The sequence below is a fragment of the Streptomyces sp. NPDC001634 genome, assembly GCF_040298185.1.
Taxonomy (GTDB): Bacteria; Actinomycetota; Actinomycetes; order Streptomycetales; family Streptomycetaceae; genus Streptomyces.
On record NZ_JBEOZU010000008.1, the window covers coordinates 1 to 110,867 of the forward strand.

Genomic DNA, 110,867 nt, shown 5'->3' on the forward strand with positions numbered 1-110,867 from the left:
GGCAGCGACCTGGCGTCCACCGGCTCCTCGGACGTGGCCGTGTGGTCGGCCGCGGCCGGCGTCACCGCCGTCGCGGGCGGACTGCTGCTGCTGCGCCGCCGCGGACGCACCGAGCGCGACAACGCCTGACGCGCGGGCCCGGCGGCCGGCCGTATCCGGGCCGCCGGGCCGGTCGCCGTGCAGGCGTCGCCGACGCCTGCACGGGACACGCCATAACGGTCTGCGATCGCGAATGTTCCCTCTGTAACACCTTGCTGGTGCTGGCCGACACGCGCCGCAGATGTCATTCACGCACGTGAAGTGGGGACCTGTCCTTCCCGGGATGCGCGCGGCATCATCTCATTGAAAGGTGATGTGAAGGGGTGGTGTCCCGCCACCGTTACGACAAGCGGGTGCCACCACTGCGGACCGAATCGCGGAGGAGACATCATGCCGACGTCCGAACCTGAAGCGTCACGTCTGCCGTCCGATGACCGGGCCACGCCGGATGCCCTGCTGCATACGGCTCCGGCCACGGAGGCCTCACCGGAGGATCTGGTCCTCGCCTCGGGCAAGGACATCACCCCCAAGACCCTCGCGTGGGCAGAGCGCAAGCTCGCGTCGGAGGGGCGGGCCGCGCTCGACAAGCTGCTGCCTTAGGCGCACCTGTCCCGTCTTCTGCGCCCGGCGGCGATCAGTCCTGCCCGCGCCGAAGCCGTGACCATCGACGCATCGGCGGGGAAGTGCGGGAGACAAGGGATCATGACCCACCTCGGCTCGGGGCCCGTGACGTGGGCAGACCATACTGGGAACCGCCCGCCGTCCCCGTCTCCGCAGAGTGACCCATGGCCAAGTCTCCCAACGTCCCTGTCAAGGCTCCCGACACCGTGTGGCTGGCCCGCGGGCGCCATGTCGGGCCGGCCGCCGAGGAGGCCGTCCGGCAACGTCTGCGGGAGCTGAAGAGCAGCGCGGTCATCCAGGACCATCTCGAGTTCGACGGTCCCGCGGACGGTGAGGGCGACCGCGCCTTCGAAGCGCGCTGGCTGGTCGCCGGCGACGTCGTCGTGCGGGCCCGCCTCGACATCGGGGCGCCCCAGGGCAAGGACGAGGCGCGGGACTGGGTGCTGGTGGCGGAGGCGGACCGGCCCTGGGCCATGGACTGGCCGTCTCCCGCCACGATGTTCTGGCCCGAGGACACGGACGTCCCCTGGGACCACGACATCGTTCCGGGACTCCGCTTCCGCGAGATCAACCCACTCCCCTCGGACGACAGGGCGCTTCGGCGTCTGCTCAAGGAGTGCACGCGCCGCTCGTGGAGCATCCATGTGGTCGTCCACGAGGCGATGACGACCGATGAGCGCGGGCGACGTCCCCTGGCCGGGTTGTTGCCGCCCGGCCTGCGGCACCGCATCGTCGAGCACCGGGCCGCACCCGACCAGTTCCAGGTCGTCAACTGGGCGCTCTACGACCTCGGGGTGCGGGTACCGCGGGGCGGTGCGGTCGTGCTGCCCTCCCCGGTGGCCACGCCCGGTGGGGACGACGACTGCAGCGTACGGAGCGTGTTCCTCGACGGTTCGGAACCCACAGAACTCATCGACACCGTACGGCGCTGTGCCGGGCTGCCCAGGCCGCTGCCCGACGGGGGCGAGGAGGCCCTGACCCAGCTGCGCGAGCAGTGGCATCTGATGACCATGGAGGAGGAACTGGCCCAGGCGCGCCGTCTCGTGGCCGCGTACTCCGAGGCCCTCGACGCCATGACCAAGTCGCGGGATCTGTACCGGGAGGCCGCCGAGCTCGCCCATGAGGCACTGGAGGCCTACCGGCAGTCCTTCGGCGCGCTGCCGTCGCCCCAGCAGGAGCCGCGCAAGCGGGAGGGTTTCTCCTTGCGTGCCCTGACCAAACCCCTGGAACGCGTACGGGACAGCGCGAAGCTGCGCCGCCCGACGGACGTCGAGGAAGGCGCGCGCCGCACGACGGACTCGGACGAAGAGACCTCCGAAGCCAAGGGATGACGGACAGGGCCTACGGGCGCAGGCCGTCGATGTTCATGTTCAGGTGGCGTGGGCCGCGCAGCACCGCGTTCTGCCGGTAGGGCGGTGGGTCCTCGACCAGGCTGGGGTTGTCGAGCCTGCGGGCCAGTTCGGTCAGTGCGATCTGTGCCTCGAGCCGGGCCAGCGGCGCCCCGAAACAGCTGTGGATACCGCTGCCGAAGCCGAGATGCTGGATGTCCCCCCGGTCCGGGTCGAACCGGTCGGGATCCGTGAAGCGCTCCGGGTCCCTGTTGCCCGCGGCCAGGACGAGCCAGATCTTCGAGCCCTTCGGAACCGTGATCCCGCGTACCTCGATGTCCGCGATGCAGGTCCGCTGCGGCACGAGCTGTACGGGAGGCTCGTAGCGCAGCAGTTCCTCGACGATGTTGACGGACAGGCCCGGGTCGTCGCGCAGCCTCTGCAGGAACTCCGGGTTTCGCAGCAGGGTGAGCATGCCGTTGGTGATCAGGTTGACCGTGGTCTCATGGCCGGCGATCAGCAGCAGCACCGCGGTGCTGAGCACCTCCATCGTCGTCATGGGACCGTCCGGGCCGTGGCTGGTCACCAGCTCGGACAGCATGTCGTCACGGGGTTCCTTGCTCCGTTGTTCGACCAGCCCGGCCAGGTACATGCCCAGCTGCATCCGTGCCTCCTGCGCGGCACGCTTGCGCTCGGCGTCGTTCTCGCCCGTGTCCGGATCCAGGCTTGCGACGATCGGGTCGACCCAGGAGCGGAAGCGCGGCTCGTCCTCGCGCGGGACACCGAGCAGCCGGCAGATCACGGTCACCGGGAAGGGGTAGGCGAACTGGTCGACCAGGTCGATCTGCTGCGCGCCCCCGAGGCCGTCGAGCAGGCCGGAGACGATCTCGTGGAGTTCGCCGCGCATGGAGTCGAGACGGCGGGGGCAGTGCGGCGGGCCGAAGGAACGGTTGGCGATCCTGCGCAGCCGGTCGTGCTCCGGAGGATCGAGCCGGATGAAGCTCGGCGGCAGCCCCGTCGCCTCCGGGCCCCCCATTTCATCGGCGCCCGCAGCGGCGAGGTTCGCGGCGTCGGAGCTGATCCGCGGATCGTGGAGCAGACCGAGGATGTCCCAGTAGGAACTGATGAGGTACGGCCCCCCGTCCTCCTCGTGCAGCACCGGGGTTTTGCGGAGCTCCTCGTACAGCGGATAGGGGTTGGCGCGGTTGGCGTAATCGGTGATCCGGCGCAGGAGCGAGGCTTGCGTCATGAGGAGTCCTTGGGCGTGGAAGGTCCGTGGGGGCGTCGATGCGGGGTGCCGGGCCGGCCGGCGGTCAGTGGTGGGCCGGGGTGAAGACCAGACGCTGGTCGGCCGGCGAATAACCGCTGAGGGTCACTGTCGGACCATGGGTCGGCAGGGACGGGTCGGGGAAGTCGGCCGGAACCGGCCGCCTGCCCTCGGGACGGCGGTCCACCGTCGCGAACTCCAGCGGGAAGGGCGCTGCCGTCTGGATCAGCTGCTGGTAGAACTGCAGCCATCGCGTGTTGTCGAAGCTCACGGCGGCGATGACGCGGCCCTGATAGCCGTACGCACCGACGAACCGGCGCTCGGCGAGCGACCCCTGCGTGATCATGAGCTCCTCGCCCATGGACGGGACTCCGACCGATTTGATGTTCACGCCGAACTGCGACGACCAGAAGGCGGGCACCCACATGTGCGGGCGGCGCTCGGCACTGGGGCTGACCATGTTGTGGGCGGCGATCTCGGCCTGGGTGACGGCGTTGCCCCAGTGTTCGAGGGAAAGGAACTGGTAGCCGAACAGCGGGTGCGGGGACCGTGCGACATCGCCGGCGACGAAGATGTCGTCGGTGACGATGCCCCGGAAGTCGAAGGCCCGGCAGCCCGCGTCGCAGGCGATGCCCCGGGGGCCCGCGCCGAGCCCGGATCCTGCCAGCCATTCGGTGTTGCGGGTCGCGCCGAGCGATACCACCACGACATCGGTCTCGATGCTGCCCCCGTCCGACAGATGGGCGACCCGCACCCGGCCCGCCGTGTCGCCCTCCAGGGCCGTGACCATGACGCCGGTGCGCAGGTCCACACCGTTCTCGCGGTGCAACTCCGCCGCCACCGCGCCGATCACCCCGCCGAGGGCGCCCACCAGAGGCGCGTCCGCGCGTTCGGCCACGGTGACCGCGATGCCCTGCTCCCGGCAGGCGGAGGCGATCTCCGAACCCGTGAAGCCGGCGCCGATGACCAGCACACGGCGCGGAGAGGCCTTCAGGCGCCGGTGGAGGGCGACGGCGTCGTCGCGGGTACGCAGCACGAAGACCCCGTCCAGCTGGGCCTCCGCCTCCTTCGGCCAGGGCCTGGCGCGTACGCCGGTCGCGATCAGCAGCCGGTCGTACTCCACCTCGTCCCCGTCGGCGAGCCGCACCCGTTTGGCCGCAATATCGAGACCGGTCGCCGCGACACCGAGGCGCCACTTCGCGTCGGTCTCCCGGCGCCGGGGCAGCTCGGTGTGGTGCGGGGACGCCTTGTCCATCAGAACCGCCTTGGACAACGGCGGCCGGTCGTACGGCTCGTAGGGCTCGTCACCGATCATGGTGAGCGAACCGGTGAAGCCCTCGGCGCGCAGTGTCTCGGCGGCCCGCAGTCCCGCCAGCGAGGCTCCCACGATCACGATGCGGCCCTCGCGCCGCAGCCATTCCACGAATTCCTCAGTGGGCATCGGATGCCCCGTGTCCGGGCGCCGCGGAGGGGTCGCCCACGTGGTCCCGTCCGTCGGCCATGATCGCCTGCACCGGGCAGGCCGCGACAGCGCGCGCCAGCTTCTCCCGTTGCTCCGCCTCGGGGCTCGGGTTGTAGACGAGAGACTCCTCGCCGTGCATGGCGAACACATCCGGCGCGAGAAACGCGCACTGCGCGTATCCCTGGCATTTGTTGAGATCGACGACAAGCCTCATCAACGCTCCGCCCTTTCGGCGGCCAGGTCCGCCGGGCACCCCGCGTTGGGCGGACCCTCGGACGGCGGTCATCTCCCCCACCCCAGCATCGGAGACCGGGCGCGACCCGCGCTCGCCGAGCCGCGCCAAAGGGGTGACCGGCCGCAGGGCCCCACCCGGCCCCTGGTCATGGCGCAGTCGCGGAGCCGGGCCGGGGGCGGCGGCCCGCCGCGAGGATGTGGGCGCCGACGATCAGGGACCACGCCGGGAACACCAGCTCCGACCAGGGCAGCCTCGTCGAGACGAAGAGCAGCGTCAGCGTGGTGAGAAAACCCAGCAGGGTGAGCCATCGCGGCATGACCTTGAGGCGGTGCCCCATCACCGACATGGAACAGGTGAAGACCGCCGCCATCCGCATCGCGTAGCCGATCATCAGCGTGTAGGCGAAGTGGCGGCCGAAGTCCCAGGTAGGCAGGACGGGAACGCTGCCGGACGAGTCCCCGGTGGCGAGCACGGCCGCAGCCGCCGCGGCCGCCCCGTACATCGTGGCGACGAAGACCAGTCCGCTGCCGAGGAAGACGGTGGCGAAGAACTTGTCCTCGGCGTCCCCGACATGGGCCCGGATGGCGCCGACGAACCACAGGAAGAAGATGCCGGCGAACGGGATCAGCGCGAGCGCCGCCCGCAGCGCACTGCGCTGTGTGGAATCGGTGAGCCCTCGGGGGGTGACCGCGGCCGCGCCCTGGGGAATCCCCAGCCGGATCAGGACGATGGCCGCCGCGAGCAGCAGCGCGAAGACGACGCCCGCGAGTCCGGCAGCCCGGGGGGTCTCCAGTACCTGCCTCGGCCCCGTGCTCTGCATGCGCGGCTCACTTCCTCTGCGGCGGTCCCCGGCACCAGAAAGCCGCTGCCCACGGGACACCGCCACCGGGAGGCCGCCGAACGGCAGACCGGTTCCGCCGCCGTCCCGCGTACGCCCCGGTCACCGGCGGCAGACCGCTGAGCTACCGCGCCGGGCCGACGAAGAGCGGTACGGGCACGGCGGCGGCCAGGGTCCGGTAGCCGGCCGGGTTGAGGTGCAGCCAGTCCCCGACTTGGAGGACGGGGTTGAGGCGCCGGGGGTCGTCCGGGTCGCGGACCGCCCCGTCGAAGTCGAGGACCGCGTCGAAGCGGCCGCTGGTGCGGATCCAGTGGTTGACCGTCTGCCGGGTCGCCTCGCGCAGGCCGCCCGCGTCGTCGTACGGGGCGTTGCCGCCGAAGGGCAGCAGGGTGGCGCCGTACACGTGGATGCCCTGGGCGTGGGCGCGGACGACGATCTGTTCGTAGGCGGCGATCAGGTCGGCGGCGACGGTGCGTTGGGCGTCCGGGGTGGCCGCGGCGGTGCCGATGTCGTTGATGCCCTCGAAGACGATCAGCCGGTTGACGCCGCTGTGGGCGAGGATGTCGCGGTCGAGGCGGGCGAGGGCGTTGGGGCCGAGGCCGTCGTTGAGGACACGGTTGCCCCCTGCGGCCTGGTTGAGCATCGCGACGTCCTTCGTGGCGGGGTGGGACCGGAGGCGGTCGTAGAGCTGGTCGGGCCAGCGGTTGTTGGCGTTGGTGGTGGAGCCGCGGCCGTCGGTGAGGGAGTCGCCGAGGAGCGCGGTCGCCGTGGCGGGGTGGTCGGGAAGGACTTCGACGTCACTGAGCAGGTACCAGTGGTCGACCGGGGCGGAACCGGGCAGGTCGTTGTCGCCCGTGTGGTCGCCCGTCGTGAGGTAGGAGGTGGTGCGGGAGCCCGGGTGGGAGGTGAGGGCGAGGGACGCCTGGCCCGTGGCCAGGTAGGCCGTGACCGTCAGGTTGGAACCGGGCCGCAGGTCGAAGTCCAGGGGGTCGGAGACCATCTGGGCTCCCACCGGCACCGTGACCGGCTCCCGTCCGGCGAACATCACGGGACGCGTCGTACCGGGCTCGGCCGTGCTGACGCCCGCCCGGCCGTCGAGCGGCAGGGCCACGGCCACCCTGGTGAGCGTCAGGGGCGTCGTGCCGAAGGCGTTCGAGAAGCGGAGCCGGATGCGGGCGCCCCCGGCGGTGACGCGGACCGTCTGCCGCAGGGTGGTGTCGACGAGTACGGAATCCTTCCCGGTGAAGGGCGCGGGCGGCATGTTGCCGGGCTCGGTGAGCTGCGGCATCGCCGTCCAGGTGTTGACCCAGCCGTGGTCCGCCGGGGCCGTGGTGACGGTGGTGCCGGTGTGTCGCTCGGCGGCGCCCACCACGGTCGAGGTGGTGACGAGGGAGAGTGCGAGGGCGCCGACGGCGAGCAGGCGGGTGAACGGTGCTCTGGTCCACGGCTTCACGCTTCGCAGCGGATTCACGCTTCTCAGCGGTTTCACGAGCGGGTGCCTTCCTCTGGGGGTGACGGAGGGTCGGACGCGCGTGTCGCAAGGCAACTCGGCACGCCCGCCCCACGCGTGCCAGTGCCGGTGGATCACTTGGCCGTGCAGGGCGTGCCGTTGAGGGTGCAGGCGGCCGGCGCGGCGGCGTTGCCGTCGCTCAGTGGAACGGCCAATCGTGGCATGAACATGTCCTCCATGGAAGCGCTCCCACCTCACAGGACGGAACGACTCGAGGCCCGCCCGAGGGGCAGCACGGGCCCCTGCCGCACGCCTGCATACCGTCCAGTAATATCAGCGCCGTCAGATCCCGAAGGAGGATCCGTGTCGCGCTCGAAACGCTCACCCCTGTTGCTCGCGGGCCTGTTGGCCACCGCGGGCGTCGGCCACTTCCTCACACCGAGGCAGTTCGACGCGATCGTGCCGCGCGCCCTGCCGGGGAGGGCCCGGAACTGGACCTACGCGAGCGGCGCCGTCGAACTGGCGCTGGCGGCCGGGGTGGCGCTGCCGCGCACACGTCGCGTTGCCGCTCAGGCGGCCGCCGCCTTCTTCGTCGGCGTCCTCCCTGCCAACATCCAGATGGCCGTGGACTGGCGTCACCGCCCGGAGCCGCTGAGGACCGCCGCGCTGGCCCGGCTTCCGCTGCAGGTGCCGCTCGTGCTGTGGGCACGCGGCATCGCCAAGGGCGAGGAGGCCCAGGCATGACCGATCGCATCGAAGTGGGCACCAAGGTCGAGGACTTCGCACTGCCGGACGAGACCGGCACGGTACGACGGCTGTCCGAAATCCTCGCCGAGGGGCCGGTCGTGCTGTTCTTCTACCCGGCGGCTCTCTCCCCGGGCTGCACCGCAGAGGCGTGCCACTTCCGGGATCTGGCCGCCGAGTTCGCGGCCGTGGGCGCACGGCCGGTCGGCATCAGCGGCGATCGGGTCGACCGCCAGCAGGAGTTCGCCGGCCGCCACACGCTCGGCTTCCCCCTGCTCTCGGACGAGGACGGGACGATCCGGGAGCGGTTCGGCGTCAAGCGCGGGTTCTCCATCGCCCCCACCAAGCGCGTCACCTTCGTCATCGGCGAGGACCGCACCGTCCTGGAGGTGGTGCGCACCGAACTGCGGATGAACGCACACGCCGACCGGGCGCTGGCCGCACTGCGCGCCCACAAGAGCTGACCACGGACGGCAGGCCCGCCGACCGCACGCCTCGTCGAGAAGCCGCCGACCGCACCACCTCGTCGAGAAGCCCACAGACCGCACCCCCTCATGGAGAGGCCCGGACCGTTGCCAACGGTCCGGGCCTCTTCGTGTCCGGCGTCCACGTCCCGGGCGTTCCGCCGCGCAGAGAGCCCTTGCCGTTTACAGGAGCTGACCGAACGAGGTCTGCGCAAGGCGTTGACCAGAAAGCGCTTACCCTCTACGTTCCGTTCAGCAGCGTGACCCGACTGCCGTACCCCATATACGAGACGGCAGACATCGAAGCACGCACGGCCTGGGGAAGTGCACTCCCCGGAGCGTTGCGCGACTCCGGACCAACGACGCTGCACGCGCGCGGAGTTCGACATGGCGTACGTCATTCATACAGCTGACCCCACGGAACTCTCCCGAAGGGACACACCCGCATGCGTACCGACCCCCCACGTACACATTCGCGAAGAGGCGTTCTCATGGCGGCCGCCTCCGTCGCCCTCGCCGTCACCGCCGGCCTCGCCCTGCCGCAGTCGGCCGGTGCCGCGGAGACCGCCCCGGTCGGCTTCGGCGCCGGGACGACCGGCGGCGGGAGCGCCTCCGCCGTCACCGTCTCCACCCTCGCCGCCTTCAAGTCCGCCGTCACGGGCAGCACTGCCAAGGTCGTCAAGGTCAACGGCCTGATCTCGCTCAGCGGTCAGGTGGACGTCGGCGCCAACACCACGATCCTGGGCGTCGGTTCGTCGTCCGGGTTCACCGGCGGCGGGCTACGGCTGAAGAAGGTGTCCAACGTCGTCATCCGCAATCTGAACATCAGCAAGGCCGTCGGCACGGACGCCATCACCGTGCAGGCCTCGACAAAGGTGTGGATCGACCACAACGCGCTCTCGTCCGACCGCGACCACGGCAAGGACTACTACGACGGCCTGGTCGACATCACGCACGGCTCCGACTTCGTCACCGTGTCCTGGAACACCTTCAAGAACCACTACAAGGGCTCGCTGGTGGGCCACAGCGACAACAACGCGAGCGAGGACACCGGGCATCTGCGGGTGACGTACCACCACAACTACTTCAGCAACGTCAACTCGCGCATCCCGAGCCTGCGTTTCGGCACGGGGCACTTCTACAACAACTACGTCGTCGGGGCCGAGACCGCCGTGCACTCGCGCATGGGCGCCCAGATGCTCGTCGAGAACAACGTCTTCCGGAGCACCCAGGTCGCCGTCACGACCAACCGGGACAGCGACAAGGACGGCTACGCCAACCTGACCGGCAACGACCTCGGCGGCGCCACGACGGAGATCTCCCAGGTGGGCACGTTCACCAAGCCGCCCTACAGCTACACCGCCGAGCCCGCCTCCTCCGTCATCACCTCGGTGACGTCCGGCGCGGGCACCGGAAAGCTCTGCCCCCCACGGTGCAACAAAGGAGTCGGTTCATGACTTCACCCGTACGTTCACACGCGCGCCGGCGCCCCCTCACCGGCACGCTGGCCGCGCTCGGCCTCACCTGTACCACGCTCCTGGCGAGCGGCATGTCCGGCACCGCCCACGCGGCAGCCGCCTGGCCGACGCCCACGAAGAGCGTGCCGGTCAGCAAGACCATCCCCGTGTCGGGCACATACGACGGCAAGCTGCAGCGGTTCTACGGCAGCGGCGACCTCGGTGACGGCGGACAGTCCGAGAACCAGTCCCCCATCTTCAACCTCTCGGACGGGGCGGTCCTCAAGAACGTGATCATCGGCGCCCCCGGAGCCGACGGCATCCACTGCCTGGGCAGCTGCACGCTGCAGAACGTGTGGTGGGAGGACGTCGGTGAGGACGCGGCCACGTTCAAGGGCACGTCGTCGTCGGCGACGTACCTGGTGACCGGTGGTGGCGCGAAGTCGGCCTCGGACAAGGTGTTCCAGTTCAACGGCGCCGGCAGGCTGACCGTGACCGGCTTCCAGGTCCAGAACTTCGGCAAGCTCGTGCGCTCGTGCGGCAACTGCAAGACCCAGTACAAGCGCACCGTCGTGGTGAGCGACATCGATGCGACGGCTCCCGGCAAGGCGATCGTCGGCATCAACCAGAACTACGGCGACACCGCGACCCTCTCCAGGATCCGCATCCACGGTGACAGCAGCAAGAAGATCAAGCCGTGCGTGCGCTACCAGGGCAACAACACGGGCAAGGAGCCGAAAGAGCTCGGCAGCGGCCCGGACGGCACCTACTGCAAGTACACCACGTCCGACATCAGCTACAGCTGAGCGGCACCGGCGGCGGTACGGGGCACTCTGCGGGGTGACCCGTACCGCCGTGACACGTTCGGAACACCCGGGGACCGAGGCGTCCCGCGGCGGTCAGGCGGCTGCGCGCGTGAGGCGGAGGGTGGCGGTGACCGTGGTCAGGCCGCGCATCATGCCCATCTGGTTCCAGCCCATGCCGAACTGCTCACGGTCCACGGTGAACTCCGCCTCCAGCGTGACCGCGTCCGCGTCGGCCTGCGCGATGCGCGCGGTGAAGGTCTGGGGCCGGCTGATCCCCCGCACGGTCAGCTGACCGGTGATCCGGGCGGTGTCGCCCGACTGAACCTCGGCGCTGCGCACCACGAAGGTGATCTCGGGGTGGCGGTCCACGTCGAAGAAGTCGGCCGAGCGCAGGTGCTCGTCACGCTTGGCGCTCTTGGTGTCGAGGGAGGAGGCGTCCAGGGTGATGGTGCCGTGGGCGGTGCCGTCGGGCTTGACCTCTCCCTGGCCGCTCAGAGCGGTGAAGGAGCCCTTGACCGTGACCAGGCCCCACATCGTCTTGTGCCGCACAGCGACGGTGGAGGCAGTCCGGTCGAGCTGCCACAGTCCGGTTTCGACGGCAACGGTCATGAGAGTTCTCCTGGCGGAAGAGCGGGTGAGGAAGGGGGCACGGGGATGACAAGGTCACCCACAAGCACATGGGGTCATCCAAAATTGGATGACCCCAAGCTACCCGCTTCTCCAAATTTGAACAACCCGCTCATCCAAAAATGGACGACATGGACCGCGCGCTCCGCCCGACAGCGGATCCGGAGCGCCCCAGTCAGTACCCGGGGAAGACCAGTCGCAGCTCGTCCAGCGTGAGGGCGTCGCCGGTGAGCGACACATCGCCGGGCGTGTGCTCCGGGGCATGGCGGCCCGCGACCAGCCGCAGCCACCACTCGGCGGGCGCGGCGAGGACGGCGTCGGGCACGGCCGGCTCCTCGTCGGTGATCGCGACCGCATCACCCAGATCGAGCCCGAAGGAGCGGTCGGGGGCGGTGAGCCGGATTGCGAGCCGGAGGTGACGGCCGTCGAGGGCGTCGGTCCTCCCGACGAAGCCGATGAGCATGCCGACCGGGTCGAGCAGCGGTCCGACCGCGGCGGAAGCCAGGGCGGCCGCCGGGTCGAACGTGACCTCCACGTCCCAGGTGTGGAGGGTGAACTCGGAAAGCCGCAGCCCCGCGGCGGTGGCGACGTCCACCGGAGCGGGGAGGAAGCCGAGGTCGATCCGCAGCTCCTTCCGAGTCTCGGCATCGAGTGCTTCGTACCGGCTGACGAGCGCCTCGTTGGCGGGCCCGAAGCCCTCGGCCCGCTCAGCGGGGCTCATCGCGTCCCAGCGCGCCCAGACCGACTTGTTGAAGTCGCTGTCCGCCGGTCCACCGCCGGACAATGCGCGGTCGAGCGCGGCCAGGGCGATCTCCGCGCCGCTGCCCATGTGGCTGAGCACCTGCGACACGTCCCATTCCGATGCCCCGGACGTCCGGGTGAGGTCCTCCGGGCCGAGCCCGCGCACCACCTCGCTCAGCTGGTCGTGCCCACTGCGCAGGGCCTCGATGATCTGGTCGGCACGATCGGTCATGGTCAGCCTCCGAAAAAGGAAAGGCGGGAGCGCACGCGTCCCGCAGTGGCTCAACTTCCTCGGACACTACGGCACTTGGAATACGAACGAGAGAAGGGCGGCCCGCTGCGCCCGCGGACCGCGCCGCGGCGCGCGCCCGCACCCGGCGGTCTGGAGCGAGCGTTCGGAGAACCCCGTCATGCAGCCGTCGATGACCGTCTCCACCGGCCGCTGGACGCGGGCGGCAGCGCCCGGCGTCACAAAGAGCGGGAAGCAGCGGTCGACGGTCGGATGGGCGTACGGCATTCCCGGCGCCCGGGTGCGGAACGCGGCGAGTTCGTCCATGGCCGCAGTCGCGGCTGATGCAGAGTGCCTGGAGCTGCCCGTCCTCAGCGGTCCATGCGCCCTGGGCGCGGGCCCGTGCCGGCTGCTTCGGCCAGGAACGCGTACGCGCCAGCCGGGACCTGCGGGTCGGGGAGGGAGCCCTCCCGCCACCGGCTCCGGTGCGAAGAAGCCGGTGGCGGAGGCGTGCGGGTGGTGCCTCAGGACGCGGGGCACTCCTTCCAGGCCAGGTGGTAGACGGTGCTGATGTCACCGTCCGTCGAGTCCATGGTCATGAAGCTCGTGCTGCCGGGCGCCGACGTGCCGGCATTGACACGGAGCTCGGTGTTGATGTTGAAATTCCGCTGCACACCGCAGGGCGCCCAGACCAGCTGAGCCCAGTCCGTCTTGTCCGTCGCCTGCCAGTTGTCGTTGTACGGGCCGCTGTACGGATGGGTGATCGCCGCGGTGTTCGACGAGCCCTGGAAGTAGTACGAGGCCTTCTCCGTGCTGCTTGCGCCGCGCTGGAGGGAGGCGAAGCCCCGGTAGTCCGCACTGGCGATGGCGTACGTGAAGCCCTGCGGGACATGGACGATGAGGTTGAGCTGGCAGTTCTTGCGGAACGCGGTGGGGCCGGAGTTCCCTCCGACCTGAGCGAGGTAGTCGCTGTAGGTCACCGTGAAGGCGGTGTTGTCCGGAGAGACGGCGACCGCGGCGGATCCCTGCGGGCAACCGGAGCCGTTCACCGTGGCGATCTTGATGACGATCTTGTCCGGGGGCGGGTCGACGATCCCGGAGGACGGGTCGTGCGTGGGCAGTGCGGTGGCGAAGAGCGCCGCTATGGCGCCGCCCAGGAGCAGTCCGCCGGCCATGGTTCTCCCATCCGTTGCATCGGTGTACCGGCGGCGGGCGCCGCCGGATATTGGGGGGTGCGGCCGCGCATATACGCGCGACCGTCGCTGACCAGGTGCGTTGGATCAGATACCGAGCTGAGTGCCGTGCCCATGCCAAAGCGGCCATGGGCACACCCCAGCCTGTGAAGGAGCTGTGAAGGCTGGGAGCGACCGAATCGTACGGACTTCGGCGACGGACCGGAACAACCATCTCCGGCCATTCACGGACATGAGGTGACCCGCCGCCCCACACCCTTCGGGACGGCGGGTCGGGGCCGGCCCGGTCAGTGGGCGGGCCAGCCGTCGAGGTGGCGGTGGAGGGTGACCGTGGGCGGCTGGTCGCCCTTGGGGGCGTTCGCGACCGCGTCGTGGAGCACGGTGTTCACCTCGGCCGCCAGGGAGTCGGCCTGCGTCTTGAGATCGGCGGCGGGAAGGGTCGAGCGGGTCAGCGCGTCCAGCCGCTGGTGGATGTCGGCGAGCCGCCGCTGGGTCTCCTCGTCGAGGGTGAAGGGGCGCGGAGTGGAGACGACGAACTGGTAGGCGCCGGCGAGGGTCTGGCAGCCGTCGCAGTGCTGGTTGACCGCGTCGCCGCGGTTGACCGCCGTCAGATGCGTGTGTTCGCCGGCCATCGTGACGATCTGGAAGGACAGCGCGACCGAGCGGCAGTCGTCGTCGACCGAGCAGCCCACCCCGACGGCGTTCGCCTGGTTGCGCGCGCTCGCGGCGTTGACCGTGCCGAACTGGCGCACGGTGAAGGAGTCCCTGGTCTGCGTGTGGTGACGGAAGTCGGCGCGGCTGAACGTCTGGTCGGTGGCGACAGCGGCATGCTGGGGCGTGCCCGTCGCCGCCTGCGCCGGCACGGCGGTCGCGAGGCCGGCCGCTCCGGCGGCGAACAGCCCGACGCGGACGGCGCGTTGGGTGAAGACGGATTGCGTACGGGGTTTGCGGTGCTGGTGCACGTGGATCTCCTGCTGGAGTGATGTCGATGGACGGAGCAGCGCCGACACGGGGTGCACGGCACTCCCGGAGCGGCGGAAGGGGCCGGCCCCGGGCCCAGGACCGGGGCCGGCCCGCACGACCCCTGGGCCCGAGGCCCGGGGTGATCAGGAAGTGGCGGGGGTGGGGGTACCGACCGACGGCTGACTGGGACTCGCCGGTGGGGACGGGCTCTCGGCCGGCGGCGACGCGGGCGACGAGGACGAACCGGGGTCCGCGGACACGGAGGGCGTGGACTGGCCGCTCGTGACCGGGCTGCCGCTCGGCTGTCCGACCGGGCCGTGGGCCGATGTCCTGGAGGCGCTGGGCCTGGGACTCGCGGAGCCCGAGGGACTCGCCGACGCCGAGGGGCCGGCCGAGGCGCCCGGTGACGCCGTGCCGGACGCCGCGGTCGTGGCCGTCACCGACGGCGTGGCGCCGTGCCGATCCGGTTGTGTGGCCTGCCGCGCCGGCGGAGCCGAGGTCGACACATTGGGCTGCAGGATCGGTGCGATCGGCGGTTTCTTCGGCAGCGGCTCCGGAGTCAGGCCCGACACCCAGGCGTAGCTGAGGCCGCCGAGTCCGACCAGGAACAGCGCACACAGTGCCAGGCGCAGTCGCGGCCGCCCGGCCGTCGACTTCACGGCACCCCGCCACAGACGTCCGCCGAGCTTCACCGACAGATAGACCACGCCCGCCATCGGGCACAGCAGCATGACGCAGCCGACGACGCCCATCAGGCCCGCCGCGATCTGCCCGTCCACGAACGCCTCGCCGGTGCCGAGAAGCTGCTCGGTCAGCGAGCGGATCATCGTGGTGGTGATCCGCGGCAGGTTCCACAGCGCGTAGCCCAGTTCGCCGATGATCAGCGGCACCATCGTCAGCACCCAGGTGGCGACGACGGTCCTGGCCGACTTCTTGAGCTCGGCGACCTCGGCGCGGGCCTTGCGCCCCTTGACCCCGGGGACCAGGCTCAGCAGAATCGGCTTGATCTTGCCGTAGAGGTCGGGGACGCCGGCGAGGTCGCCGAGGATGTAGTAGCCGTCGAGGCGCACGGCCGGCATCAGCTGTTCGAGGATCTCGAAGTGCCCCAGATAAACGGTGGCCAGGAAGAACGCCTGGCCGCTCACGGCGTACGCGCCGGCCATGGCGAGCATGAAGACGACGTTGAAGTAGACGCCGCCGAGGTCGGTGCGGAGCCGGCCGACCCGCCCGATGCGGTAGACATCGGTGACGTCGGTGTACATCGAGGGCCAGATGAGGAACAGGCCGCAGCCGATGCAGCCGGGCCGGGCGCCGCCGTAGCGGCAGGCCGAGGCATGGCCGAACTCGTGGAACACCAGGGACGCCACGGTCAGTACGAACACCACGAGCAGCAGGACCGGCTGGTCCAGCACCTCGAGCACGGGGGTGATCGCGCCGAAGAACACGAACAGCCACACGTCCAGGACCGCGATCCCCGCCAGCACCGCCACCACGACCAGGGGGCGGTGCAGCCAGGCGAGCGCCCGGGCGATCTTCGCCACCCGGCGCTCGTTGAATATGACGCGATGGCCCTTGAGTGCGAGGAGCAGGTCCGACCGGGGCGCGGAGACCTGCTCCTCCTCCACGCCCTCGGGGACCGTCACGCCGAGCGGATCCAGCTTGTTCTCGATCAGATAGCGGATGTTGTCCGCGCTGACCTCGCGCCCGAACCGGGCGCTGACCCGGTGGGCGATCGTCTCGATGTCGCGGCTGCCGTCGATCGACGACGCGACCAGATGCAGCAGCCGCGACAACTGCACGACCTGCCCGTCCCCCCGACGGGCGATGTACTTGGGCTCGGTGAACCCCGATCCCTGGTATTCGCCGTGCAGTTGAAGCCCGGCACTCAGCCGCGGCACGACCGGCTTCTCCAGACCGATGACGGTGAGGCCGCCGGAGGCGACCTGCTCGTACGTCACCGGCATCCCCCCGGGCCCCGGCACCGGTCCGGTGTCGTACAGTGCCGCGGCGTTGTCCCCCAGCAGCGTCATGGTGCGCTTTTCCTCCCCCCAGGTGCGGACCGCGCGTGCCCCGTGCGCGGTCCGCCGAACATGCCCTCGTGTACGGGGGTTACTGGGTGATGTTGATCGACTGCACGGCCTGGGACTCCGCCACCGACCACGAGGAGTGGTCGTTCAGCGCGGCCGACTCGTTGTGGGCGGAGACGTTGGCGACGTGCTTGGTGACGTTCACCGTCTTGCCGAAGCTGAACTTCAGCCGGCCCAGGGCCTCACGGCCCGGCAGCAGCTCCGCGGACTCGGCTTCCAGCTCGTTGGCGTTCATGCTCATGGCGTGTCCTTTCTCAAAGACCTTCGTTGACAGGCGTGATGGGGCCGGGCGGGCTCGGATCGCCGCCCGGGAGACCATTGGTGATATGTGGTCAGGTGCGGTGCCCTGATGGTGGTACCGCCGCGGCGGGCGGAGGTGTGTGGTGATGCGTCGCCGCGGCGGTACCGGGTGCCGCACGGTGCAGAGGCATCGGACCGTGCGGCACCGGATCACTGGGTGATGTTGATGGACTGGGCGGCGCCCGAGTCCGCCACCGACCACGCGGAGTGGTTGTTCAGCGCGGCCGACTCGTTGTGCGCGGAGACGTTGGCGACGTGCTTGGTGACGTTCACCGTGTTGCCGAAGCTGAACTTCAGCCGACCCAGGGCCTCACGGCCCGGCAGCAGCTCCGCGGACTCGGCGTCGAGCTCACGAGGATCCATCATGATCGATTCCCCCTCAGGGTTCGGGTTGTGGTGCCGTCGGACACGGTCAGGTCCCCCCGGATCGTGTCCAACTCCGTCGGACGGGCTGTCCAACGAGATTGGACACTAGATGCCGGGGCAGCTGTGACGCAAGCGGTTCAGGGGAACACCTTCCGTCACTCACCCAAGTCGCCCCTAGAATGATCCGACGCGGAAGAGATCCGCCCGACGGCGAGCAGGAAGTGACCATCAGTGGCCAACGCACTGCAGCAGATCATCCGTGACCGGCTGGACAGCGAGCGCTGGTCGTACGGCGACGTCGCCCGCCGTGGTGGCATCCCCCGCTCCACCGTCCACCACCTGGCCACGGCCGATCACATGGCCCGTATGCCCCAGCCCGCCACCCTTGAAGGGCTGGCCAAGGGCCTGGGTCTGCCGCTGCACACCATCCGCCAGGCCGCCGCGGAAGCCTGCGGCATCCACCTCTACGCTCCCGCCGCCGAACCGGCCCCCGCGTCCGACGCCTCCGACCCCGAGGTGGACGTACTGATCGCGAGCGTGCAGCGCCTTTCGGCAGAGGACCGCCGCCATGTCGCGGCACTGGTCGAGTCTCTCCTCAACCGCGGTCCGGACGCTTCCTGACCGGTGGGAGCGGTACGCAGAGCGCACTCCCACCCCACCGGCCACTGGGACTAAAAGAAGTCACTTCCGCCCAAAGGCACATGATCCGCAGCTAGTCTCTCCCCCAGCCTGGGAACCGTGAGCCGCATGCCCCAGGCTCTCTGGGGGGAACTTTGCTCTTCGTACACGGCGGCCCCACCACCGCCATCGTCAAAGGACCGACGGGAGAGTCCGTGGTCCTGCTCTCCGGCGAACTGCCGGCCGACCTCACCGACGCCGCCATCGGTGAACTGCTCGACCTCGCCGCCGCCGTGCTCAGCGAGGAAGAACTCGCCCTCTTCGACCAGTGCCTCGCCACGCTCCGTCGCGGCGAGGGACCCACCCCGCAGCGCATCGAGATCAACGGCGCCGTGCTCACCGTCTACCGCGAGTGAGACGCGCCCGCACGACCGGGAGCCGGGGGACCCCGTCGTACGCAAGTGCTGGCGTCAAGACCATGGCCCTGCGCCGCTGAGCAGGGCACGATCACGCCATGGCAACGACCGCGCACCCGCACACCCGCTCCACCCTCGGGGCGACCCCATGAGCCCGGCCCGCATCCCCGGCCTGATCGTGCCGCTCGTTTTCCTGTTCGCTCTCGTGGCCGGTGCGGTGTGGTACTGGCGTCATCGGGGCGACTAGGGCCTGTCCGACGGCGGTGGACGGATCAGCTCGGTCCCCGCTCCGCCTCCCCGCGCAAGAAGGTGCTGATCTGCCCGGCCAGGCTTTCGGACCCGCCGTCGGGGCGGCCGCCCGCACCGGGCAGGCCGTCCGGCATGGTCATGTCGCCGGACCACAGGTACCGGTCGGCCCATTCGTCGTCCGCCTTCAGCTGCACCTGAATGTCGACGAGATGCAGGCAGGATTCCGGGGCGGCGGCATACAGGACAGCGGTCGCGCGGCGCAGCGGATAGAGATCGAAGCCCTCGATGAATTGCGAGTTGCGCCAGTCGAGGAATGCGCTCTCACCGTCGGGACCGATACGGATGTCGAGTTGACCGTCTTCGAGATGGATGTCGACGGGTTCCGCCGTACGGTTTTCGACCGTCACCCGGAAGCGGAAATAGATCAGCCCTTCGGCGGCCTCGTCACGCCCGCGAGGAGGCTCCGCCTTTTCCAGGCCGTGGACCCGGACGCGCAGGCCGGCATGCTCGTCTGCGCATTCCTGCCAGTCGCCGATCACATTGGGCTCGCACACAGTCCACCTCTCCACTTCCGCGCCATGTTTCCTATCCGCGCACGCAACAAAGTGTCAAATGCGGGCAACACCCCGCGGCCGGGGATTTACCGCGCTTGATCGCCGATCAAGCCGTGCGCAGCAGGAATCCCCCGAGGGGCCGCGGCAAGATGATTGCGCACGTGTCGCACATCACGTCCATGACCGGCCGCGGCGCGCCGAAGCCGGCGTTCCGGCCGTGCTGCACAGGGGCGGCTGGCACACTGCACCGCATGGCCCCGATCACCCCCGCCCGCGCCCTGCTTCTGCTTGTCAGCGGGCTGGTCTGTCTGACCACGGCGAGCGGCGCCCTCGTCGGCGCACTCCTGGGTGGCGCGCGGGTCGCCGTCGCCGCGGCCGTGTGTGCGGGCGCGGCCGGCGCGCTCGGCGCCCTCTTCTTCCGCAAGCGTGCACTGGCGCACTTCGCCGCGGCCCAGCGGCAGGCGGGGATACGCGGCTACGCCGAAGGGATCGCGCACGGGGTGCTCCTCCATGTGGCCGCGTACGAGGCCGCCGTCTTCCCCCGCACGGGACCCACGGGAGTCTCCGCCGAGGAGCGTGCCGCGCGGCGGACCGTCGCCTATCGGATGGCCGCGCTGGACGAGGTGCCCCGACTGGTCCGGGAGGCCGCGGCCGACGCGCTCGCCATGCTCGACGCGGCCGACCGCGCCCGCGCCCAGGAGGCCCTGGCCCAGCTCGCCTCTGTCGTACGGCAGGAGTACGCCCGTCCCTGAGCGGCCGGCGAGTCCCCTTCCCCTTTTCCCTTTTCCTGTGCGGATGGCATGCCCGCATGTACGACGGGCCGAATAATTCGACCCGTCGAACAGGAATTTTCGACCGACCGAACACCGTAAAACCAATTCCGCGACACACTTCGCATTACGCCGTCGAAGCAGCAACTACCTATTGGCTCAAAGGAATTGGCCGCCTCGCACTCGCGCTCGACCGCATCCCCACAGGACGAACATGCGGGGAAAGACACGTCCGGTCCATGGTCATGGGGCACGTCCGGGCTGTGGACATTCGGTGCAAGGAGAGCCGCCTTCACGAAGCTGCGGGTGGACCCCTCGGACGGCGCCGCCCTGTTCCGCCAGGACAGCTCCTTCACCCCGGTCACGGCCTGGGCCTGAGCACCGTCGCCCGCCGCCCCGGGTGCGTTCGGCACTGTGACACGCCCTGGTTGAGCAAGTTGTTGCGGTGCCCACGTAGCAAAGGACATGGCAGCATTCATGGGCGCCGGGTGCGCGGGCGGCTCGGTCGGGACGCACACAGGGGAGCGCGCACGATGACGTACGAACAGCAGTCGCTCCTCACGCCCGACGGCGACGTGCACACGGCGCCGCACGGAACGGGCAGAACCGGTCCGGCCGCCCCGACGAGGGACGCCCGGGACCGCTGGGCACGACTGCGACGGCACCGTCGGCCGCTACTCGTGCTGGCGGTGTTCGCGCTGCTGACGCAGATGGCGTTCGCCATGGTCACCACGGCCGTGCAGCAGAGCCCGACCATCGACGAGCCCGTGTACGTGGGTACGGCCGTCGTGTACGTGCGGGAGCACAGCCTGCGGTTCAACCCCGAACATCCGCCGCTCGGCAAACTGATCATCGCCACCGGGACGGTGTTCGCCCATCCGCACCTCAAGCCCGGCTTCCAGGGCGACCAGGGCAGGTTGGGACAGCGGCTGCTGTACGAGTCGGGCAACGACCCGTGGCGGGTGATGTTCTGGGCCCGGCTGCCGGTGATGGTGGTGACGCTGCTGTTCGGGCTGGTCGTCTTCGGCTTCGCACGCGATCTCGTCGGCCCCGTGGGAGGGTTGGCGGCGCTCGCCCTGTACGCGTTCTCGCCCGATCTCATCACCAACGGCTCCCTGGCCACCCTCGACGTGCCCGCGACGGGGTTCGTGGTGACGGCGGCGTGGATGGTGTGGCGGGCCCGGCGGCGGCCGTTGCTGTATCTGCCGCTCGCCGGGCTGGCATCGGGCGCGGCCGTCGCCACGAAGATGAGCACCCTGCCCGCGGTGCCCGTGCTGCTGGCGCTCGCCGGGTGGTCGTACTGGCATGCGCGGGGAAAGGGGGTGCCACGGCTGCGGCGTGCGACGCACGCGCTGGCGGCGTCCGTCGGCGTCGCGTTCGTCCTGGTCGGTGTCGTGTGGGCCGTCTATCTCGCCGTCGATCCCCGGCTGCGGTGGACGGCGCCCCCGCACGTGCCGGCGGTGCACGGCCTGCGGGCCCTGCTGATCGACTGGCTGCCCTTCCCCGACGCGTACCGCGACGGGATGCGCATCCAGTTCGGCTTCGAGCAAGAGACATGGCACGGCTATCTGTTCGGGCGGCTCTATACCGGTGCCCTGTGGTACTACCTGCCGGCCGCACTGCTGGTGAAGACGCCGCTCGGGATGCTGGCGCTGTGGCTGGGCGGCATCGCGGCCATGGCGGCGGTGCCACGGCTGCGGGCCGCTGTCCCCTATGTGCTGCTGCTCCCGGCGGTTCTTCTGACGGCGGCCATGCAGGGCTCGCGCGACCTCGGGGTGCGCTACGCGATCTTCGTGCCGGTGTTCCTGGCCGTCGCCGCCGCCTGTCTGCTCGCGCTGCGGCGGCGGTGGGCGTACGTCGTGACGGTGGCGCTGATCGTGTTCGTCGCGGTCAGCTCCGTGCGGACGTATCCGTACTATCTGCCGTACTCCAACGAGGCCTTCGGCGGTCCCTCGAAGACGCATCTCGCGTTGCACGACTCGAACGTCGACTGGGGCCAGGACCTCGGACGGCTGGCCGACCGGCTGCGCGAGCGCTACCCGGACGACAAGGACGTCTGGCTCGTCTACAAGGGCAGCGGCGTGCCCTCCTGGTACGGCATCCACGGCCGCGACCCGCTCAAGGTGCCCCCGAGCCGGGTGCACGGTCTGCTCGTCGTGTCCGACACGTCGATCGCCAAGGCCGAGGGCCGGCTCAAACAGCTGATCCGCGGCAGCAGGGCGATCGACGACGTCGGCCACTCGATCACGATCTTCCGACGGCCGTGAGGGCGAGGGCGACCTGCCGGGGAAATCCCTGGAGGTTCTCCCGGCACGGAGGTGCTCGGAATGCGCATCTGTTCAAGGTCGCGGAGTCGTGATGAAGTTCCTTCCATGACGGATGTCTCACTGCCATGGGCCGGCGAACCGGTGAGGGTCGGGCTGGTCGGCGCCGGTCCCTGGGCGCGCGCCGTGCACGCGAGGGTGCTGGCGGCCGGGCCCGAGACCCGTCTGACGGCGGTGTGGGCGCGCCGCGAGGAGGCGGCCCGCGAGACCGCGGCCCCGTACGGCGCGGGGGTCGCCGCCCGGTTCGAGGAACTCCTCGACGGATGCGAGGCGGTGGCCTTCTCGGTTCCTCCGGCGGTGCAGGCCGAACTGGCGTGGCGGGCCGCGAAGGCGGGCAAGGCGCTGCTGCTGGAGAAACCGCTGGGGGCGGATCTGCCGTCGGCTCGACGGCTGGCCGACGCGGTCGGGGAGGCCGGGGTCGTCTCCCAGCTCGTCCTGACCAACCGTTACCACCCGGCCGCCCGCCGGTTCCTGGCCGCCGCGCGAAGCCTGGAGGTCGCCGGTGCGCGTGCCTGCGGGCTGAGCGGTGCCTTCCTGGGCGGCGACTTCGCGACGCCCTGGCGTCTGGAGCACGGCGCGCTGCTCGACGTGGGTCCCCACCTGCTCGACCTGCTGGACGCGGCGATCGGTCCCGTCGCCCGTGTACGGGGAGCCGGAGACCCCCGCCGCTGGATCGAGCTGACCTGCGAGCACACGAACGGCGCGATCAGCCAGTGCTCGCTGTCCGGCTCGGTGAACGTCCCGCAGGGCGGCACCCGCATCGAACTCTTCGGATCACGGCCCCCGCTGGTGTACGACACCGCCGGGCTCGACTACGAGCAGGCCTGGCCGGTGCTGCGCAGCGAGTTCGCCACGGCGGTGCGCACCGGGGTGTCCGGCGAGCTGGACGCCGCGCGCGGCCTACGGCTGCAGGAGCTGATCGGGCAGGCCGCGCAGGGGTAGCGAGGGCGCCCGTTCAGGGGAAAACCCCCGGTCGGGACGCGTGAGGCCGCACACCGCCGTCCACAACTGACCCGTGAGACTGCCGCTGATCGCCCCCATGCTCGCCACCCCCGGCTCCCTGCCGCCTGCCCGGCAGGACGCGCAGTGGGCGTACGAGACGAAACACGACGGCCAGCGGGTGGTGGTCTATCTGCCCGGCGACGGCAGCCTGGAGCTGCGCGCCCGGTCGGGCGAGGTCATCACCGGCGCCTATCCCGAACTCCGTCCGCTGTCCGGCGTTCTGGGCGCGACGCCCGCCGTTCTGGACGGGGAGGTGGTGGCGCTGGACGAGGAGGGCCGCGGCGACTTCCAGCGGTTGCAGTCCCGTATGGGGCTGGCCCACTCCCCCACGCTGGCGGCGCGCCGCGCGGCGGACACGCCCGTACATCTCATGCTGTTCGATGTGATGTTTCTGCGGCGCCGCCTCACCGCACTCCCCTACACCAGGCGGCGGCAGGAACTGGAGGGGCTCGCGCTGGCCGGGCCTTACTGGTCGACGCCGGGTGCGCTCGTCGGCCATGGCGCGCAGGCACTCGAAGCGACCCGGGCGCACGGTCTGGAGGGGCTGGTGTGCAAGAGGCTCGACTCGGTGTACGAGCCCGGGGTGCGCTCCCGCTCCTGGATCAAGATCCGCAACATACGGGCCGTGGACGTGATCGTCGGCGGCTGGCTGCCCGGCCGGGGACGGCTGTCGGGACTGCCCGGAGCGCTGCTGGTGGGTCAGCGGGAGGCGGGGCGGCTGCGCTACGTCGGCCGGGTGGGGACGGGCTGGAGCGAGGGCGAACGAGCCGAACTCGCCCGCCTGCTCCAGGCCCTGGAGACACGAGTGTGCCCCTTCGATCCCGACCCGCGGGTGCCGGGGGCCCGCTGGGTCCTGCCGAGACTCGTCGGCGAGGTCCGCTACAGCTCCCGCACCCGGGCGGGACTGCTGCGACAGCCCTCCTGGCTGCGGTTGCGTCCGGACCTGGCGCCGGAGGACTCGGCGGCGGACCTGCCGTGACGGGCCCTTGGGCGGACACGTGCCCGGTGGCTCAGTGGGGCGGGCCGCCGCTGCCGAACGCGCCGCTGGAGCCGGGGAGCCAGCGCTTGCGGTGCTGGTCCTCGCACCGTTTGCTCGCCGCGTGGTGGAGCTCGTACGGCATGAGCCGCTCGCTCTCCTGGGTCGCGTGCGGCATCTCTTCGGGCTCCCGCACTTCCCTTTCCTCATGGACCGCACCGCCCTCGGGCAGGTGGGGCTGCTCCTCGGGCGTGGGTGGTGCCGGTTCCCGGTCTCGTACGCGCATACCGAGAGACACGGCCCAGATCAGTGCGCCGGATACGATCATTCCGCCGAGAAAGGCGAAGAACACGTTGAGTTGTTCCTGTGATACAGCCAGTACTACATAGCTCGCCGTATTCATGCCATGACCATACCCCCGTTGAATTGGAATGGCTCCCGGAGAATTTTCCAGGAATCTTGAATTCGGCGTTTTCGCGGGTCAGATCCGGTACTCGCGCAGGGCCGGTGTCACCAGCGCCAGGCCGAGGGCGGCAGCGATGACCAGGAGGCCGCCGCCCGCGACGGCCGTGCGCGCGCCGAGGGCCGAGCCGACCGTGCCGTGCAGAACGTCCGCGAGGCGCGGGCCACCGGCGACCACGACCGTGAACACGCCCTGCATCCGGCCGCGCATCTCGTCGGTGGCGGCCGACAGCAGGATCGCGCCCCGGAAGACCATGGAGACCATGTCGGCGACTCCGGCGGCGGCCAGGAAGGCCACGGCCACCCACAGGTTCGTGGTCAGTCCGAGGCCGGTGATGGCCGCGCCCCAGGCGATCACCGCGGCGATGACCATGAGTCCATGGCGGCGGGCGCGGGAGAACGTGCCGGACATCAGGCCGCCGAGCACCGCGCCGACGGGGATCGCCGCGAACAGCAGGCCCAGCGCGAGGCCCTGCCCGTAGGACGCGTACGTCTGCGCGGCGAGCTGGGGGAACAGGGCGCGGGGCATGCCCAGGACCATCGCGATGATGTCGGCGAGGAAGGACAGCAACAGGACCTTGTGCATCGAGATGTAGCGGAAGCCCTCGGCTATCGCCTGCACACCGGTCCGGCTGTTCGCCGCGGTCGTCAGGGGCGGGAGGGCGGGGAGCCGGAAGACCGCCCAGACCGTCACGCACAGGGCCAGGGCGTCGATCAGGTAGAGCTCGGACAGGCCGATGGCGGGGATGAGGGCGCCGGCGAGGAGCGGTCCTGCCACCAGGCCGGTCTGCATGACGGTGGAGCCGAGCGCGTTCGCCGCCGGGAGTTCGTCCGCCGGGACCAGACGGGCGATGGAGGCGCTGCGGGCGGGGGCGTTGAGTCCGAAGAAGGCTTGCTGGAGGGCGAGCAGCGTCATCAGGACGACGACCGAGCCGAGACCGGTGGCGGCCTGGACCCAGAAGAGCACGGAGGTGACGGCCAGACCGGAGTTGGTGATCAGCAGCAGCCTGCGGCGGTCCATGCTGTCGGCGATGGCGCCGCCCCACAGGGCGAAGAGCACGAGCGGCAGGAGTCCGGCGAGGCTCGCGTAACCCACCCACGCCGATGAGCCCGTGATGTCGTAGATCTGCTTGGGTACGGCGACCGCTGTGAGCTGGCTGCCGATGGACGTGACGATGGTGGAGGACCACAGCCGGCGGTAGGCGGGGCGGCGCAGCGGCCGGGTGTCCATCGCCCAGCGGCGCCAGCCCCGGGCCTTGGCGCGCGCCCCCTCCGGCTTGTCGCCCTCCGGTGCCGATTCGTTATCGGTCGTGCTCTCGCTCGTGTCCACGGACTTCCTGACTGTGTCGTACACCTTTCGATTCAGGGTTCACTATCACTGATCCGTCTGTGATCGCGGAGGGCGGGGGCGCTCCCGGTCGGCTCAGGCGCCGGCGATCAGCATGCCGCCCGTCGCGATCATCGTCACCGCCACCAGGGCGTCCAGGACGCGCCAGGAGGAGGGGCGGGACAGGAAGCGGCCGAGCAGTCGGGCGCCGAAGCCGAGCGAGGCGAACCAGCAGAGGCTGGCGAGGGCCGCGCCGAGGCCGAAGGTCCAGCGCAGCGGACCGTGGCCGGCCGCGATCGATCCGAGCAGGAAAACGGTGTCGAGATAGACGTGCGGGTTGAGCCATGTCATCGCCAGACAGGTGAGGACGGCCCGTCTGCGGGATCCCTCCGAGGCTCCTTCCCACTGCATCGCCAAGGGGCGGAGGACCCGCCGGGCGGCCAGGGCGCCATAGCCGAGCAGGAAGGCGCCGCCGATCAGTCCGACCACGGTCAGCGCCCGGGGCCAGGCCACCACGACCGCGCCGACCCCGCCGACGCCGAGCGCGATCAGCGCGGCGTCGGACAGGGCACAGATGCCGACCACGGCGAGCACGGCGTCCCGGCGGATGCCCTGGCGCAGGACGAAGGCGTTCTGTGCGCCGATCGCGACGATGAGGGACAGTCCGGTGCCGAATCCGGCGGCCAGGGCGGTCAGGGCGTTGGTCATGGCACCGACGTTAGGAACCGCTGGACGAAGAGTACAGCTAAAGATTCTTACGTATCATTAGCGGATGTGATGACGGAGCTTCCCCTCGACCAGGTGCGCACGCTGCTTGCCGTCGTGGACGAGGGCACGTTCGACGCGGCCGCGCAGGTTCTGCATGTGACGCCCTCGGCGGTCAGTCAGCGGGTGAAGGCGCTGGAGCAGCGCACCGGGCGGGTGCTGCTGACCCGCACGAAACCGGTACGGCCCACGGAGTCCGGTGAGGTCGTCGTGCGGTTCGCACGCCAGCTCGCCCGCCTGGAGCGGGACGCCCGCGCCGAGCTGGGCATGACCGGAGGCGGGGAGACGACGCGGCTGTCGATCGCGGTGAACGCGGACTCGCTGGCGACCTGGTTCCTGCCGGCGCTCGTCCGCGTGCCCGAGGAGCTGCGGATCGGCTTCGAGCTGCACCGCGAGGACGAGGCGCACACGGCCGCGCTGCTGCGCGAGGGGCGGGTGATGGCCGCGGTGACATCGTCGCCGGATCCGGTGGCGGGCTGCAGCGTGCGCAGTCTGGGGCGGATGCGGTACGTGGCCGTGGCGAGCCCCCGGTTCGTCGCGCGGTGGCTGGGCTCCTGGCCCCGGGTTCCGCTGCGCGAGGTGATCGCCGCCGCGCCCGTCGTCTCCTTCGACCGGCGCGACGACTACCAGGACCGGTTTCTGCGGGGGCTGCGGCTCACCGATGGGGCGGGCACGCGACGGCACTTCGTACCGACGTCGGAAGGTTTCATCGACGCCGTGGCGGCCGGGATGGGGTGGGGCATGGTGCCCGAGCAGCAGGCCGGGCCGCTGCTGCAGGCGGGTCGGCTGGTGCACTTGGCCCCGGACCGGACCTCGGACGTCCCGCTGTACTGGCAGCAGTGGAAGCTGGACTCCCCCGCGCTGGCCGCGGTGGCCGAGGCGGTCGTGGCCACGGCGGCCGATGCTCTCGGCAACGGACCCCGCGCTTGACCCGGCGGCGCCGGGTGTCCTTCTGACAGCCCCTGGAGCAGTTGCCTCACGACGGTCTCGAAGAGCCTCCGGGCGGCAAGGGCCAGGCCTCACCCGGGCCGGCCGTCCGCGGTGGCGCGCTGGTGGCGGGCCAGGGCGTGGCTGATGTCCCGGGTCGCCGGATACAGCCGCAGATACAGGTCGTACAGGTCGTCGTAGCGGGACCGCCGTCGGGCGTCGGGTGCGATGCGCTCGCGCACCGGGTTCCAGTCGTCGATGTCGGCGTCCCCGATCGCACCCGCGGCCAGGAACGCGGCGCCATAGCTCGCGCCGAGCGTGACGGTCCTGATCTCCTGTTCCAGGCCGGTGACATCGGAGACGATACGGGTCCACAGGCCGCCCTGGGTGCCTCCGCCGACGGCGACGACCCGGCGGATGTCGGCTCCGGCGGCGCGCATCGCCTCGACGTTGTGGCGTACACCGAAGGCGGTGGCCTCCAGTGCGGCGCGATAGAGGTCGCCGCGCGTGTGCTCCACGGTCAGACCGGCGATGACTCCGCGCGCGTCCGGGTCGGCGACCGGGGTCCGCTCTCCCGCGAAGTAGGGCAGCATCAGCAGGCCCCTGGCGCCGGGTCCGGACGCCTCGGCCTCGGCGAGGAGCACGGTGTGGTCGGGGGTCCCGAGGAGGTCCCGCAGCCAGTCGGTGATCACACCGGAGGTCGCCATGCCGCCCGCCAGACTGCGCGTTCCCGGCAATGCGCCCACGGTGCTCCACAGTTGGGGCACGAGAAGCCGCTCCGAAACGGTGTTGATCAGGAACATGGTGCTGCCATACATGAGCATCAGGTCGCCAGTGTGCTGTGCACCTACACTGAGCGCCTCCGACCAGGCGTCGATGGTGCCCGTGACGACCGGGATGCCGACTGGGAGCCCGGTGGCGGCGGCCGCGTCGGCCGTGACGTGGCCGGCGATGTCGCCGGGCCAGCGCAGCGGCGGCAGTTCGATGTCCGGCGCGATGCGGCGGGCCCAGGGGCCGTACCAGTCCTGGGCGGTGGAATCGTAGAGCGGTACGGACTGGCTCGCCGAGTGGTGGTCGAGGACGTACGCGCCGGTGAGCCGGTGCACCAGAAAGGAGCTGGGCATGTACAGCCGCCGGGCGCGGGCAGCGACGTCAGGGCGGTGCTCCGCGAGCCAGGCGATCTTGGGGCCGACCGCCTGAGTGGACAGCAGCGACCCGCAGCGACCGAGGACGGCCTCCCGGCCCAGGTCGGCCTCCAGGCGGGCGATCTGGGCCGTGGCTCGTGTGTCCACGCCGTAGAGGATCGCCGGGTGCAGCGGCGTGTCCGTCTCGTCGGCGAGGGCGACGCACGGGCCCATGCCGCTGACGCCGACCGCGTCGACGACAGTGCCGGGCCCGACCAGCTCCCGGGCGAGCGAGGCGAACTCGTCCCACCAGACACGCGCGTCCATCTCCACGTGGCCGGGCCTTGGGCGGCTGACCGCGTGCGGACGGACCGCGGTGCCGAGCACCGTCCCGTCCGCGCCGACCAGCACGCCTTTGCTGCTGGACGTACCAATGTCGACACCAAGCACCGTCATGCGTTCACGTCCTCCGCGTCGAGACCCCCGGGACATCGTTCCCCTCTTGGGGGACGATCACCGGCCGGAACGCAGAAGTCGGCGTCCGCTTCCGGAGTTTCAGACCTCTCCGGGCGCCGCCGTCGCCGGCAAGCCGCAGGGTGAAGACCGAGCCGGCGCCCAGGTCGGACGCCGCCGTGGGCGGAGGCGAGCCGGCGGACGATGGGCAGGCCCAGACCGCTGCCGCGGGTACGTCTGCTGCGGGACTTCTCGGCCCGCCATAACCGGTCGAAGACGTGCGGCAGGTCCCCCGGGACGATGCCGCTGCCCGTGTCGGCCACCTCGAAGACGATCTCCTCCCCGTCGACGCGGGCGGAGTTTGTGATCGTGCCGTCGGCGGGGGTGTGGCGGATCGCGTTGGACACGAGGTTCCCGCGCACCTGCCGCATACGGACCGGATCGGCGTCCAGCCAGAGGCATCCGCCGACCGTGGTGACCAGTCGGATGCCCGCGCTGTCGGCGGCAACGCGGTGGGCCGCGGCGACCTGGGCGAGGAGTTCGTCGGCGCGGACGGGTTCGCGGTGCAGTCGCAGGGTGCCCGCTTCGGCGGCCGCGACGTCAGCCGGTACGGTCCCACCGCCCGCGGATCGATTCCGCTGAGCTGGACCCCCGGCCACCGCTCAAGGACTCGCCCTCGAAGCCGGTGCCGACGACGCTGAAGCCGCTCGAGTGGTCGTACGGCAGCCGGACAGCTCCTGAGGGGCCGCGTCCGGAGTGGTTGCGGAGGGGGAAGGGGACGCGGGCGGCGGCGTGCCCTTGGCCTCGTCGGCGGCGCCAACCGCGCGCTCCATCGTCGTCCCGCCCGCCGCGCACCCGGTCACGAGGAGCACGGTGTGCCGGTGGCAAGTTGTTGCCGTTTCACAACGTCGGTGATCTTGGCGGAGGGGAGTCCTCCGGGACAGGATGCGCGCATGAAGGGTGATCTCTTTTCCAGTGACCACATGGTGCAGCCGGCCATCACACCGGGCATGTCCGTGCAGAACGCCAAGTCCATCCGGTACGTCGTGAACGGCGAGATGCTCGCGCGGCAGGGGGCGATGGTCGCCTACCGCGGGAACCTGCAGTTCGAACGCAAGGGTCAGGGCGTGGGCGGAATGCTCAAGCGGGCGGTCACCGGTGAGGGGCTGCCGCTGATGGCCGTGCGCGGACAGGGCGAGGCGTGGTTCGCGCACGAGGCGCAGAACTGCTTCATCGTGGAGGTCGAGCCGGGCGACGAGTTCACCGTCAACGGGCGCAACGTGCTGTGCTTCGACGCGAGTCTGTCGTACGAGATCCGTACCGTGAAGGGTGCGGGGATCACCGGCGGCGGCCTCTTCAACAGCGTGTTCACCGGGCACGGCAGGCTGGGGCTGATCTGCGAGGGCAATCCGCTCGTCATACCCGTCTCACCGCAGCAGCCGGTGTACGTCGACACCGACGCGGTGGTGGGCTGGACGGCCCGGCTGCACACCTCGTTGAGCCGGTCGCAGTCCATCGGGTCGATGCTGCGCGGCGGTTCGGGCGAGGCCGTGCAGCTGAAGCTGGAGGGCGAGGGGTTCGTGGTCGTACGGCCCAGTGAGCAGACCCCGCAGAAGGAGCACTGACGAGCGGGGCCCCGCCCTGCGGCGGGGCCCCTCCGGGTGGCGGCCCGGTCAGTGGCCGACGGCCGGGGTGTTGGCGGCCGTCACGTCGACGGCGGCCCAGGCCTTGTCGACCGTCCTGTACTCGGTGCTGTTCGCACCGTAGATGTCGGCGGCGGCCTTCAGCGTCGCGGTGCGCACGTCGTGGAAGTCCGTCGTGGAGACCATGTACCGGGTCAGCGCCCGGTAGAAGATCGCCAGGGCCTTCGCGCGCCCGATGCCGGTCACCCGCGAGCCGTCGTAGGTCGGGGAGTCGTACGCCACGCCACCGATCGTCTTCCTGCCGCTGCCCTCGGCCAGCAGGTAGAAGGCGTGCGAGGAGACGCCGGAGCCGGCGTGGACCTCTGTGTCGTGCGTCTGGGCCGACCAGTAGTCGATCGCGCCCTCGAGCCTGTCGAGGGACGGGTGGTCGAGACGGCGCAGGAACTTCTGCCGCAGCCCGAGCTTCTCGCCCATCAGGTAGTTCGGCGGGTTCTGCGGGTTGTTGGCGGCGAACTCGACACCCGAGCCGAAGATGTCCGCGAGCGACTCGTTGAGGGCGCCCGGCTCGCCGATCTGGTTGCCGTGCGTGTCCACATGGGTTTCGAGGCCGGCGGTGGCGTCGACGACGCCGTGGGTCAGCTCGTGACCGGTGACGTCGAGGACGACAAGCGGCTTCTTGAACAGGTCGCCGTCTCCGTCGCCGTAGAGCATGCAGCCGCAGGTGGAGTCCCAGAAGGCGTTGCCGACCTTGTTGCCGAAGTGGACCATCGCGCGGGCACCCGCGCTGTTGTTCTTGATGCCCTTGCGGCCGAAGGTCTTGTTGTAGAAGTCCAGCGTCTTGGTGATGCCGTACTGGGCGTCGACCGCGACGGTGGCACGGTTCGAGGTGACGCCGTTGCCCCACTTGTCGGTGGTGCTGGTGAACTTGGTGCCGCTGGAGAACGTCTCCAGTTCCCGGCCCTTGGCGTCCCGGGTCTCGGTGCCCCAGCGGGTGGGGTCCTTGAGGAGGTAGCTCGTGCGGGCGGTCCGGGTGGTGGTCAGCGGCACCTTGCCGACGAAGAGGGAGGAGCCGGCGCCGCTCGCGGTCGAGGGGTAGCGGGCGGCCGCGGCGCCCGTTCCCGCCGTGAGGCCGGAGAGAGCCGCGCCGCCGTCGGTCCCCGGGGTCGCCGACTCGCCCCGCCTGCGCAGGGCGTCCTGGAGGGCGGGCGAGATGAACTCGTCGCTGTCGGGCGTGTTGCTGCGGATCCGGCCGGTCAGCGCGTCCACGACGACCGTACGGGAGCCGCCGGCCTCGGTGGCGCGGCTGTCCGTGACGCGCACCTGGTAGGCGAGTGCGGAGCCGCCGTCGCGCGCGTCCACGACGAGTTCGGCGGTGCCCGCGTCGCCCTGCGCGGCCGCGGCGGCCTTCTGCTCGGCCTGCGTGGCGGTCAGCTTCGAGTCGGTGGTGGCCGGCTTGACGGAGTGGTCGGCGGCGCGGGTCACGCCCAGGTAGCCGCCCTGCCGGTCGAGGTGGACGACCATGTCGCCGCCGAGCACGGGCATGCCCTGATGGGCGCGGACGAAGCGGACGTGCTGCTTGCCGTCCGGGTCCGTCATGACGTCCTTCGCCTGCAAGGTGTCCCCCCGCGTGACACCAGTGGCGGAGGCGTGGGCGAATGCGGCGGCCCGGGCCGCCTCGACCGGCGAAGAGGCCGCGGCCGCCGCGACGGCGGGCGCGTCGGCGAGCGCCGGGACGACCGGGAGCGTTGCCGCCGTCGTCACGGAGACGGCGACGGCCAGGCTGCGTATGTGGGGTCTACGCACGGAGTTCCTTCGTAGGAGGGCGGTCGGCATCGCCAACCGCCCACAGGCACGGCGCCGTTGGGCGCCGGGGCTGGTCGGGCCCCGTGCGTCACCCTCATCTATGCGACATGTACATGTAAAGCCGGAAGGATTCCTTTTACGCCTTTGAAAGCGATCTCTTTACGAATGTTCACGTCTGCGCGATGGACCGAAGACCAACCGTGCGTCGCGTGAACAGATGCGCGAGAACCCATCAGGGTTGCGTTCACAGCCCGCTCATGGCGTGGATGTGACCGAGGTCGCATCGGGACGTCAGACCGTGCGCCGGGTGAGCGCCGTCAGCAGGACGCGCAGCTCGGCGGCCGGGCGCGGGGAGGACGGAACGGAGTCCAGGAGGGCGTCGGCGGCGGAGAGATGCCGGCGCGCCTCGCGCAGGGCCGCCGCACGGCCGCCCGCCTCCGCAACGAGGGCGGCGGCCCGGCGTATGCCGATGTCGTCGCGGGCGGCGAGCAGTTCGGCCAGTTCCGGGCCACAGGGAGTGTCCAGGGCGGCGAGAACGGGGAAGGTCTTCTTGCCCTGGCGCAGATCGCCGTGCACGGGCTTGCCGGTGGCCTCGGGATCTCCCCAGATGCCCAGCAGGTCGTCGACGATCTGGAACGCCACACCGAGGTGGCGGCCGGCCCGGTCGAGCGCGGAGGCCGTCTCGTCCGCGGCGCCGCCGAGATGGGCACCCAGAGCGAGGGCGCAGCCGAGCAGCGCTCCCGTCTTCTGCTCGGCCATCGTCTCGTACTCCCCCACGGTCACCGACTCGGGGCCCGTCCACGGACGGTGTGCGAACAGCAGGTCGTCCGCCTGGCCGTGCACCAGGTCACCAAGAGCGGAGGACAGCCGGCGCACGGCCCCCGGGGCGGTGCTCAGTGTCTCCACCGCGAGGGCGAACAGCGCGTCGCCCGCGAGGACGGCGGGGCCGGTGCCGTACGCCTTCCACAGGGCGGGGCGACCACGGCGGAGGGCGTCCCCGTCCATGATGTCGTCGTGCAACAGGGAGAAGGTGTGCACGAGTTCGACGGCGACGGCGGCCGGTATGCCGGCCTCGGCGGACGCGCCGGTCAGTTCGGCGCCGAGTACGGCGAGCGCCTGGCGTACACCCTTGCCCTGACGGTGGGCGGCGTCCGTCCCGTGGCGGCCGAGCGCGTAGTCGCTCATCTCGGCGACCCAGGGGTGCAGGGTGGCGATCGCATCGGCGAGGGCGGGGGCGACGAGGTCCCGGGCGCGGTGCAGGATGCGTCCAGCGTCGAGGTCGGTCCGCGGGGAGCCGAGGACGTCGGCTGTGGCGGGGACGGTCATCGTCCGGCCCCCTCCACCGACGCGAGCCCGAGTTCCTCGTACGCCCGCAGGACCATCTCACGGCCGTGCCGCAGTCCGATCCCGTCGAATGTGCGGGCGAGCTCGTCGAGGTCGGCGATGGTCTCGGCGCGGTCGCGGCCCAGCCGGGCCAGCGACTTGACGAGGCCGAGGCGGGCGAGAGCCCTTCCGCGCGGCTCGCCCATCCCGTCGAACTCCCCGAGCGCCTGGGCGTAGACGTCGCGGGACTCCCCGTGGCGTCCGGCTCGGTACAGGACGTTGCCGCGCATCTTGTGGTTGTAGGCGAGCGCCCCGGCGAGGTTCATCTCCCGGCAGCCGACCTCGGCCTCGGCGAGCAGCTCCAGGGCACGCTCGGTGTCCCCGTCCCGTACGGAGAGGATGTCGGCGAGACCGCGCAGGGCCCAGGCGTGACCGCGGCGGTCGTCGGCACCTGCGGCGATCTCGGCCGCCTCCTCGAACATGGCGTACGCGGTGTCGTACGAGCCGGTGTTGCGGTGTATCTGGGCGATGCCCTCCAGCGCCCAGACGGTGTGGCGGGCCTCGCCGCGGCGGCGGGCCTCGGCCAGGAGCTGTTCGTGCAGCGCGGTCACGGCCTCGTAGTCGCCCTGGATGCGTCCGGTCTCGGCCATTCCCGCGAGCGAATATCCGCGGACGACGACATCCCCGGCCCGCTCGCCGAGTTCGGCGGCGAGCCGCAGCAACCGCCAGGCCAGCGGCAGGGCGCCGCGCTGCCGGGCCAGCGTGCCGCCGCTCCACAGGGCCCAGGCCATCGCCCCGGTGTCGTCGGCCTCTCGCGCGGTGCGGTAGCTCGCCTTCCATGCCCGGTCCGCGTCGGCGACCTGGCCGAGCCTGCGGTGCGCCTCGGCGACCGCCAGTCCCGAGCGCGCGGCCTCCTCCCGGGCACCGGCGCGCTCGGCGGCGCGCAGCCGCTCGGTGCCTGCGGCCAGGACGTCCGTGAGTGAGGAGTTCACCGAGAGGGAGGTCAGAGCGCCCTGATACTCCGGGGCGAAGGCCTTGCCGTACATGAATTCCTTTCGGTCTGCCGCCGACCGGGCGCGGCTGGGCGCTGGCCGGCGGGTGCTGGCTGTCGGCGACGGGAGGCACTGCGGCCGACCAGCTATACACACCGCGTATACACGCCTCGTATACACAGAATCTATACATGGTGCGTATAGCACATCGGACATCCGCCCGGGAGTTCATTCCAGTGATCGGTTGCGCCACCCGCCCGTTATTGATCAGGACGTCACGCACATCTCCAAGGTTGCTTCGCAGCAAAGGAGTTGACATGCGCCACAAGAGGACCGAGCATCCCTCGCCTCACAGGGGAACACATTTTCGAATAACGAGGTACGCTGCCTGTATGGCCACGCACCTCCAGGGCTCCCTGTTCGACCAGACCGACGACCTCCGGCTCGGCCCGCTCGAGGGGCTGCGGCGGACCCGGCTCGGGGCCGGGGCATGGATCGATCTGCTGCCGGGCTGGCTCAGCGGCGCCGACGCGCTGTTCGAGAAACTGGCCGCCGAGGTGCCGTGGCACGCCGAGCGACGCCAGATGTACGAGCAGATGGTGGACGTTCCCCGGCTGCTCGCGTACTACCACGCCGACGAGCCGCTGCCGCACCCCGTCCTCACTGAAGCGCGCGACGCTCTGTCCGCGCACTACGCGACGGAGCTGGGGGAACCCTTCGTGACGGCCGGGCTCTGCTACTACCGGGACGGCCGCGACAGCGTGGCCTGGCACGGGGACCGGATCGGCCGGGGCGCGGTCGAGGACACCATGGTCGCCATCCTCTCCGTGGGCGCGCCCCGCGATCTGGCGCTCCGGCCGCGCGGCGGCGGACATGCCGTCAGGCGCCCGCTCGGGCACGGCGACCTGATCGTGATGGGCGGCTCCTGCCAGCGGACCTGGGAGCACGCGATCCCCAAGAGCACACGGGCCACCGGGCCCCGGATCAGCATCCAGTTCCGGCCACAGGGTGTGAACTGACCCGGGTCAGAGGGTCAGCTGCGCCTGTACGGCCGGTGCGTAGCGCTCGACGATGTCGTCGAGGTCGGTGGCACGCACGTGTGTGCCCCGTGCGATGCCGAACATCACCCCCAGGCCCAGCAGGGTGCCCACCGCGAGTTCCGCGCGCAGACCCGCGTCGGGTCCTGACAGGCGTGCGGCGAGGCGGTCGCTGACCTGAGTGCGGAAGTTGGCGCGCAGGATGTCGCCCTGTTCGCCGTGCAGGGGCGCGAACACGATGCGCAGAAGAGGGTCGGCGCCCTGTTCGGTCTGGCTCACCAGGACATGGCGGACCATGTGCCGGCCGAGGTCCGCCAGTGGTGCGTCCAGGAGTGCGGCGGCGTCCGTCTCGAAGGACATGACCTGGGAGAAGAGCGTGTCCTTGTTGCCGAAGTACTTCAGGATCAGCGGTGGACTGACGCCCGCCTGGTCGGCGACCGCCTTGAGGGTGATGTCCGCGTGGGCGTGCCGGGCGAGCAGATGGCGGGCGGCGCGGAGGATGGCGGCCTTGGTCGCCTCGGCGTCACGGCGGGCGGGGGCCGAGGCCGTGCCGGTGGCGGATGAGGTGGTCACGACGCTCATGCTCCTTCCAGCGCCTCGTCGTGGGACGCCTTTGTACGCCCGCGGGCCCGACGGGTGCCGCCGGAAGCATTGTCCCCGGGGATGGCGAGGGCGGTGGCACAGGCCGCCAGGGCGACCGTGCCCGCCATCGTGAACGCCAGCAGATAGCCGTGGAGCGTGGGTACGGGGGCGCCGGTGACGACGCTGGAATGGTGGACCAGGACCGCGGCGACAGCGGCGCTGCACACGGCCTGGCCGATTGTGCGCATCAGGACGTTCACGCCGTTCGCGGAGGCGGTCTGCCCGGCCGGTACGGCGCGCAGGATCAGTGTGGGCAGCGCCGAGTAGGCGAGGGTCGTACCGGTCGCCACGACCGACGCGCCCACGATGATCATCCACAGCTGGTGGCTGTCCGCGATGCGCACGGCGTAGCCGACGGCGAGGACGGCCGCGCCCAGGGCGAGGGTGACGCGCGGGCCGCGGGCCGCCGAGATCCGGGCCGAGACCGGCGAGAACAGCAGCATGATCACGCCCCCGGGCAGCAGACACAGACCGCTGGCCACAACGGACAGCCCGAGCCCGTAGCCGGTGGCCTTCGGGGCCTGGACGAGCTGTGCCGTCACGAGGGTGTTGGCGTAGAAGCCGAAGCCGACCAGAAGCGCGGTGAGGTGGGGCAGCGCGACGCGCGGCCGGAACGCCAGCCGCAGGTCGACGAGGGGCCGCCCGGCGCGCAGCTGCTGCAGGCACCACAGCGTCAGGATCAGGGCACAGCCCGCGAACAGGCCCAGGATCCGCGTGCTCCCCCACCCCCACTGTCCACCCTGTGACACGCCGAGCAGCAGGCAGGCGAGCCCGGCGGCGAGCCCCAGCGCGCCGAGGACGTCGAAGCGGCCCGGAGCGCGGACGGGCGACTCTCGCACCGCCCACCAGGCGAGGACGAGACCGAGGGCGCCCAGTCCACTGGTCACCCAGAACATGGCGTGCCAGTTGACGTACTGGATGACGAGCGCGGCGAGCGGCAGGCCGAGCGCCGCGCCGATACCGACGGTGGAGCTCATGAGCGCGACCGCGGATCCGGTGCGTTCGGGCGGCAGTTCGTCGCGCAGGATGCTGATCGACAGCGGGACGACCGCGGCCGCCGCGCCCTGGAGGGCGCGCGCGGTGATGAGCACACCGATGTCGGACGAGAGCGCGCAGAGCACCGAGCCCAGCGTCATCAGCCCGAGGGCGGTCACCAGCACGCGCCGCTTGCCGTACATGTCGCCCGCCCGGCCGAGCACCGGGGTGAGCACCGCGCCGGACAGCAGTGTGGCGGTGACCATCCAGGAGACGGTGCCCGCGGATGCGCCGGTGAGCCGGGGCAGAGCGGGCAGCAGAGGCACGACGACCGTCTGCATGACGGCCATGAGAATGCCGCCGAAGGCCAGCACCGGGACCGTCAGCCGGTCCCGCACTCCCGGCCGTCCGACCGGCCCGACAGAGGGCTGGGGCCGGTCGGACGGGGCGGGTATCGGGGCCATGGGTGCTCCAACGGTCGGCGACTGTCACCGCGGACAAGCGAGGTGAATTGTTATTCACCATAGCGAGTGAATGGCAATTCACCCAGGCGGCCGCGTTGGACCTCTGACGCGCGGCGGCAGCCGCCTGCGGCTCCTCCGGGCGGAGCCGCAGGCGGCAGTTCGCGTCAGTCGGGCGGAGCCGCAGGCGGCAGTTCGCGTCAGTCGGGCGGAGCCGCAGGCGGCAGTTCGCGTCAGTTCTCGGACGTGAGCCGCGCCACGAGCCGGAGGCGCACGGCGAAAGATCCTCCTCGGGAAGTCCCCAACGGGGTGGAATTTCCCCGTCCGGCATGCGCACGGCGCCCCTCACGGCAAGATCATCTTCGTTCAAGTTTGTAGGACATGTAGGCAATTGTCCTGATCGTAGCCAACCCGCCGTCCGCGATTTCCCGAGCCCGCCGGCCGACGGATAGGCAGGACGGGTCATCAACCCGCCGCGATCCAGAAGGACTTCGCATGCCCGAAATCACCCGGCGCCGTGCCCTGGCGGCCGGAGCCGCCGTCGCCGCCGCAGCCGGCCTCCAGGCGCAGACAGCCCCGGCCTCCGCAGCCACCCCGCCTTCTCCCTCCGCGCCTTCCGGCCATGACCACGGGGGTTCCGGCCATGACCACGGGGGTCCCGAGTCCTTCGACGAGGTCTATCTGGGCCGCCGGATACAGGGCCGCCCGACCGCCGGCGGACACCACCACGGCTCCGGGTACGGCGTGTTCATCGACGGGGTCGAGCTGCATGTGATGCGCAACGCGGACGGCAGCTGGATCAGCGTCGTCAGCCACTACGCCCCGGTCCCGAGCCCCCGCGCCGCCGCCCGCGCCGCCGTCGTGGAGCTGCAGGGCGCCCCGCTCGTCCCCCTCAACTGACCACCCGCACACGGAAGTTCCGGAGTCACCCGCACATGACCGTACGCAAGAACCAGGCGAACCTCACTGCCGACGAGAAGCTGCGGCTGGTCGCCGCGTTCGTGGAGCTCAAGCGCAGTGGCCGCTACGACGCCTTCGTCACGACCCACAACGGCTTCATCACCGGCGACACCGATACCGGTGAACGGACGGGTCACCGCTCGCCGTCGTTCCTGCCCTGGCACCGCAGATTCCTGATCGAGTTCGAGCGGGCGCTCCAGTCCGTCGACTCATCGGTCGCGCTGCCGTACTGGGACTGGACGGCCGATCGCTCTCCGCGCTCCTCACTGTGGGCGCCGGACTTCCTCGGCGGCAACGGGCGCACCAGGGACGGCCGGGTGATGGACGGGCCGTTCGCCGCTGCCGGGGGTAACTGGCCGATCACCGTGCGCGTGGACGGCCGTACGTATCTGCGACGCTCGCTCGGCGACGGGGGACTCGAACTGCCGACGCGGGCCGAGGTCGACTCGGTGCTCGCGCTGTCCACGTACGACATGGCTCCCTGGAACAGCGCCTCGGACGGTTTCCGCAACCATCTCGAAGGGTGGCGGGGCGTCAACCTGCACAATCGCGTCCATGTGTGGGTGGGCGGCCAGATGGCCACCGGGGTCTCCCCCAACGATCCGGTCTTCTGGCTGCACCACGCCTTCATAGACAAGCTGTGGGCCCAGTGGCAGCGCCGGCACCCGGCCTCCGGGTATCTGCCGGTGGGCGGCACTCCGGACGTCGTCGACCTCAACGAACCGATGAAGCCGTGGAACGACGTGCGCCCCGCGGATCTGCTGGATCACAGGGCGTACTACACGTTCGACGCCGACTGAGGCCGCGCCGGTGGCGTCGGCCGCGGCTCAGCGCGCGGCCGACGCCCAGGGACCGACGCCGCCGACTCGTTCGACGGAGTAGCGCACGATGTAGCCGGGTCCCTTCGGCGCCGGGAACTCGGCGTCGGGGGACATATAGACCTTGGCCAGGCGGTTGAGCAGGTCCCATGTGCCGTCGCTCGGCTGCACGGTGGCCCGCGCCCGCAGCACCGCGTACTCGTTCAGGAGGACGCCGGGTACCCGCGGCGCGTCGAAGGACAACACGACCCGCGGGTCCCGCTCGATGTTGCGCAGCTTCACATGCCGCGCCATATGACCGCTGACGACCTCGTCGCCGTCGAGCCCGATCCAGATGACGGTCACCTGCGGGCTCCCGTCCGGGTTGATGGTGCTCAGGTGAGCCATGGGGCCGGATTCGATCAGGTCCCGCAGTTCCCGCGGCAGAGGGCTGTTCCGGTTCGTCACGTCCACTCAACGAGAGTGGCGGCCGGAAGGACACGCCCGCCACGCCGAGCCGAGCCGAAAGGCAGGCCCTAGTCGTCGCCGGCCGTGCGGCACTCCGGGTGGCCCCAGCCCTGTGCGTTCTTGGCGATCGGGTCGCCCGCCGCGTACGAGCGGCCGCAGACGCAGCGGCCCGGGAACTTCGCCTTGATCGTACGGCTGGTGGTGCGCTTGCGGGCGGGTGCGCCCCGGCGGGCCGGGGCGGCGGCCGGGGCGGCCGACGGTGGCGGCTCCGGGGAGCCCAAGGCGCTGCCCGCCGGTTCCTGGACGCTGGCCGCCTGGCTGGCGGCGCGGTCCGCGAAGTCGTTGAGGCGGTCGCCGTCGGCCTGGTGCGCGGGAACGTAGCGGAACTTCACCTCACGGCCGTCCAGCAGCTCGTCGATGCGCACGACCAGGTCCTGGTTGGCGACGGGCTTTCCGGCTGCGGTCTTCCAGCCGTTGCGCTTCCAGTTGGGCAGCCAGGTGGTGACGGCCTTCATCGCGTACTGGGAGTCCATCCGGATCTCCAGCGGGACGTCCCGCTCGACCGCGGCCAACAGACGTTCCAGCGCGGTGAGTTCGGCGACGTTGTTGGTGGCCTTGCCCAGCGGGCCGGCCTCCCAGCGGCTGGGGATCTCGTCGTCGTCGGCGACGACCCAGGCCCATCCGGCAGGTCCGGGGTTCCCCTTCGAAGCCCCGTCGCAGGCGGCCACAACACGTTCAGGCATGCCTCTGATCATGCCACGCTCCGGCCACGCCTCCGGGTCCGGGTCGGGCGCCTTCACTGTCGAGGAGGCGCAGCCCGAGCGCTGCGGTCAGGACACCTCCGTCATGGTCGGCATCTGACCCTTGGTGGTGGTGATGTCGATGACCGAGAAGTTGGCGCCCTGGGGGTCGCTCAGCGCGGCGAACCGGCCGAACGGGCTGTCCATCGGCCCGAACCGCAGGATGGCGCCGTGCTTGGTCGCCCGGTCGACGGCCGCGTCGCAGTCGTCGACGGTGAAGTACACGTTGATGTACGGCGGGACCTCGGGCGGGAAGTCGTCCGTCATCTTCATCCGGCCGAGGACCGGCTCGCCGCCGAGCTCGAAGATCCGGAAGTCGACCGCCTCGTCCTCGAGCTGCTTGCCGCGGTACGGGAAGACGGCGGGGAAGAACGCGTCGGACTTCTCCGGCTCACGGGTGAAGACCTCGGCCCAGCAGTACGCGCCGGGCACGCCCTTGGCCTCGAAGCCCTCGTGAAGGCCGGCCTGCCAGACGCCGAAGACGGCACCGCCCGGGTCGCGGGCCAGCGCCATGGTGCCGAACTCGCCGACCTGCATCGGCTCCATCAGCACCTCGCCGCCGTTGTCCCTGATCTTCTGCGCGGTCGCGGCGGCGTCGGGTGCGGCGAAGTACAGGCACCAGGCGGACTGGCCCTCCTGCCCGGGCATGGGCGGTACGACGGCGGCGACCGCCTTGCCGTCGGCGTACGCCTGTGTGTAGTTGCCGTACTCGGACGACGCCTCACCGAACGTCCAGCCGAGTACGTCGCCGTAGAAGCTCTTGGCCCCCTCGACATCGGTGAACATCGCGTCGGCCCAACAGGGCGTTCCCTCGGGTTGTACCGCCATGGCGTTCGACCTTCCCCGGTTCGACGGTTGGGGTTCGTTCCTCACGCTAGTCACGCCGGGGTCGCGCCGCGCGCCGAAGTGCGGTTCTGTCCCACACTGGAACGGGGACAGCGGTGGACGGAACGGGGCAGAGGCGATGCGCGCATGGGTGGTGGACCGGCCGGGTCCCGTCGAGCGGGAGCCGCTGCGGTTCGTGGAACGGCCGGTCCCGGTCCCGGAGCCCGGCGAGCTGCTGGTGCATGTGCGGGCCTGCGGGGTGTGCCGTACGGATCTGCACGTGTCCGAGGGGGACCTGCCGGTGCACCGGCCGGGGGTGACCCCCGGGCACGAGGTCGTGGGCGAGGTGGCCGGAACGGGAGCGGCCGTGAGCGGATGGGCGGTCGGCGACCGGGTGGGGGTCGCGTGGCTGCGCCGTACGGACGGCACGTGCCGGTACTGCGTGCGCGGGCACGAGAACCTGTGCCCCGGCTCCTTGTACACCGGCTGGGACGCCGACGGCGGGTACGCGGAGTACACGACCGTGCCGGCCGACTTCGCCTACCGGCTGCCGGCCGACGTGGACGACCTGGCTCTGGCGCCCCTGCTGTGCGCGGGCATCATCGGCTACCGGGCGCTGCTGCGGGCGTCGCTGCCATCCGGCGGGCGTCTCGGGCTCTACGGGTTCGGCGGCAGCGCCCACCTGTGCGCACAGGTCGCCCTGGCTCAAGGTGCCACCGTGCACGTTCTGACGCGGGACGAGGCCTCCCGGCGGCTCGCGCTCGACCTCGGGTGCGCGTCGGCGGGCGATGCCTACGACACGCCGCCGGAGCCGCTGGACGCGGCGATCCTGTTCGCACCGGTCGGTGATCTCGTGCCGGTGGCGCTGCGGGCCCTGGACCGCGGCGGGGTGCTGTCGGTTGCGGGCATCCATCTGACCGATGTCCCCGTGCTGCACTACGAGAGCGAGCTCTTCTACGAGAAGGAGCTGCGCAGCGTCACCTCGAACACGCGCCGCGACGGCCGGGAGTTCCTGGAACTCGCCGCCCGGTACGGAGTACGGGCGACGACGCACCCGTATCCGCTGTCCCAGGCGCTGAAGGCCCTCGGTGATCTGAAGGCGGGGCGCTTCGACGGGGCGGCCGTACTGGTGAACGACCTCTGAAACGGGCGGCGCCGACCAGGGTGCGCGCATCGCTGTCACGTGCGTGGATGGACTCGGAGACGTCTGGGGGCCGGAGGTGCGCTGTGGGCGTGGAAAACGCAGCAGACCCGCCGTACGGCGCCGCCTCGGACCCGCCGCATGGTGTGGAGGACGCCCTCGAGTCGATCGGCACGACGCTCGACGAGCGGACCACCTGCGAGGAGCTGGCCGCGTTCGTGTGCGGGCGGGTGTGCGACGCCGCCGCCGTGGACCTCCTGCCCGAGGACGTCTCCTCCGCGCCGCCGCCGACGATGCCGGTCCTGGAGCGGGTGGCGACGACAGGCCCGACCGAACTGCTCATGCCATGGACCGCGACCGGGGAAGCTCGCCCCCTGCCCGTGCAGGCACTCGACGAGGGGCATCCGGTCACCGCCTCGACGGACCTGTCCGGGGGTGTCCCGCGACGGGCCATGGCGGTGCCGCTACTGGGTCACGGCCGGGTGCACGGGGTGCTGCTGGCCGTGCGGGAGGGCGCGTCGTTCTCGGACCGGGACAGCGCAGTCGCCGGCTTCGCGGCCCGGCTGGCGGCCGTTCACCTGGCGCACGCGCGACGGTACACGGACATGCGCGGCACGGTGCTCCGCCTCCAGCAGGCGCTGCTGGCCGAGCCGGGGCGGCCCCATCCGAACCTGGACCTGGCCACGCGCTATCTGCCCGCGGGCGGCGGCACCCTCGTGGGCGGGGACTGGTTCGAGACGGTGCGGTTGCACTACGGGCGGACCCTGCTGGTGATGGGCGACGTCATGGGGCACGGTCTGGACGCGGCGGTCGACATGAACTCCTACCGGTCGATGCTGCGCTACATCGCCTCCGCCGATCTGCCGCCCCATCGGGTGCTGCGCGGGCTGGACACCGCCGTCGCCGAGGACGGCACCCGCCCTCCGGCCACCTGTCTGCTCGCCCAGATCGACCCGGCGCGGAGTATGGCGTCGCTGGCCAGCGCCGGGCATCTGCCGCCCGCCGTGTTCGGCTGGGACGGGACCGGCGAACTGCTGGACGTGCCGGTCGGGCCTCCGCTCGGGACGGGGATCGGCGGCTACGAGCCGGCCACCCGGGCGCTCACGCCTGACGACACTCTGCTGCTGTACACGGACGGTCTCGTGGAGCGGCGCGAGGAGGACATCGACGTCTCCCTGTCCCGGCTGGCGGGGCTGCGGCTGCGGCCGGGGGCGAGCACCGAGGAACTGCTCACGGACCTCCTCGCCCGTCTCGACGCCCGCCGCGCGGAGGACGACGTCGCGGTCATGGCCGCCCGCATCCGCCGTCCGGGGTCGTGAGCCGCCGCCCGGATCCCCCCGTCGGGCCTCAGGGCGTGGGCAGGTGCAGCATGCGGGTGATCGTGCGCAGGACGCCGTTCTCGGTGTGGGGCGGCGCCAGGTGACGGGCCCGCCGGATCACCTCCGGGTGGGCGTTGGCCATGGCGAAGGACCACTCGGCCGCGTCGAGCATTTCGAGGTCGTTGAGGTAGTCCCCGAACACCATCGTCTGCGCGGGTGTGATGCCCAGGTCGCGCTGGAGCCTGCGTATGGCCGCGCCCTTGTTGGCGGTGGGGCTCATGATGTCCACCCAGTGCTGGCCGGAGACGACGACCTGGTGGGTGGCGGTGAGGGGCTTCAGGGCCGGTGCGGTGGTCTCCTCGACGGGCCCGAAGTCGAAGAGGGCCACCTTGAGGAACTCGTCGTCGACGGTGGTGAGGTCCTCGACCGTCTGCAGCAGGGCGTAGTAACGCTTCGCCTCGGTCACGAAGGCGTCGTCGGTCCGCTCCACGTAAGCGGACTTCTTTCCGCACAGGACGGCCCCGACATCCACTCCGTCGGCAGCGAGCCGCCGCGTGGTCCCGACGACCCGGGCGGCCACCGTGGGATCGAGGAGGTCGGAGCTCAGCTCCACTCCGTCGCGTACGACGTACGTGCCGTTCTCGGCGACGAAGACCATGCCGTCACTCGCCTCGGCGAACTGCCGGGCCAGCGTGGCGTACTGCCGGCCGCTTGCCGGGCTGAAGAGCACACCGCGTCGGCGTAGTTCGGTGAGGAGCGGCCACAGGTCCTCGGGGATCCGTCCGGCGCCGTCGAGGAGTGTGCCGTCCATGTCGGTGACGACGAGCCGGATGTCGACGGGATCGCTCGGGAGCTCGGGTGTGGTGGGGAGACACGTGGGCGTGGCGGACATGTCCTGCTTTCTGCGCGGGAGGGGGAGGGGTGGGCTCGGTCCTGTCCTCGGCGCCGTTGCCTCGTTCGTCGGTGCCATCCTAGAGGGCCCTCCCTTCACGCCGACTCCCACGGGAGCTACCGGGACGGATCTCGGTCGAGATTCCGAACGCTCCCTGCGTAAGCTCGGGAACCGCACGGACGCGTCCCTCTCATGGCTTCACACGACCGCCGGTTTTCCGGAAGACTTCTGCAAAGTTTCGAGAGCGCGTCCCGGACCGGTGGTGGCGCAGTGAGGAAACCCTCAACGGAGGTGGGGCAATTGGCAGCGCACGAGGCCGACGCGGAGGAGGCACCGGAGGCGCAGGGCAAGGTGACGATCACGGAGATCGCCCGGCAGGCCGGTGTCTCGGTGCCCACCGTGTCCCGTGTGGTCAACGGCCGCTCCGACGTGGCGCCGGGGACCCGGGCCCGCGTCGAGGACCTGTTGCGCCGGCACGGCTACCGCAAGCGCGCCTCGGCGTCCGGCACCCGTGCCGCCCTTCTCGACCTGGTCTTCAACGACCTGGACAGTCCCTGGGCCGTGGAGATCATCCGGGGTGTCGAGGAGGTCGCCCACGCCGCCGGAGTGGGCACGGTGGTCTCGGCGATCCACGGACGCTCGGGGGACGCCCGCGAGTGGATGCAGAACCTGCGGGCGCGGGCCTCCGACGGGGTCATCCTGGTCACCTCGGTGCTGGAGCCCGTCCTGCACGAGGAACTGCGCATCCTGGGCGTGCCGATCGTGGTCGTCGACCCGGCCGGCTCCCCCGCCCTGGACGCCCCGACCATCGGCGCGGCCAACTGGGCGGGCGGCATGGCCGCCACCGAGCATCTGCTGCGCCTCGGCCATCGCAGGATCGGCCTGGTCGCGGGCCCGCCGCGACTGCTGTGCTCACGCGCCCGCCTGGACGGCTATCGGGCGGCGCTGGAGGGCGCCGGGATCGCCGTGGACGAATCACTCATCGTGCCCGGGGACTTCTACCACGAGTCGGGGTTCACGGGCTGCAACGCCCTTCTCGATCTTCCCGAGCCGCCGACCGCCGTCTTCGCGGCCAGCGACCAGATGGCCCTCGGCGCGATCGAGGCGTTGCGCCGGCGCGGGCTGCGGGTGCCGGAGGACATGAGCGTGGTGGGTTTCGACGACCTTCCGGAAGTCCGCTGGTCGGCTCCGCCGCTGACCACCGTGCGCCAGCCGCTGGCGGAGATGGGCAAACTGGCCGTCCGTACGGTGCTGCGGCTGGCCCGGGACGAGCAGCCCGACTCGCCGCGCGTGGAGCTGGGCACGGAGCTGGTGGTGCGGGCCAGCACGGCGCCGCCGCGAAAAGGCAGCTGACGCGGTGGCCCGGCGGTGCGGAACACCGCCGGGCCACCGTGCGGGGCGTCGTCACTTCCCGCCGAGCGCCTCCCGCAGCGCGACGTAGGCGGGTTTCGGCCGGAGTTGCTCGTCCCACGGCAGCGCGGCGCCCTCACCGGGGAAGACCGCCGGGATCCACGAGTACTTGTCGGTGTAGTCCCACACCGTGACTCCGACGCACCGGCGCACCGCCAGGCACGCCTCGGTCAGGTCGCGGTACCAGGTCGCCTGCTCGGCCAGCTTGGCCTCGGTCGCGGGCAGTTGCATACGCACGTCAACCTCGGTGAGCGCGGTGTCGAGGCCGAGCCGGGAGAACCGGCGCAGGTTCTCCTCCAGGGTCGACGGATAGCCGTACTGCAGGGCGAGATGGGCCTGAAAACCGATGCTGTCGAGCGGGACTCCGCGCGCCTTGAGGTCCTTGGCCAGCTGGTAGTAGGCGTCGCTCTTGGGGCCGGTCGCCTCGATGTTGTAGTCGTTGAGGTACAGCTTGGCGTGTGGGTCGGCCTGGTGGGCCCAGCGCAGCGCGTCGGCGATGTAGCCGGGGCCGAGCGTCTTGTACCAGATGGTCTCGCGGTAGGTGCCGTCCTCGTTGAAGGCCTCGTTGACGACGTCCCAGGAGTAGACCTTGCCTCGGTAGTGCCGCACCTCGGTGGTGATGTGCTTCTTGAGGATCGCCCGCAGCTCGGCGGCCGTCCAGTCGTGTGAGGTGAGCCAGCCGGGCAGTTGGCTGTGCCACACCAGGGTGTGGGCGCGCACCCTCTGGTGGTTCCTGCGGGCGAGCTTCACGATCTCGTCGCCCTTGGTCCAGTCGAACACGCCCTGCTCGGGCTCGGTGGCGTACCACTTCATGCCGTTGCCGGGGGTGATCATGTCGAATTCGCTGCCGAGGAGCGCCGTGTAGGCGGTGTCGGTGAGTTCCGGGTTGTCGGTGGCGCTGCCGAAGTAGCGGCCGTGCCGCTGGGCGAGTTCGGCGAGCGTGGGCGTGCGGTGAGCGGCGTGTGCAGCGGGCCCGGTGGCGAAACCCGCGGACACCAGGAGTGCGGCGAGGGCCCCGACGAGTCTGAGCCGGGTGCGGGACGAGGTCTTCGTGCGCATGGTGCGACTCCTCACGGTCAGGTGTGTGCTTGAGCCGTACTGCCTCGGCGGGCAACGCTTGCGACGGGGCGAACGCTGCCCGCGGGGCAGTACGTCCGCGGGGCGTGTCATCCCTTCGAGGCGCCCGCGGTGAGGCCGCCGACGAGCTGGCGTTCGGCGACCGCGTAGAAGGCGAGGGCGGGGACCATGGCCAGGACGAGGTACGCGAAGACGCGGGCCGTGTCCTGGGCGTACTGGCCCTGGAACTGCTGGACGCCGACGGGGATGGTCCACCACTTCGGCTCGTTGAAGACGAGCAGCGGCAGCAGGAAGTTGTTCCAGCTGCCGACCACGGCGAGGACGGAGACGGTGCCGAGCGCCGGCCGCGCCATGGGCAGCAGCACCCGCCAGAAGAAGCCGAACGGGCCGCAGCCGTCGAGGGTGGCCGCCTCCTCCAGTTCGCCGGGGATCTGCCGGAAGAAACCGCGCAGGATGACGATGGTCATCGGCAGTCCGAAGGCGGCCTGCGGGAGGATCACGCCGAGCGGGTTGCCCAGCAGGTCCATCGAGCGCAGCAGCAGGAACAGCGGCAGGGCCGCCACCGCGAAGGGGAACATCAGCCCGAGCGTGAACAGCGTGAACAGCACCTCACGGCCCCGGAAGGCGAACCGGGCGAAGGAGAAGGCAGCGAGGGCGGAGACCGCGACGACGAGGACGGTCGTCGCCACCGCGATGAGTGTGCTGCTGCCGATCATCCGCCAGAACGCACCCGAGCCGAGGATGCCGGTGTAGTTGGAGGTCACCCAGGGATCGGGCAGTCCGATGGGGTTCCGGGAGAGCTGGTCGGTGGACTTGAAGCCGGAGAGCAGGGCATACAGCACGGGCACGGCCATCACCGCGCCCACGGCGACCAGCACGACATGCACCGGCAGGGTGCGCGTGCGGGTGGCGCCCTTGCGCGGCCGTCGCGCGGCTTGCGCGGCCTTGGTCAGCGTCATGCGCCGCCTCCTCGCATCGTGGTGGTGGCTCCTTCTAGGTCGCGGCGGAGTACGAAGCGCTGGTAGGCGAGGGCGAAGAGGAGGCTGATGCCGAACATGACCACGCTGATCGCGCTGGCGTAGCCGACCTGGTAACGCTTGAAGCCGTACTGGAACATGGTCACGGCCATGGTCTCCGAGTGGTGGTCGGGGCCGCCCGTGGTGACCACCCACACCAGGTCGAAGAGCTGGATCGCCCCGATCACGGACAGGAAGACGCTGATGCGCAGGGTGGGCGCGAGCAGCGGCAGGGTGATGCTGCGGAACCGCTGCCAGGGCCCGGCGCCGTCGATCAGCGCCGCCTCGGTCAACTCCGGCGGGATGGCCTGCAGTCCGGCAAGGTAGAGCATCATGTGGAAGCCGAAGTACTTCCAGGTCATGACCAGGAAGAGGGTCGCCATGACGGTGGAGGGATCGGAGAACCACTTGCCGCCGAGGCTGCCGAGGCCGAAGTCGCCGAGCAGGTGGTCGGCGAGCCCCTCGTCCGGGGCGAAGATCATGCCGAACAGGACGCCGGTGATGGCCTCGGACAGGACGTACGGGGCGAAGAACAGCATCCGGTAGACGGCCCGGCCGCGCAGCCGCTGGCTCAGGAGGACGGCCAGGGCGAGCGCGAACGGCAGTTGCAGTACGAGCGACAGGACCACGATGACCAGGCAGCGCCACAGGTCGCCCAGGAAGACCGGGTCCTGGAAGAGCCGGGTGAAGTTGTCGGCGCCGGTGTAGTCGGAGGGCAGGCCGAAACCGCCCCACCGGAAGAACGCGGCGTACCCGGCGAACAGCAGCGGCAGCAGGACCAGCGTGCCGAACAGCACCAGAGCGGGCAACTGGAAGGAGACCGCGGTGAGCCAGTGCAGCGCGCGCCGCCGGGCCCGCCCGCCGGCCGCGGTCGCGGCCGGGGGCGGGAGGGCGACGCCGGGACCCGACCGCTTGTCGGGGAGGAAGGTGGAGGTCATCGACGGCTACTGCTCTTCCTTCGCGGCCTTGGTGATCGACTGGGTGACCTGCTCGGGCGACTTGGAGCCGGCGATGAGGGCGGCGACGCTGTCGTTGACCTCCTGGCCGACGGCGGGCGCGTACGCCTGGTCGAGGTAGAGCTGGAAGCCGGTGGCTCCCTTCAACTGCTGGTTCACAGCTTTCAGGTTGGGGTCGGCCAGGGAGTCTTCGGCCGAGGTGACCACCGGGATGACACCGGTCTTGGTGACCAGGGTGCGGTCGGTGGTGGCGGAGGCGAAGAACTTCAGGAAGTCGACCGCCGCCTGCGGTGCGCCCTTGCGCACCCCATGGCCGCCGCCTCCGCCGAACACCTCGGTGATCGAGCCCTTTCCGCCCTCGACCGCGGGGAACGGGAAGAAGCCGAGGTCGCTGCCGATGCCCTTGCCGGCGCTCTTCTGTGTCTGTGGTGCCCACTGGCCCATCAGCTCCATGGCGGCCTTGCCGTTGCCGACCGCGGCGGCTTCGCCGGTGGGGGTGGAGTACGCGGCGCCGAGGAACCCCTTCTGGAACGGTTCGAGTTGGACCAGGTCCTTGAGGTGCTGTCCGGCCTCGACGAACCCGGCCCCGGTGAAGTCCTTGCTGTCACCCGCCTTCTGCAGGGCGTCGAGACCGGCCGTGCGCATCACGAGGTAGGCCCAGTAGAACATGCCGGGCCACTTCTCCTTGCCTGCCAGGCCGATGGGCGTGATGCCGGCGGACTTCAGCTTGCGTACGGCGTCGAGGTAGGCGCTCCAGGTGGTCGGGGGCGCACTGATGCCGGCCCGTTTGAAGAGCGCCTTGTTGTACCAGAAGCCGATCATGCCCATGTCGAAGGGGATGCCGTAGACCTTGTTGTCCAGGAGGTACGGCTGTTTCGCGACGGACATCAGCGTGCCGGACCACGCCTTGGTGCTGTCGGTGAGGTCCTCGACGAGCCCGGCGTCGACCTGCTGCTTGAGGACACCGCCGCCCCAGGTGTGGTAGATGTCCGGCAGCTTCCCCGAGGCGGTCAGCGCGGTCATCTTCGACTTGTACGCCTCGTTCTCCAGCGAGACGATCTTGATCTTCACCTTGGGGTTCTGCGCCTCGAACTGCCGGGCGAGGGAGGCCCAAACCCCCTTCGCCGGCTCGGTGGTGGTGATGTTCCACCACTCGATCGTGGTCGTCCCCGACGATCCTCCGTCCGAGCCGCCGCCTCCGCAGGCGCTCAGTGCCGCCATTCCCACACCGGCGGCGGAGGCGGCCAGGAAGCCGCGGCGGGACAGAGCCGGGTCGCCCATCATGTGCTCCTTGGGGTACGGGACGGAGCGTCCACATCCGTCCGCAGGGGTGATCACAACAGCCTGACTGAAAAGTTTCCGAAACGCTCCGGAAAGGGCACTGCTGCCGCACCCTAGAGACAGCCTCTGAAGAGTGGCAACCCCCTGTGCACCGCCAATCTGACGGCAACCACGGCTGCTCTGGTGGGCGTTGACAGCGCCAAGGCAGCCCCGTAACTTCCGATCACGTCAGTCCGAGAATTTCTGAAGGATTCCGGAAACACCCTGGGATCAAGGAGTTCCATGGTCCAGCCCTGGCAGGACACGACGCTGCCCGCCCCCGTACGCGCGGCCGAACTGCTGGCCCGGATGACCCTGGAGGAGAAACTCGCCCAGCTGTCCAGCGTGTGGCCCGGTTCCACCGCCGGCGGCGAGGACGTGGCACCCCTCCAGCACGAGCTGTCCGAAGAAGTCGACCTCGGCGCCCTGCTGCCTCACGGCCTGGGCCAGTTGACCCGGCCGTTCGGTACCGCCCCGGTCGACCCGGCGGAGGGCGCGGCGCGCCTCGCGGACCTGCAGCGCGGGATCGCGGCGGCGAACCGGTTCGGCATCCCCGCGCTGGCGCACGACGAGTGCCTGACCGGCTTCACCGCCTGGCGTGCCACGGTCTTCCCGACGCCGCTGGCCTGGGGCGCTTCCTTCGACCCCGAACTGGTCGCGGAGATGGCGGCGGGCATCGGGGACGGCATGCGCGAAGCGGGCGTGCACCAGGGGCTCGCACCTGTACTGGACGTCGTGCGCGACCCCCGCTGGGGCCGTACGGAGGAGTCCATCGGCGAGGACCCGTATCTGGTCGCGACCATCGGCACCGCCTACGTACGCGGCCTGCAGTCGGCCGGTGTCATCGCCACGCTGAAACACTTCGCGGGCTACTCCGCCTCACGCGGTGCCCGCAACCACGCGCCCGTGTCGATCGGCCCGCGGGAGCTGGCAGACGTGATCCTGCCGCCGTTCGAGATGGCGGTGCGCGACGGCGGAGCGAGCTCGGTGATGGCCGCCTACAACGACCTGGACGGGCTGCCGGCCCACGCCCACACGCCGCTCCTGACCCACCTTCTCCGTGATCTCTGGGGGTTCGAGGGCACGGTGGTCGCCGACTACTTCGGCATCTCCTTCCTCGAGAGCGCCCATCACGTGGCGGCCTCTCCCGGCCAGGCCGGCGCGCTGGCCCTGACCGCGGGTGTGGACGTGGAACTGCCCGCCGTACGGTGCTTCGGCACACCTCTGCTGGAGGCGGTCCGGGCAGGGCAGGTGCCCGAGCCGTCGGTCGACCGGGCGGTGCTGCGCGTGCTGACCCAGAAGTGCGAACTCGGCCTGCTGGACCCCGACTGGGCGCCTCAGCCCCCGCCGGTCCTCGATCTCGATCCGCCGCGGCTGCGGGAGCTGGCGGCGCGACTGGCCGAGGAGTCGGTGGTGCTGCTCGCGGACGAGGGGGGTGTCCTGCCACTCGGCGACGGCGGACGGATCGCGGTCGTGGGCCCGCTCGCCGACGATCCCGCCGGGATGATGGGCTGCTACTCGTTCCCGCGCCATGTCGGTGTCGAACACCCCGACCTGCCGATGGGCGTGGACGTGCCGACGGTACGCGAGGCACTGCGCGCCGAGTTCCCGGGCGCCGACCTCGTCTCCGATCCCGCCGGGGCGGACCTGTGCGTCGCGGTCCTCGGGGACCGCTCGGGCCTGTTCGGGCGCGGCACCTCGGGCGAGGGCTGCGACGCACCGGACCTTCGACTGCCGCAGGGCCAGGACGAGTTGCTGGACGCCCTGCTGGAGACCGGTACCCCGGTGATCCTGGTCCTGCTGACGGGAAGGCCCTATGCCCTGGGCCGCTGGGCCGACCGACTGGCCGCCGTGGTGCAGGCGTTCTTCCCCGGCCAGGAGGGCGGCCGGGCCGTCGCCGGGGTGCTGTCGGGCCGGGTCAACCCGTCCGGCCGGCTTTCGGTGAGCGTGCCGCGCCACCCCGGCGGCCAGCCCTGGACGTATCTCGCGCCGCCGCTCGGCCGTGTGAGCGGCGCCAGTTCCATCGACCCGACGCCGCTGTTCCCCTTCGGCCACGGGCTGTCGTACACACGCTTCGACTGGGAGGCACCACACGTCGACGACCTGTTGCCGGCCACGGACGGCGAGACCACCCTGCGGCTCACCGTCCGCAACACCGGTGACCGCGCGGGCACGGAGGTCGTGCAGGTCTATCTCCGCACCCCTGTGGGCCGCGTGGCCCGGCCGGTGAACCGTCTGGTGGGCTACGCGCGGGTGCCGCTGCGGCCGCAGGAAGCCGCGGAGGTCCATGTCACGGTCCCGGCCGATGCGGCGGCGTACACCGGCCCCGACGGCACGCGCATCGTCGAACCCGGCCCGGTACTGGTCGACCTCTCCGCCTCCAGCACGAACGTCCGCCACAGCGTCGCACTGACGCTCACGGGCGAGAAGCGGGTGGTGGGGCACGACCGTCGGTTCGGGTGCGAGGTGAGCGTGAAGTAGCGCGGTGGGTCCCGCCGCGGCAGGGGACCGCGGCGGGCCCCACCGTCACCGCGCGGTTGCGGGCAACGCACTATCGATGGCTCAGCACGTTGACCACTCGGCCGTTGGGGTCGCGGACGAAGAACCGGCGCACTCCCCATTCCTCGTCCCGCAGGGGGTGCACGATCTCCGCACCGCTCTCGCGTGGCTCTCCGGCAAGGCTTCGGACATGATGTTGGGTACGACGCGGCGAACGGCCATCAACGACTCCCACTGACACGCGAGAACGAACGGTTGACCGGTGGGGCGAATGCGCTGGAAGGCGGGGCCCACCAAGCAGTCAATACCCAGCGACCGAACTTCACCTGGTCGAGTGAACTAGATCTTGCCGAGGCGCTGAGAGGGATGTTTCCGCGTGGACCGGGGTACCTACCGAGATCAAATGCGCACTCCCCTGCCGAGGTGGAGCCGACATGTCCCCCGAACCGGTGGTGGCGAACCCCTTCGCCCGTAGCTACGCCCTCGGCCCGTTCACAGTGGTCGAGGTGTCGGGCGAGATCGACATGGCGTCGGCGGGCTCCGTGGCCGAGCATCTGGAGGCGGCCACCGGTCGGCCCGCGCCCGATGTGCTGGTCGACCTGCGGCCCGTCGTCTTCTTCGACTGCTCGGGCCTGCGCGTCCTGTGCCGGGCGGAGGCCAGGGCGCGGGAGCGCGGCGGACGGCTCCGGCTGGTGTCGGACCGGTACCGCATCCCGCGGCTGCTGCGCGCAGCGGGCCTGCTCAAACGCTTCCCGCCACTCCCGGAGTTGCCGAGTCCCGACAAAGAGTCCCCCACGTCCGAATGATTCCAGGGGCCGGCCGGCGGCCCCACTCCGCCTGGCCGGCCCCTGGTGCGAGATCACGTGGCATACCGCGACCGGGCCCGCACTCCCCAGCTACGAGCCCTCGACACGCTCGCGAGAACCACGCGATCCCGGTCCTCAGAACGCGAAGACGGAGGTCCCGTAGGAGTTCTTCACGCACTGGTTGCCGAAGGTGTGCTCAAAGGCGACGCGCTTGCCCTGCCAGACGCCCTCCGCGGTGACGACCACGGGATCGTACTGCTTCGTACACAGGGCGCCTTCCCTGATCGACAGAAGCGCTTCGAAGTCGCCACCGGCGGCGCGCAGTTCGGCGCAGGCATCGGCGGCGGCCGGATGGCTCCCGGAGGCGGTGGGGGCGCAGGTCAGTGTGACCGCGCGCTGGGGTGTGGCAAGGGCGGCGGTCTCGCCATGACCCACGGTCAGGACGAGCGCCGAGGGGGCGTAGAGAGAGGCGGGGGCGGCGTTCGGGGCGGCGAGTGCGGACCCGGTCAGGGGGCCGCAGACGGCGGTGGCCGTCAGGGTGAGGGTCGCTGCCCAGCGCGCGGTGTTCGGCATTGTGTGCATCCTTCCGCTCGTATCGGAGTGACGGTTCGGCTCCGGTCGTACGTATGCCGGAGCCGGCCCGGTCGTGTGCCGGTTCGGCGTGCGCGAGTCTGCCGAGTCCGCGCACGAAACTCACATCGACCCCACACATTTCAGTAACTTTGAGTATTGAATCAGTGGCGTGAAGTAACAGAATCCGATCGCGCGAGCCCCGGAACGGTGCGGTTGCCGATCGCCTCGAGCAACCTACTGGCCGGATTTGTACGGCTCGGCAATCGGCCTGAAACATTCCGCTTAGCGCCGCAGTAAGCGCCGTCTTCTGCCCACGGCAAACACCGCCGGACAGCCCTTGCTTCTGCCACGCAACGGAGTAATCGTCATTACATGATTACCGAAGAGCAGCGAGAGAAGCTGCGCGGCTGGTTCGCCGGCCGCCTGCCCGACGATCTGTTCGAGAGCCTGGTGGAGGTCACGGTCGACCGTGAGGAGATCACCGTCGTCGGCCGCATCCCCGAGCCACGGCTCGCCGAGGGCACCTCGGCCGCCGAGAAGGAGGCGGCCGTCGCGGCCCGTATCCAGGAGTTCCGCGAGCGCACCCGCGAGGACCGGATCGCGGTGGCACGCGAAGCGGAGCACCGGTTCCGCAAGAAGGTCTCCTGGGGCGTGGAGTGCGGCGGTGAGCGCGCCCTGTTCACGCATGTCGCGGCGCCCGTGATGACCCGGTTGCGCCAGCCCGAGCGCCTGGTGCTGGACACGCTCATCGCCGGCGGCGTGGCCCGCAGCCGCAGCGACGCACTCGCCTGGTGTGTGCGCCTGGTGCAGAGGCACACCGACGACTGGCTCACGGAATTGCGCGAATCACTGGAACACGTGCAACGCGTCCGTGCCCAGGGACCGGACACGGAGCCCAAGGGGGGCCCACCGGCAGAGGAGGAGTGAGCGGCCCGCAGGGCGTCAGGGCCGCCGGTCGCCCCGATCCCGGTGATCACCACCGCCGAGGGCCTCTCCGGTCCGCTGCTCGCCCTCCGACCCGCCGGGCGGGGGCGGGCCGGTGACCGTGACGCGCGCGGCACGCAGCAACCGGTCACCCACCCGGTACCCCGGGCTCAGGATCTCGGTGCAGGTCAGACGATCCGCGTCCGGGGACACGGCGTGGGTCACGGCCTCGTGCCACTGGGGGTCGAAGGGCTCGTCCTCCTCCCCGAACGTCCGCAACCCCAGGGAGCCCAGCTGGGTCTCCAGTACGTCGGCGACGGCTTTGAGACCGGGAGTCATGGCCTCCTGCCGTCGGGCTCCCTCGACGGCGTCCAGCACGGGCAGCAGGGCCCGCAGGACGTTCTCCGTGGCGATCTCTCGCACCGCCAGTCGGTCGCGCCGCACCTGCTTGCGGTAGTTGTCGTATTCGGCCTTCACCCGCTGCAGGTCGGCGGTGCGCTCGTCGAGCAGACGCCGCAACTCCGTGCTCTGCGGCCGGCTACGGTCCATGGTCAGCCCGCCCGTGATGTGTCGTCATCATCCACGATCTCGGCGTCCACGACGTCGTCGTCGGTCCGGCCGCCGCCGCTCGCCGCGCCCTTCTCCGACGTCGTGCCGCCTTCGGCGCGCGCCCGCTCGTACAGGGCGCTGCCCATCTTCTGGGCCGCGGCGGACGCCTTGTCGATGGCCTGCCGGATCTGAGCCGTGTTGTCCCCTTCGGCGGACTCGGCCTTGAGCTTCTCCTTCAGCTCGGCAATGGCGCTCTCCGTCTCGCTCCTCGCGTCGGCAGGGATCCTGTCCCCGTTTTCCTTGATGAGCTTCTCGGTCTGGTAGACGAGCTGCTCGCCCTGGTTGCGGGTCTCGGCCGCGTCGCGCCGCCTGCGGTCCTCCTCGGCGTGCTGCTCGGCCTCGCGGACCATGCGGTCGATGTCGTCCTTCGGCAGCGCGGAGCCGCCGGTGACGGTCATCTTCTGCTCCTTGCCCGTGCCGAGGTCCTTCGCCGCGACGTGCATGATGCCGTTGGCGTCGATGTCGAAGGACACCTCGATCTGCGGGACACCGCGCGGGGCCGGCGGCAGACCGGTCAGCTCGAACATGCCGAGCTTCTTGTTGTACGCCGCGATCTCGCGCTCGCCCTGGAAGACCTGGATCTGCACGGACGGCTGGTTGTCCTCGGCCGTGGTGAAGACCTCCGAACGCTTCGTGGGGATCGTGGTGTTGCGCTCGATGAGCTTGGTCATGATGCCGCCCTTGGTCTCGATACCGAGGGACAGCGGGGTCACATCGAGGAGCAGGACATCCTTGACCTCACCCTTGAGCACGCCGGCCTGCAACGAGGCACCGACGGCCACGACCTCGTCCGGGTTCACGCCCTTGTGCGGCTCCTTGCCGGTCAGTTCCCGGACCAGGTCCGTCACCGCCGGCATCCGGGTCGAACCACCCACGAGGATCACATGGTCGATGTCGGACAACTTGATCCCGGCGTCCTTGATCGCCTGGTGGAACGGCGTCTTGCAGCGCTCCAGCAGGTCGGCGGTCAGCTGCTGGAACTGCGCCCGGGTGAGCTTCTCGTCCAGGTGGAGCGGACCCTCGGCAGAGGCCGTGATGTAGGGCAGGTTGATGCCCGTCTCGGACGCGCTCGACAGCTCGATCTTGGCCTTCTCGGCGGACTCGCGCAGCCGCTGCACCGCCATCTTGTCCTTGGACAGGTCGATGCCGTACGCGTTCTTGAACTGCGTCACCAGGTGGTCGACGACCCGCTGGTCCCAGTCGTCGCCGCCCAGATGGGTGTCGCCGTTGGTGGCCTTCACCTCGATGACACCCTCGCCCATCTCCAGGAGCGACACGTCGAAGGTGCCGCCACCGAGGTCGAAGACGAGGACCGTCTGGTCGTTCTCCTTGTCGAGTCCGTACGCCAGCGCGGCCGCCGTGGGCTCGTTGATGATCCGCAGGACGTTCAGGCCCGCGATCTCCCCGGCCTCCTTGGTGGCCTGCCGCTGCGTGTCGTCGAAGTAGGCGGGGACGGTGATCACCGCATCGGTGACGTCCTCACCCAGATAGGACTCCGCGTCCCGCTTCAGCTTCTGCAACACGCGCGCGGAGATCTCCTGCGCGGTGTACTTCTTGCCGTCGATGGTGCCGCTCCCGGGGAAGCGCCATGACTGATCATCCATGTGGCGCTTGACGGAGCGTGCGGTGCGCTCGACGTTCGTCACCGCCTGCCGCTTGGCGACCTCGCCGACGAGCACTTCGCCGTTCTTGGCGAAGGCCACGACCGACGGGGTGGTCCGGGCACCTTCGGTGTTGGTGATGACGGTGGGCTCGCCGCCTTCGAGGACTGAGACCACCGAGTTCGTGGTGCCGAGGTCGATACCGACCGGACGTGCCATGGGGCCTCTCCCTCCTCATGCTTGTGAGCTGCGGGTTTGGGCTGACTGCCTCTCTTGCCTGAATAAAACTTGAGTGCCTTGTTGTCAAGTATGGCACCCGCCGCAGGCGCCGTCCGGCCCGCCGCGCCACGGACGCGCTCCACCGCTTTTCCCTCACTGCTCTCTCGGTGTGGAGCTCCGGAGACGCCCTGGTCGGCGGCGCGCACCGGCTCTTCGGCGTGGAGCGCGGCACCCTGTCGTACGTCGTCGCGTACGCGCTGTTCGCGGGGCTCGTGCGGCATGTCGACGCGTACGAGGTCGCTGTACGGCACCTGCCTGGACTTCTCGTCGGTGTTCCCGCGGCTCTCGCGGGTGCAGGCGACGCTGGTGGTCGGCGTCCTGTCGATCGCGTTCAATTTCATCGGCCGTTTCGGGCTGAACCTGGTGCAGTCGATCTCCACTTTTGCCAGGCTGATCATCACCTGTACCACTCCGTGGATGGTCGTGATGATGATCGGCGTGCTGTTCACCGATGTCCCCGGTCAGTTCGTCGGCCCGCCGGGGAAGCTCGCGGGCGGGGTCGAGATCAGCCTGCCGCTGTCGCCGGCCGTCGCCGCGGTCCTCTTCCTGGCGCTGCTGCGGCTGTTCCCTGAGCCCCGGGCGGCCTACGGGCCGCAGGGCGCGCGGCCGGCCCGTACGGTCCACGTGCCGGTACCGGCGATCACCGGGCCGGGCACGCCGGACGAAATCACTCCGGCGCTCGCGGTCGAGGGCGGCTGATGGAGGCCTGGCTCGACCTGTCGGTGCCCGTGGTCACCGGGATGCCCGTGTATCCCGGTGACCCGCAGGTCCAGGTGGAGCGAGCGCTGCGGGTGGCCACGGACGGGGTCAACGTACTGAGCGTGCACATGGGTTCGCAGTCCGGGACCCACGTGGACGCGCCGTACCACGTGAACTCGGCGTGGCCCGCGCTGGACGCGCTGCCGCTGGATCGGTTCACCGGCCCGGCGGTGGTGGCGGACGTACGGGGCCTGCCCACCCGCACGCCGATCACCCCCGAGTTGCTCGCCCCCGCGCTCAGCCTGCTGCGGCTCCAGCCGGGCGCGATCCTGCTGGTGGCGACCGGCTGGTCGGGGTACTGGGGCACAAACGCCTACCTGGCCCATCCCTGGCTGACGCCGGAAGCGATGCAGACGGTCGTCAACGCGGGCGTCCGCACGATCGGCGTGGACGCGCTGAGCGTCGATCAGAGCGGGGACCCGGACCTGCCGACCCACCGTGTGCTGTGCGGAGCGGGCGGTGTGATCGCCGAGAACCTGACGGGCCTCGACCGCGTCCTCGCCGCGCAGCTGGCGGGCTATTCGGTGGAGGTGTTCCTCTTCCCCCTCAACCTGCCGGGCGCGGACGGCGCCCCGGTCCGGGCCGTGGCCCGCGTCGGCAGTCGGGCGCGGTAGGAGCAGGCACCGGAGGGCACGCCATTGGCGCGTGCGGCGGACTCGCCGATGCGGACTCACCGATGGGGGCGCCGTCGCGAGCGGCGGGACCAGCGCATGCCGAAGAGGACAAGGTCGACCACGAGGACCACGACGCCAATGACCAGGAGGTAGGAAAGTCCATTGGCGACCGCGCCGATCAGTCCCAGGACGATCGCCACGAGGATGAGGAACAGGAAGAGCGCCATGGAAACACACCCTCCGTGCGACGGGTGATGAGCGCTCGCGGTGATCAGCGAGCCGGTCAGCGGCGTGCGAGGCGGCGTCCACGGTGCGCGCCGGGCTCGTAGCTCCTGGCGTAGTGTTCGAAGATCGCTTCCTCCCGCTCGACCGGCAGGACGTCGTCCAGGCCTATGGAAGGGGCCTTCTTCACCAACCCTCTCGGGTGCGCCACCTTGACGTAACCCGGTCCCAGGGTTGCCTCGTCGAGGGGGACGAAGACGAGCCGCTGCCGGGTCGGCAGCCCGGTACGGACGGTGGCCATGGCCGGTACGTCAGTGGTGGTGTCCACATAGACCGCTTCGAGGGCCCCGATCTTGCGCCCCTTTGGATCGATCACGTCGCGGTTGCGCCACTCTCGGATGTCGGCTGAATGGATCATGCCTCGCTCCTTGCGGCCCGCGGCCTCCCGCAGGTACTCCCCACCAGGGTTGGAGCGGCTACGCGGGAACCCGACATCCGTAACTTTACTCCGCCGGGTTCACCACGCGCTTGACCTGGTCTTTTCTGACACCCTCCCAGGGGAGACGCGGACAACTCCGTCCGGCGGCGGCCTCCGGCGGCGGAGCAGGCTCAGGTCCTGATCGTGCGTGCGATGTCCAGTGTCAGGCGCTGCCAGGGGTCGCGTGGGTCCCGGGAGGTCAGGGCGTGGATGCGGCGCAGGCGGTAGCGCAGCGACTGCGGGTGCAGATGGAGCACGCGGGCGGCCGCGGTCGCCGAGCCCGCGTCGATGTAGGCGGTCAGGGCCTCCAGCAGATGGCGCTGCTCCGGGTCGGTCAGCGGACCGAGGACGAGTCGGGCGATGTGGTCCGGGGTGGCGGCCGGATGCCCGGCGAGCAGGGCGAGAACGTGCGCGTCGGCGTCAGTGAGGATACGGCCGGACAGATGGGCGTGGGCGGGTGCGGTGTCGAGTGCGTCGGCGGCGAGCCGGTGGGCGACGGCGACCCGGTCCAGGCCCTCTCCGGTGATCGCGCAGCCACGCCAGGCCCGTTCGCCGAGGAGGACCGCCACCCGGTCGACCGCCGTCGCGGGGAGCAGCAGTACGGCGCGGGAGCCACGGACCGTCGACAGTGACGTACCGCCGTCGGCGAGGGAGCCGAGGAGTCCGGCGGCGGCCTCGTACGACATGTCGGGGCCGTCCCCGGTCGTCTGCTCGGCCACCAGCAGGCAGTACGGTTCGGGAAGCTGGATGCCGAGCCGGACCGACCGGTCCGTCAGTGCGCCCGCCGAGGCGTGCCGGCCGGCTATCAGGTCGTCGAGCAGCAGCCGCAGCGCGCGGTCCCGGTCCCCGGCGAGGTCCTCGGTGGTCGCCGCGTACGCCGCGGTCATCTCCTCCGACAGCGTGTCCAGCGCCGTCAGCAGCACCCGGGCGAGCGCAAAGCCGTCCGAGGCGGTGAGGCCGGGCGCGCGGGCCGCGACCGCGTCGGTGAGGACCGTCGCCGCCACCCGGTAGGCGCGCAGCACCGCCTGCACGGGCCGGCCGTCGGCGGCGCGGGCCGCCGCGATCCCGCGGAACCTGCGCAGATCGGCGGGTTCCAGCGTGCCGTCGGTGGCCCACAGGTGCAGCAGCCGGTCCACGCCCCAGGCGGCGATGGCCCGTATCTCCGGCAGCCGGCTGTCGTCGAGCGCGGCGTACACCGGCACCTGTGCGTGGACGGCGGCGACGACCGTCTCCACGACCCGCGGGTCGGAGGCGACCTCGTCCCGGATACGGACGCGGACGCGGGACTGCGGGAGCCGGTTTGTCACAGGGTGATGATGCCACCCACGCGATGTGCGCAGCATGGTGGACGGGCCTTGTCACAGTCGTGAGGATCGTCGGCGTACAGCGCGGTCTCAGGGACGAGAGGCGGGACGTACGGGATGACGAAGCACTGGGCGGACTTCCAGTACGAGATCTATCTGAACGGTATGACGGGCGCCGTACCGCGCCTGCCCACCGATCTGACCCGGCTGGAGGAGCTCACCGAGCAGCGGCTCGGCCCCGGTCCGGTCGGCTATGTGGCGGGCAGTGCGGGCACCGGCAGCACCGCACGGGCGAATCGGGCGGCGCTGGCGCGGCGCCGGATCGTGCCCCGCATGCTGCGGGACGTGCACGAGCGCGACCTGTCCGTCGAGGTGCTGGGCCGGCAACTGCCCGCGCCCCTGGCCCTGGCGCCGGTCGGCGTCCTGTCGATCATGCATCCCGACGCGGAGTCCGCGGCGGCACGGGCAGCCGCGGCGCAGGGTGTGCCGTTCATCCTGTCCTCGGCCTCCAGCACGCCGATGGAGCAGGTGGCTCACGCGTCGGGCGACGGGGAGCGCTGGTTCCAGCTGTACTGGGCCAAGGACCGCGAGGTCACCCGCAGTTTCCTGACCCGCGCGAAGGCGGCCGGGTTCACGGCCCTGTTCGTCACGCTCGACACACCGCTGCTGGCCTGGCGGCCCCGCGACCTCGACCAGGCGTACCTTCCGTTCCTGCACGGAGTGGGCACCGCCAACTACTTCTCCGACCCGGCGTTCCAGGCGGGCCTGGCGAAGCCGGTGCACGAGGACCCCAATGCCGCGGTTCTGCACTTCGTCGGGATGTTCGCGGACCCCGGCAAGACCTGGCCCGATCTGGCGTTCCTTCGGGACAACTGGGACGGCCCGATCGTGCTGAAGGGCATCCTGCACCCGGACGACGCCCGACGGGCCGTCGACGCCGGGATGGACGGCGTGGTGGTCTCCAATCACGGCGGCCGGCAGGTGGCCGGTTCCGTGGCGGCCGCCGACGCGCTGCCGCGGGTGGCGGATGCGGTCGGGGACCGGCTCACCGTGCTGTTCGACAGCGGGATCCGCACCGGCGACGACGTCTTCAAGGCCCTCGCGCTGGGCGCGCGGACGGTGCTCGTGGGACGGCCGTACGCGTACGGGCTCGGGCTCGACGGTCAGGCGGGCGTCGAGCACGTCATCCGTTGTCTGCTCGCCGAGTTCGACCTCACCCTCGCCCTGTCCGGGCATGCCCGTCCCGCCACCCTCGGCCCCGCCGACCTGATCGAGGAATCCTCATGAGCGACACCAAGAACGTCCTGGCCGTCGTCTCGCCGCACGTCGGCGGGCGCACTGCGGGAGCCGCACTCGCCGGCGTCTTCCCGGGCGAGGCCCATGTCACCGTGGTGGAGACGACCGACGAGGATCCCGCGGCGCTGCGCGCGGCGCACGTCATCATCACGGGGCTCGGTCCGGTGACCGCCGAACACATCGCCGCCGCACCGGAGTTGCAGCTGATCCAGTGCGCGAGCCACGGCTTCGACTACGTCGACCTGGACGCGGCCCGCGCCCGGAACGTGTCCGTGTGCAACATCGGCTCCAGCGGCGCCGAGAAGCAGAACGTGGCCGAGCAGACCTTCGCGCTCATGCTCGCCCTGGCCAAGCAACTGGTGCCGGCGCACACCGCGCTCGTCGATGCCGACTGGGCGTTGCCGCGGTTGCAGCAGTCCATCACCGAACTGTCGGGCAAGACCCTCGGCATCGTCGGTCTCGGCCACATCGGCGAGGAGGTCGCGCGCCGCGCGGTCGCCTTCGACATGAGCATCCTGTACGCGGGTCCCGAGCGGGTGGACGCGGAGACGGAGGCACGCCTCGGCGGTGCCCGCCACGTCGAACTCGACGAACTGCTGCGCACGTCCGACTATGTGACGCTGCACGCACCGCTCACCGACGCGACCCGGCATCTGCTCGACGCCGAGCACCTCGCGCTCCTGAAGCCCACCGCGTTCGTGGTCAACACGGCGCGGGGCGCACTGATCGACCAGGACGCCCTCGCGGACGCGCTGGAGAGGGGCGCGCTGGCCGGGGCGGGGATCGACGTCTTCGACCCCGAACCGCCCACCCCGGCCCTCAGGCTCCTGAAGGCGCCGAACGTGGTGCTGTCCCCGCACGTCGCCGGTGTCACCCGGGAGACCCTGGTGCGGATCGCGCTGGCGGCGGTGCAGAACGCGGCCGACTTCGTGGCCGGCAAGGAGCCGCGGGACATCGTCTCCTGACGGAGTGCCGGAGCCGTCCTGATGGCGTTCGCCGCAGGTCGCGGGGACGACACGTCACGATCACGGTCATGTGGTTGCCTGTGTCCGCACTACCCCCAGTCGTCCGTGTCGCCCAGGCGGCTCCCGCCCAGAAGGGTCGCTGCGGACGGTGTCCGGCTGATGGCCGGCGTGGTCGACGGCTCGCCCGTCCCGGCCACCGACAGCGACTGGGGCTTGGGAGTCTGCCCGTCGGTCGCCCACCGCTGTCTGTCGGAGCCGTCGCGGGTCTTGACGACGATGTCGGCGTCCGGGTCGGTGTTCGCGGGCGTGAGGGCAAGGTCGTCACTCCACCGAGGCAGCAACTCGCCCTGCACGGTGAGGTCGTAGCGCACGTCGTCGGCGTGTGCCTCACTCGCGTCGGTGCACCGGGCCAGCGTGACGACTCCGTCTGCGGCGTGGGAGTCGAGACACAGCCCCGGATCGGCGACGCTGCGCAGCAGGCCGTCGCTCTCGTACGACCACTGCTGGGTCCACACCGCCGAACACGCCGTGAGCCGGGCGCCCGCGCCCGGCTTCACCGTGCCCCGGATATCGAGACAGAGGTCGGCGGCGACGTTGCGCAACCGGGTCTGCCGCGGGGCAGTGGGGAGTCCGGCCGTGCCGGTCGGCGAGGAGCCCGCGGGCGGTGCCTGGGATCCGGAGCCGGGCGAGACCGTCGTACGGCCGCCGCTCGTGCCGGTGGAGACGACCGGGTCGGCGCCGCCGTCGTCCGACCATGTGCCGGTGACCAGGAGCGTCGCGAGCACGGCGACGGTGGCGATGCCGACGCCGGTCAGCAGCGCCCTGGCGTTCGGCTCCCCCGTGAGGATCCCTCGGCCCGGCGAGGGGATCCGGGAGAGCAGCCGGTGCCGCCCGCCGCCACCCGTGCGGCCACCGCCGGAGCCGCCCCGGGTGCGGGCGTTGGACGGGGTACGGCCGGGCCGGGAGTCGAAATAGCGCCGGGCACCCCAGCCGAGGACCGCTTCGGCGAGCAGTCTGCCGAGGCCGTCCTCGAAATGGCTCAGTTGTTCGGCGGCGGAACGACAGTAAGGGCACTCCAGGAGGTGCTGTTGCACGTCCGGCAGCAAGGCGCCACCGCGCCGAATGGGGACGTCGAGAAGCCGGTTGTGGAAGCGGCATTCGTCGGTCGGCGCGAGTTCCCGATGGGCGCGTACACAGGCCGCCCGGAATTGCTCGCGGGCCAGATCCAGTGAGGCCGCTGCGGTCTCGGGGTCCATGCCCAGCAGAACGGCCGGGGCGGATATGTGCTCGGCCTCGACCTCGGTGTGCCACAGCAGACACTGGGCAAGTCCCGGCAGGGACTGGAAAGAGCGTTGGGTGAGGTTTCGGTTTTCGGGCGTCAGTGACTTCGCGGCGCGCATACCGCGGCCCCCCGCGGGTTTCCTCAACTCCGGAAGTACGCCGGATATCCGGTCCTCCGCCGACCACTCCCGGACCGTGTCCCGCACCGCCACCAGAAGCTGGGGCCGCAACGCCACGGCGGAACCGGAACGCAGGAGATGGCCGAGGACCCGGTGAAAGGCGGTGGCGGTGACCATCGAGGCGACGTTCGCCGAGGAGGCGAGGCAGATGACCGCGTAGTCGTACGCCGACGGCCAGTGCCGTGCCATCAGCATCGCAAGGGGCTGGGTGGTCTCGCCCACGGGCCGCCCTCTCAGCAGGGTCGCCAGACTGTCGTCGGATTCCCCAGGGGCCATGCCGGCACGTGGAGGATAGGGAGGGCGCGGGGGGTGGGGGGTGTGCACTGAGCGTTTCCTTCCAAGGCGCAAGGCGGCACACGGGGTTCTGGTCGCCGAAAGGAGCCGCAATGGTGCGGACCTTCTCGGCGGGGTGCAGGGAAAAGGTCTGGGGTGAAGGCCGCACGACGGTGGTCGTCGGAGGTTGAGCCTTTTGAGCTCGCCGACGGCCCGGAATAGCGAGCAGCGATTCGGACCCGGCCATTACCGATGCACAGGAAGGTCACCCTTGCACACGTCACTGACGGCCAACAAGGCACTTGAACAACATCGACACCAATGTGAAAGGCAGTTGTCCCTTCACGCCAACTTCGTACATTCGCACCGGCTTTCGACATTCCATGCGCCCCGTGTGAACCGCACGCCCGCGCCCGCGCCCCGCGCACGCTCCCGGCGCGCGGAACTCCGTAGTCCACTGGGAACCGGCCACCTCCTCGGGCCCCGCGCGGAACGGCGGCTCTCCCGCGCGAAACGGGCCGCCGACCCCGATCCTCCCGCCCTCGGTCGGCGGCCCCGAGGGCGGGCCGGCCCGGTCTGTGGTGCTACCGGTGGTCGGTCATATCTGCCAGGACCTCAGCCGGTCCGCGGCGCCGTAGACATCGGCCTTGCCGGAGATCAAGTCACGGGTGAGGTCGACCAGGGCGCCGTACGGCGGGTCGATGCCGACCCCGCTGACGAACATGTACGCGACCGCGGTGGCGCAGGCGAAGCGCGCGTTCGCCGACGGCAGCGGCTTGAGCAGCGCCAGCGTGTGCAGCAGGGCGGCGGCGCGCCAGGCCGGATCGGAGTCCACGCCGAGGCGGGGCGGGTCCACACGGTGACGGGCCACGGCGGCGACCAACGCGGAGAAGTCGTTGATCACGGGCTGGTCGGGCAGGACCTCCTCATGGCGCTGGAGCAGCCAGGGCACGTCGATATGGATGACGGAAGCCATCGGTCAGGCGTCCTGCCCCTCGCCCTTGACGAGCGGCTCGTCCTCCGGGAAGGCGGCCGCGAACTCGTCCGCATGCCCGGCGAAGAACCGGCGGAAGGCCTCGGCACCCTCCTGGAGGGCCCGGTGCCGCGCGATGTCGGCCGCGGCGGCCTCGCGTACCAGGGCCTTCATCGACGTACCGCGCTCCTTGGCGATCTGCCGAAGGTCCTCCAGTTCGCGATCACTGAACTCCACGTTGAGGGCTGGCATGCCCCTTACGGTACCGCGAGGGTACTTACCCGTAAATACCCCCAGGTCAGAAGAGGGCGAGACCGGTACCGGAAGCCGTAGGGACCTGACCGGAGAACGTCCGCGACCTTCGCCCGACGGCCGCCGACAGCCTCCGGACCTGATGAGACGTACGTCACTTGTCGCCGCCCCATGTCACATTCGGACCATCTCCCGTCCTCCCAATGGTGAGCGCACCCAGCGGGCACAGGCATGCCCGAGAGCATGTACCACGGGAGGAGCAGGCATGACGGCGACCGATGAGAGGCCCGGGCGGGCCTCCTCCGGACAGCGCGTCGCGGACTGGTTCGACGGGCGGCTCGGCCTTCACACCCTGGGCCGGCAGTACCTCCGCAAGGTCTTCCCCGACCACTGGTCGTTCCTGCTCGGCGAGGTCTGCCTCTACAGCTTCGTCGTGCTGGTGCTCACGGGGATCTATCTGACGCTCTTCTTCCACCCGTCGACGACCGAGGTGACGTACCACGGCAGTTACATCCCGCTGAACGGCATCCGCATGTCCGACGCGTACGCCTCGACGCTGCACATCAGCTTCGACGTGCGCGGAGGTCTGCTGATCCGGCAGATCCACCACTGGGCCGCGCTGATCTTCGTCGCGGCGATGCTGACGCACATGATGCGGCACTTCTTCACGGGCTCGTTCCGCAAGCCGCGCGAGCTGAACTGGCTGTTCGGCTGGCTGCTGTTCGTCCTCGGCATCTTCGAGGGACTGTTCGGCTACTCACTTCCGGACGACGCGCTGTCGGGCTCCGGAATGCGGTTCGTGAACGGCGCACTGCTGTCGGTGCCCGTCGTGGGCACATACCTGTCGATGTTCGTGTTCGGCGGGCAGTTCCCGGGCAACGACATCGTGTCCCGCTTCTACTCCCTCCATGTCCTGCTGGTCCCGGGAATCATGGCGGCGCTCGTCGTCACCCATGTCCTGCTGGTCATCCACCACAAGCACACACAGTTCGTGGGACCGGGGAAGACGGAACGGAACGTCGTGGGCGCCCCGTTCTTCCCGGTGTACCTGGCGAAGGCGGGCGGCTTCTTCTTCCTCGTCTTCGGGGTGATCGCGCTCGTCGCCGCGGTGGCGACGATCAATCCCGTCTGGGCGTACGGTCCCTTCCGCGCCGACCAGGTCTCGGCGGGCGCCCAGCCGGACTGGTACCTGGGCTTTGCGGAAGGGCTGGTCCGCATCATGCCGGGCTGGGAGATCACTCTGTGGGGACACACGCTGGTCCTCGGCGTGCTGATCCCGGTGGTCGTCTTCCCCCTTCTCCTCGTCCTCATCGGCATCTACCCGTTTGTGGAGGCATGGGTCACCAAGGACCGCCGCGAGCACCATCTGCTGGACCGGCCGCGCAACCGGCCGGTCCGCACGGCGCTCGGCACGGCATGGCTCAGCATCTATCTGATCCTGCTCGCGGGCGGCGGCAACGACATCATGGCCACGCGTCTGCATCTGTCGGTCAACGCGCTGACGTGGACCATCAGAATCGCCCTGCCGACCGTGCCGGTCGCGGTCTTCGAGGTGACCCGGCGCATCTGTCTGGGACTCCAGTGGAAGGACCGCGAACTGGTGGAGCACGGTCGCGAGACGGGAGTCGTCAAGCGGCTGCCGCACGGCGAGTTCGTCGAGGTGCGGCAGCCGCTCTCCCCTGCCCGGCGCTACACACTCACGGCGCACCGGCGGGAGCCGGCGTCAGCCGGCCGGGACCTCCAGCCGGCTGATGCGCACCGCGCCGTCGGCGGCGCCCGGGCGGGCGCTGGTGAGGAGGAGCCGGAGGCGTGAGCCGCGGACCGCGCCGAAGGCGATCACGGTCGGTGCGTCGGAAGCGGTGGCCCAGTCCACGGTGACACCCGTCACGGGTACGTACCGGTCGCCGTCCCAGACCGAGACATCCACCGATGCGGGCCGAGTGTGGGTCGCGTCGACGGTGAAGGAGACCTCGACGCGGTCGACGGTCCTCGGCCGCCCCCAGTCCAGCGAGACCCAGTCCTTCGGCCGGGCGCCGTTGAAGGCGGGCAGCAGCGCGGTGGCCGACTTGGAGAAGCCGTTGGACCATCCGGTGGCCGGGTCGCCGTCGAGCATGGCGGCGGGGAGTGTGTCGGGGCGGCCGGAGTAACTGGCGTCCGCGTACGGGTAGGTGGGAGCGGCCGGGTGGTCGGGCCGGAACGCGGGCGGCGGGGTGAGCGCCTTCGACCGCGAGGGCGTGGTGCGTACGGTCGCGGTTCCCGTGCGCAGCCCGTCCGCACGCGCCGTCACCTTCAGGCGGCCCTCCCCGGTGCCCGACCGCACGATCGCAAGTGCCTTGCCGTGGAAGGCGGTTCGTGTCGTGGCCTGATAGCGCTCGGCGCTCTCCTCGCAGCCGTTGTCCAGCCCGGCGAGGGAGCCACCCGTCACGTCGAATGTGATCAGGTTCTCGGCGTCGGGCACCACCACGCCATGGGCGTCGACGATTTCAGCGGTCACAAAGACGAGCGAACGGCCGTCGGCGGCCAGGGACGAGCGGTCGGGGGTGAGGCGGACGGCGTGCGCGGCCCCTGCGGTCCGCAGGACGTCGGTCGCGACCACCTTGCCGTCCCGGCGCGCCACGGCCTTCAACTCGCCCGGCTCGTAGGGCACTTTCCAGACGAGATGCAGCTTGCCGGCACTGCCGTTCGGACTCGTGTAGCTGCCGGGGTAGGGCCCGCCGGTGAACGTCTTGTCGTCGCCGGTCGCCTCGGTGGTCTCCAGGTACGTACGGCCGTCCGTGGTCGTCTTGGAGTCGAACGTCCGCGTCCCGAGGGACTTCCCGTTGAGGAACAGCTCGACGGTGGCGACGTTCGCGTACGCCCACACCTCGACCGTGTCCCCTTCCTCGAGGTCCTCGTGGTTCCAGCTCATGGGCAGCAGATGGACCATGGGTTCGCTCGTCCACTGGCTCCTGAAGAGGTGGTACATGTCCTTCGGGAACCCGGCCGTGTCGACGGCTCCGAAGAAGGAGGCCTTCACCGGGAAGACGTCGTACGGCGTGGGCTCCCCGATGTAGTCGATGCCCGACCACAGGAACTGCCCGGCGAACCACTTCCGGTCCCGGTCCTTCTTGTGCCCGTACTCGCCGCTCATCGTCCAGGAGGCGAGGTTGTTGTCGTACGAGGAGGTCGCGCGCTTGCCCGGTGTGTGGTTCTCGCCGGTGTTGAGGTGCTCGGGCTCCTGGTAGGTGCCGCGCGTCGAGGTCTCCGACGAGGACTCCGACTCGAAGAGGAACAGGTGGGGGTAGGTGGCGTGCAGGGCGTCCACCGACTTGGCGGTGTTGTAGTTCAGGCCGAGCCCGTCGAGTCTGGCGAGCATGAGGTCGGCCGGTGAACCCTTGGCCGGCACTCCGTGGTACTTGTTCGAGCCGATGACCACCGGCCGCGTGTCATCGGCGGCCTTGATCGCGCCGATGATGCGGTCGGCCATCGCGAGCCCTGCCGTGCTGGTGGAGTCGGGGATCTCGTTGCCGATGGACCACAGCACCACGGCGGGCGAGTTGCGGGCCGCGAGCACCATCTCGGTGGCGTCCTTCTCGCACCACTCGTCGAAGAACCGGCCGTAGTCGTACTTCGTCTTGCCCGTGCGCCAGCAGTCGAACGCCTCCACCATCATCACGATGCCCAGTTCCTCGCAGACCTGGATCATCTGCGGTGAGGGCGGGTTGTGGGAGGTGCGGAAGGCGTTGACGCCCATCGACTTCATGATGGTCATCTGCCGGCGTACGGCGTCGATGCTGATGGCGGCACCGAGCGCGCCCTGGTCGTGGTGGAGGTCGACACCCTTGATCTTGGTGTGGGTGCCGTTGAGCTGGAAACCCTCGTCCGGGTCGAAGCGGTAGGAGCGGATACCGAAGGTGGTGCGGTGGGTGTCGACGCTCTCGCCGCCCACCCGCAGTTCGGTCTCCAGGGTGTAGCGGTGCGGGGTCTCGAAGTCCCACAACATGGGCTTGGGGACGGTGAGTTCGTGGGTCTCCGTCTTCGTGCCGGTGACGGTGACCGTGGAAGAGGCACGGGCGACGGTACGGCCGTCGGGGTCTTTGATCCTGGATCCGACCTCCACGTCCACGCCGGCGCCGGACTCGTTCACCACGGCGGTCTGCACCCGTACGACGGCGCGCGCTTCGGTGATGTCCGGAGTGGTGACGTACGTCCCCCAGCGCGCGACATGCACGGGCTCGGTCACGACGAGGCGGGCCTCGCGGTAGATTCCGCTGCCCGAGTACCAGCGGCTGCTGGGCAGCTGGTTCTGGACCTTGACCGCGATGACGTTCTCGGTGGTGCCGTCGGTGTGCAGCAGGCCGGTCAGGTCGAAGGCGAAGCCGGTGTAGCCGTAGGGGTGCCGTCCGGCCTGCGTGCCGTTGCAGTAGACGTACGAGTCCATGTAGACGCCGTCGAACTCCACCGAGATCCGCTTTCCGGCGAAGCCCGGCGGCAGGGTGAAGGCGAGGCGGTACCAGCCGAGACCGCCGGGGAAGAACCCGGTGCCGCTGGTGGTGCCGTGCTCCGTGGTGGGGGTCTGCTCGATGCTCCAGTCGTGCGGGACGGCGACCTCGCGCCACCCCGAGTCGTCGTAGCCGGGGGCGGCGGCGTCGGCGAACGCACCCGTCGGGTCGGTGATCCCGCCCGGGTTCACCAGCGCGAAGCGCCAGCCGTCGCGGAGGGCGACGGTCCGGCGGCCCGGGGTACGGGTGGCTGCTGTGGCCGGGACACCCCCGGCGCCCAGGATCGCGCCGGCAGCCGGGGCTGCCGTACCGGCGATCAATACCGATCTGCGAGTGACCGTCATGGCGGCTCTCCCTCATCAGGGCCCAGAAGTACTCACAACTGATCGTGAACAAACAGATTCTGACGGAGCGACATGCTTGGCCGTCAAGGGTCCGTCCCCTCACTTCTGACGCGCCCGCCACATGTGCCGCTCGCTCCCATGGACCGCGCCCGCGGAAAAGTGCTGGTCCGTGTGGCGCCGTACGCGGCAGGGATCGCCGACCGCGCGCCTGCGGGGTATGGACGAGGCCGGGCAGGACGGCACCACGGGCGAGGTGGGCGCCACCTGTCTCTACGCGGTGTACGACCCCATCTCGCGCCGGTGCACACTCGCCCGGGCGGGCCATCCGCCGCCGGTGATCGTGCCGCGCGGAGGACCGCCACGGTAGATCAGGCTGCCGGGCGGGCCGCCGCTGGGGCTTGGCGGGCTGCCCTTCGAGTCGGCCGAGATCGACCTGCCCGAGGGCACGGTGCTGGGCCTGTACACCGACGGGCTGATCGAGAGCCGCGACCGCGATGTCGACGCGAGCCGCCGAATGCTGTGCGCTGCGCTCGGGATCGCCGGCCGCTCCCGATACCGCGCCCGCCCCTGTCTCCCTCGACGAGGCCTGCGACCGGATCCTGCACGCCCTGCTTCCCGCGGGAGGGGCCGCCGACGACGTGGCGCTGCTGCTCGCCCGTACCCATGGACTGGCTGAGCAGCACCGTGTTCACGGCCGAGCTGGTGGCCGGCGAGCCGGTCACCAACGCCACACGCTACGGCGACCACCCGATCCGGCTCCGGCTGATCCACGACGACACGACGCTGATCTGCGAGGTGTCCGACACCAGCCACACGGCCCCGCATCTGCGCCGGGCCAGGACATACGACGAGGGCGGCCGCGGTCTGCTCCTGCGGCCCAGCTCACCCGGCGGTGGGGCAGCCGCCACACCGTGGAGGGCAGGACGATCTGGGCGGAGCTGAGCCTGCTGGAGGAGTGATGCCGCGGCCGGTCCGGGTCAGCGGCCGGGGCCCTGCGCGCCGTACGGTCCCCAGCCACCGTATCCGCCACCGCCGTACCCGCCGCCGTACCCGCCGCCGTATCCGCCCCAGCCGCCCTGGCCGTTCGGCGGGCAGTACGGTCCTGAGCAGGTGCCCCATCCCTGGGAAGGGGAGGGCCAGCCCGTCGCCGGAGTGGACTTCGCCGGATTCGGGGCCTGCTTCGACACGCTCCTGGTCGCCGCGGACGGCGTACGGGACGGCTCGGCCTGGGGCGTCGGGGTCGTCGATTCCGCCTCGGTGCCCCAGTTGACCGACTGCATCCGCAGCGAGTTCGAGGTGTCGACGACCCAGCGCTGGGTCTCGTCCTCCGTGCGCGCCTTGAGCACGAGTCCCGCGTCGGGCGCGGACGAGGCGGGGGTGAGGGCCAGGTCCTGGTTCCAGCGCGGGATGATCGCGCCCTGGAGGGTGATGTCGTAGCGGACGTTCTTCGTCCCGGACTGCGACTGCCCCGTGCACTCGGCCAGTTGGACCGAGTAGCCGAGGTGGGAGTCGAGGCACAGGTCGGGGGCGGCGACGCTGCGCAGCAGTCCGTTCGTCTCGTACGCCCACTGCTGGGTCACGGACGAGGAGCAGGACAGCAGCACGGCCTCGGCACCGACGACCGCCTTCTTCTCGTCGAGGCCGATGCACAGGCCGCTGTCCTGGCTGCGCAGCCGGCCCTCGAAGGCGCCGGTGGGCACATGGGCGGCGGCGCCTACCCATGAGGGCGATCCGGAGCCGCTCGCCGATCCCGGGGTGGGCCCGCCGGACGGCGTGCCCGTCGCGGTGTTTCCGCCCGACCGGGAGCCGGACCACAGGGCCAGCGGAAGGAAGACGAGCGCGCTCACCGTGGCCACGGCGAGGGCGAGCTGGCGGCGGTGCGGGGTGCGTCGGGGGGCCTTGTGCGCGGCGGCGGTGCGGGGGCCGAGGGGGGCCGTGGCGGTTTGCGTGAAACGGCGGAGGCCGCTGCCCGGGGCGTCCGTCGCCACCGGGTCCTGAGCGACGTGGCCCGGTTCGGCCGGGCCGGCAGGTGCCGGGGGCTCGACAGCCACGAATATGTCGTTCACATCGGCCGGATCGACCAGCGGTTCCCCTCCGACGGGTGGAGCCATGGGCGCCCGCGCCGCCCGGGCCTCCGTGGCCCGGGGGCCCTTCGCATCGAGGTACGCCTGTGCGCCCCAGCCGAGCACGCCTTCCGCGAGGAGGAGCGGAAGCCGGCGGTGGAAGCCCTCCAACTGCTCGGCCGCGTTGTGGCAGTGCGTGCAACCGTCCATGTGGAGGCGCAGATCGGGGTCGAGAACGTTGTCATCCCGACGCAGGGAGACGTCCAGTAGACGCGCGTAGCGTCGGCAGTCGTCGTCGGGTGCGGACTCGCGGTGGACGTCCAGACAGGCCTCACGCAGTTGTTCGCGTGCGCGCTCCAGCCTCACCGCGGCGTCGGCGATGTCGATTCCCAGCAGGGCGGCGGGTACGGCGAGTTCCTCGCGTTCGACCTCGACGTGCCAGAGCAGACAGCGGGTGGGCTCGGCGAGCCGCTGGAAGGCGCGGGAGAGGAGTCGCCGGTTCTCGGGCGGCAACAGCCGTGCCGCGGCGCGTTCGGCGCTGTCGGGGTCGGACCGCAGGGCGGGGTCCAGGAGTTCGCGCCGGTGGTCGGTGTCCCATTCCGCGGCCAGGCGCCGTATCGCGACGAGCAATTGAGGCCGCCACGCGGCGGTCGGTCCCCCCTGGCGGGCGGATTCCTCGAAGAGCCGGGTGAATGCCGCTGTCGTGAGCATTCCGGCGGGGTGCGCTCCGTCCGTGCACAGCCGCGCGTAGGAGAAGGCGGGCTCCCAGTGCCGGGCTAGCAGTTCGCCGATCGGCTGGTGCACGGGGCGCTTCCCTGCGGCCTTCTTCAGTTCGGCGGCGAGCTGTTCGTCCGTAGCGTCGTACGACGGACGGGGGTCGGGGGAATTCTGCTGGACCCCGTCATTCACGTCCACGTTCCTCCAAAGCCCACGCAGAAGTTCTTAGTACATACCAATGGAGGCACAGCCCGGCCGACAGCACGCAGGGAGTGCTCATGGGAGGATTATCCGGCATGCCGAACGCCCGCCCGGGACAGCTCTTTTGAAGCGGTTGGCGAACGGCGAAGCCGGATGTGCGCAACGGTAAAAGCAATGGCCCGCGCGCTGTCGGTGATACCTTTGCACAGGTCACCGAGACCGAACAAGAGACTTCCTCACTTTCCTTTTCCTGCCGGGTACCGATGACTTGACGAAGAGTCAGTCAACCGGGTAGGCGGTGCTGCGAATTACGCGTCCGTCCGGCTCGCCTGCACCGGAAATTCATCCGTCGATGCGCCGCTGTGCGGACCGGTAGGCACCGGGAGGGGTTCCGTAGCGCCGGCGGAAGACGCGATTGAAGTGGAACGGGCTGACAAAACCGGACACGGCGGCCACGCGTTCGACCGGCAGTTCGGTCGCCTCCAAAAGCCGGGCGGCGTGCCCCAGCCGGGCCTCACGCAACACCTTCGTCGGGGAGTCGCCCAGCTGTTCGGTGAAAAGGTGCGCGAAACGGGACGGGGAGAGCGAGACGCCCTCGGCCAGGGACCGCACGGTGTGCGGTGCGCCCGGGTCGGCCGTGATGAGGGCTTCGGCGCGGCGGATCCGTTCGTCGACACCGGAGCGCGACAGCCGGTCCCGGGCGGTGGCGACCAGCACGATCTCCTCGATGCAGCACAGGGCCAGTTCGCGGGCGGTGGTGCCGTGGGCGACGGCGACCTCCCCGTCCGCGGGCGGTGCGGGGTCGGGGGGTGTGCCGTCGCCGGTCCAGCGGGCGTCGGCGAGCATGCGCCGGAAGGCCGTCTCGATGCGGCGCCGTCCGTGCCCGGCGGAGACGGCATACAGGCGGTGGCCAACGTCGTACGGCCCCAGCCGGCCGGCCCAGGAGGTCCTTGCCTGGCAGTGCACCCACCAGAACGCCCAGTGCCGGGCGCCCGGGGCGACCGCGTACCGGTGCGGCACCCCGGGTCCGAGCACCACCAGGTCCCCGGCGCCGGCCGTGACGCGGGACGTGCCCTGGCCGAGCGTGCCGCTCCCGCCGGTGGTCCAGGTGAACAGCCAGCTGTCGGCGCCGCCCGGCCGGTGGACGCCGTATCCCGGCGGCTGGTCGAAGCGTCCGACGGTCACCAGGCCGGGCGGCGGGGACGGGACAGCAGGCTCGGGCAAGTCGTCAGCACGCACAGGCATCCTCCCGAAAGGCGCTCCGGCCTACGGTGAGGCACATCGGACACCACCGGGATGGGACGGCCGTATGACAGTCACGGGCATGGAGGGATTCGAGGAGGACGGCTTCGCGGTGGCGCGCGGACTGTTCTCCCGCGCCGAGATCGACGAACTGTGCGCGGAGTTCACGGCGCTGCACGCCGCGGGGCCGGTGCCGGGGCACTTCGAGCCGCGCGCGGCCGGGACCGACGGACCGGCCGATCCGCTGCACCTCTTCCCCCGCGTCATGCACCCGCACCGCATCAGTGACCTGTCACTGCGCTTCCTGCTCGACGACAGGCTGCGGGAGATCCTGGAGGCGCTGCTGGGCGAGGAGGTGCTGGCCGCGCAGAGCATGTTCTACTTCAAGCCGCCGGGCGCCCGGGGGCAGGCGCTGCACCAGGACAACTTCTATCTGCGGGTGGAGCCGGGCACATGTGTGGCCGCATGGATCGCCTGCGACGTGATCGACCGGGACAACGGCGGTCTCGAGGTGGTGCCGGGCACCCACCGGATGGACCTGTTCTGTCCGGAGGAGGCGGACGCGGAACTGTCGTTCGCGCGTGAGTACGTACCGCCGCCGCCCGGACTGGCCGCGGTGCCGGTCGAGATGGAGCCGGGCGACGTCCTGTTCTTCAACGGGTCTCTGGTGCACGGATCGCAGCCCAACCGCAGCGCCGGTCGCTTCCGCCGCTCCTTCATCGGCCACTATGCCGGCCGTTCCGCACAACGCATCGGCGGCTTCTACCGCACCCTGACGATGGACGGCGCGGCCGCTCCGCTGCCCGAGAGCGAGGGTGCGGGTCCGTGCGGCACGGAGTTCGCGGTCGCGGGCCCACACTGACCCGTACTCGTCACGAAATTCATCAAGAGAATCATCAAGTGACTAGGAGGCTTGTGAGGAGCCTCGCGGGGAGGTGAAGCCGAGGATCGCCCCCGCGACCGCCCTGGGGTTCTCCAGCAGCATGGCGTGCGTGGCGTCGATCTCCGTGACCGTCACATCGTCCCGCTCGGCGGCCAGCGCGGCGAGATCCCGGGCAAGCCCCTCGGCATAGGCGGCCATCATCGCGTCGAACCACTCCAGGCCGGGGACGGAGGGCACGGGACGCCGGGCGCGGCCGAGCAGCAGCGGCGCGGTCGTCCTGCGGAACAGGTCGAAGAGGTCGAGCGAGTCCATGGCCGAGCGCATCTGCTGCCCCTCCTCCCGCCCGGGCCGCAGCTCCAGGACGCCGTCGTCCCGCTCCCGCACGGCACGCAGGACGCCGGCCTCCAGCAGTTCATAGGGGATGCCCAGTCGGTCGGACATCGCGCGCTGCTCGGCGAGGAGGTTCTTGAGCCCGTCCGCGGGCAACTCCCTCCCCGGGCCTGCGGCACTCAACTCCCGTACCTCTGCGAGGTGTTGGGAGACGTCGTCCGGATCGAGACCCACGTACTGGTCCGGGCGTCCCCACCCGAACCCGTCGAGGTTCACGGCACCGGGGGTGACGCCCGGGTGCTCCAGCGCGTACAGCACGGCGAGCATGCCGCCGAGAGAGTGTCCGACGGGGAGGGCGTCCGGGATTCCGTACTCCTTCAGGACGTCCTCGATGTCGCCGAGCACCTCCGGCAGCTTCCAGGGGCCCGACGGCGAGAGGCCGTGGCCGCGCAGATCCACGGCCAGCACCCGGTGGCGCGCCACGAGCAGGGGTGCGACGGCGGCCCAGTCGGCGAGCGTGCGTCCGGCACCGTGCAGGAGGAGCAGGGGCGGTCCGTCGCCCCCGTGGTCGTGCACGGCCAGCGCGATACGGTCTCCGGTCATGGGACGACAGTAGAACGTCGGGGCGGGGCGCACGCAGGATCTTGGACCGGAGGTTCCCGGTGCCTGTGCGGGAGGGTCCCATGACGCCGGAACCGCGCGCGAAGCTGGGCCACCGGGGCCAGCGGGTTCCCGCCCGCAGGTGACCGTACGGCGTGGGCGCGCAGCGGCGGCCGGGCGGGCGGCGCATCCTCGTGGCACGGGAGCGGCGCCGGGTCGCTCGCGGCCGTGCGGGAGGAATTCGGTGCCGACACGCATGTGGCTCCTCACGACGCCCCGGATGCTCGCGGGGACGGTCGTCCTCGCCGCTGCGGTCGGTTCGGCGTCCGTGGCCCAGCCCGTCGGGCGAGTCGTGCAGCGGGCGGCCCGCGCGCCCCAGCCCGCCACCCTGTGCGCTGCCGCGGGCACGCTCAAGGGCCAGGGCGGGCAGACGGCCACGATCGGCCTCTGCACAGGCAGCGGGAGCGCCGTGATGAACGTGTCGGCGCCCGCGAGTTGCGCACGAGGCGGGACGAAGGTCCGGTTCTCCTGTCTGACCTCCGGCTCCTGGACCGCGCGAAGGGGCGGCAGGACGGTCGCCTCCGGGACGCTCTCCGGCGGCACGCCGTATCCCGGGCCGGGCAGGTACGACCTCAGCGGCACCGTGCACGTGCGCTCGAAGCCCGGCGGCGTGGACCTGAACGGCACGGTGCACACCACGCTCACCCTCACCGACCCCCTCCGGCCCCCCACGCACCGCATCCAGGTCGGCCAGCGCACCCTTCACCCGCGCACCACGACCACCCTCACCTACACCGTCCACCGCGACAGCGACGACGGGGACGGCAGCGCACGCTTCGGGCTCATCGGGGAGGAGAGTTCCGGGATGAGGGTGGCCACGGACGACAGCCGGTGCATCAATCCGCTGACCGGCCGCTATCCCTCCGGCCACCGGAACATGTACGCGCTCGACTGCACGCTCACCGACCTCCAGCCGGGCCACCCGGACACCGTGGTCGTCCGGGTCACCGTCAAGGACGTCTGCTCCACCGTCGTCTCCAAGCTCGGCTACTGGATGCCGCAGGGGCAGGCCCTGTTCACCGGCGGCATGATCGCCGGGCCCACGGTCACGTGCGAGGCGTGAGCAGGTCCAGGACCCGCTCCCACCCGAAATCCGAGCGCGTGCCGTCCGGGCTCACCCCTCCGGCGTGGGGGTCGCCGAACCGGACGCCCATACCGCCCAGCCGTTCGAGGCTTGCGCGGTAGGCGGGGTGGGCCGCCAGCGCCTCGCTGACGCAGGGCAGCACGGCGATCGGCACGCCGAGCCCGTACGCCTCGCAGAGGGTGCCCAGCGCGAGGGTGTCGGAAATGCCGGCGGCCCACTTGTTGACCGTGTTGAAGGTGGCCGGGGCCACGACGACCGCGTCCGGGTCCGGGAACGGCCGCGGGTCGCCCGGGGAGCGCCAGGCGGACCGGATCGGGCGTCCCGTCTGCGCCTCGACCGCGGCCGTGTCGAAGAAGCCGAGCGCGAGCGGGGTGGCGATGACGCCGACCTCCCAGTTCCGCTCCTGGGCGGCCGTGATCAGCTTGCTGACGTCCGCGGCTGTGCCCGCGGCGCAGACGACGACGTAGAGGAAGGGTTTCGGCGCGTGTTCGGTCACGTGTGCACCCTAGTGAGCCCGCCCGGACGGCTGCGCTGCTGCTACCGTAGAGAACGCTGGTTCTCCCATTGAGCACGCCCAGGAGGGGTCCGTCCATGGACAGCGAAGTCGCCCGCGACCGGGCGCTGGACGCCGCGGAGGAGCTGTTCTACGGCCGCGGCATACAGACCGTCGGGATGGACGACATCCGCAGCACGTCGGGGGTGTCGCTCAAGCGCCTGTACCAGCTGTTCCCCGCGAAGGAGCAGCTGGTCGAGGCCTATCTGGAGCGGCGTGACCTGCGCTGGCGGCAGCGGCTCGCCGAGCATGTGGACCTGCGCACGGACCCCGTTGAGCGGATCCTGGCCGTGTTCGACTGGCTGCGGCAGTGGTTCGGCGAACCCGGCTTCCGCGGGTGCGCCTGGATCAACTCCTACGGTGAACTCGGCGCCACGTCACCCCGGGTACTCGCCCAGGTGCGCGCCCACAAGCAGGCGTTCAAGGCCTACCTGGCCGGCCTGGTGTCCGACGCGGGGCTGCCCGCGCCCCTGGCGGGCCAGCTGTATCTGCTGGCCGAGGGGGCCATGGTCACCGCGGGCATAGAGGGCACGGTGGAGCCCGCCGAGCAGGCGCGCCGTGCCGCCGGGCTCCTGCTGGACGCCTGCCGGTAGAGCGTGCCCCGCCCTCAGTTCCCCTCCCCGGAGACGGTGATGGCGCTCACCGGGCAGGCGCGCGCGGCCTCGCGTACCAGTGGGTCCCCTCCGCCGTCCTCCTTGCCGGGCAGCAGTTCGCTGTAGCCGTCGTCGTCCTGGGTGAAGACGCCGGGTGCGGTGAGGGCGCACTGGCCCGCTCCGATGCAGACGTCCCTGTCGATGGAGATGGAGATGGAGACGGAGATGGGGTTGGGGTTGGGGTTGGGGTTGGGAATGGAGCTGGAGCTGGAGATGTCGCCGGTCATGGTCGCAGCCTCTTACCAGGTCACGGGGAGTTCCAGCATCCCCTGGATCGTGTCGCCCGGTTTGAAGGGGATCTCGTCCGCCGGGGCGGCGAGCCTCAGGCCGGGCAGCCGGACGAAGAGGGTGCGCAGGGCGATCTCCAGCTCGGCCCGGGCCAGGTTCTGCCCGAGGCACTGGTGGATGCCGAACCCGAAGGCGATGTGGTGGCGGGCCGGGCGGTGCCAGTCCAGGGTGTCCGGTTCGGGGAAGGCGGTCGTGTCACGGTTGACGACGGAGGTGGAGAACAGAACACCCTCTCCGGCCCGGATGGTCCTACCGGCGATCTCGATGTCCTCGGTGGCCACCCGCAGCAGCCCGTCCGCGATCGACAGGAAGCGCAGGAGTTCCTCCACCACCGCGGACATCACGCCGGGGTCGGCCCGCAGCTCGGCGAGCTTTTCGGGGTGGCGGAGCAGGGTGAACGTGCCGAGGGAGATCATGTTGGCCGTCGTCTCATGCCCGGCGACCAGCAGAAGAGTGGCCAGGGAGAGCAGCTCGGCCCGGTCCAGTTCTCCCTCGCGCAACTGCTCCTGGATGAGCTCGTCGAGCAGCCCCTTCCCCGGCTCCTCCCGCTTGCGGTCGATCAAGTCGCCCAGGTACGTGTCCAGTTGGTTGCGGGCGTCCTGGGTGTCGGCCGGGGAGGGGCCGCGCAGCAGCCTGCGGGACTGCTCCTCGAAGAAGTCGTGGTCGGCGTAGGGCACCCCGAGCAGCGCGCAGATCACCATCGACGGCAGCGGCAGCGCGAAGGCACTCACCAGCTCGGCGGGCGGTCCGGCGGCCTCCATGGCGTCCAGGAGCCGGTCGACCGTTTCCTGGATGCGCGGGCGCAGGGCGGTGGCCCGCTTGAGGGTGAAGCTGGGGACCAGCATGCGGCGCTGGGTGTGGTGTTCGGGGTCGTCCACGCCGAGCAGGGCGAGCCTGCGGTTGCGGGCGGCAGCGAACCGTTCGGTGGTCGCCGGGAACGTGGGACTGGTCCGGTCGGAGGACAGGCGGGGGTCGGCGAGGAGCTCACGGGCGGCGGAGTGTCCGGTGATCACCCAGACATCGCGGCCGTCGTACAGGGTGACCCGGGCCAGGGGCCGTTCCGCCCGCAAGGGGTCGTAGGCAGCCGGGGGGTGGTAGGGGCAGGTGCGGTCCTGAGGGAAGGCGACGGGCTCTGACACGGTGGTTCCGGGTTTCGTCATGAATGACCTCGCACGCGAAGATTCGCTCTTGCCGATCATCATTAGATGCCCCAGGCATCTACAGAACCACCCGAAGTTCGGCCAGATCCGCCGGATGCCGTATGTGGCCGAAGCGTGTCGCCGGCCGGGCGGGCTCGTTCCGGCGACGCGCTTCGGGACGCACCGGGCGCGCGGCGACCGTCGTAATTCGCTTGCCCGCGTACACGCCGCTCCCCCACCATCTGCGCATGCCGAAGACCGCAGCCTTCCTGCCGCCGACCTCCGCCGCCGTTCGTCCGGTGCGGGTTCAGCAGCAGCCCGGCCGTCCGCGGAGGCTCTCGCTTCCCCGGTCGTGACCGGCGCGCTCGTCGCGGGGCTTGTCGCGGGCTACGGCATCGCCGTGCCCGTCGGAGCGGTCGCGACCTACCTCGTCTCCCTCACCGCCCGTACGTCGCTGCGCACCGGTGCGTGCGCCGCGCTCGGTATCGCCACCGCGGACGGGCTCTACGCCCTGGTGGCGACCCTCGGCGGCGTCGCCCTGGCCGCCGCGCTGCAACCGGCACTGGTTCCGCTGCGCTGGATCTCGGCACTGGTACTGACCGCTCTCGCGGTGCGCGGCGGCGTCGGCGCCCTGCGTCAGTACCGCTCTCCCGGACCCATCGCCACGGCCCGTGCGGCGCCGCCGGGCCCGGGGCGGGCGTATCTCGCTCTGCTGGGCATCACGCTTCTCAACCCGACCACCGTGATCTACTTCGCCGCGCTGGTGCTCGGCAACCGCGCCGCCGACGCGGTACGGCCGCTGGAACAGGGCCTGTTCGTCCTCGCAGCGTTCGCCGCGTCCGCGAGCTGGCAGCTGCTCCTGGCCGGGGGCGGTGCGCTGCTGGGCCGGGCGCTGACCGGGCGGCGCGGGCGGCTGGTGACGGGACTCGTCTCCAGCACGGTGATCGCGGTACTGGCGGTGCAGATGCCGACCGGCCCGGCGTGACGGAAAGCCGTCCGTTCACGGAGAGAATTCTGGCCGGTCCCGTCACCTTCGCCCCGGCCCGTTCAAGGAGCCGGCGGGCGTCACATGAGCACGACTCCGCCGGTCGCCCGGGCGTGTGGTGGGGATGAAACCGGGGGGCGACTGGTGTTGAATCTTGAAGTGCGCGGCCGCAAGGCCGAGGCCGTGGGACCGCGTCGCGACGGACGAGACAGCAGTCGTAGGCAACGATGGGACGGATGTCATGCCTCTTGAGGGCGAGTACGAACCCAGCCCGACGCAGTGGGTACGCGAACAGGTGGAGCTGTACGAGAGTTCCGGTGGCACCAAGGGGACGACGCTCCTCGACACGGGGATGCCGGTGATCATCCTCACCACCCTGGGTGCAAAGAGCGGCAAGATCCGCAAGACTCCGCTGATGCGCGTCGAGCACGAGGGCTCGTACGCCGTGGTGGCCTCGCTGGGCGGCGCACCCAAGCACCCCGTCTGGTACTACAACGTGACGCAGCATCCCACGGTGGAGCTCCAGGACGGGCCCGTGCGCCAGGAGATGACGGCCCGTGAGGTCACGGGAGAGGAGAAGGCGGTGTGGTGGGAGCGGGCGGTCGCGGCGTATCCGCCTTACGCCGACTACCAGACGAAGACCGACCGCCAGATCCCCGTCTTCGTGCTGGAGCCCACCGGGACGTGAGTGCCGGATCAGCGAGCCGCACGGCTTCTTCGTCGTGCGGCTCGTCCGTGTCCGGCGGTTCCCCGCGTCATTCGGGCAGCGGCTGTTCGGCCCAGATCGTCTTTCCCTGACTGATCTGGCGGCTGCCCCAGCGCTGGGTGAGCTGGGCGACCAGCAGCAGTCCGCGGCCGCCCTCGTCGTAGGCGTGCGCCCGGCGCAGATGCGGTGAGGTGGAACTGCCGTCGGAGACCTCACAGATCAGCGAGCGGTCGCGGATCAGCCGCAACTGGATGGGCGATCCGCCGTACCGGATCGCATTGGTCACCAGTTCGCTGACGACCAGTTCCGTGACGAACGCGATCTCGTGCAGACCCCACTCGGCCAGTTGCTCGACGGCGTGCTGCCGGGCGGTCGCCACATGCGCGGGGTCGGGCGGGACGTCCCAGGTGGCCACCTGGTCGGCGCCCAGGGCCCGGGTGCGGGCCAGCAGCAGGGCCACGTCGTCGCCGGGCTCGTCGGGCAGCACGGACTTCAGGACCTTGTCGCACAGGGCGTCGAGGGACCCACTCGGGATCTCCAGTGCGTGGCACAGCTCACTGACGCCGTGGTCCAGGTCGCGTTCGCGGCCCTCGATCAGTCCGTCCGTGTACAGGGCGATCAGCGAGCCCTCCGGCAGTTCCAGTTCGGTCGCCTCGAAGGGCAGGCCGCCGACGCCCAGCGGCGGCCCGGCGGACATCGTGACGAGCCGGGATATGCCGTCGGGCTGCAGGACGACCGGCGCCGGGTGCCCCGCCGCGGCCAGGGCCAGACGGCGCGAGACGGGGTCGTAGACCGCGTACAGACAGGTCGCTCCCAGCTCGGCTACCTCCTCGCCGCCCTCTCCCGTCGCCAGATGGGTGACGAGGTCGTCGAGGTGGGTGAGGAGTTCGTCGGGCGGCAGGTCGACGTCGGCGAGGGTCCGTACAGCGGTGCGCAGACGCCCCATGGTGGCCGAGGAGCGGATACCGTGCCCGACCACGTCCCCGACGACCAGGGCGACCCGGCTGCCGGACAGCGGGATCACGTCGAACCAGTCGCCGCCGATACCGGCCAGCGATCCGGAGGGGAGATAGCGGTGGGCCACCTCGACCGCGGCCTGTCCGGGCAGGCCGCGCGGCAGCAGGCTGTGCTGGAGGGCCAGCGCCGTCATCCGCTCGCGCGCGAAGCGGCGGGCGTTGTCGATACAGACGGCCGCCCGGCTCGCCAGCTCCTCGGCGAGGACGGCGTCGTCGGCCGCGAACGGGTCCGGGTTGTGCGTGCGCACGAACACCGCCGCGCCCAGGGTGGTGCCACGGGCCCGCAGCGGCACCGTCACCAGGGAGTGGGCGCCTTTGCGGTGCGCGGGGTCGCCGATGCCCCGGGCGCTGCGCTCCTGCACCCAGCGGTCGAAGTCCGGTTCGCCGGCCCTGCGCAGCACGGCCCGGCTCTCCCGCAACGCCCGCGCGGGCGGTGAGTGGGGCGAGTAGGTGTCGGCGTCCCCCAGCCTGACGGCCGCCTCGGGGGTGCCCTCGTTGACGGACTGATGGGCGATCCGGCGCAGGACGACCTCGCCGCTCCGTTCCATGGGCGGCTCGTCCTGACCGAGGACCCAGTCGAGCAGGTCCACGCTGGCGAAGTCGGCGAACCTGGGGACGACGACCTCCAGCAGTTCTTCGGCGGTGCGCACCACGTCCAGGGTGGTACCGAGGGCGGTCGCCGCCTCGTTCAGCAGGACCAGGCGCCGGCGGGCCCAGTGCTGCTCGCTGTTGTCGACGGCTGCGACGGCCACGGCGGTCATCTCGTCCGGGGCCGTGCGCACCGGCCACATGTAGACGGTCCAGGCGTGCTCCCGGCTGTCGGACGGGGCGCGGGTGTAGCCCTCGAAGCGCACGGGGTTCCCGGTCTCCGCGACCTGGCGCAGATGACGGCGGAAGCTCCGGCCGTACTCGTCGTCCTCGGGCACGGTGTCGGGGAAGTACCGTCCGACGAGCGTGTCCGCCTCGACCTGCATGAGCTCGCCGGCCTTGTCATTGGCGCGGAGGCAGCGCTCCCTGGTGTCGAAGACGGACATCGCGACCTGCGCCTGCTGGAAGGCCTCGGCCACCAGGACCGAGTCCTCCGTCGCGGGCGCGGTGGTGACCACGAATCCCTGCGGGGCGCCGTCCGCGCCCATCACGGGATGGGCGCTCAGGCACAGTGACACGGAGTGACCGTCGCGGTGCCGCACCACGGCTGTCCCGGTGAGGGCGATCAGCCCGGGCAGTGGTACGTCCTCGGCGAGCAGCTGCTGCACCGCGCGGCCCACGACCTCCTCGGCCTCATATCCGGTCAGCCGCCGGGCACCCTCACTCCATCCCGTCACCGTGCCCCGGGCATCGATGATCGCCGCAGCGGCGACTTGCTCCATATGGTCCAGAATGATCCCTCCTTTGCATTGCCTCAACCCGGCGGTCCGCGGCGGTGGCGACGGTGGTACGGGAGGCCGGCGGCACATCGGCGGCCGCCGGGGTCCGCCGTGGATGGCGGTCCCTCCGTCCGCGCCGGGGCGGCGACCCCGCCGCACACCGGGCCTCCATCCTCGGCCAGGCCCAGTCCGCAGCCCGTTCGTCGCCGCCCCGCGCAGCAGCCGGCAGAATCGAGGTCCGCTCCGCCAGACGCGCGTGCGGCAGCAGACCACGCTCGCCGGGGTGGCCCTGGCCGGCGCGGCCTTGTGGACGTCCCACCCCAAGCCGAGCGACAGGCCCAGCAGCCCGTGCCTTCACTGTCCGATTCGGCTTCGGCCGCGCCGGGCTGCCGGTCCCCCACCCGGAGCGGATCGTGGACGAGGTCAGGCTCCGCAGCCTGCGGCGCAACCCTCACCCGTTCGCGGGACACCCCGCGGTACGAACGAGTCCCTCCGTGTGCGGGGACTTCGGGGTATGCGCAGGCTGATAGCGGCTGCCGTCCGTGATCACAGCGAGGGACCATGATCGTAACGGTGGTGTCGATGCCGGAAGGGATCGTCGCTCAAACTCATGTGTCGAGGGCACGTGAACGACTCGTGGCGTCCCGGTTCCTGCTCGTGGACATCGAGCTCCCCGAGAAGCCGGCGCCCGACGAGCAGCCGATCGCCCATCTGCTCGGCCTGGAGGCCGAGGACTTGACGTGGCTCGGCAGGGAAGCCGAGTCCGCGCGCGCCGAGTTCCTCGGAGACAGCGCCGCGTTCGTCGTACCCGTGATGGAAGCCGGCCGGATCACCCACATCCATGCGTTCGTGACCGAGCGCCATCTGGTCACGGTGCACCGCGGGCCGATCGAAGCGGTCCGGGGCCTCACCACCCGGTTGCGGCATGAACGACCTGCCGACGCCGTGGCCATGCTGTTCCTGCTGCTCCAGGAGGCCCTGGAGACCTTCCGCCGGTCCGCCGTGCAGGCGCTGTTGGAGGTGGAGGACCTCGAGGACGAGATGTTCCAGCGCCGGGAGCCCCACCAGGTCTATCGTCTGGCACGGTTACGACGGCACGCGGCCCTCCTGCATCACGCACTCCTCCCCTACCTCCAGGTGACGGACGAGATCTTCACGCGGCGGATGATGGACCGCAAGTTCCCGGAGGAGCGGCAGAGGCTCGCCCGTACGTTCCAGCACAATGCGAGGCTCGTGCTCTCGACCATCGAGTCCCTCCAGGACGCCGCCCGGCGAGCGTTCGCCAGCTACTCCTCCCTGGTGTCCGGCGAGCAGAACAGCGTGATCAACCGGCTGGCCATCGTGTCGGTGATCTTCCTGCCGCTGTCGTTCCTGACCGGGTTCTTCGGCATGAACTTCACGTATATGACGGACGAGTTGGAGAGCAAGGCGGTCTTCTGGCTGTTCGCGGTGGGATTGCAGGCGGTTGTCCTGCTCGTCGCCCTCTACGTGCTGCACCGCACCCGCCTGTGGCGAAAGCTGCACGACGAGGACGGCCTCGACGACCGGTGAGCCCGGGGCCCGTGCCCTCAGTCGACGGCGCGCCCGCGGCCCGTCGACGGCGACGGGCCCCGAACGGCGAAGCGGCGCCGGGCCGAGCATGACCGCGACATCACCGGCCCGGCGGACGAGGGGGATGCCTTCGACCGCGGGAATCATCGGACCGGGGGCGAACAGCATGTCACCGCGCCCGTACGGAGTGACGACGCCGAACCGGCGCCGTACAGGATCAACGCCACCGACAGCGACACCAGCGGTTCGAAGGCCGCGCCCAGCAGCCGTTCCGGGTGGACGGCATCGCCTTCGTCGGTCGTCACCGTCGGCCCGCGCCTTGCGCTATCCGCCCGTGGCGAAGCCCGGGAACAGCGTCATGCCGCCGTCCACGTAGAGGGTGGTGCCGACGACATAGTCGAGCAGGTCGGAGGCCAGCACGGCGACCGCCCTGGCGATGTCCTCCGGGTCGCCCACCCTGCGGTAGGGGATCAGGCTCAGCAGGCTCTCCTCCGCGTCCGGAGTGTCCCAGGCGCTGCGGTTGATGGGCGTGCGGATCGCCCCGGGCGCCACCGCGTTGACCCTGATCCTGTGCGGCGCCAGCTCCTGAGCCAGGGTCTGCATCAGCATCAGTACGCCGCCCTTGGAGGCCGCGTAGTTCACATGGCCCGCCCAGGGAATGATCTGGTGGACCGAGCTCATACAGATGATCTTCCCGGCGGACGACGACACCTCGGGAACCACTCCCCTGCGCAGGAACTCCTTCGTCGCCTCCCGTGCGCACAGGAATTGGCCGGTGAGATTGACATCCAGGACCTTGTGCCACTGTGCGAGGGTCATGTCGGTGATGGGAGCATCCCGCTGGAGGCCGGCGTTGGCCACCATGATGTCGATGGTCCCGAGCTCCTCCACCATGCGGGAGACCATCTTGACGACCTGGTCCTCCTGGGAGACGTCCGCCTCGTGGGCGTACGCGCGCACCCCGAACCCCTCGATCTCCTGCACGACCTGATCCGCGGAGTCGGGGGCGGCGACGTAGTTGACGACGACGTCGGCGCCCATCCGGCCCAGCGCGATGGCGGTGGCCCTGCCGATCCCCGAGTTGGCGCCGGTGACGAGAGCCTTCTGCCCCTTCAGGAGCGGGAAAGCAGTGATCTCCTGAACTTCGTTCACACTGGTGCCCACGGTTGCCTCCAGTCGATGCTGCCCCGGAACGCGCCCCGGGACCATGGGGATTTCTCGGGCCGATCACCCATGACCACACCACTTCCGGCAACGCTCGGCACGCCGCGGACCCCGTCTCTAGCCCGACCGAGAACCCTTGTCAGACCAACGGACCAGCCGAGGCAGCCATCGCGACCCCCTGGCAGTTCGGCGGTGTCGGGCGGCCTTCGCTCGCCGCGCACGCAAACGCCCGATACCGCACATTGGAGACATGGATCGCTATCCGCCAATCGCTGATCACGGGCTGGTCGGTGATCTGCAGACCGCCGCACTGGTCTCCGATCACGGCGTCGTGGACTGGTTCGCTGCTCCCCGTTTCGACTCACCCAGTGTGTTCGCGGCCCTGCTGGACCACGATCGCGGCGGATATTTCCGGTTGGCGCCGGAAGGCGGGGACGGAGGGTCCTGGCGGCAGCTGTACTACCCGGACACCGCCGTGCTGGTGACCCGGTTCATGTCATCCGACGGCGTGGGCGAGGTGATCGACTGCATGCCCGCGAACACCTCCGGCCGGGCCGACGACCGCCACACACTGATCCGGGCCGTGCGGGCCGTGCGCGGCACGGTCCGTTTCGACCTGGAGTGCCGGCCCCGGTTCGACTACGCCCGCGCCGATCACAGCCTCGACATGCGCCAGGACGGAGCGGTCTTCGACGCCCCGCACCTCACCGCCCATCTCCAAGGCACCTTCCCCCTGCGGCGCGACGGCCAGGACGTCACGGGAGAGGTGACACTGCAGGAGGGGGAGGCCGCCGCTGTGGTCTTCACCGTCTGCCGACCTGACGGGCCCGCGCCCCCGCCCCCCACCAAGGACCAGGTCTCCGAAGAGATCTGGGACACCATCGACTTCTGGCAGCGGTGGGTGAACACCTGCCGCTACCGGGGACGATGGCCCGACATGGTGCACCGCTCGGCCGTCACGCTGAAACTGCTCACCTACGCCCCCACCGGCGCCCCGATCGCCGCGGCCACGATGGGGCTGCCGGAGCAGGTCGGAGGTGAGCGCAACTGGGACTACCGCTACACCTGGGTCAGGGACGGCTCGCTGTCCGTCCGCGCCCTGCTCGACCTGGGCTTCGTCGACGAGGCGACCGCCTTCACCCGCTGGCTGGGAGACCGGCTGCACGACCAGGCGGGACCGGACGGGGAACCGCTCCAGATCATGTACCGGGTGGACGGCGACCCGCGCCTGACGGAGGAGGTTCTGGAACACTTCGAGGGCTACCGCGGCTCCTACCCGGTCCGGGCCGGAAACGCCGCGGCCGACCAGTTGCAACTCGACATCTACGGCGAGGCCATGTACGCCCTCTCCGAGAGCCGCAAGGTCGGCATGCACATCGGCTACCACGGCTGGAAGGGGCTGAGCCGGACCCTGGACTGGCTCGCGGACAGCTGGGACCGTCCCGACGAGGGCATCTGGGAGACCCGCGGCGGCCGCAATGACTTCACCTACAGCCGCGTCATGTGCTGGGCGGCCTTCGACTGCGGTCTGCGCCTGGCCGAGGAATGGCGCCGGCCGGCGGACACCGCCCGCTGGAGGACGGCTCGCGACAGGATCCTCGATCAGGTCATGGAACGAGGCTGGAACAAGGAGGAGCAGGCACTGGTCCAGCACTACGGCAGCGACGTCCTGGATGCCTCGCTGCTCCTGCTCCCACGGGTGGGCTTCCTCGCCCCCCTGAGCCCGGGCTGGCTGAACACGCTGGACGCCATCGACCGCAGACTGGTCTCCGACAGCCTCGTCTACCGCTACGACCCGGCCGCGTCACCCGACGGCCTGCGTGGCTCGGAGGGCACCTTCAGCCTGTGTACCTTCCTGTACGTCGATGCCCTGGCCCGCTCGGGCCAACTGGCCAAGGCTCGCTACACATTCGAGAAGATGCAGACCTACGCCAACCACGTCGGCCTGTTCGCCGAGGAAATCGGCCCCGGCGGCGAGCAACTGGGCAACTTTCCCCAGGCCTTCACGCACCTCTCCCTCATCATGGCCGCCTCCTCCCTCGACGACGCCCTCGACAACGCCGCCGACCGGGCAACGGGCCGCCCGGAACACGAGCGGCGGCCCCCGTGGCGCTTCAAGTAGGCGGCGGTCCACTCCCGGCCCCCGCGCCCGCACTCGCAGGCCGAGCCACTCGGTCCGCCGAAGCTACCGGCAACGCCGGGGCAGCACCGCGGGGTCGGTCCCGGCGGTCTCTACGCGATGCAGGGCGTCGGTGATCGCTTCACCGATCTCCGTGAACTGCAGTACCTGCTGGGGAGTGAGCGCGTCGAGGGCCGCGCGGCGCACGGCTTCGACGACAAGGCGGGCGCCAGGCTCTTCCTGAGGCGGCTGAACTCCCGGTCCACGCAGAAGAAGGCGATCGCCACCTGGACCTGGTCGGTGCGCGAGGACGTCGCCCCTCCGTCCGGTCTCAAGCCTCTGGCGTCGTACAGGAACACCGCGGTCAAGTGAGAGGCGCGGACCCCGCAGACCCGGACAACACCCTCGGACGAACGCCGGGCGCCTTCTGACCGTCACGGTCGGAAAGGTCCGCCGAGCACGTCACCAGAGCTTGTCAATCTCCCCGGGATAGAGCTTGATCCGACTGCCTTGGAACGACTCCCGGGCCCGGCGGCCCTCGGCCGAGAAGAAGCCGGCCATGGTGACCTTGTCGAAGCCGCGCCAGTCGCTGGGGAAGGGATCCTGGGGCGTTCCCCCGACCAGCACCGCTCCGGGGAGCAGGCGCCAGCCCGCGCGTTCGTAGAACGCCTGCAGCGGGCGGTCGCAGGTGAACAGGCCCAGGTCCATCCGCTGGGCGATCATCTTCTCTCTCGCCGCCACCACCAGGCGCCGGCCGTACCCGCGACCACGCGCCTCCCGGCGCGTCACCACGGTGCTCAGCCCGCCGGCCGCATAACGCCGGCCGGCGTGGCTGATCTCCTTGGACAGGATGTCCAGTGTGGCCAGTACCGTCCCGTCGGCGACGAGCAGCATCGACAGCGGCCGCAGCGCGGGATCGTGGGCCGGCTCATCAGGAGGGGTCGGCGGTCCGCTCGTGGTCGGCCACGCCTCCTCCTGAAGCTCCCGCACCTGGACGCGCAGGTCGGACGGAGTGACTTCTTCCGGGAATGACAGGATGTGCACGCGTCGATTCTCGTGACTCACCGTGCGCGGGCAAGCAGTTTTCTTCTCGCGTCCAGCAGTGTCCTCGGTGCCCGCTGCCGTGTTCCAGGGAAATTCTCATTTCCCGGAATCCGTGTGCATGATCCGTGCCGGGCAGGGCAGCCGTGCGTCAGGCCCCGCCGTGTTCCCCCGTCGCGGCGGGGCCGTCCTCGCGACCCTTGCGCCGGGCCTCCGCGCGGGTCGGGGCGTCGGTGATGTCGAGGAAGATCTGGTCGGCCTGCGGGACGGTGTGCGCGACCGACCGTTTGATGCATACCGCGACGTCCTCGACCTCCTCGCTGTCCAGGCCGGGGACGAGGTCGACGCGGGCGGCCACCAGGGTGGAGTCGAGGCCCAGCTGCATGGTGAGCAGCTCCTCCACGCTGTCGATCTCGGGCTGGGCCTGCAGCAGCGCGCGGATCCGGTGGCTGAGCTCCGGATCCGCGGCCTGGCCGATCAGCCGGCCGCGTGCGTCACGGCCGAGCCGGTAGGCGACGTACACGAGCAGCACGCCGATCGCGAACGAGGCGGACGCCTCCCATACGACAGCGCCGGTGACCATGTGGAGCGCCATCCCGACGATCGCGAGGACCACCCCGAGCACCGCCGTGCTGTCCTCGGCGACGACCGTGCGGAGCGCCGGGTCCCGAAGTCCCTCTGCGGCCGAGCCGTGCTGCCGGTGCACCTGGTGGAGGGCGCGCAGCAGGGAGAGGCCGTCCATCAGCAGCGCGACGCCGAGCACGGCGAATCCCGCCACATAGCCGCTGCGCGACTCCTGCTCGCCGCTCTTCAAGGCCTGGAAGCCCTGGAAGAAGGAGAAACAGCCGCCCATCACGAAGATGCCGACGGCCGCCAGCAGTGACCAGAAGAACCGCTCCTTGCCGTAGCCGAAGGGGTGGTCCCGGTCGGCCGGGCGGCGGCTGCGGTGGAGGGCGGCCAGCAGGAAGATCTCGTTCAGGCTGTCGGCCACGGAGTGCGCCGCCTCCGACAGCAGTGCGGGCGAGTGGGCGACGAGTCCGCCGATGGCCTTGGCCGCGGCGATCAGGATGTTCGCGGCGAGCGCCACGAACACCGTGACACGCGTCTTTCGGTCGGAGGCCCGGCGGCGCCGCACGGAGTGGTCCTCCGACGATTCGCCGGGGGAAGGCTCCCCCGTCGAGGGCGTCCGGTCGATCCGTTGCGCGTTCGAGGATGTCCCGCTCACGTCGCCCGACTGCCCCCATCCGTGCGTCTCACACGATGTGGGGCGGGAGTCCGGGGAACCCTACCGACATGCGCCCCGTGGCCGCGACCTCTACCGAACGCCCGGCTTCGGTGACACCGTCGGCTTCGACCACATCGAGCGGCATGACCGAGGGGCCGACGCAGCGGCAGCAGAGGAGAGGCACATGGCCAGGGACAGGAAGCAGAAGCCGAAGCTTCCACTCGTCTACAAACCCGTCGGGTTCGCCTTCGGCTGGGCGGGCGGAGTCCTCGCGGGGCTCGCCTTCCGGAGGACCTGGAAGGCGATTCGCCACGAGGACGACGCGCCCGACGCGCTCGACAAGGACCGTGGCTGGGGCGAGGTACTCCTCGCCGCGGCGCTCCAGGGCGCCCTCTTCGCCGTCGCCCGCAGCGCGGCGGACCGCACGGGGGCCAAGGCGATAGAGCGCTCGACGGGCGTGTGGCCGGCCACGACGAAGGGGGGCCGGGACTGAACGCGCCCGCCCGCATACGTTCCCCGGGCATCCCCGTCCCACGGATTCAGTCCCCCGGATTCAGTCGGCCACGAGCCACTTCCTGTCGCGCCTCGCCCCGCGCCAGGACAGCTCGCTCACCTCGCGCCACGCCCGAACGCCACGTGGGGCCTACGGTCCGGTGATCTCCGCCAGTCGCGCAGCCGCCGCGGACAGCAGCAGGTCGAGTGCGGCCGGGTAGGAGCTGCGGCGCATTTCGGGAACGAGATGGCGGGCCGTCGCCGCGATGTTCGGGTGCGTGTCGGCGGGCAGTCGGGCGTACGTGGCGCGCCACACCTGCGCCTCCGCCTCGAGTGCGGCGCGCGGCAGGGACGCGTTCGCCGCGTCGAGGGCCGCGAACGCCAGGGCCTGGTCGACGAACGCGTGGTAGATCCGTACGGCGTCGGGGTCGGGGAATCCCGCCCCGCGCAGTACGCCCAGGATCGTCTCGACGGCCTCGATCTCGTGCGCCCGTCCGGTCACCCGGTACGAGCTGAGCACCGATGCCTGCGGGTGCGCCAGGGCCCCGGCGTGCATGCGCAGCCCCAGTTCCCGCAGGTCGGTGCGCCACTCGCCGGTGGGGCGCCAGATGCGCAGCGTACGGCCGATGAGCTCGTCGGCGATGGCGAGCAGCAGATCGTCGGTGTCGCGGAAGTACCGGTACAGGGCGGTGGGGTCGGCGCCCAGGGCGAGGCCGAGGCGGCGGACGGTGAGGGCGTCGGCGCCGTGCTCCTTCAGCAGCCGCAGCGCGGTGTCGACGATCAGCTCCTCGGAGAGGACGACACCGGTCTTGGTGGGGCGTCGGCGCCGCCGTGCGGTGGGCGGAACCACTCGTTCGGTCATGTGCTCTCCTGGTCTTTCGACGGCTCCCCGCTGCCGTCCGGCGGCCTTCGAGGGTCTTCAGGATCTGCCGACGACTCCGGCCCGGGTGCGGGCACCTTATGTCAACAGCGTTGACCTGTTAAGGCCCCGGGCAGTTTCATTTCCGGTCACCGGGCCGGATTCAGGCCCCTCGGTGCGATCGGAGCCGGTCATGACACGGACCCCGTACGGCGCGGACCCTCCCGCGCAGCCGTCCCTGCGCAAGTCCCTCGGCGTCCTCGACGGCGTCGCCATCGCCGCCTCGAGCACGGCGGCGACCACCAGCATCGGTATCGGTCTCGGTGTGACGGCCGGCGTGGTCGGCCTGCATCTGCCGGCCATCATGCTGCTGGCCTTCCTGCCGATCCTCGGGATCGCGGGCGCCTACTCCCGGCTGAACCGGGTGGAACCCAACGCGGGCAACGGCTATGTGTGGGTGGGCCGTTCGCTCAATCCCTGGCTCGGATTCCTGGTCGGCTGGGTGAACATCGTGGCCACGGTGGCATTCCTCGCGTACACCACGGCAGTGACCGGCTCGGCCGTGCTCCAGCTGGCCGGGGAGGCCGGCGTCCATCGCGTCGCGGGCCTCGCCCTCGTCCCGGGTTCGACCGCACAGACGACGGTGGTGGGCCTGGTCGTGCTCATCACGGTCACCGTGACCGCGGTCACCGGCGTCCGCACCGCGGCCCGGCTGCAGACCGGATTGCTCGTGTTCGAGTACGTCGTCCTGCTGGGCTTCTGCGGATACGGGATCGTCACCGGCCCGCACGCCTTCAGCCTGAGCTGGTTCGACCCGTTCGCCATCCCCTCGGCGTCGGCGCTGGCGCAGGGGCTGCTGCTGTCGGTGTTCTGCTACTGGGGGTTCGAGGCGGCGTTCAGCGTGAACGAGGAGGTGCGCGACCCCCGCGACGTCTCCCGGGCCGGCCTCACCACGCTCATCACCATGCTCATGCTGTTCCTGCTCGGCTCGGTCGCCTTCCAACGGGTCCTGTCGGAACAGGAGCTGGCCGGACACGGCGCGCAGGGTCTGGCGTACTTCGGCGACCGGCTGGCCTCGCAGCCGCTTGCCGCGCTGCCGCTGGTGGCGCTGATGTTCTCTGCGGTGGCCTCGCTCCAGGCGGGTGTGATCCCGACCGCCCGCTCGATGTTCGCGATGAGCCGGGACCGTACGCTCGGGCCGGTGTGGTCCAGGGTGAACCGGCGGTACGGGACTCCGGCCGCGGGGACGCTGCTGATCGGCGCGCTGGCCGCCGCGGTCGCCGCGCTGGCGCTGGTCATCCCCCGCCTCGCCGACATGATCATGGCCACGGTCAACGCGGTCGGCATCGTCGTCGCGCTCTCGTACGCGCTCACCGCACTCGCGGCGGCCGTGCGCTTCCGGGGGCTGCTGCGGGAGGACGTGCGTCAGGGCATCCGGGCCGTGGTGCTGCCCGCCCTCAGCGCGACAGCGCTGCTCGGGCTCGGCGGCTACCTCGCCTGGTCGTTCTACACCTCCACCGACCATCTCGCCCTCCGCGCGGACAACGGCTGGTTCCTGCTGCTCATGCCCACGCTGATGATCGTCTCCGGGTTCGCGGCCGCCGCCTGGGCCAAGTGGGTGCGCAGGTCGCCGTACTTCCGCACGGGCCATGGCACGGACGCCGACGCACCCCAGCTCCTCGCCACCCCCAGCTGAGCCCTGGCACCCCTTCACGATCCTTCGAGAAACGGAAACCATGCAGGCCGATCTCCTCTTCACCGGTGGCCCCGTCCTCACCCCGGACGGGCCCACCACCACCTCGGTGGCGGTCGTCGACGACCGGATAGCCGCCGTCGGCGACGCCGAGGCACAGGAACTGACCGGTCCGAAGACCGAGGTCGTCGACCTCGCAGGGCGGCTGCTGCTGCCCGGCTTCCAGGACGCGCACATCCACCCGGTCCCCGCCGGGCTGGAACTCACCCAGTGCGATCTCACGACGGCGAAGACCGCGCGGGAGACGCTGGCGGCCGTCCGCGCGTACGCCGACGCACACCCGGACCGTGAGTGGATCACCGGCGGCGGCTGGTCCATGGAGGCGTTCGAAGGCGGTATGCCGACCAAGGAGCTGCTCGACGCGGTGGTCCCGGACCGGCCGGTCTATCTGCCCAACCGTGACCACCACGGCGCCTGGGTCAACAGCCGTGCCCTGAGGCTTGCGGGCATCACCCGGGACACCCCGGACCCGGTCGACGGACGGTTCGAGCGCGACGCGTCCGGCGAGCCCACGGGCATGCTCCAGGAAGGGGCCATGCAGTACGTCGGCCGGCTCACGCCCGCGGCCACCCCCGCCGACCGGCTCGCCGCACTGCTGCACGCCCAGCGGCATCTGCACGCGCTCGGCATCACCGCCTGGCAGGACGCGCTCGTCGGCGACTTCCTGGGGATGGACGACCCCTCCGAGGCGTATCTTGCGGCCGCCCGCGACGGCTCGCTGACCGCTCGGGTCGTCGGCGCCCTGTGGTGGGACCGGGAGCGCGGAGCCGAGCAGATCCCGGAACTCGTCGAACGACGTGCCGCGTTCAGCCAGGGTCTGTTCCGCGCGAGCAGCGTCAAGCTGATGCTGGACGGGGTCGCCGAGACCGGGACGGCGGCGCTCCTGGACCCGTATCTGGACGGGTGCGGCTGTGCCACCGCGAACCACGGCACCAGCTTTCTCGACCCCACCCAACTGCCCTCGTATGTCTCGGAGTTGGACGCCATGGGTTTCCAGTGCCACTTCCACGCGCTGGGCGACCGGGCCGTACGGGACGCGCTGGACGCCATCGAGGCGGCCCGCAGGGCCAACGGGCCGAGCGACACCCGGCCGCACCTGGCCCATCTGCAGATCGTGCACCCCGACGACGTCCCCCGCTTCGCACGGCTCGGCGCCACGGCGAACATCCAGCCGCTGTGGGCCGCGCACGAGCCGCAGATGGACAAGCTGACGATCCCGTTCCTCGGACCGGAACGGGCCGCCTGGCAGTATCCGTTCGGCGCGCTGCTGCGGTCCGGGGCGACGCTCGCGGCGGGCAGCGACTGGCCGGTCAGCAGCCCCGATCCGATGCGGGGCATCCACGTCGCGGTCAACCGGGTGAGCCCGGGCGAATCCGGGCCGGTCTTCCTGCCCGCGGAGCGCATCGGCCTCACGACCGCGCTGACGGCGTACACCGCGGGATCGGCGTACGTGAACCACCTCGACGAGACCGGAACCATACGCCCCGGCGCACTGGCGGATCTGGTGGTACTGGACCGCGATCCGTACGCCGGTCCGCCCGAGGCGATCGGTGAGACGGGCGTGGCGCTGACCTATGTCGGGGGTGAGCGCGTGTACACGGCGCCCGACGCCTGAGCGGGCGCGCACCCCGGGGATGTCACCGTCAAGCCCGGGCGACGCCCCCGGGAGCTTCCTGGACATCTGTCCAGCTATAGTGGACAGCTGTCCAAGAAGTAGCCGAGTTCACGGATGGGTCCCTTGTCGATGGAGATCGTGGCGAATGTGCTGGTCGGGCTGGTGGCGGCCCTGCACGCGTACATCCTGGTGATGGAGATGTTCCTGTGGGAGAAGAAGCCGGGGCGGGGGTTGCACGGGTTCGATCCGGAAATGGCGCGGGCCACGGCGCCGATGGCCGCCAACCAGGGGCTCTACAACGGATTCCTGGCGGCCGGTCTGGTGTGGGGGCTGATCGCCGGTGATCCGACCGGGTTCCGTGTGCAGGTCTTCTTCCTGGTGTGCGTGGTGATCGCCGGTGTGTTCGGGGCCGCCACCGCCAACCGGCGGATCCTGGTCGCCCAGGCACTGCCGGGCGCACTCGCCCTGGCCGCCGTACTCGCCGCGCAGTGACGGCCGTGCCGCCGGAGGATCCACGGGCGGCCCGCACCCGCGCACGGCTGCGCGAGGCCCTCCTCCAGGAGTGCGCCGAGCATCCCCTGGAGGACGTCAGCGTGGCCGCTCTGGTGCGCCGTGCCGGGGTCGGGCGCGCCACGTTCTACGTGCACTACACGGACCTGGAGGCACTGGCGGTCGACGCCTGCGCCGATGTCGTACGGGAGGCCGTGGACGCGCTGCACGCCTGGCGGGGCCGCCCGGACCCGGTGCACGCGCCCGAGGCGCTGCACGGCTTCTTCGCCGGGCTCGCCCCGCACGCCGCCCTCTACCGCACGCTCCTCACCCCCGGCGGCAGCGGCCCGCTCGGCCGTGTCCTGCACCGCGATCTGCGGGCCCGCAGCCTCGCCGAGCGCGAACTCGTGGGCGCCGCCGACGCGCCCCTGGTCGCCTCCGCCGTGGCCGCCACCTTCGCAGGCGTGCTCGCGGACTGGCTGCACGGTCTCATCGACGCCACGCCGCACCAGATCGCCGACCATTCCTGGCAGTTGCTGGTCGCCCTGCACCGCAGCCGGTGAGCCGAAGGTGTCAGCGTGCCGTCTGGAACGTGCGCCGGTAGGCCTGCGGTGAGACACCGATCGCCGCGTGCAGATGCTGCCGCAGTGAGGCGCCTGTGGCGAAGCCGACCTCCCCGGCAATCTGATCCACCGGCAGGTCGGTGGACTCCAGCAGATGGCGGGCCCGGGCGACACGCTGCTGGATGAGCCAGCGGCCGGGGCTCATGCCCACCTCCTCGTTGAAGCGGCGGGCGAAGGTGCGCAGGCTCATCCGGGCATGACCGGCGAGGTCGGCCAGCGCGAGCGGCTCACCCAGACGCTCCAGTGCCCAGACGCGGGTGGCGGCCGTGCCGGCCGCCGTGGGCTCGGGCACGGGCTGTTCGATGTACTGCGCCTGGCCGCCGTCCCGCCACGGGGGCACCACACAGCGCCGGGCCACCTTGTTGGCCAGCTCACTCCCGTGGTCCTTGCGCACGATGTGCAGACACACGTCGACGCCGGAGGCGGCCCCCGCCGAGGTCAGGATCGTGCCGTCGTCGACGAACAGCACATCGGGGTCCAGCGCCACCTGCGGGAACATCCTGCGGAACTCATCGGCCAGTTGCCAGTGCGTGGTCGCCCTGCGGCCGTCGAGGAGCCCGGCGGCGGCGAGCACGAACGCGCCGGTGCATATGGACACGATGCGGGCGTCCGGCCGGATGAGCGCGAGTGCAGCCGTCAACTCGCCGGGGAGGCTGGGTAGTTGCCCGGTGACCAAGGACGGGACGACGGGCGGGATGACCACGGTGTCGGCCGTGCTCAGCACCTCGGGTCCGTGCTCGACGGCCACCGAGAAGTCGGAGTTGGTGCGGACCGGTCCGCCGTCGACCGTGCAGGTCGTCACCTCGTAGCGGCCGTCCGCCGCGCCGAGGATCCGGCTCGGAATGCCCAGCTCGAATGCGTAGACGCCATCCAGCGCCAGGACCACTACCCGTTCCACGACTGCCATGGCACGATCCTATCGAACATTGGCAATCGTGCCATTTCCCGGGCGGTCCGCGCCCGGCACGCTGAAGGGCATGAGCACTGCGAACACGATGCGCGCGATCAGCCAGGACGACTTCGGAGGGCCCGAGGTCCTCAAGGAAGTGGAGCGGGAACGGCCCACGCCGGGGATGAGCGAGGTGCTGGTGCGGGTGCATGCGGCCGGGCTGAACCCGACCGACTGGAAGCACCGGGCCGGCTTTCCCTCCGTCGACCGGCCGGTCCCGGTCCTCGGGTGGGACGTCTCCGGAGTGGTGGAGTCGGTGGGCGGCGGCGTCACCCTGTTCAAACCCGGTGACGAGATCTTCGGAATGCTGCCGTATCCGCACGGAGCGGGTGCGCACGCCGAGTATGTCACCGGCCCCACCCGGGCCTTCGTCCGCAAGCCGGCCGGGATCGACCACATCCAGGCGGCCGCGCTCCCCCTTGCCGGGCTCACCGCCTACCAGGCGCTGGTCGACACGGCCGATGTGCGGCCGGGACAGCGGGTGCTGATCCACGCGGCCGCGGGCGGCGTGGGGCATCTGGCGGTGCAGATCGCCAAGGCGCGCGGCGCGTACGTCATCGGTACGGCAAGCGCGGCCAAACACGGCTTCCTGCGCGAGCTGGGCGCGGACGAGGTGATCGACTACCGGGAGATCGACTTCGCCGCGGGGCTCTCGAATGTCGACGTCGTCCTGGACACCCTCGCCGGTGACACGCGCACCCGGTCCCTTCGGGTACTGCGCGAGGGCGGTCTCCTGGTGTCCATCCTTCCCTTCGGTATGGACAACGACGCCGAGCGCGCCGCCGAGAAGGCCGTCCGGCTGGAGGGGCTGCTCGTCGAGTACGACCATGCGGGCATGCAGGCCCTCGCCGACCTGGTGCAGGAAGGGAAGCTGCACGCCCACATCGATACGACGTTCCCGCTCGCCGAGGCGGCGAAGGCGCACGCACTCGGCGAGACGGGGCGGACGACGGGGAAGATCGTCCTGGTGGTGCGCTGACGGCGGTCAGAACGTCAGCACGGGCTTGATGGTCTTGCCCGCGCTCATGTCCCGCACCGCCTGGTCGATGTCCGCGAACGGATAGGTGCTGATCAGGCGGTGCAGCGGCAGGCGCCCCTCCTTGACCAGCTGGACGAGGGCCGGGATGAAGGCCTGCGTTTCGCTGTCGCCGAGCGTGATGCCCACGATCTGCTTTCCGGGGAGCAGCCCGTTGACGTCCAGGGCCACATCGGTGCCGAACGGCGGGGCTCCGACGACGACCAGGGTGCCTCGGGCGGCGAGCGCGTCCGCGCCCTGGCGCAGCACGCCGACGTTGCCGGTGGTCTCCACGACCCCGTCCGCTCCCTGCCCGTCGGTCAGCAGCGCGAGCGCCTCGCCGAGGTCGGCCTCGGACGCGTTGACGGTGTGTGTGGCGCCCAGTTCCCTGGCCAGGGTGAGGCGTTCGGCGAACCGGTCGACGGCGATGATCTTCGTCGCCGGGGTCAGGGCGGCCGCCATCACCGCGGACAGGCCCACGGCTCCGGCGCCGAGGACGACGACCGTGCTGCCCGCCCGGGGCTTGAGGACGTTCCACACGGCGCCGACCCCGGTCTGCACGCCGCAGCCGAGCGGGGCGATGGACTCCAGCGGTACGTCGGGGTCGACCTTGACCAGGCTGCGCTGGTCCACCAGCGCCCGTTCGGCGAAGGAGGACTGGCCGAAGAAGTGACCGCCGAGTGGGGTGCCCTCGCGGCTGATGGTGCTGGAGCCGTCCGTACGGCGGCCGCCGATCAGGTTCAGCGGCAACCACGTGGCACAGTACGCCGGGTGCCCGTCGTCGCAGTTGCGGCAGCCGCCGCAGGAGGTGAAGGACAGCACGACATGGTCGCCGGGCTCCACGCCCGTCACGCCCGGACCCACGGCCTCGACGACACCGGCTCCCTCATGGCCGAGGACGCCGGGCAGCGGGAACGGCAGGCCGCCCGACGCCACGCTGAGGTCGGTGTGACACAGGCCGGTGGCGACCATGCGGACCAGAGCCTCGCCCGGACCCGGGGTGTCGAGTTCGATGTCGGAGAGAGTGAAGGGCGCTCCCCCGGACTCGACGACGGCGGCGCGAGTGATGGTGGACATCGTACGAACTCCTCTGTGAAATGGGTCGAGTTGGCGTCCCGCACGCGGCGTGCGGGTCAGTCGAGCGAGACGACGACGGACTTGACCTTGGTGTAGGCGGCGAGGGCCTCGGGTCCGTACTCCCGGCCGAAGCCGGAGTCCTTGACGCCGCCGAAGGGAACCGCCGGGTCGAGCATCGCCCAGTCGTTGATCCAGACGATGCCGGCCTGCAGGCGTTCGGCGATGCGGTGGGCACGGGCGAGGTTGGCCGTCTGGATACCCGAAGCCAGGCCGTACGGCGTGGAGTTGGCCAGTCGTACGGCCTCGTCCTCGGAGTCGAAGGGCTGGACGGTGAGGACGGGACCGAAGATCTCCTCCTGCACCACCCGGGAGTCGTTGGCGAGGCCGGTGATCACCGTCGGCCTGTAGTAGTAGCCGCCGTCGAGGTCGAGCCGCTCACCGCCTACGACAACCCGTGCGCCCTCCTTGCGGGCGAGGTCGACGTATTCCTCGACCTTCTTGAGGTGCTTCTCCCCCGCCATCGGCCCGACGACGGTCCCCGGATCGCGCGGGTCACCGACGGGCACCCCGGCGACCGCCTCGGCAAGGATGCCGACCAGGGTGTCGTGGACCGGGCGGGCCACCAGCAGCCGGGGGCCGGCCATGCAGAACTGGCCGGTGTTGAAGACGAAGCCCTTGATGACCGCGCCGACCGCCTTCTCGACGTCGGCGTCCTCGAAGACGATGTGGGCCGCGTTGCCGCCCAGTTCCATCATGACGGTCTTGAGCCCTTCGCCCGCCACGCTCGCCACGTGCCGGCCGACCGCGGTGGAGCCGGTGAAGGCGATCTTGTCGACGCCGGGGTTGCGCAGCAGCGCCTCGCCCGCCACCGGTCCGGTACCGGTGACGACGTTCACTACGCCGTCCGGGACGCCGGCCTCCTGGAGCAGCCGGGCCATGTAGAGGGCGCTGAGCGGGGTCTCCTCGGCGGGCTTGTGCACGATGGTGTTGCCGGCCGCGAGGGCCGGGGCCAGCTTCGAACCGGCCAGGATCAGCGGGAAGTTGAAGGGCGTGATGGCGGCGACCACGCCGAGCGGCTCGCGCCGGGTGTACGCGAAGGCGTTGAGCGGGGTGTCGCGGGTCGCTCCGTCCTGGCTCTGGGCGAGGGAGGCGTAGTACTCGTAGTCGTTGGCCGCGTTCGTCACGTCCACGGCGCTGCACAGTGAGATCGGCTTGCCGACGTCGAGGCTCTCCAGGGCGGCGATCTCCTCGGCGTTTGCACGGACCAGCCCCGCAACGCGGTGCAGCACGCGGCCGCGCTCCCGGCCGCTCATCCGCGCCCAGGGCCCGTTGTCGAAGGCGTCCCGGGCGGCGCGTACCGCGGCGTCGACGTCGGTGGCGGCCGCCTCCGCGACGGTCGTGACCACCTGGCCGGTGGACGGGTCGATCACATCCATACGGGCACCGTCGGCGGCCTCGCGCCACTGTCCGCCGATGAACAGCTGCCCGGGCTCGGTCTCGAAGGTGGTGGCCATGGCCCACTCCCCAGCGTTGATCGCCAAAGTTTCAACCAACAGGTTTCCTGTTGGTTCGCAGTCTCATTACAGACAGGTTTCCTGTCAATGGTCTAGGGTGAACGCATGGTCGGTACAAAGACACGCCCGTCGTTGCTCTACATGGTCAAGCAGGTGGAACTCGTCGTACGCTCGCACCTGGACGAGCTGGTCAAGCCCGCAGGGATCACGGCCCTGCAGTACACGGCCCTCACCGTCCTGGAGCGTCACGACGGGCTCTCGGCGGCCCAGTTGGCCCGGGACTCGTTCGTCACCGCACAGTCCATGGCCGACCTCGTACGGTCGCTGGAGAGCCGCGGGCTCATCCGACGGGAGCGCAACCCGCGCAACCGACGCGAACTGCTGATACTGCTGACCGACACCGGAAGGGAACTGCTCGCGGGGGTGGCCGGTCCGGTGCGGGAGCTGGAGGAACGGATGGTCCGCGACCTCACCTCACACCAGGCCGACCAGTTCCGTCAGGCGCTGTCCAAGGCCTGGCATGCACTGTCGTAGTTCCGCCACGCAATCAACAGGACGAGTCGCGCGCAATTCGAAGACATATGTCAATCGAACATGCTCAAATTCACTCCATCGAGGGTACCTTGCACGGCGGGGCTGAGAGTGGGTTGGAGGCGATGTCGACGTGCAGCACGACTCTGCGCCGCTCACCCGGCAACTGCGGATCCATCGGCACCGCGGTCACACGGTCCTCGAGTTCCACGGCGAGATCGACGTCGTCGCGGCGTTAGAGATCACGCCTTTCCTGGACTCCGCGACGGGCCGCCCGGCGCCGCGGATCGTCATCGACCTGCGGCCGGTGGAGTTCTTCGACTGCTCCGGGCTGCGTCTGCTGTACCGGGCCAGACGCCGCGTCCTCGCACAGGGCGGAACGCTGCACCTGGTGTGCACCCATCCACTGACTCTGCGGATCCTGCGGATCACCGGGCTGGCAGAGCTCGTACCGCCGTCGGCATCGCTGGAGGAGGCCCTCAGCCAGTCGGACGCCGCCGGGTCCCTGGAGACCAACTGATGCGGTAGGTCCGCCGTCATGGAGGCCGCCTGGCCCAGAAGGCGACGGGACCTGCCCGAGCAGGTCCCGTCGCCTTCGCGTGTCTCGTCAAAGGACCGTGTGTCACATGGAACGGCGTCCGATGCGGCGCAGGAGCAACAGCCCCATGATCACAAGAACCGCACCGGCCGCGGCCGGCCACAGGTGTGCGCCGGTCTCGGCCAGTCCGCCCGTGACCGCCTGGGGTTCGGTCTGCGGCGGAGCGTACGGCGTCTCCCCACCGGCACTCGCCGGGGGTTCGGTCCGCGCCGCGGGGGTTGAGATCTCTCCACCCGTGGACGAGGTCTGCTCGGGGCCGGCCGTCCGGCCGGCGTGGTCGCCCGCCGAGTTGCTCCGCGGCGCGGTGGACGCGCCGCTGCGGGCGTCCTTGGGCTTCGCATAGACCTTGGGGGTCGCACCGCCTTGGTCGCCGTTCGAACCGCCGGCGGCCGCTCCGGTACCGGTCGCACCGGCCGCTCCCTTGTCCGGCCCACTGCCCGATCCGGTGTCCGGGGCACTCGCCGATCCGGTGTCCGGGGCACTCGCCGATCCGGTGTCCGGGGCGCCGGCCGTTGCGGTGCCCGGCGTACCGGCCGGGGGCTGTGTCGTCTGGTTGGCCCCATTGTTGCCGGAGTCGCCGCCGGCGTTTCCGCTCGACGAGGGGGCGGGAGACGGTGCCGCGGTGCCCTGTGACCGATCACCGGCGTTGCCGCCGCACTGCCGCCCTGTGTTGATGCAGTCGACCACTTGGCTCATCAGCTCATCGGTCATGACGTTGATGAAGTCGTCGTGGTCGGTGATCGGCTTGTGCAGCTGCTCCGGGAAGCCGTCCACCGCGTAGGCGTTCTTCACCTGACCGTTCTCGATGGACGGCTGCGGAACGTCGTAGACCAGGCGCATCGTCAGCTGCGGGATCGCCTTGAAGCCATTGGCGCAGTTTCCGCCCGCGTCCGCGAAGGCCACGTGCGTGCGGTGGTTGGCGCTGTCGATGTTCTGGCCGTCCCAGCAGCTCTGGAAGGCGAACGTACGGACCACCTGGCTGCCCTGCGGGCAGATCGGGTACTTGTCCGTCAGCTGCACCTTGTCCTCGAAACCGGTGCAGCTCCAGTGCGCGTTGGCATTCTTGGGACCGTTGGTGAAGGCCTTGGCGTCGCCGGTGATGATCCGCAGGAACCGCGGCATCGCGACGACCTTGCTCGTCGGGCTGCCGACGAACTTGATCTCGGCCTGCTTGGCCACCAGGATCCTGCCGATGTTGCCTTCCTTGCCGCCGCCGTCGGCGTTCTGGTCGAAGTCCTGCGTACCGTCCTGCACCCGCAGCACCGGCCAGTAGTACGACGACTTGTCCTGCTGGTTCTCACAGCTGGTCTGCGCCGCCGCGAACGTGTCGTTGGTGGCGAAGGCGTCGTTCGACTGGTTCCCGACATAGTCGTGCAGGTGGTGGGCGCCGTTCTTGACGCCGGGCGCCACGATCACGTTGTCGGTGTTGTGGTTCTTGTTCGCGTTCACACCGCACTTGGTGACGAACCCGCGGGTAGAGGCGTTTGCCTGCTGCTGTGCGGACTGCTGGACGTTCGGCTGCACGGTGGTGATGTCCACGAAGTCCGAGGCAACCGGGCCACCGGCCGTCTGGCCTCCGTTGCCCTGCTGCTGGCCGCTGCCCTGCTGCTGGCCGTTGTTCTGGCCGTTGTTGCCGCCCGTCCCGCCGTTGGCCTGGCCGCCGTTGTTCCCCTGCCCCTGGTCCGCGGCGACTCCGGTGCAGGCGGCCATGCCGTCGAGCGCGCCGGGGGCTGTGGCGCCCACCCGCTGGTAATCGGTCCTGATCCGGTCGATCACTGCGCTGCGCTTGTCCTTGAGGGGTCCGAGGATCGCGCTCTGGACGTAGTTCGCGTCGTTCGTCTGCGCCTGGCGCGTCGCGGCGAGTTGGGCGTACGCCTCGGTGATCTGCTTGTCGAGGGTCGCCAGTTCGGTGTCGACCTGTGACTTCGCCGCGCCCGGCACGCTGGTGAGCTGCTGGCCGACATCCGGGCAGTCGATCGTGACGGTCCCCGACTTCGCGACCGCGTCGCTGCTGCCCTGGTTCGAATCTCCGCCCCAGCCGCCCTCGGCCGCGGAGGCGTAGACGTTCACCGCCACCAACCCCCCTCCGCCCAAGATCAGCGCGACTGCTGCAAAGGTCGCGCGCCGTGCTCCAGTTGGGCGTCTGCGCGTGTTGCGTCTCAAGGGAGTACTCCTACACGTCATGGCCGGGCGGGCATGCAAATCCCCCTCCCTGTACGCAGAGGAGCCCGGCCGTGTTCAAGCGCCCCACGGATTCACAGCGATCTCATATCCCCGTCTATGCGCTGCGGGGCTCGTCGAACAGGGCGCTCACGGACTCGCCGTTGTGAATGCGCCGCACGGCCTCGGCCAGCGCGGGGCCGATGGACAGGACCCGCACCTTCTCGGTCCGTTCCTCGGCCGGGACCGGCACCGTGTTGGTGCACACGATCTCCAGGACGTCCGGCTGCTCGCTGAGCCGCTTGAGGGCACCGGCTGCGAACAGGCCGTGTGTGCAGGCGACGCGGATGGAGCGCGGGCCCAGCTCCCGCAGCCGGTCCAGGAGTTCCAGGACCGTACTACCCTTGGCGATCTCGTCGTCCAGGACGATCACGTCCCGCCCGGCGACGTCGCCGATGACGGAACTGATGCTCACCCGGTCGTCCGCGAACCGCTGCTTCGCGCCCGCCGCCACCTGCGCTCCGATCATCCGTGCGAAAGCTGCGGCCTCCTTGGCATTGCCGAGGTCGGGCGAGACGACGGTCGACTGCGACAGGTCGTACTTCCGGAAGTGCGCGGCGAGCTCGCGCAGGGCGTGCAGATGATCGACCGGCACCGAGAAGAATCCATGCACCTGAGGTGAGTGCAGGGTGATGGCGAGGACCCGGCTCGCCCCGGCCGCGACAAGCAGGTCGGCCACCAGCCGGCCGCCGATCGAGATCCGCGGCGCGTCCTTCTTGTCGGAGCGGGCGTACGAATAGTGCGGCATGACCACGGTGATCCGGCCCGCAGAGGCGCCGCGCGCCGCGTCGCACATCAGCAGCAGCTCGACGAGGTGCTCCTGCACGGGGGCGACCAGCGGCTGCACGAGGAAGACGTCCCGCTCGCGGCAGTTGGCCTGGAGCTGCACCTCCAGGCAGTCGTTGGCGAACCGGCTGACCCGGACCGGGCTGAGCGGCACCCCGAGATGCGCACAGACCTCCGCCGCCAGCTCGGGATGGGCACTGCCACTGAAGACGGCGATGTCACGCACGCTTCGCTCCTCGCATGATCGAAAACGGCCCGCGCCACATGCTACTGAGCCGACCTCCGCGCTCGCCTCCGGGGAAAACCGGTCGCGGCGGCCGGTGCGGACCGAGACACCCACCGGACGGCCGTTCCCGAGGACGCGCGTGACAAGCGTGGTGCGCGGGTGCGGGACTAGCCTGGGAAGTACTCGGGCGGCCGTTGAGGTCAAGGAGCTTTCCCGATGCCGATCTTGTGGCCGGCCCCCGCATCAGGCCTTTCGCTCTGTCGGATGGGCGCCACTTCGCATCGCCGGCAGGCGTGTGAACGAGGCAGGAGGACAGAGATGGCTTGGAATCTGAACGGTACATATCTCGAGAGCTGCAACTGCGACACCGTATGTCCGTGCACCACCTCAGGCCTCACCGCACCCGCCGACAACGAGCGCTGCCAGTTGACCCTCGCGTTCCACGTCGCACGGGGTGAGGTCGACGGCGTGGACGTGTCGGACCGCAGCGTGGTCGTCTTCGCCGACACGCCCCGCGTGATGGCCGACGGCGGCTGGCAGGTGGCGCTGTACGTCGACGGTTCGGCCGACGACGGCCAGGCGGACGCGCTGGGCAAGGTCTTCTCCGGGCAGGCAGGCGGACCGATGGCGGCGCTCGTCCCCCTCATCGGCGAGGTCCTCGGCGTCGAACGTGTCCCGATCGACTTCACCGACGACGGTCGCCGCCACACGGTGCGGGTGGCGGACACCATCGACATCGAGATCGAGGACCAGGTGGCCCCACAGTTCGGCGAGGACGGTCCTGTGATGAAGCTGACCGGCATGTTCCACCCGGCGAACAACACGCTGACGATCGCCCGGTCGACGCGGGCCATCGGCAATGACGTACACGGCCGCTCCTGGGACTTCACCGGCCACAACGCACACTCGGCGCCCTTCTCATGGTCGGCGTGACCAGACCAGCGACCTTCGCCCGCCACAGGGCGCACTACACCGGGCTGGTGTTGCTCACGGCGGCCGCGGGCTGGGCGTGGGTGGCACTGCGGTGGGGCAATATGGGGCCCCGGACCATGGCCGGGGACCTGCCTGCCTTCATGGGCACATGGACGATCATGATGACCGCGATGATGCTGCCTGCCACGGCGCCCGTCGCCTCGCTGTACGCGCGGACGGCCGCCGTTCACCGGGCGCCGCGCATGATCGCGTTCACCGCCGGCTACGTGCTGGTCTGGGCCGCCGCCGGACTGCCGGCATACGCCCTGGCCGTCGGCGCGGATCGGGTCGCGACCACGTATCCCACCGCAGGGACGGCGGTGGCCTCCGCCGTTTTCGCGATCACCGGTGTCTACCAGCTCACCACCCTCAAGGACCGCTGTCTCACCCATTGCCGCTCACCGATCGGCCTGATGCTGCGCTACGCGTCGTACCGCGGACCCTGGCGCCACCTGCGCGCCGGGGCGCATCACGGTGCGTACTGCCTGGGATGCTGCTGGTCCTTGATGCTGCTGTTCGCGGCGTTCGGTGTGATGAACCTTTGGGCCATGGTGGCGCTGGCCACGATCGTCGCCGCTGAGAAACTCCTGCCGAGGGGTCCCCTTGTCGCCCGCGTCATCGGCGTCACCTCGCTCGCCCTCGCGATCGCCGTCTTCTGGCTACCCCTGCTGGCCCCCAACCTCACCGGCAGCGGCACGACCGGGATGCAGGCGTCCGTATTCTTCAGGTGATACGCGCCGTGCAGCCGCAACCGTGCCGGGCCCATGCCAGATCGTGCGTCACCGTTGTCAGTCGAGCCAGACGAGCATTGCGTCATCCGCCACGGCGGCGGCGTCGAAGAATTGCGTCAGGCCGTCGTACCACTGGCGCCCCCATTCAAGCGCTCCGGGCTCGTCCCACCGCAGGGGATACACCTCAGCGCTGGTCAAGTCGGCAGGATCCACGTCGTCGATGAGCTCGTCATACGTGGTGGTCTGAAACGCTTGCGCCGCGAGTCGGACCCGCTCGGGCCGCAGGTACCGCGGAGGTCCGTACCCCCAGTCCTCGTCCTCGGCGAACGGCTCCTCGCCGTGGACCACGTTTACGGGAAACTCTGCGCGCGCCAGCAGGAAGCGGAGCACGTCCCAGGTCTTGTACGTGCTGAAGTGCCGCGCATCGGCCGGTGCAGGCTCCGACTCCTCCTCGGCGTCCTGGACCTCTTCAACGAAGTCCAACGCCCAGTCAGGGTCCTGGATCGCTCGGTCAAGCTCAGCAGCCGTGACACGCAGGTACTCACCGATCATGCTCACGGCCGAAGACTAGGCGAGGACACTGACAACGACGGCCGGGCCCGTATCGGACTTGGATGCATGCCTCAGTGCCGTGACCGGCTTGTCGAGCGTGCTCAGCCGAGGCCGAGGGAGCTGAGGGCGGTCGTCCAGTCGGTGGCGATGGCGCGCTGGGCGGCGGCGAGGGTGACCTGGCCGGCGCAGACCGCGGTGTGCAGCTTCGTCTCCACCGGGTCCTTCTTGTTGTTCACCCCGGCCCCGCTCTTGTGACCGGGGTCCGCAGGCTCCACCCAGAGATTGCGGGGGTCGTTGGGGTCCCCGCCGAGCTGGAGGCTTATCAAGTGGTCGTACTCGGCATCCGCCATGCGGCCGGTGTAGCCGTACGAGGCCGCGTTGAGCCTCTTTTCCTTGCCGGTGACGGAAGCCGACGGACGCACGCCCCCGGTGTAACCGCCCTTGCGGCATATCGTCGACTTCAGGTTCGCCTGGGTGACCGCCGGGGATATGGCGCCCGGGGTGCACTTGGGGTCCGTCAGCGGCTCGCCTTTCTCGTACCGGTAGTGGCAGCTGTGCGCCGGCGCCTGCTGCATCACCGTGTACGACTTCTGCGGGCCCGCCCCAACGGCTATCGCCCGACCGGACGTGTCCCCGTTGGACGCCGTTGCCGATGAGCCCGGCGCCGGACTCCCGCTCCTGGACGCGCTCGTCCCCCCGGGCGAGGACGAGCATCCCGCCAGCAACAGGCAGGCAAGCAGTGCGGACGGCGCGGCGGAGCGTATGGAACGCATGACAACCCCTCACGGGAAGGCGATGGCTGAGCAGATATTCCCCCATCGGGGTGCCGCGCCACCGGGCGGGGTGGGCGCAATGGCGCACCTCGGCGCGTCCATGTTCACCACCCCACCGGCAACCGTCGCGGACTCCGGGTCATCTGGCCCGCCCGCCATTCGATGGTGTCCGTCGTGAACTCCGCGCGCAGGTGCGGGAAGCGTGCCGAGAGGTGGTGGAGGGCCAGTTCGAGTTCCAGACGCGCCAGCCAGGCGCCCAGGCAGTGGTGAGGGCCCGCACCGAAAACCACTCCGGGTGCCGGGAGCGGGGCGAAGAGGTCGGGCAGGCCGGGCGGGTAGACCTCGGGGTCCT

General features: G+C 70.6%; 108 protein-coding genes and 3 pseudogenes (1 of these 111 running past the window's edge). 48 read left to right on the top strand and 63 right to left on the bottom strand.

Going from position 1 to position 110,867, the window contains the following annotated elements; translation table 11 throughout:
- Window positions 1-9 precede the first annotated feature (9 nt).
- The 3 genes from ABT186_RS07020 (at window position 10) to ABT186_RS07030 (ending at window position 1,991) form a co-directional block, all read left to right on the top strand.
- Window positions 10-129 carry an LPXTG cell wall anchor domain-containing protein gene (locus tag ABT186_RS07020; protein ID WP_351924110.1) on the top strand — a complete coding sequence of 40 codons (120 nt, stop codon included), beginning with the start codon at window positions 10-12 and terminating at the stop codon, window positions 127-129.
- Between the two features lie 300 nt (window positions 130-429).
- Complete coding sequence (locus tag ABT186_RS07025; RefSeq protein WP_351228948.1) at window positions 430-639, top strand: hypothetical protein; 210 nt, start codon at window positions 430-432, stop codon at window positions 637-639.
- 185 nt (window positions 640-824) lie between these two features.
- A complete protein-coding gene (locus tag ABT186_RS07030) occupies window positions 825-1,991 on the top strand; it encodes a hypothetical protein (protein ID WP_351228947.1) in 1,167 nt (388 codons plus the stop codon).
- A 10-nt stretch (window positions 1,992-2,001) separates the two neighbouring features.
- Here ABT186_RS07030 and ABT186_RS07035 read toward each other — a convergent pair whose 3' ends face one another.
- From ABT186_RS07035 to ABT186_RS07055, 5 genes are all read right to left on the bottom strand, one after another.
- Window positions 2,002-3,237 (bottom strand): cytochrome P450, encoded by a 1,236-nt coding sequence (locus tag ABT186_RS07035; RefSeq protein ID WP_351923963.1) that lies wholly within the window; start codon window positions 3,235-3,237, stop codon window positions 2,002-2,004.
- Between the two features lie 64 nt (window positions 3,238-3,301).
- Complete coding sequence (locus ABT186_RS07040) at window positions 3,302-4,696, bottom strand: NAD(P)/FAD-dependent oxidoreductase (protein ID WP_351228943.1); 1,395 nt, start codon at window positions 4,694-4,696, stop codon at window positions 3,302-3,304.
- Window positions 4,686-4,931, bottom strand: coding sequence for a ferredoxin (locus ABT186_RS07045; protein WP_351228941.1), 246 nt, complete (start codon window positions 4,929-4,931; stop codon window positions 4,686-4,688). Before ABT186_RS07045 ends, ABT186_RS07040 begins: the two co-directional genes overlap by 11 nt.
- 166 nt (window positions 4,932-5,097) lie before the next feature.
- Window positions 5,098-5,772: a hypothetical protein gene (locus ABT186_RS07050; protein WP_351228939.1), complete on the bottom strand. Its 675-nt coding sequence runs from the start codon at window positions 5,770-5,772 to the stop codon at window positions 5,098-5,100.
- A 142-nt stretch (window positions 5,773-5,914) separates the two neighbouring features.
- A complete protein-coding gene (locus tag ABT186_RS07055; RefSeq protein ID WP_502973148.1) occupies window positions 5,915-7,243 on the bottom strand; it encodes an SGNH/GDSL hydrolase family protein in 1,329 nt (442 codons plus the stop codon).
- Window positions 7,244-7,603: 360 nt separating this feature from the next.
- On the opposite strand from ABT186_RS07055, the gene ABT186_RS07060 reads away from it, so the two are divergent.
- From ABT186_RS07060 to ABT186_RS07075, 4 genes are all read left to right on the top strand, one after another.
- The gene (locus ABT186_RS07060) at window positions 7,604-7,984 is read left to right on the top strand and encodes a DoxX family protein (protein WP_351923965.1); all 381 of its coding nucleotides are present in this window, start codon (window positions 7,604-7,606) and stop codon (window positions 7,982-7,984) included.
- On the top strand, window positions 7,981-8,448 hold the full coding sequence (locus tag ABT186_RS07065) for a peroxiredoxin (RefSeq protein WP_351228935.1): 468 nt from the start codon (window positions 7,981-7,983) through the stop codon (window positions 8,446-8,448). Before ABT186_RS07060 ends, ABT186_RS07065 begins: the two co-directional genes overlap by 4 nt.
- 446 nt (window positions 8,449-8,894) lie before the next feature.
- On the top strand, window positions 8,895-9,905 hold the full coding sequence (locus ABT186_RS07070; protein WP_351228933.1) for a pectate lyase family protein: 1,011 nt from the start codon (window positions 8,895-8,897) through the stop codon (window positions 9,903-9,905).
- Window positions 9,902-10,711, top strand: coding sequence for a pectate lyase (locus tag ABT186_RS07075; RefSeq protein WP_351923967.1), 810 nt, complete (start codon window positions 9,902-9,904; stop codon window positions 10,709-10,711). Before ABT186_RS07070 ends, ABT186_RS07075 begins: the two co-directional genes overlap by 4 nt.
- A gap of 93 nt (window positions 10,712-10,804) precedes the next feature.
- Here the strand turns inward: ABT186_RS07075 and ABT186_RS07080 are convergent, their stop codons facing one another.
- The 8 genes from ABT186_RS07080 to ABT186_RS07115 form a co-directional block, all read right to left on the bottom strand.
- Window positions 10,805-11,320: a YceI family protein gene (locus ABT186_RS07080; RefSeq protein ID WP_351228931.1), complete on the bottom strand. Its 516-nt coding sequence runs from the start codon at window positions 11,318-11,320 to the stop codon at window positions 10,805-10,807.
- Window positions 11,321-11,513: 193 nt separating this feature from the next.
- Entirely contained in the window at window positions 11,514-12,311 is a 798-nt protein-coding gene (locus ABT186_RS07085) for a maleylpyruvate isomerase family mycothiol-dependent enzyme (RefSeq protein ID WP_351923969.1), read from the bottom strand.
- Between the two features lie 66 nt (window positions 12,312-12,377).
- Window positions 12,378-12,635, bottom strand: coding sequence for a class III extradiol ring-cleavage dioxygenase family protein (locus tag ABT186_RS07090; RefSeq protein WP_351228927.1), 258 nt, complete (start codon window positions 12,633-12,635; stop codon window positions 12,378-12,380).
- A 197-nt stretch (window positions 12,636-12,832) separates the two neighbouring features.
- Window positions 12,833-13,483, bottom strand: a complete 651-nt coding sequence (locus ABT186_RS07095) for a DUF4360 domain-containing protein (protein ID WP_351228925.1) — start codon at window positions 13,481-13,483, stop codon at window positions 12,833-12,835.
- A 305-nt stretch (window positions 13,484-13,788) separates the two neighbouring features.
- The gene (locus ABT186_RS07100) at window positions 13,789-14,463 is read right to left on the bottom strand and encodes a hypothetical protein (RefSeq protein WP_351923971.1); all 675 of its coding nucleotides are present in this window, start codon (window positions 14,461-14,463) and stop codon (window positions 13,789-13,791) included.
- Window positions 14,464-14,607: 144 nt separating this feature from the next.
- A complete protein-coding gene (locus ABT186_RS07105) occupies window positions 14,608-16,494 on the bottom strand; it encodes a hypothetical protein (RefSeq protein WP_351923973.1) in 1,887 nt (628 codons plus the stop codon).
- Window positions 16,495-16,573: 79 nt separating this feature from the next.
- Window positions 16,574-16,792, bottom strand: a complete 219-nt coding sequence (locus ABT186_RS07110; RefSeq protein WP_351923975.1) for a hypothetical protein — start codon at window positions 16,790-16,792, stop codon at window positions 16,574-16,576.
- Between the two features lie 209 nt (window positions 16,793-17,001).
- A complete protein-coding gene (locus ABT186_RS07115) occupies window positions 17,002-17,217 on the bottom strand; it encodes a hypothetical protein (protein WP_351923977.1) in 216 nt (71 codons plus the stop codon).
- A gap of 231 nt (window positions 17,218-17,448) precedes the next feature.
- Between ABT186_RS07115 and ABT186_RS07120 the strand changes: the two genes are divergently transcribed.
- Window positions 17,449-17,838, top strand: coding sequence for a helix-turn-helix domain-containing protein (locus ABT186_RS07120; RefSeq protein WP_351228918.1), 390 nt, complete (start codon window positions 17,449-17,451; stop codon window positions 17,836-17,838).
- Window positions 17,839-17,990: 152 nt separating this feature from the next.
- A complete protein-coding gene (locus ABT186_RS07125; RefSeq protein WP_351923979.1) occupies window positions 17,991-18,251 on the top strand; it encodes a hypothetical protein in 261 nt (86 codons plus the stop codon).
- A 272-nt stretch (window positions 18,252-18,523) separates the two neighbouring features.
- On the opposite strand, the gene ABT186_RS07130 is transcribed toward ABT186_RS07125, so the two are convergent.
- Window positions 18,524-19,054, bottom strand: a complete 531-nt coding sequence (locus tag ABT186_RS07130) for a hypothetical protein (RefSeq protein WP_351228914.1) — start codon at window positions 19,052-19,054, stop codon at window positions 18,524-18,526.
- A gap of 251 nt (window positions 19,055-19,305) precedes the next feature.
- Between ABT186_RS07130 and ABT186_RS07135 the strand changes: the two genes are divergently transcribed.
- From ABT186_RS07135 to ligD, 4 genes are all read left to right on the top strand, one after another.
- On the top strand, window positions 19,306-19,806 hold the full coding sequence (locus ABT186_RS07135) for a hypothetical protein (RefSeq protein ID WP_351228912.1): 501 nt from the start codon (window positions 19,306-19,308) through the stop codon (window positions 19,804-19,806).
- 551 nt (window positions 19,807-20,357) lie between these two features.
- Complete coding sequence (locus ABT186_RS07140) at window positions 20,358-22,091, top strand: ArnT family glycosyltransferase (RefSeq protein WP_502973149.1); 1,734 nt, start codon at window positions 20,358-20,360, stop codon at window positions 22,089-22,091.
- A gap of 105 nt (window positions 22,092-22,196) precedes the next feature.
- Window positions 22,197-23,090, top strand: a complete 894-nt coding sequence (locus ABT186_RS07145) for a Gfo/Idh/MocA family protein (RefSeq protein ID WP_351228910.1) — start codon at window positions 22,197-22,199, stop codon at window positions 23,088-23,090.
- Between the two features lie 73 nt (window positions 23,091-23,163).
- Window positions 23,164-24,129 (top strand): non-homologous end-joining DNA ligase, encoded by a 966-nt coding sequence (gene ligD / locus ABT186_RS07150; RefSeq protein WP_351228908.1) that lies wholly within the window; start codon window positions 23,164-23,166, stop codon window positions 24,127-24,129.
- Window positions 24,130-24,160: 31 nt separating this feature from the next.
- On the opposite strand, the gene ABT186_RS07155 is transcribed toward ligD, so the two are convergent.
- The 3 genes from ABT186_RS07155 to ABT186_RS07165 all read right to left on the bottom strand — a co-directional run bounded on the left by ABT186_RS07155 (window position 24,161) and on the right by ABT186_RS07165 (window position 26,623).
- The gene (locus tag ABT186_RS07155; protein WP_351228906.1) at window positions 24,161-24,529 is read right to left on the bottom strand and encodes a DUF6479 family protein; all 369 of its coding nucleotides are present in this window, start codon (window positions 24,527-24,529) and stop codon (window positions 24,161-24,163) included.
- Between the two features lie 78 nt (window positions 24,530-24,607).
- The gene (locus tag ABT186_RS07160) at window positions 24,608-25,918 is read right to left on the bottom strand and encodes an MFS transporter (RefSeq protein ID WP_351923981.1); all 1,311 of its coding nucleotides are present in this window, start codon (window positions 25,916-25,918) and stop codon (window positions 24,608-24,610) included.
- A gap of 93 nt (window positions 25,919-26,011) precedes the next feature.
- Entirely contained in the window at window positions 26,012-26,623 is a 612-nt protein-coding gene (locus tag ABT186_RS07165) for a LysE/ArgO family amino acid transporter (RefSeq protein ID WP_351228904.1), read from the bottom strand.
- 66 nt (window positions 26,624-26,689) lie between these two features.
- On the opposite strand from ABT186_RS07165, the gene ABT186_RS07170 reads away from it, so the two are divergent.
- On the top strand, window positions 26,690-27,610 hold the full coding sequence (locus ABT186_RS07170) for a LysR family transcriptional regulator ArgP (protein WP_351228902.1): 921 nt from the start codon (window positions 26,690-26,692) through the stop codon (window positions 27,608-27,610).
- An 89-nt stretch (window positions 27,611-27,699) separates the two neighbouring features.
- Here the strand turns inward: ABT186_RS07170 and ABT186_RS07175 are convergent, their stop codons facing one another.
- Together ABT186_RS07175 and ABT186_RS07180 are read right to left on the bottom strand one after the other, a co-directional pair.
- Window positions 27,700-29,187 (bottom strand): FGGY-family carbohydrate kinase, encoded by a 1,488-nt coding sequence (locus ABT186_RS07175; RefSeq protein ID WP_351923983.1) that lies wholly within the window; start codon window positions 29,185-29,187, stop codon window positions 27,700-27,702.
- Window positions 29,184-29,843 carry a sensor histidine kinase gene (locus tag ABT186_RS07180; RefSeq protein WP_502973150.1) on the bottom strand — a complete coding sequence of 220 codons (660 nt, stop codon included), beginning with the start codon at window positions 29,841-29,843 and terminating at the stop codon, window positions 29,184-29,186. The genes ABT186_RS07175 and ABT186_RS07180 overlap by 4 nt, the downstream gene beginning before the upstream one ends.
- A gap of 294 nt (window positions 29,844-30,137) precedes the next feature.
- On the opposite strand from ABT186_RS07180, the gene ABT186_RS07185 reads away from it, so the two are divergent.
- Window positions 30,138-30,809 carry an AIM24 family protein gene (locus ABT186_RS07185; protein ID WP_351923985.1) on the top strand — a complete coding sequence of 224 codons (672 nt, stop codon included), beginning with the start codon at window positions 30,138-30,140 and terminating at the stop codon, window positions 30,807-30,809.
- Window positions 30,810-30,857: 48 nt separating this feature from the next.
- Here ABT186_RS07185 and ABT186_RS07190 read toward each other — a convergent pair whose 3' ends face one another.
- The 3 genes from ABT186_RS07190 to ABT186_RS07200 form a co-directional block, all read right to left on the bottom strand.
- Window positions 30,858-32,630: a M4 family metallopeptidase gene (locus ABT186_RS07190; RefSeq protein WP_351923987.1), complete on the bottom strand. Its 1,773-nt coding sequence runs from the start codon at window positions 32,628-32,630 to the stop codon at window positions 30,858-30,860.
- A 291-nt stretch (window positions 32,631-32,921) separates the two neighbouring features.
- A complete protein-coding gene (locus ABT186_RS07195; RefSeq protein ID WP_351228895.1) occupies window positions 32,922-33,956 on the bottom strand; it encodes a polyprenyl synthetase family protein in 1,035 nt (344 codons plus the stop codon).
- Complete coding sequence (locus ABT186_RS07200) at window positions 33,953-34,999, bottom strand: tetratricopeptide repeat protein (protein WP_351923988.1); 1,047 nt, start codon at window positions 34,997-34,999, stop codon at window positions 33,953-33,955. The genes ABT186_RS07195 and ABT186_RS07200 overlap by 4 nt, the downstream gene beginning before the upstream one ends.
- 338 nt (window positions 35,000-35,337) lie before the next feature.
- Between ABT186_RS07200 and ABT186_RS07205 the strand changes: the two genes are divergently transcribed.
- On the top strand, window positions 35,338-35,964 hold the full coding sequence (locus ABT186_RS07205; RefSeq protein ID WP_351228891.1) for an alpha-ketoglutarate-dependent dioxygenase AlkB: 627 nt from the start codon (window positions 35,338-35,340) through the stop codon (window positions 35,962-35,964).
- A gap of 6 nt (window positions 35,965-35,970) precedes the next feature.
- Here ABT186_RS07205 and ABT186_RS07210 read toward each other — a convergent pair whose 3' ends face one another.
- Complete coding sequence (locus ABT186_RS07210; protein WP_351923990.1) at window positions 35,971-36,564, bottom strand: TetR/AcrR family transcriptional regulator; 594 nt, start codon at window positions 36,562-36,564, stop codon at window positions 35,971-35,973.
- Complete coding sequence (locus ABT186_RS07215; RefSeq protein ID WP_351923992.1) at window positions 36,561-38,063, bottom strand: MFS transporter; 1,503 nt, start codon at window positions 38,061-38,063, stop codon at window positions 36,561-36,563. The genes ABT186_RS07210 and ABT186_RS07215 overlap by 4 nt, the downstream gene beginning before the upstream one ends.
- A 492-nt stretch (window positions 38,064-38,555) precedes the next feature.
- Between ABT186_RS07215 and melC1 the strand changes: the two genes are divergently transcribed.
- Together melC1 and melC2 are read left to right on the top strand one after the other, a co-directional pair.
- Complete coding sequence (gene melC1 / locus ABT186_RS07220; protein ID WP_351237060.1) at window positions 38,556-38,960, top strand: apotyrosinase chaperone MelC1; 405 nt, start codon at window positions 38,556-38,558, stop codon at window positions 38,958-38,960.
- A gap of 35 nt (window positions 38,961-38,995) precedes the next feature.
- A complete protein-coding gene (gene melC2 / locus ABT186_RS07225; protein WP_351923994.1) occupies window positions 38,996-39,820 on the top strand; it encodes a tyrosinase MelC2 in 825 nt (274 codons plus the stop codon).
- A gap of 27 nt (window positions 39,821-39,847) precedes the next feature.
- Here the strand turns inward: melC2 and ABT186_RS07230 are convergent, their stop codons facing one another.
- The 3 genes from ABT186_RS07230 to ABT186_RS07240 all read right to left on the bottom strand — a co-directional run bounded on the left by ABT186_RS07230 (window position 39,848) and on the right by ABT186_RS07240 (window position 41,913).
- Window positions 39,848-40,291, bottom strand: a complete 444-nt coding sequence (locus ABT186_RS07230; protein ID WP_351237056.1) for a PPOX class F420-dependent oxidoreductase — start codon at window positions 40,289-40,291, stop codon at window positions 39,848-39,850.
- Between the two features lie 62 nt (window positions 40,292-40,353).
- Complete coding sequence (locus ABT186_RS07235) at window positions 40,354-41,040, bottom strand: ribonuclease H family protein (protein ID WP_351237054.1); 687 nt, start codon at window positions 41,038-41,040, stop codon at window positions 40,354-40,356.
- Window positions 41,041-41,115: 75 nt separating this feature from the next.
- Window positions 41,116-41,913, bottom strand: coding sequence for a VOC family protein (locus tag ABT186_RS07240; RefSeq protein ID WP_351237052.1), 798 nt, complete (start codon window positions 41,911-41,913; stop codon window positions 41,116-41,118).
- 136 nt (window positions 41,914-42,049) lie between these two features.
- Here ABT186_RS07240 and ABT186_RS07245 point away from each other — a divergent pair, with 136 nt between their 5' ends.
- The gene (locus ABT186_RS07245; protein WP_351237050.1) at window positions 42,050-43,054 is read left to right on the top strand and encodes a zinc-binding alcohol dehydrogenase family protein; all 1,005 of its coding nucleotides are present in this window, start codon (window positions 42,050-42,052) and stop codon (window positions 43,052-43,054) included.
- A gap of 89 nt (window positions 43,055-43,143) precedes the next feature.
- Window positions 43,144-44,370, top strand: a complete 1,227-nt coding sequence (locus ABT186_RS07250; RefSeq protein WP_351237048.1) for a PP2C family protein-serine/threonine phosphatase — start codon at window positions 43,144-43,146, stop codon at window positions 44,368-44,370.
- A 28-nt stretch (window positions 44,371-44,398) separates the two neighbouring features.
- On the opposite strand, the gene ABT186_RS07255 is transcribed toward ABT186_RS07250, so the two are convergent.
- Window positions 44,399-45,262 carry a Cof-type HAD-IIB family hydrolase gene (locus ABT186_RS07255; RefSeq protein WP_351237046.1) on the bottom strand — a complete coding sequence of 288 codons (864 nt, stop codon included), beginning with the start codon at window positions 45,260-45,262 and terminating at the stop codon, window positions 44,399-44,401.
- A gap of 300 nt (window positions 45,263-45,562) precedes the next feature.
- On the opposite strand from ABT186_RS07255, the gene ABT186_RS07260 reads away from it, so the two are divergent.
- Window positions 45,563-46,615: a LacI family DNA-binding transcriptional regulator gene (locus ABT186_RS07260; protein ID WP_502973151.1), complete on the top strand. Its 1,053-nt coding sequence runs from the start codon at window positions 45,563-45,565 to the stop codon at window positions 46,613-46,615.
- A gap of 51 nt (window positions 46,616-46,666) precedes the next feature.
- Here ABT186_RS07260 and ABT186_RS07265 read toward each other — a convergent pair whose 3' ends face one another.
- The 4 genes from ABT186_RS07265 to ABT186_RS07280 form a co-directional block, all read right to left on the bottom strand.
- Window positions 46,667-47,731, bottom strand: coding sequence for an endo-1,4-beta-xylanase (locus ABT186_RS07265; RefSeq protein WP_351923996.1), 1,065 nt, complete (start codon window positions 47,729-47,731; stop codon window positions 46,667-46,669).
- Between the two features lie 107 nt (window positions 47,732-47,838).
- Complete coding sequence (locus tag ABT186_RS07270; protein ID WP_351233293.1) at window positions 47,839-48,708, bottom strand: carbohydrate ABC transporter permease; 870 nt, start codon at window positions 48,706-48,708, stop codon at window positions 47,839-47,841.
- A complete protein-coding gene (locus ABT186_RS07275; RefSeq protein ID WP_351233295.1) occupies window positions 48,705-49,703 on the bottom strand; it encodes a carbohydrate ABC transporter permease in 999 nt (332 codons plus the stop codon). Before ABT186_RS07275 ends, ABT186_RS07270 begins: the two co-directional genes overlap by 4 nt.
- 6 nt (window positions 49,704-49,709) lie before the next feature.
- Entirely contained in the window at window positions 49,710-51,002 is a 1,293-nt protein-coding gene (locus ABT186_RS07280; protein ID WP_351233328.1) for an extracellular solute-binding protein, read from the bottom strand.
- A 282-nt stretch (window positions 51,003-51,284) separates the two neighbouring features.
- On the opposite strand from ABT186_RS07280, the gene ABT186_RS07285 reads away from it, so the two are divergent.
- Complete coding sequence (locus ABT186_RS07285; RefSeq protein WP_351233297.1) at window positions 51,285-53,522, top strand: beta-xylosidase/alpha-l-arabinosidase; 2,238 nt, start codon at window positions 51,285-51,287, stop codon at window positions 53,520-53,522.
- Between the two features lie 70 nt (window positions 53,523-53,592).
- Here ABT186_RS07285 and ABT186_RS07290 read toward each other — a convergent pair.
- Window positions 53,593-53,706 (bottom strand): annotated as a pseudogene (locus ABT186_RS07290) (VOC family protein); the annotation flags it as partial.
- Between the two features lie 268 nt (window positions 53,707-53,974).
- On the opposite strand from ABT186_RS07290, the gene ABT186_RS07295 reads away from it, so the two are divergent.
- A complete protein-coding gene (locus tag ABT186_RS07295; RefSeq protein ID WP_351233299.1) occupies window positions 53,975-54,346 on the top strand; it encodes an STAS domain-containing protein in 372 nt (123 codons plus the stop codon).
- A gap of 135 nt (window positions 54,347-54,481) precedes the next feature.
- Here ABT186_RS07295 and ABT186_RS07300 read toward each other — a convergent pair whose 3' ends face one another.
- Window positions 54,482-54,919 carry a protease inhibitor gene (locus ABT186_RS07300; protein WP_351233301.1) on the bottom strand — a complete coding sequence of 146 codons (438 nt, stop codon included), beginning with the start codon at window positions 54,917-54,919 and terminating at the stop codon, window positions 54,482-54,484.
- A 372-nt stretch (window positions 54,920-55,291) separates the two neighbouring features.
- On the opposite strand from ABT186_RS07300, the gene abmR reads away from it, so the two are divergent.
- Window positions 55,292-55,846: an ATP-binding transcription factor AbmR gene (abmR, locus tag ABT186_RS07305; protein ID WP_351233303.1), complete on the top strand. Its 555-nt coding sequence runs from the start codon at window positions 55,292-55,294 to the stop codon at window positions 55,844-55,846.
- 15 nt (window positions 55,847-55,861) lie between these two features.
- Here abmR and grpE read toward each other — a convergent pair whose 3' ends face one another.
- Complete coding sequence (gene grpE, locus ABT186_RS07310) at window positions 55,862-56,392, bottom strand: nucleotide exchange factor GrpE (protein ID WP_351923998.1); 531 nt, start codon at window positions 56,390-56,392, stop codon at window positions 55,862-55,864.
- A 2-nt stretch (window positions 56,393-56,394) separates the two neighbouring features.
- Window positions 56,395-58,272 carry a molecular chaperone DnaK gene (dnaK, locus tag ABT186_RS07315; protein ID WP_351924000.1) on the bottom strand — a complete coding sequence of 626 codons (1,878 nt, stop codon included), beginning with the start codon at window positions 58,270-58,272 and terminating at the stop codon, window positions 56,395-56,397.
- A 276-nt stretch (window positions 58,273-58,548) separates the two neighbouring features.
- On the opposite strand from dnaK, the pseudogene ABT186_RS07320 reads away from it, so the two are divergent.
- Window positions 58,549-59,031, top strand: a pseudogene (locus ABT186_RS07320) (cytosine permease); the annotation flags it as partial.
- Window positions 59,031-59,705 (top strand): cyclase family protein, encoded by a 675-nt coding sequence (locus ABT186_RS07325; protein WP_351233309.1) that lies wholly within the window; start codon window positions 59,031-59,033, stop codon window positions 59,703-59,705. The pseudogene ABT186_RS07320 and the gene ABT186_RS07325, both read left to right, overlap by 1 nt.
- A gap of 56 nt (window positions 59,706-59,761) precedes the next feature.
- Here the strand turns inward: ABT186_RS07325 and ABT186_RS07330 are convergent, their stop codons facing one another.
- The 3 genes from ABT186_RS07330 to ABT186_RS07340 all read right to left on the bottom strand — a co-directional run bounded on the left by ABT186_RS07330 (window position 59,762) and on the right by ABT186_RS07340 (window position 61,712).
- On the bottom strand, window positions 59,762-59,932 hold the full coding sequence (locus tag ABT186_RS07330) for a hypothetical protein (protein WP_351233311.1): 171 nt from the start codon (window positions 59,930-59,932) through the stop codon (window positions 59,762-59,764).
- Window positions 59,933-59,988: 56 nt separating this feature from the next.
- Complete coding sequence (locus ABT186_RS07335) at window positions 59,989-60,345, bottom strand: PRC-barrel domain-containing protein (RefSeq protein ID WP_351233313.1); 357 nt, start codon at window positions 60,343-60,345, stop codon at window positions 59,989-59,991.
- 191 nt (window positions 60,346-60,536) lie between these two features.
- Window positions 60,537-61,712 carry a PucR family transcriptional regulator gene (locus ABT186_RS07340; RefSeq protein WP_351924002.1) on the bottom strand — a complete coding sequence of 392 codons (1,176 nt, stop codon included), beginning with the start codon at window positions 61,710-61,712 and terminating at the stop codon, window positions 60,537-60,539.
- A gap of 114 nt (window positions 61,713-61,826) precedes the next feature.
- On the opposite strand from ABT186_RS07340, the gene ABT186_RS07345 reads away from it, so the two are divergent.
- On the top strand, window positions 61,827-62,996 hold the full coding sequence (locus tag ABT186_RS07345; protein WP_351924004.1) for a lactate 2-monooxygenase: 1,170 nt from the start codon (window positions 61,827-61,829) through the stop codon (window positions 62,994-62,996).
- Complete coding sequence (locus ABT186_RS07350; RefSeq protein WP_351233319.1) at window positions 62,993-63,970, top strand: 2-hydroxyacid dehydrogenase; 978 nt, start codon at window positions 62,993-62,995, stop codon at window positions 63,968-63,970. The genes ABT186_RS07345 and ABT186_RS07350 overlap by 4 nt, the downstream gene beginning before the upstream one ends.
- A gap of 89 nt (window positions 63,971-64,059) precedes the next feature.
- On the opposite strand, the gene ABT186_RS07355 is transcribed toward ABT186_RS07350, so the two are convergent.
- From ABT186_RS07355 to ABT186_RS07365, 3 genes are all read right to left on the bottom strand, one after another.
- A complete protein-coding gene (locus tag ABT186_RS07355) occupies window positions 64,060-65,706 on the bottom strand; it encodes an RICIN domain-containing protein (protein ID WP_351924006.1) in 1,647 nt (548 codons plus the stop codon).
- A gap of 595 nt (window positions 65,707-66,301) precedes the next feature.
- Window positions 66,302-66,679 (bottom strand): toxin Doc, encoded by a 378-nt coding sequence (locus ABT186_RS07360; protein WP_351233323.1) that lies wholly within the window; start codon window positions 66,677-66,679, stop codon window positions 66,302-66,304.
- Between the two features lie 3 nt (window positions 66,680-66,682).
- Window positions 66,683-66,928, bottom strand: coding sequence for a hypothetical protein (locus ABT186_RS07365; protein ID WP_351233325.1), 246 nt, complete (start codon window positions 66,926-66,928; stop codon window positions 66,683-66,685).
- Between the two features lie 265 nt (window positions 66,929-67,193).
- Here ABT186_RS07365 and qcrB point away from each other — a divergent pair, with 265 nt between their 5' ends.
- A complete protein-coding gene (gene qcrB / locus ABT186_RS07370) occupies window positions 67,194-68,741 on the top strand; it encodes a cytochrome bc1 complex cytochrome b subunit (protein WP_351924008.1) in 1,548 nt (515 codons plus the stop codon).
- Here the strand turns inward: qcrB and ABT186_RS07375 are convergent.
- Entirely contained in the window at window positions 68,652-71,753 is a 3,102-nt protein-coding gene (locus ABT186_RS07375; RefSeq protein ID WP_351924010.1) for a glycoside hydrolase family 2 TIM barrel-domain containing protein, read from the bottom strand. The two genes, qcrB and ABT186_RS07375, sit on opposite strands and share 90 nt — an antisense overlap.
- Before the next feature lie 223 nt (window positions 71,754-71,976).
- Between ABT186_RS07375 and ABT186_RS07380 the strand changes: the two are divergent.
- Window positions 71,977-72,712, top strand: a pseudogene (locus tag ABT186_RS07380) (ATP-binding SpoIIE family protein phosphatase); the annotation flags it as partial.
- An 18-nt stretch (window positions 72,713-72,730) separates the two neighbouring features.
- On the opposite strand, the gene ABT186_RS07385 reads toward ABT186_RS07380, so the two are convergent.
- Together ABT186_RS07385 and ABT186_RS07390 are read right to left on the bottom strand one after the other, a co-directional pair.
- A complete protein-coding gene (locus ABT186_RS07385; protein ID WP_351924012.1) occupies window positions 72,731-74,725 on the bottom strand; it encodes a ricin-type beta-trefoil lectin domain protein in 1,995 nt (664 codons plus the stop codon).
- Between the two features lie 351 nt (window positions 74,726-75,076).
- A complete protein-coding gene (locus tag ABT186_RS07390) occupies window positions 75,077-75,979 on the bottom strand; it encodes a helix-turn-helix domain-containing protein (protein WP_351924014.1) in 903 nt (300 codons plus the stop codon).
- 64 nt (window positions 75,980-76,043) lie between these two features.
- Here ABT186_RS07390 and ABT186_RS07395 point away from each other — a divergent pair, with 64 nt between their 5' ends.
- Window positions 76,044-76,838, top strand: a complete 795-nt coding sequence (locus ABT186_RS07395; RefSeq protein ID WP_351229500.1) for a phytanoyl-CoA dioxygenase family protein — start codon at window positions 76,044-76,046, stop codon at window positions 76,836-76,838.
- Between the two features lie 42 nt (window positions 76,839-76,880).
- On the opposite strand, the gene ABT186_RS07400 is transcribed toward ABT186_RS07395, so the two are convergent.
- Complete coding sequence (locus ABT186_RS07400; protein ID WP_351924016.1) at window positions 76,881-77,792, bottom strand: alpha/beta fold hydrolase; 912 nt, start codon at window positions 77,790-77,792, stop codon at window positions 76,881-76,883.
- A 241-nt stretch (window positions 77,793-78,033) separates the two neighbouring features.
- Here ABT186_RS07400 and ABT186_RS07405 point away from each other — a divergent pair, with 241 nt between their 5' ends.
- Window positions 78,034-78,912, top strand: a complete 879-nt coding sequence (locus ABT186_RS07405; protein ID WP_351229496.1) for a hypothetical protein — start codon at window positions 78,034-78,036, stop codon at window positions 78,910-78,912.
- Here the strand turns inward: ABT186_RS07405 and ABT186_RS07410 are convergent.
- Entirely contained in the window at window positions 78,896-79,429 is a 534-nt protein-coding gene (locus ABT186_RS07410; protein ID WP_351229494.1) for a flavoprotein, read from the bottom strand. The two genes, ABT186_RS07405 and ABT186_RS07410, sit on opposite strands and share 17 nt — an antisense overlap.
- Before the next feature lie 95 nt (window positions 79,430-79,524).
- On the opposite strand from ABT186_RS07410, the gene ABT186_RS07415 reads away from it, so the two are divergent.
- Entirely contained in the window at window positions 79,525-80,079 is a 555-nt protein-coding gene (locus tag ABT186_RS07415; RefSeq protein WP_351229492.1) for a TetR/AcrR family transcriptional regulator, read from the top strand.
- A gap of 14 nt (window positions 80,080-80,093) precedes the next feature.
- Here the strand turns inward: ABT186_RS07415 and ABT186_RS07420 are convergent, their stop codons facing one another.
- Both ABT186_RS07420 and ABT186_RS07425 read right to left on the bottom strand, forming a co-directional pair.
- A complete protein-coding gene (locus ABT186_RS07420) occupies window positions 80,094-80,294 on the bottom strand; it encodes a ferredoxin (RefSeq protein WP_351229510.1) in 201 nt (66 codons plus the stop codon).
- Window positions 80,295-80,378: 84 nt separating this feature from the next.
- Window positions 80,379-81,587, bottom strand: a complete 1,209-nt coding sequence (locus ABT186_RS07425) for a cytochrome P450 (protein WP_351229490.1) — start codon at window positions 81,585-81,587, stop codon at window positions 80,379-80,381.
- Between the two features lie 331 nt (window positions 81,588-81,918).
- On the opposite strand from ABT186_RS07425, the gene ABT186_RS07430 reads away from it, so the two are divergent.
- Together ABT186_RS07430 and ABT186_RS07435 are read left to right on the top strand one after the other, a co-directional pair.
- A complete protein-coding gene (locus ABT186_RS07430) occupies window positions 81,919-82,551 on the top strand; it encodes a LysE family transporter (protein ID WP_351924018.1) in 633 nt (210 codons plus the stop codon).
- Between the two features lie 241 nt (window positions 82,552-82,792).
- Window positions 82,793-83,239, top strand: a complete 447-nt coding sequence (locus ABT186_RS07435; RefSeq protein ID WP_351229486.1) for a nitroreductase family deazaflavin-dependent oxidoreductase — start codon at window positions 82,793-82,795, stop codon at window positions 83,237-83,239.
- 67 nt (window positions 83,240-83,306) lie between these two features.
- On the opposite strand, the gene ABT186_RS07440 is transcribed toward ABT186_RS07435, so the two are convergent.
- Window positions 83,307-85,643, bottom strand: a complete 2,337-nt coding sequence (locus ABT186_RS07440; protein ID WP_351229484.1) for a SpoIIE family protein phosphatase — start codon at window positions 85,641-85,643, stop codon at window positions 83,307-83,309.
- A 558-nt stretch (window positions 85,644-86,201) separates the two neighbouring features.
- On the opposite strand from ABT186_RS07440, the gene ABT186_RS07445 reads away from it, so the two are divergent.
- Window positions 86,202-87,191 carry a CorA family divalent cation transporter gene (locus ABT186_RS07445; protein ID WP_351924020.1) on the top strand — a complete coding sequence of 330 codons (990 nt, stop codon included), beginning with the start codon at window positions 86,202-86,204 and terminating at the stop codon, window positions 87,189-87,191.
- A gap of 143 nt (window positions 87,192-87,334) precedes the next feature.
- On the opposite strand, the gene ABT186_RS07450 is transcribed toward ABT186_RS07445, so the two are convergent.
- Together ABT186_RS07450 and ABT186_RS07455 are read right to left on the bottom strand one after the other, a co-directional pair.
- On the bottom strand, window positions 87,335-87,496 hold the full coding sequence (locus tag ABT186_RS07450; protein ID WP_351229480.1) for a hypothetical protein: 162 nt from the start codon (window positions 87,494-87,496) through the stop codon (window positions 87,335-87,337).
- A gap of 19 nt (window positions 87,497-87,515) precedes the next feature.
- The gene (locus ABT186_RS07455) at window positions 87,516-88,355 is read right to left on the bottom strand and encodes an SDR family oxidoreductase (protein WP_351229478.1); all 840 of its coding nucleotides are present in this window, start codon (window positions 88,353-88,355) and stop codon (window positions 87,516-87,518) included.
- Window positions 88,356-88,605: 250 nt separating this feature from the next.
- On the opposite strand from ABT186_RS07455, the gene ABT186_RS07460 reads away from it, so the two are divergent.
- Both ABT186_RS07460 and ABT186_RS07465 read left to right on the top strand, forming a co-directional pair.
- Entirely contained in the window at window positions 88,606-90,477 is a 1,872-nt protein-coding gene (locus ABT186_RS07460; RefSeq protein WP_351924022.1) for a glycoside hydrolase family 15 protein, read from the top strand.
- 117 nt (window positions 90,478-90,594) lie between these two features.
- The gene (locus ABT186_RS07465; RefSeq protein ID WP_351924024.1) at window positions 90,595-90,846 is read left to right on the top strand and encodes a hypothetical protein; all 252 of its coding nucleotides are present in this window, start codon (window positions 90,595-90,597) and stop codon (window positions 90,844-90,846) included.
- A gap of 90 nt (window positions 90,847-90,936) precedes the next feature.
- On the opposite strand, the gene ABT186_RS07470 is transcribed toward ABT186_RS07465, so the two are convergent.
- Window positions 90,937-91,518: a GNAT family N-acetyltransferase gene (locus tag ABT186_RS07470; RefSeq protein ID WP_351924026.1), complete on the bottom strand. Its 582-nt coding sequence runs from the start codon at window positions 91,516-91,518 to the stop codon at window positions 90,937-90,939.
- A 148-nt stretch (window positions 91,519-91,666) separates the two neighbouring features.
- Window positions 91,667-92,650: a cation diffusion facilitator family transporter gene (locus ABT186_RS07475; protein WP_351924028.1), complete on the bottom strand. Its 984-nt coding sequence runs from the start codon at window positions 92,648-92,650 to the stop codon at window positions 91,667-91,669.
- A gap of 274 nt (window positions 92,651-92,924) precedes the next feature.
- Here ABT186_RS07475 and ABT186_RS07480 point away from each other — a divergent pair, with 274 nt between their 5' ends.
- The gene (locus tag ABT186_RS07480; protein ID WP_351229468.1) at window positions 92,925-93,233 is read left to right on the top strand and encodes a DUF4235 domain-containing protein; all 309 of its coding nucleotides are present in this window, start codon (window positions 92,925-92,927) and stop codon (window positions 93,231-93,233) included.
- A 150-nt stretch (window positions 93,234-93,383) separates the two neighbouring features.
- Here ABT186_RS07480 and ABT186_RS07485 read toward each other — a convergent pair whose 3' ends face one another.
- Window positions 93,384-94,094 carry a TetR/AcrR family transcriptional regulator gene (locus ABT186_RS07485; RefSeq protein WP_351229466.1) on the bottom strand — a complete coding sequence of 237 codons (711 nt, stop codon included), beginning with the start codon at window positions 94,092-94,094 and terminating at the stop codon, window positions 93,384-93,386.
- A gap of 190 nt (window positions 94,095-94,284) precedes the next feature.
- Between ABT186_RS07485 and ABT186_RS07490 the strand changes: the two genes are divergently transcribed.
- The 4 genes from ABT186_RS07490 (at window position 94,285) to ABT186_RS07505 (ending at window position 98,511) form a co-directional block, all read left to right on the top strand.
- Window positions 94,285-95,787: an APC family permease gene (locus tag ABT186_RS07490; RefSeq protein ID WP_351924030.1), complete on the top strand. Its 1,503-nt coding sequence runs from the start codon at window positions 94,285-94,287 to the stop codon at window positions 95,785-95,787.
- Window positions 95,788-95,827: 40 nt separating this feature from the next.
- Window positions 95,828-97,459: an amidohydrolase gene (locus tag ABT186_RS07495; RefSeq protein ID WP_351924032.1), complete on the top strand. Its 1,632-nt coding sequence runs from the start codon at window positions 95,828-95,830 to the stop codon at window positions 97,457-97,459.
- 129 nt (window positions 97,460-97,588) lie between these two features.
- Window positions 97,589-97,951, top strand: a complete 363-nt coding sequence (locus ABT186_RS07500) for a DUF1304 domain-containing protein (RefSeq protein ID WP_351924116.1) — start codon at window positions 97,589-97,591, stop codon at window positions 97,949-97,951.
- A complete protein-coding gene (locus ABT186_RS07505) occupies window positions 97,948-98,511 on the top strand; it encodes a TetR/AcrR family transcriptional regulator (protein ID WP_351229460.1) in 564 nt (187 codons plus the stop codon). The genes ABT186_RS07500 and ABT186_RS07505 overlap by 4 nt, the downstream gene beginning before the upstream one ends.
- A gap of 10 nt (window positions 98,512-98,521) precedes the next feature.
- Here the strand turns inward: ABT186_RS07505 and ABT186_RS07510 are convergent, their stop codons facing one another.
- On the bottom strand, window positions 98,522-99,478 hold the full coding sequence (locus ABT186_RS07510; protein WP_351229458.1) for a GlxA family transcriptional regulator: 957 nt from the start codon (window positions 99,476-99,478) through the stop codon (window positions 98,522-98,524).
- Between the two features lie 70 nt (window positions 99,479-99,548).
- Between ABT186_RS07510 and ABT186_RS07515 the strand changes: the two genes are divergently transcribed.
- Window positions 99,549-100,499 (top strand): NADP-dependent oxidoreductase, encoded by a 951-nt coding sequence (locus tag ABT186_RS07515; RefSeq protein WP_351924034.1) that lies wholly within the window; start codon window positions 99,549-99,551, stop codon window positions 100,497-100,499.
- Between the two features lie 6 nt (window positions 100,500-100,505).
- On the opposite strand, the gene ABT186_RS07520 is transcribed toward ABT186_RS07515, so the two are convergent.
- Entirely contained in the window at window positions 100,506-101,612 is a 1,107-nt protein-coding gene (locus ABT186_RS07520) for an NAD(P)-dependent alcohol dehydrogenase (protein WP_351924036.1), read from the bottom strand.
- Window positions 101,613-101,668: 56 nt separating this feature from the next.
- A complete protein-coding gene (locus ABT186_RS07525) occupies window positions 101,669-103,126 on the bottom strand; it encodes an aldehyde dehydrogenase family protein (protein ID WP_351229452.1) in 1,458 nt (485 codons plus the stop codon).
- Window positions 103,127-103,231: 105 nt separating this feature from the next.
- Between ABT186_RS07525 and ABT186_RS07530 the strand changes: the two genes are divergently transcribed.
- A complete protein-coding gene (locus tag ABT186_RS07530; RefSeq protein ID WP_351229450.1) occupies window positions 103,232-103,660 on the top strand; it encodes a MarR family winged helix-turn-helix transcriptional regulator in 429 nt (142 codons plus the stop codon).
- Window positions 103,661-103,790: 130 nt separating this feature from the next.
- Window positions 103,791-104,177, top strand: a complete 387-nt coding sequence (locus ABT186_RS07535) for an anti-sigma factor antagonist (RefSeq protein WP_351229448.1) — start codon at window positions 103,791-103,793, stop codon at window positions 104,175-104,177.
- 102 nt (window positions 104,178-104,279) lie between these two features.
- Here the strand turns inward: ABT186_RS07535 and ABT186_RS07540 are convergent, their stop codons facing one another.
- Both ABT186_RS07540 and ABT186_RS07545 read right to left on the bottom strand, forming a co-directional pair.
- Window positions 104,280-106,439 carry a DUF1996 domain-containing protein gene (locus ABT186_RS07540; RefSeq protein ID WP_502973152.1) on the bottom strand — a complete coding sequence of 720 codons (2,160 nt, stop codon included), beginning with the start codon at window positions 106,437-106,439 and terminating at the stop codon, window positions 104,280-104,282.
- 94 nt (window positions 106,440-106,533) lie between these two features.
- Entirely contained in the window at window positions 106,534-107,487 is a 954-nt protein-coding gene (locus ABT186_RS07545; RefSeq protein WP_351924040.1) for a ribose-phosphate diphosphokinase, read from the bottom strand.
- A gap of 318 nt (window positions 107,488-107,805) precedes the next feature.
- Here ABT186_RS07545 and ABT186_RS07550 point away from each other — a divergent pair, with 318 nt between their 5' ends.
- Both ABT186_RS07550 and ABT186_RS07555 read left to right on the top strand, forming a co-directional pair.
- Window positions 107,806-108,420, top strand: coding sequence for a DUF1326 domain-containing protein (locus ABT186_RS07550; RefSeq protein WP_351235461.1), 615 nt, complete (start codon window positions 107,806-107,808; stop codon window positions 108,418-108,420).
- Window positions 108,417-109,190, top strand: coding sequence for a DUF2182 domain-containing protein (locus ABT186_RS07555; RefSeq protein WP_351924042.1), 774 nt, complete (start codon window positions 108,417-108,419; stop codon window positions 109,188-109,190). Before ABT186_RS07550 ends, ABT186_RS07555 begins: the two co-directional genes overlap by 4 nt.
- Before the next feature lie 57 nt (window positions 109,191-109,247).
- Here the strand turns inward: ABT186_RS07555 and ABT186_RS07560 are convergent, their stop codons facing one another.
- From ABT186_RS07560 to ABT186_RS07570, 3 genes are all read right to left on the bottom strand, one after another.
- Window positions 109,248-109,742 (bottom strand): YfbM family protein, encoded by a 495-nt coding sequence (locus tag ABT186_RS07560; protein WP_351924118.1) that lies wholly within the window; start codon window positions 109,740-109,742, stop codon window positions 109,248-109,250.
- Between the two features lie 101 nt (window positions 109,743-109,843).
- Window positions 109,844-110,515: a hypothetical protein gene (locus ABT186_RS07565; RefSeq protein ID WP_351235467.1), complete on the bottom strand. Its 672-nt coding sequence runs from the start codon at window positions 110,513-110,515 to the stop codon at window positions 109,844-109,846.
- A 104-nt stretch (window positions 110,516-110,619) separates the two neighbouring features.
- A protein-coding gene (locus ABT186_RS07570; protein WP_351924044.1) for a cytochrome P450 crosses the window boundary here: on the bottom strand, window positions 110,620-110,867 show its 3' portion. 946 nt of this gene lie beyond the right edge of the window; 248 of the gene's 1,194 nt are visible here — the last part of the coding sequence; its start codon lies off the right edge, out of view; its stop codon occupies window positions 110,620-110,622.

What these genes read in the sequence shown, in the direction of transcription:
- ABT186_RS07025 (WP_351228948.1), top strand. Translation starts at nt 430, where the DNA reads ATGCCGACGTCCGAACCTGAAGCGTCACGTCTGCCGTCCGATGACCGG.
- ABT186_RS07030 (WP_351228947.1), top strand. Translation starts at nt 825, where the DNA reads ATGGCCAAGTCTCCCAACGTCCCTGTCAAGGCTCCCGACACCGTGTGG.
- ABT186_RS07035 (WP_351923963.1), bottom strand. Translation starts at nt 3,237, where the DNA reads ATGACGCAAGCCTCGCTCCTGCGCCGGATCACCGATTACGCCAACCGC.
- ABT186_RS07040 (WP_351228943.1), bottom strand. Translation starts at nt 4,696, where the DNA reads ATGCCCACTGAGGAATTCGTGGAATGGCTGCGGCGCGAGGGCCGCATC.
- ABT186_RS07045 (WP_351228941.1), bottom strand. Translation starts at nt 4,931, where the DNA reads ATGAGGCTTGTCGTCGATCTCAACAAATGCCAGGGATACGCGCAGTGC.
- ABT186_RS07050 (WP_351228939.1), bottom strand. Translation starts at nt 5,772, where the DNA reads ATGCAGAGCACGGGGCCGAGGCAGGTACTGGAGACCCCCCGGGCTGCC.
- ABT186_RS07065 (WP_351228935.1), top strand. Translation starts at nt 7,981, where the DNA reads ATGACCGATCGCATCGAAGTGGGCACCAAGGTCGAGGACTTCGCACTG.
- ABT186_RS07070 (WP_351228933.1), top strand. Translation starts at nt 8,895, where the DNA reads ATGCGTACCGACCCCCCACGTACACATTCGCGAAGAGGCGTTCTCATG.
- ABT186_RS07075 (WP_351923967.1), top strand. Translation starts at nt 9,902, where the DNA reads ATGACTTCACCCGTACGTTCACACGCGCGCCGGCGCCCCCTCACCGGC.
- ABT186_RS07080 (WP_351228931.1), bottom strand. Translation starts at nt 11,320, where the DNA reads ATGACCGTTGCCGTCGAAACCGGACTGTGGCAGCTCGACCGGACTGCC.
- ABT186_RS07085 (WP_351923969.1), bottom strand. Translation starts at nt 12,311, where the DNA reads ATGACCGATCGTGCCGACCAGATCATCGAGGCCCTGCGCAGTGGGCAC.
- ABT186_RS07090 (WP_351228927.1), bottom strand. Translation starts at nt 12,635, where the DNA reads ATGGACGAACTCGCCGCGTTCCGCACCCGGGCGCCGGGAATGCCGTAC.
- ABT186_RS07095 (WP_351228925.1), bottom strand. Translation starts at nt 13,483, where the DNA reads ATGGCCGGCGGACTGCTCCTGGGCGGCGCCATAGCGGCGCTCTTCGCC.
- ABT186_RS07105 (WP_351923973.1), bottom strand. Translation starts at nt 16,494, where the DNA reads ATGACGCTGCTGGGGGACAACGCCGCGGCACTGTACGACACCGGACCG.
- ABT186_RS07110 (WP_351923975.1), bottom strand. Translation starts at nt 16,792, where the DNA reads ATGAGCATGAACGCCAACGAGCTGGAAGCCGAGTCCGCGGAGCTGCTG.
- ABT186_RS07115 (WP_351923977.1), bottom strand. Translation starts at nt 17,217, where the DNA reads ATGATGGATCCTCGTGAGCTCGACGCCGAGTCCGCGGAGCTGCTGCCG.
- ABT186_RS07135 (WP_351228912.1), top strand. Translation starts at nt 19,306, where the DNA reads ATGGCCCCGATCACCCCCGCCCGCGCCCTGCTTCTGCTTGTCAGCGGG.
- ABT186_RS07140 (WP_502973149.1), top strand. Translation starts at nt 20,358, where the DNA reads ATGACGTACGAACAGCAGTCGCTCCTCACGCCCGACGGCGACGTGCAC.
- ABT186_RS07145 (WP_351228910.1), top strand. Translation starts at nt 22,197, where the DNA reads ATGACGGATGTCTCACTGCCATGGGCCGGCGAACCGGTGAGGGTCGGG.
- ABT186_RS07155 (WP_351228906.1), bottom strand. Translation starts at nt 24,529, where the DNA reads ATGAATACGGCGAGCTATGTAGTACTGGCTGTATCACAGGAACAACTC.
- ABT186_RS07165 (WP_351228904.1), bottom strand. Translation starts at nt 26,623, where the DNA reads ATGACCAACGCCCTGACCGCCCTGGCCGCCGGATTCGGCACCGGACTG.
- ABT186_RS07175 (WP_351923983.1), bottom strand. Translation starts at nt 29,187, where the DNA reads ATGACGGTGCTTGGTGTCGACATTGGTACGTCCAGCAGCAAAGGCGTG.
- ABT186_RS07185 (WP_351923985.1), top strand. Translation starts at nt 30,138, where the DNA reads ATGAAGGGTGATCTCTTTTCCAGTGACCACATGGTGCAGCCGGCCATC.
- ABT186_RS07195 (WP_351228895.1), bottom strand. Translation starts at nt 33,956, where the DNA reads ATGACCGTCCCCGCCACAGCCGACGTCCTCGGCTCCCCGCGGACCGAC.
- ABT186_RS07200 (WP_351923988.1), bottom strand. Translation starts at nt 34,999, where the DNA reads ATGTACGGCAAGGCCTTCGCCCCGGAGTATCAGGGCGCTCTGACCTCC.
- ABT186_RS07205 (WP_351228891.1), top strand. Translation starts at nt 35,338, where the DNA reads ATGGCCACGCACCTCCAGGGCTCCCTGTTCGACCAGACCGACGACCTC.
- ABT186_RS07210 (WP_351923990.1), bottom strand. Translation starts at nt 36,564, where the DNA reads ATGAGCGTCGTGACCACCTCATCCGCCACCGGCACGGCCTCGGCCCCC.
- ABT186_RS07215 (WP_351923992.1), bottom strand. Translation starts at nt 38,063, where the DNA reads ATGGCCCCGATACCCGCCCCGTCCGACCGGCCCCAGCCCTCTGTCGGG.
- melC1 (WP_351237060.1), top strand. Translation starts at nt 38,556, where the DNA reads ATGCCCGAAATCACCCGGCGCCGTGCCCTGGCGGCCGGAGCCGCCGTC.
- melC2 (WP_351923994.1), top strand. Translation starts at nt 38,996, where the DNA reads ATGACCGTACGCAAGAACCAGGCGAACCTCACTGCCGACGAGAAGCTG.
- ABT186_RS07235 (WP_351237054.1), bottom strand. Translation starts at nt 41,040, where the DNA reads ATGATCAGAGGCATGCCTGAACGTGTTGTGGCCGCCTGCGACGGGGCT.
- ABT186_RS07240 (WP_351237052.1), bottom strand. Translation starts at nt 41,913, where the DNA reads ATGGCGGTACAACCCGAGGGAACGCCCTGTTGGGCCGACGCGATGTTC.
- ABT186_RS07245 (WP_351237050.1), top strand. Translation starts at nt 42,050, where the DNA reads ATGCGCGCATGGGTGGTGGACCGGCCGGGTCCCGTCGAGCGGGAGCCG.
- ABT186_RS07255 (WP_351237046.1), bottom strand. Translation starts at nt 45,262, where the DNA reads ATGTCCGCCACGCCCACGTGTCTCCCCACCACACCCGAGCTCCCGAGC.
- ABT186_RS07265 (WP_351923996.1), bottom strand. Translation starts at nt 47,731, where the DNA reads ATGCGCACGAAGACCTCGTCCCGCACCCGGCTCAGACTCGTCGGGGCC.
- ABT186_RS07270 (WP_351233293.1), bottom strand. Translation starts at nt 48,708, where the DNA reads ATGACGCTGACCAAGGCCGCGCAAGCCGCGCGACGGCCGCGCAAGGGC.
- ABT186_RS07275 (WP_351233295.1), bottom strand. Translation starts at nt 49,703, where the DNA reads ATGACCTCCACCTTCCTCCCCGACAAGCGGTCGGGTCCCGGCGTCGCC.
- ABT186_RS07280 (WP_351233328.1), bottom strand. Translation starts at nt 51,002, where the DNA reads ATGGGCGACCCGGCTCTGTCCCGCCGCGGCTTCCTGGCCGCCTCCGCC.
- ABT186_RS07285 (WP_351233297.1), top strand. Translation starts at nt 51,285, where the DNA reads ATGGTCCAGCCCTGGCAGGACACGACGCTGCCCGCCCCCGTACGCGCG.
- ABT186_RS07295 (WP_351233299.1), top strand. Translation starts at nt 53,975, where the DNA reads ATGTCCCCCGAACCGGTGGTGGCGAACCCCTTCGCCCGTAGCTACGCC.
- ABT186_RS07300 (WP_351233301.1), bottom strand. Translation starts at nt 54,919, where the DNA reads ATGCCGAACACCGCGCGCTGGGCAGCGACCCTCACCCTGACGGCCACC.
- abmR (WP_351233303.1), top strand. Translation starts at nt 55,292, where the DNA reads ATGATTACCGAAGAGCAGCGAGAGAAGCTGCGCGGCTGGTTCGCCGGC.
- grpE (WP_351923998.1), bottom strand. Translation starts at nt 56,392, where the DNA reads ATGGACCGTAGCCGGCCGCAGAGCACGGAGTTGCGGCGTCTGCTCGAC.
- dnaK (WP_351924000.1), bottom strand. Translation starts at nt 58,272, where the DNA reads ATGGCACGTCCGGTCGGTATCGACCTCGGCACCACGAACTCGGTGGTC.
- ABT186_RS07325 (WP_351233309.1), top strand. Translation starts at nt 59,031, where the DNA reads ATGGAGGCCTGGCTCGACCTGTCGGTGCCCGTGGTCACCGGGATGCCC.
- ABT186_RS07330 (WP_351233311.1), bottom strand. Translation starts at nt 59,932, where the DNA reads ATGGCGCTCTTCCTGTTCCTCATCCTCGTGGCGATCGTCCTGGGACTG.
- ABT186_RS07335 (WP_351233313.1), bottom strand. Translation starts at nt 60,345, where the DNA reads ATGATCCATTCAGCCGACATCCGAGAGTGGCGCAACCGCGACGTGATC.
- ABT186_RS07345 (WP_351924004.1), top strand. Translation starts at nt 61,827, where the DNA reads ATGACGAAGCACTGGGCGGACTTCCAGTACGAGATCTATCTGAACGGT.
- ABT186_RS07350 (WP_351233319.1), top strand. Translation starts at nt 62,993, where the DNA reads ATGAGCGACACCAAGAACGTCCTGGCCGTCGTCTCGCCGCACGTCGGC.
- ABT186_RS07355 (WP_351924006.1), bottom strand. Translation starts at nt 65,706, where the DNA reads ATGGCCCCTGGGGAATCCGACGACAGTCTGGCGACCCTGCTGAGAGGG.
- ABT186_RS07360 (WP_351233323.1), bottom strand. Translation starts at nt 66,679, where the DNA reads ATGGCTTCCGTCATCCATATCGACGTGCCCTGGCTGCTCCAGCGCCAT.
- ABT186_RS07365 (WP_351233325.1), bottom strand. Translation starts at nt 66,928, where the DNA reads ATGCCAGCCCTCAACGTGGAGTTCAGTGATCGCGAACTGGAGGACCTT.
- qcrB (WP_351924008.1), top strand. Translation starts at nt 67,194, where the DNA reads ATGACGGCGACCGATGAGAGGCCCGGGCGGGCCTCCTCCGGACAGCGC.
- ABT186_RS07375 (WP_351924010.1), bottom strand. Translation starts at nt 71,753, where the DNA reads ATGACGGTCACTCGCAGATCGGTATTGATCGCCGGTACGGCAGCCCCG.
- ABT186_RS07390 (WP_351924014.1), bottom strand. Translation starts at nt 75,979, where the DNA reads ATGCCTGTGCGTGCTGACGACTTGCCCGAGCCTGCTGTCCCGTCCCCG.
- ABT186_RS07395 (WP_351229500.1), top strand. Translation starts at nt 76,044, where the DNA reads ATGACAGTCACGGGCATGGAGGGATTCGAGGAGGACGGCTTCGCGGTG.
- ABT186_RS07400 (WP_351924016.1), bottom strand. Translation starts at nt 77,792, where the DNA reads ATGACCGGAGACCGTATCGCGCTGGCCGTGCACGACCACGGGGGCGAC.
- ABT186_RS07415 (WP_351229492.1), top strand. Translation starts at nt 79,525, where the DNA reads ATGGACAGCGAAGTCGCCCGCGACCGGGCGCTGGACGCCGCGGAGGAG.
- ABT186_RS07425 (WP_351229490.1), bottom strand. Translation starts at nt 81,587, where the DNA reads ATGACGAAACCCGGAACCACCGTGTCAGAGCCCGTCGCCTTCCCTCAG.
- ABT186_RS07435 (WP_351229486.1), top strand. Translation starts at nt 82,793, where the DNA reads ATGCCTCTTGAGGGCGAGTACGAACCCAGCCCGACGCAGTGGGTACGC.
- ABT186_RS07440 (WP_351229484.1), bottom strand. Translation starts at nt 85,643, where the DNA reads ATGGAGCAAGTCGCCGCTGCGGCGATCATCGATGCCCGGGGCACGGTG.
- ABT186_RS07445 (WP_351924020.1), top strand. Translation starts at nt 86,202, where the DNA reads ATGATCGTAACGGTGGTGTCGATGCCGGAAGGGATCGTCGCTCAAACT.
- ABT186_RS07460 (WP_351924022.1), top strand. Translation starts at nt 88,606, where the DNA reads ATGGATCGCTATCCGCCAATCGCTGATCACGGGCTGGTCGGTGATCTG.
- ABT186_RS07465 (WP_351924024.1), top strand. Translation starts at nt 90,595, where the DNA reads ATGCAGGGCGTCGGTGATCGCTTCACCGATCTCCGTGAACTGCAGTAC.
- ABT186_RS07480 (WP_351229468.1), top strand. Translation starts at nt 92,925, where the DNA reads ATGGCCAGGGACAGGAAGCAGAAGCCGAAGCTTCCACTCGTCTACAAA.
- ABT186_RS07485 (WP_351229466.1), bottom strand. Translation starts at nt 94,094, where the DNA reads ATGACCGAACGAGTGGTTCCGCCCACCGCACGGCGGCGCCGACGCCCC.
- ABT186_RS07490 (WP_351924030.1), top strand. Translation starts at nt 94,285, where the DNA reads ATGACACGGACCCCGTACGGCGCGGACCCTCCCGCGCAGCCGTCCCTG.
- ABT186_RS07495 (WP_351924032.1), top strand. Translation starts at nt 95,828, where the DNA reads ATGCAGGCCGATCTCCTCTTCACCGGTGGCCCCGTCCTCACCCCGGAC.
- ABT186_RS07500 (WP_351924116.1), top strand. Translation starts at nt 97,589, where the DNA reads ATGGAGATCGTGGCGAATGTGCTGGTCGGGCTGGTGGCGGCCCTGCAC.
- ABT186_RS07510 (WP_351229458.1), bottom strand. Translation starts at nt 99,478, where the DNA reads ATGGCAGTCGTGGAACGGGTAGTGGTCCTGGCGCTGGATGGCGTCTAC.
- ABT186_RS07515 (WP_351924034.1), top strand. Translation starts at nt 99,549, where the DNA reads ATGAGCACTGCGAACACGATGCGCGCGATCAGCCAGGACGACTTCGGA.
- ABT186_RS07520 (WP_351924036.1), bottom strand. Translation starts at nt 101,612, where the DNA reads ATGTCCACCATCACTCGCGCCGCCGTCGTCGAGTCCGGGGGAGCGCCC.
- ABT186_RS07525 (WP_351229452.1), bottom strand. Translation starts at nt 103,126, where the DNA reads ATGGCCACCACCTTCGAGACCGAGCCCGGGCAGCTGTTCATCGGCGGA.
- ABT186_RS07530 (WP_351229450.1), top strand. Translation starts at nt 103,232, where the DNA reads ATGGTCGGTACAAAGACACGCCCGTCGTTGCTCTACATGGTCAAGCAG.
- ABT186_RS07540 (WP_502973152.1), bottom strand. Translation starts at nt 106,439, where the DNA reads ATGACGTGTAGGAGTACTCCCTTGAGACGCAACACGCGCAGACGCCCA.
- ABT186_RS07550 (WP_351235461.1), top strand. Translation starts at nt 107,806, where the DNA reads ATGGCTTGGAATCTGAACGGTACATATCTCGAGAGCTGCAACTGCGAC.
- ABT186_RS07560 (WP_351924118.1), bottom strand. Translation starts at nt 109,742, where the DNA reads ATGATCGGTGAGTACCTGCGTGTCACGGCTGCTGAGCTTGACCGAGCG.
- ABT186_RS07565 (WP_351235467.1), bottom strand. Translation starts at nt 110,515, where the DNA reads ATGCGTTCCATACGCTCCGCCGCGCCGTCCGCACTGCTTGCCTGCCTG.